Origin of the sequence: Flavobacterium algoritolerans, assembly GCF_030010385.1 — a bacterium.
In the GTDB taxonomy this organism is placed as follows: domain Bacteria; phylum Bacteroidota; class Bacteroidia; order Flavobacteriales; family Flavobacteriaceae; genus Flavobacterium; species Flavobacterium algoritolerans.
Map to the genome: position 1 here is coordinate 230,686 of NZ_JASCRZ010000004.1, position 95,841 is coordinate 326,526.

81 protein-coding genes and 3 tRNA genes (1 of these 84 only partly in view) are annotated in these 95,841 nt (G+C 34.9%); 36 read left to right on the plus strand and 48 right to left on the minus strand.

Annotation, left to right across the window (positions count from 1 at the left end; genetic code table 11):
* From QLS65_RS10760 to ruvC, 3 genes are all read right to left on the minus strand, one after another.
* On the minus strand, positions 1–222 hold the 5' portion of the coding sequence (locus tag QLS65_RS10760) for a GxxExxY protein (protein WP_099713708.1). It extends 156 nt beyond the left edge of the window; the window shows 222 of its 378 coding nt (coding positions 1–222); the start codon lies at positions 220–222; its stop codon lies beyond the left edge, outside the window.
* 56 nt (positions 223–278) lie between these two features.
* Positions 279–1,412, minus strand: a complete 1,134-nt coding sequence (gene hemW, locus QLS65_RS10765; RefSeq protein WP_282717571.1) for a radical SAM family heme chaperone HemW — start codon at positions 1,410–1,412, stop codon at positions 279–281.
* 64 nt (positions 1,413–1,476) lie between these two features.
* The gene (ruvC, locus tag QLS65_RS10770) at positions 1,477–2,031 is read right to left on the minus strand and encodes a crossover junction endodeoxyribonuclease RuvC (protein WP_091172893.1); all 555 of its coding nucleotides are present in this window, start codon (positions 2,029–2,031) and stop codon (positions 1,477–1,479) included.
* A 23-nt stretch (positions 2,032–2,054) separates the two neighbouring features.
* Here ruvC and QLS65_RS10775 point away from each other — a divergent pair, with 23 nt between their 5' ends.
* Together QLS65_RS10775 and QLS65_RS10780 are read left to right on the plus strand one after the other, a co-directional pair.
* The gene (locus QLS65_RS10775; protein ID WP_282717575.1) at positions 2,055–2,999 is read left to right on the plus strand and encodes a hypothetical protein; all 945 of its coding nucleotides are present in this window, start codon (positions 2,055–2,057) and stop codon (positions 2,997–2,999) included.
* Positions 2,996–4,093 carry a glycosyltransferase family 2 protein gene (locus tag QLS65_RS10780; protein WP_282717577.1) on the plus strand — a complete coding sequence of 366 codons (1,098 nt, stop codon included), beginning with the start codon at positions 2,996–2,998 and terminating at the stop codon, positions 4,091–4,093. Before QLS65_RS10775 ends, QLS65_RS10780 begins: the two co-directional genes overlap by 4 nt.
* 101 nt (positions 4,094–4,194) lie before the next feature.
* Here the strand turns inward: QLS65_RS10780 and QLS65_RS10785 are convergent, their stop codons facing one another.
* Both QLS65_RS10785 and QLS65_RS10790 read right to left on the minus strand, forming a co-directional pair.
* Positions 4,195–4,671: a hypothetical protein gene (locus QLS65_RS10785; protein WP_099716206.1), complete on the minus strand. Its 477-nt coding sequence runs from the start codon at positions 4,669–4,671 to the stop codon at positions 4,195–4,197.
* A gap of 42 nt (positions 4,672–4,713) precedes the next feature.
* Positions 4,714–5,103, minus strand: a complete 390-nt coding sequence (locus QLS65_RS10790; RefSeq protein WP_282717579.1) for a hypothetical protein — start codon at positions 5,101–5,103, stop codon at positions 4,714–4,716.
* Positions 5,104–5,154: 51 nt separating this feature from the next.
* On the opposite strand from QLS65_RS10790, the gene QLS65_RS10795 reads away from it, so the two are divergent.
* Positions 5,155–5,655 (plus strand): DUF456 domain-containing protein, encoded by a 501-nt coding sequence (locus QLS65_RS10795; RefSeq protein ID WP_282717581.1) that lies wholly within the window; start codon positions 5,155–5,157, stop codon positions 5,653–5,655.
* Positions 5,656–5,793: 138 nt separating this feature from the next.
* Here QLS65_RS10795 and QLS65_RS10800 read toward each other — a convergent pair whose 3' ends face one another.
* The 8 genes from QLS65_RS10800 to dnaE form a co-directional block, all read right to left on the minus strand.
* A complete protein-coding gene (locus QLS65_RS10800) occupies positions 5,794–6,042 on the minus strand; it encodes a GIY-YIG nuclease family protein (RefSeq protein ID WP_282713550.1) in 249 nt (82 codons plus the stop codon).
* Positions 6,043–6,178: 136 nt separating this feature from the next.
* Positions 6,179–6,427 carry a GIY-YIG nuclease family protein gene (locus QLS65_RS10805; RefSeq protein WP_121340787.1) on the minus strand — a complete coding sequence of 83 codons (249 nt, stop codon included), beginning with the start codon at positions 6,425–6,427 and terminating at the stop codon, positions 6,179–6,181.
* A gap of 136 nt (positions 6,428–6,563) precedes the next feature.
* Positions 6,564–6,812: a GIY-YIG nuclease family protein gene (locus QLS65_RS10810; RefSeq protein WP_282713550.1), complete on the minus strand. Its 249-nt coding sequence runs from the start codon at positions 6,810–6,812 to the stop codon at positions 6,564–6,566.
* A 67-nt stretch (positions 6,813–6,879) separates the two neighbouring features.
* A tRNA-Asp gene (locus QLS65_RS10815) sits at positions 6,880–6,956 on the minus strand.
* A 731-nt stretch (positions 6,957–7,687) separates the two neighbouring features.
* Positions 7,688–7,761, minus strand: a tRNA-Asp gene (locus QLS65_RS10820).
* Between the two features lie 86 nt (positions 7,762–7,847).
* A complete protein-coding gene (locus QLS65_RS10825) occupies positions 7,848–8,774 on the minus strand; it encodes a DUF58 domain-containing protein (RefSeq protein WP_099713716.1) in 927 nt (308 codons plus the stop codon).
* A 224-nt stretch (positions 8,775–8,998) separates the two neighbouring features.
* Positions 8,999–9,316 (minus strand): thioredoxin, encoded by a 318-nt coding sequence (gene trxA / locus QLS65_RS10830; RefSeq protein ID WP_026708908.1) that lies wholly within the window; start codon positions 9,314–9,316, stop codon positions 8,999–9,001.
* Between the two features lie 256 nt (positions 9,317–9,572).
* Positions 9,573–14,117: a DNA polymerase III subunit alpha gene (gene dnaE / locus QLS65_RS10835; RefSeq protein ID WP_282717585.1), complete on the minus strand. Its 4,545-nt coding sequence runs from the start codon at positions 14,115–14,117 to the stop codon at positions 9,573–9,575.
* A gap of 633 nt (positions 14,118–14,750) precedes the next feature.
* On the opposite strand from dnaE, the gene leuC reads away from it, so the two are divergent.
* The 4 genes from leuC (at position 14,751) to leuB (ending at position 19,700) form a co-directional block, all read left to right on the plus strand.
* A complete protein-coding gene (gene leuC / locus QLS65_RS10840) occupies positions 14,751–16,145 on the plus strand; it encodes a 3-isopropylmalate dehydratase large subunit (protein WP_282717587.1) in 1,395 nt (464 codons plus the stop codon).
* 197 nt (positions 16,146–16,342) lie between these two features.
* A complete protein-coding gene (gene leuD, locus QLS65_RS10845; RefSeq protein ID WP_282717590.1) occupies positions 16,343–16,939 on the plus strand; it encodes a 3-isopropylmalate dehydratase small subunit in 597 nt (198 codons plus the stop codon).
* Positions 16,940–17,078: 139 nt separating this feature from the next.
* Complete coding sequence (locus QLS65_RS10850) at positions 17,079–18,605, plus strand: alpha-isopropylmalate synthase regulatory domain-containing protein (protein WP_282713555.1); 1,527 nt, start codon at positions 17,079–17,081, stop codon at positions 18,603–18,605.
* A 33-nt stretch (positions 18,606–18,638) separates the two neighbouring features.
* Positions 18,639–19,700 (plus strand): 3-isopropylmalate dehydrogenase, encoded by a 1,062-nt coding sequence (gene leuB / locus QLS65_RS10855; protein ID WP_282713556.1) that lies wholly within the window; start codon positions 18,639–18,641, stop codon positions 19,698–19,700.
* Between the two features lie 157 nt (positions 19,701–19,857).
* Here the strand turns inward: leuB and QLS65_RS10860 are convergent, their stop codons facing one another.
* Positions 19,858–20,220: an RNA-binding regulator gene (locus QLS65_RS10860; protein WP_099713722.1), complete on the minus strand. Its 363-nt coding sequence runs from the start codon at positions 20,218–20,220 to the stop codon at positions 19,858–19,860.
* Positions 20,221–20,377: 157 nt separating this feature from the next.
* Positions 20,378–20,863 (minus strand): DUF6252 domain-containing protein, encoded by a 486-nt coding sequence (locus tag QLS65_RS10865; RefSeq protein ID WP_282713557.1) that lies wholly within the window; start codon positions 20,861–20,863, stop codon positions 20,378–20,380.
* Positions 20,864–21,064: 201 nt separating this feature from the next.
* Here QLS65_RS10865 and QLS65_RS10870 point away from each other — a divergent pair, with 201 nt between their 5' ends.
* The 3 genes from QLS65_RS10870 to QLS65_RS10880 all read left to right on the plus strand — a co-directional run bounded on the left by QLS65_RS10870 (position 21,065) and on the right by QLS65_RS10880 (position 23,023).
* Positions 21,065–21,625, plus strand: coding sequence for a 30S ribosomal protein S16 (locus tag QLS65_RS10870; protein ID WP_282713558.1), 561 nt, complete (start codon positions 21,065–21,067; stop codon positions 21,623–21,625).
* 15 nt (positions 21,626–21,640) lie between these two features.
* Positions 21,641–22,165 (plus strand): ribosome maturation factor RimM, encoded by a 525-nt coding sequence (rimM, locus tag QLS65_RS10875; RefSeq protein WP_282713559.1) that lies wholly within the window; start codon positions 21,641–21,643, stop codon positions 22,163–22,165.
* A 144-nt stretch (positions 22,166–22,309) separates the two neighbouring features.
* A complete protein-coding gene (locus tag QLS65_RS10880; protein ID WP_282717597.1) occupies positions 22,310–23,023 on the plus strand; it encodes a tRNA1(Val) (adenine(37)-N6)-methyltransferase in 714 nt (237 codons plus the stop codon).
* A gap of 56 nt (positions 23,024–23,079) precedes the next feature.
* On the opposite strand, the gene QLS65_RS10885 is transcribed toward QLS65_RS10880, so the two are convergent.
* On the minus strand, positions 23,080–24,378 hold the full coding sequence (locus QLS65_RS10885; protein ID WP_282713561.1) for a TlpA family protein disulfide reductase: 1,299 nt from the start codon (positions 24,376–24,378) through the stop codon (positions 23,080–23,082).
* A gap of 320 nt (positions 24,379–24,698) precedes the next feature.
* On the opposite strand from QLS65_RS10885, the gene QLS65_RS10890 reads away from it, so the two are divergent.
* From QLS65_RS10890 to QLS65_RS10900, 3 genes are all read left to right on the plus strand, one after another.
* Entirely contained in the window at positions 24,699–25,877 is a 1,179-nt protein-coding gene (locus QLS65_RS10890; RefSeq protein ID WP_282717602.1) for an acyl-CoA dehydrogenase family protein, read from the plus strand.
* Positions 25,878–25,968: 91 nt separating this feature from the next.
* Positions 25,969–26,751, plus strand: a complete 783-nt coding sequence (locus QLS65_RS10895) for a DUF3050 domain-containing protein (protein WP_099713729.1) — start codon at positions 25,969–25,971, stop codon at positions 26,749–26,751.
* 63 nt (positions 26,752–26,814) lie between these two features.
* On the plus strand, positions 26,815–27,552 hold the full coding sequence (locus tag QLS65_RS10900) for an SGNH/GDSL hydrolase family protein (RefSeq protein WP_282713564.1): 738 nt from the start codon (positions 26,815–26,817) through the stop codon (positions 27,550–27,552).
* 36 nt (positions 27,553–27,588) lie between these two features.
* Here the strand turns inward: QLS65_RS10900 and QLS65_RS10905 are convergent, their stop codons facing one another.
* From QLS65_RS10905 to trmB, 6 genes are all read right to left on the minus strand, one after another.
* A complete protein-coding gene (locus QLS65_RS10905) occupies positions 27,589–27,906 on the minus strand; it encodes a 2Fe-2S iron-sulfur cluster-binding family protein (protein ID WP_073205174.1) in 318 nt (105 codons plus the stop codon).
* Positions 27,907–28,088: 182 nt separating this feature from the next.
* Positions 28,089–28,328 (minus strand): NifU family protein, encoded by a 240-nt coding sequence (locus QLS65_RS10910; RefSeq protein WP_091172742.1) that lies wholly within the window; start codon positions 28,326–28,328, stop codon positions 28,089–28,091.
* Positions 28,329–28,396: 68 nt separating this feature from the next.
* Entirely contained in the window at positions 28,397–29,524 is a 1,128-nt protein-coding gene (locus tag QLS65_RS10915) for an Mrp/NBP35 family ATP-binding protein (protein WP_282717610.1), read from the minus strand.
* Between the two features lie 201 nt (positions 29,525–29,725).
* Entirely contained in the window at positions 29,726–30,055 is a 330-nt protein-coding gene (locus QLS65_RS10920; RefSeq protein ID WP_199074752.1) for an MGMT family protein, read from the minus strand.
* 43 nt (positions 30,056–30,098) lie between these two features.
* Positions 30,099–30,734, minus strand: coding sequence for a LysE family transporter (locus QLS65_RS10925; RefSeq protein WP_099713732.1), 636 nt, complete (start codon positions 30,732–30,734; stop codon positions 30,099–30,101).
* Between the two features lie 30 nt (positions 30,735–30,764).
* A complete protein-coding gene (gene trmB, locus QLS65_RS10930; protein WP_099716209.1) occupies positions 30,765–31,442 on the minus strand; it encodes a tRNA (guanosine(46)-N7)-methyltransferase TrmB in 678 nt (225 codons plus the stop codon).
* A gap of 306 nt (positions 31,443–31,748) precedes the next feature.
* On the opposite strand from trmB, the gene QLS65_RS10935 reads away from it, so the two are divergent.
* Entirely contained in the window at positions 31,749–33,353 is a 1,605-nt protein-coding gene (locus QLS65_RS10935; RefSeq protein WP_282717614.1) for a L,D-transpeptidase family protein, read from the plus strand.
* A 261-nt stretch (positions 33,354–33,614) separates the two neighbouring features.
* Entirely contained in the window at positions 33,615–35,660 is a 2,046-nt protein-coding gene (locus QLS65_RS10940; protein WP_282717616.1) for a M13 family metallopeptidase, read from the plus strand.
* Positions 35,661–35,752: 92 nt separating this feature from the next.
* Here the strand turns inward: QLS65_RS10940 and QLS65_RS10945 are convergent, their stop codons facing one another.
* A complete protein-coding gene (locus QLS65_RS10945) occupies positions 35,753–36,265 on the minus strand; it encodes a nuclear transport factor 2 family protein (RefSeq protein ID WP_282717618.1) in 513 nt (170 codons plus the stop codon).
* Between the two features lie 241 nt (positions 36,266–36,506).
* Between QLS65_RS10945 and QLS65_RS10950 the strand changes: the two genes are divergently transcribed.
* Complete coding sequence (locus tag QLS65_RS10950; RefSeq protein ID WP_282717620.1) at positions 36,507–38,087, plus strand: L,D-transpeptidase family protein; 1,581 nt, start codon at positions 36,507–36,509, stop codon at positions 38,085–38,087.
* A 99-nt stretch (positions 38,088–38,186) separates the two neighbouring features.
* On the opposite strand, the gene QLS65_RS10955 is transcribed toward QLS65_RS10950, so the two are convergent.
* Positions 38,187–38,501 carry an HPF/RaiA family ribosome-associated protein gene (locus QLS65_RS10955; protein WP_099713737.1) on the minus strand — a complete coding sequence of 105 codons (315 nt, stop codon included), beginning with the start codon at positions 38,499–38,501 and terminating at the stop codon, positions 38,187–38,189.
* 120 nt (positions 38,502–38,621) lie between these two features.
* Positions 38,622–38,891, minus strand: a complete 270-nt coding sequence (locus tag QLS65_RS10960) for a hypothetical protein (RefSeq protein ID WP_282717625.1) — start codon at positions 38,889–38,891, stop codon at positions 38,622–38,624.
* 103 nt (positions 38,892–38,994) lie between these two features.
* Between QLS65_RS10960 and QLS65_RS10965 the strand changes: the two genes are divergently transcribed.
* From QLS65_RS10965 to QLS65_RS10975, 3 genes are all read left to right on the plus strand, one after another.
* Entirely contained in the window at positions 38,995–39,201 is a 207-nt protein-coding gene (locus QLS65_RS10965) for a helix-turn-helix domain-containing protein (RefSeq protein WP_282717628.1), read from the plus strand.
* Positions 39,202–39,264: 63 nt separating this feature from the next.
* Positions 39,265–40,653 (plus strand): McrB family protein, encoded by a 1,389-nt coding sequence (locus tag QLS65_RS10970; protein WP_282717634.1) that lies wholly within the window; start codon positions 39,265–39,267, stop codon positions 40,651–40,653.
* Complete coding sequence (locus QLS65_RS10975; RefSeq protein ID WP_282717636.1) at positions 40,650–42,032, plus strand: McrC family protein; 1,383 nt, start codon at positions 40,650–40,652, stop codon at positions 42,030–42,032. The genes QLS65_RS10970 and QLS65_RS10975 overlap by 4 nt, the downstream gene beginning before the upstream one ends.
* A gap of 7 nt (positions 42,033–42,039) precedes the next feature.
* On the opposite strand, the gene QLS65_RS10980 is transcribed toward QLS65_RS10975, so the two are convergent.
* The 7 genes from QLS65_RS10980 to QLS65_RS11010 form a co-directional block, all read right to left on the minus strand.
* Complete coding sequence (locus tag QLS65_RS10980) at positions 42,040–42,276, minus strand: hypothetical protein (protein WP_282717638.1); 237 nt, start codon at positions 42,274–42,276, stop codon at positions 42,040–42,042.
* Positions 42,277–42,693: 417 nt separating this feature from the next.
* Positions 42,694–44,787 carry a prolyl oligopeptidase family serine peptidase gene (locus QLS65_RS10985; RefSeq protein WP_282717701.1) on the minus strand — a complete coding sequence of 698 codons (2,094 nt, stop codon included), beginning with the start codon at positions 44,785–44,787 and terminating at the stop codon, positions 42,694–42,696.
* Positions 44,788–45,030: 243 nt separating this feature from the next.
* Complete coding sequence (locus tag QLS65_RS10990; RefSeq protein ID WP_282717640.1) at positions 45,031–47,238, minus strand: TonB-dependent receptor; 2,208 nt, start codon at positions 47,236–47,238, stop codon at positions 45,031–45,033.
* A gap of 125 nt (positions 47,239–47,363) precedes the next feature.
* Positions 47,364–47,717, minus strand: a complete 354-nt coding sequence (locus QLS65_RS10995; RefSeq protein WP_099713745.1) for a hypothetical protein — start codon at positions 47,715–47,717, stop codon at positions 47,364–47,366.
* A 99-nt stretch (positions 47,718–47,816) separates the two neighbouring features.
* Positions 47,817–48,806 carry an aspartate-semialdehyde dehydrogenase gene (locus QLS65_RS11000; protein WP_282713520.1) on the minus strand — a complete coding sequence of 330 codons (990 nt, stop codon included), beginning with the start codon at positions 48,804–48,806 and terminating at the stop codon, positions 47,817–47,819.
* A gap of 383 nt (positions 48,807–49,189) precedes the next feature.
* Positions 49,190–49,606 carry a large conductance mechanosensitive channel protein MscL gene (mscL, locus tag QLS65_RS11005; RefSeq protein ID WP_099713747.1) on the minus strand — a complete coding sequence of 139 codons (417 nt, stop codon included), beginning with the start codon at positions 49,604–49,606 and terminating at the stop codon, positions 49,190–49,192.
* 90 nt (positions 49,607–49,696) lie between these two features.
* Positions 49,697–52,144, minus strand: coding sequence for a bifunctional UDP-N-acetylmuramoyl-tripeptide:D-alanyl-D-alanine ligase/alanine racemase (locus QLS65_RS11010; RefSeq protein WP_282717644.1), 2,448 nt, complete (start codon positions 52,142–52,144; stop codon positions 49,697–49,699).
* A 379-nt stretch (positions 52,145–52,523) separates the two neighbouring features.
* On the opposite strand from QLS65_RS11010, the gene QLS65_RS11015 reads away from it, so the two are divergent.
* Positions 52,524–53,129, plus strand: a complete 606-nt coding sequence (locus QLS65_RS11015; protein ID WP_282717648.1) for a hypothetical protein — start codon at positions 52,524–52,526, stop codon at positions 53,127–53,129.
* Here the strand turns inward: QLS65_RS11015 and QLS65_RS11020 are convergent.
* Entirely contained in the window at positions 53,124–53,825 is a 702-nt protein-coding gene (locus QLS65_RS11020) for a porin family protein (protein WP_282717651.1), read from the minus strand. The genes QLS65_RS11015 and QLS65_RS11020 overlap by 6 nt on opposite strands.
* Before the next feature lie 297 nt (positions 53,826–54,122).
* On the opposite strand from QLS65_RS11020, the gene gnd reads away from it, so the two are divergent.
* From gnd to QLS65_RS11035, 3 genes are all read left to right on the plus strand, one after another.
* Positions 54,123–55,022, plus strand: a complete 900-nt coding sequence (gene gnd / locus QLS65_RS11025) for a phosphogluconate dehydrogenase (NAD(+)-dependent, decarboxylating) (protein ID WP_282717653.1) — start codon at positions 54,123–54,125, stop codon at positions 55,020–55,022.
* An 87-nt stretch (positions 55,023–55,109) separates the two neighbouring features.
* Positions 55,110–56,429, plus strand: coding sequence for a gluconate:H+ symporter (locus QLS65_RS11030; RefSeq protein ID WP_282717658.1), 1,320 nt, complete (start codon positions 55,110–55,112; stop codon positions 56,427–56,429).
* Between the two features lie 20 nt (positions 56,430–56,449).
* A complete protein-coding gene (locus tag QLS65_RS11035; RefSeq protein ID WP_282717660.1) occupies positions 56,450–57,868 on the plus strand; it encodes a gluconokinase in 1,419 nt (472 codons plus the stop codon).
* A gap of 248 nt (positions 57,869–58,116) precedes the next feature.
* Here the strand turns inward: QLS65_RS11035 and QLS65_RS11040 are convergent.
* The 4 genes from QLS65_RS11040 to QLS65_RS11055 form a co-directional block, all read right to left on the minus strand.
* A tRNA-Ser gene (locus tag QLS65_RS11040) sits at positions 58,117–58,203 on the minus strand.
* Positions 58,204–58,264: 61 nt separating this feature from the next.
* Entirely contained in the window at positions 58,265–59,293 is a 1,029-nt protein-coding gene (locus tag QLS65_RS11045) for an asparaginase (protein ID WP_282717662.1), read from the minus strand.
* Positions 59,283–60,419 carry a 1-acyl-sn-glycerol-3-phosphate acyltransferase gene (locus QLS65_RS11050; protein WP_121340762.1) on the minus strand — a complete coding sequence of 379 codons (1,137 nt, stop codon included), beginning with the start codon at positions 60,417–60,419 and terminating at the stop codon, positions 59,283–59,285. Before QLS65_RS11050 ends, QLS65_RS11045 begins: the two co-directional genes overlap by 11 nt.
* A gap of 65 nt (positions 60,420–60,484) precedes the next feature.
* Positions 60,485–61,252, minus strand: coding sequence for a TatD family hydrolase (locus tag QLS65_RS11055; RefSeq protein WP_282717703.1), 768 nt, complete (start codon positions 61,250–61,252; stop codon positions 60,485–60,487).
* A gap of 600 nt (positions 61,253–61,852) precedes the next feature.
* Here QLS65_RS11055 and QLS65_RS11060 point away from each other — a divergent pair.
* The 6 genes from QLS65_RS11060 (at position 61,853) to QLS65_RS11085 (ending at position 69,937) form a co-directional block, all read left to right on the plus strand.
* Positions 61,853–62,548 carry a LytR/AlgR family response regulator transcription factor gene (locus tag QLS65_RS11060; RefSeq protein ID WP_282717665.1) on the plus strand — a complete coding sequence of 232 codons (696 nt, stop codon included), beginning with the start codon at positions 61,853–61,855 and terminating at the stop codon, positions 62,546–62,548.
* A gap of 3 nt (positions 62,549–62,551) precedes the next feature.
* On the plus strand, positions 62,552–65,392 hold the full coding sequence (locus QLS65_RS11065) for a sensor histidine kinase (protein ID WP_282717667.1): 2,841 nt from the start codon (positions 62,552–62,554) through the stop codon (positions 65,390–65,392).
* A gap of 107 nt (positions 65,393–65,499) precedes the next feature.
* Complete coding sequence (locus QLS65_RS11070; protein ID WP_282717668.1) at positions 65,500–66,363, plus strand: hypothetical protein; 864 nt, start codon at positions 65,500–65,502, stop codon at positions 66,361–66,363.
* A gap of 250 nt (positions 66,364–66,613) precedes the next feature.
* On the plus strand, positions 66,614–68,098 hold the full coding sequence (locus QLS65_RS11075; protein ID WP_282717670.1) for a hypothetical protein: 1,485 nt from the start codon (positions 66,614–66,616) through the stop codon (positions 68,096–68,098).
* A 67-nt stretch (positions 68,099–68,165) separates the two neighbouring features.
* Positions 68,166–69,212, plus strand: a complete 1,047-nt coding sequence (locus QLS65_RS11080) for a WD40 repeat domain-containing protein (protein ID WP_282717672.1) — start codon at positions 68,166–68,168, stop codon at positions 69,210–69,212.
* 284 nt (positions 69,213–69,496) lie between these two features.
* On the plus strand, positions 69,497–69,937 hold the full coding sequence (locus QLS65_RS11085) for a retropepsin-like aspartic protease (protein WP_282717674.1): 441 nt from the start codon (positions 69,497–69,499) through the stop codon (positions 69,935–69,937).
* Between the two features lie 59 nt (positions 69,938–69,996).
* On the opposite strand, the gene QLS65_RS11090 is transcribed toward QLS65_RS11085, so the two are convergent.
* The 4 genes from QLS65_RS11090 to QLS65_RS11105 form a co-directional block, all read right to left on the minus strand.
* Positions 69,997–72,885, minus strand: a complete 2,889-nt coding sequence (locus tag QLS65_RS11090; protein ID WP_282717680.1) for a T9SS type A sorting domain-containing protein — start codon at positions 72,883–72,885, stop codon at positions 69,997–69,999.
* A gap of 405 nt (positions 72,886–73,290) precedes the next feature.
* On the minus strand, positions 73,291–74,514 hold the full coding sequence (gene odhB / locus QLS65_RS11095) for a 2-oxoglutarate dehydrogenase complex dihydrolipoyllysine-residue succinyltransferase (protein WP_282717682.1): 1,224 nt from the start codon (positions 74,512–74,514) through the stop codon (positions 73,291–73,293).
* Between the two features lie 75 nt (positions 74,515–74,589).
* Entirely contained in the window at positions 74,590–75,183 is a 594-nt protein-coding gene (locus tag QLS65_RS11100) for a hypothetical protein (RefSeq protein WP_282717684.1), read from the minus strand.
* Positions 75,184–75,200: 17 nt separating this feature from the next.
* Positions 75,201–77,975 (minus strand): 2-oxoglutarate dehydrogenase E1 component, encoded by a 2,775-nt coding sequence (locus tag QLS65_RS11105; protein ID WP_282713531.1) that lies wholly within the window; start codon positions 77,973–77,975, stop codon positions 75,201–75,203.
* Positions 77,976–78,094: 119 nt separating this feature from the next.
* Here QLS65_RS11105 and QLS65_RS11110 point away from each other — a divergent pair, with 119 nt between their 5' ends.
* Positions 78,095–78,637: a hypothetical protein gene (locus tag QLS65_RS11110; RefSeq protein ID WP_282713532.1), complete on the plus strand. Its 543-nt coding sequence runs from the start codon at positions 78,095–78,097 to the stop codon at positions 78,635–78,637.
* Positions 78,638–78,671: 34 nt separating this feature from the next.
* On the opposite strand, the gene QLS65_RS11115 is transcribed toward QLS65_RS11110, so the two are convergent.
* Both QLS65_RS11115 and QLS65_RS11120 read right to left on the minus strand, forming a co-directional pair.
* Positions 78,672–79,022, minus strand: a complete 351-nt coding sequence (locus QLS65_RS11115; protein ID WP_282713533.1) for a hypothetical protein — start codon at positions 79,020–79,022, stop codon at positions 78,672–78,674.
* A gap of 157 nt (positions 79,023–79,179) precedes the next feature.
* A complete protein-coding gene (locus QLS65_RS11120) occupies positions 79,180–80,154 on the minus strand; it encodes a polyprenyl synthetase family protein (RefSeq protein ID WP_282713534.1) in 975 nt (324 codons plus the stop codon).
* 197 nt (positions 80,155–80,351) lie between these two features.
* Between QLS65_RS11120 and QLS65_RS11125 the strand changes: the two genes are divergently transcribed.
* The 5 genes from QLS65_RS11125 to QLS65_RS11145 all read left to right on the plus strand — a co-directional run bounded on the left by QLS65_RS11125 (position 80,352) and on the right by QLS65_RS11145 (position 87,260).
* Positions 80,352–80,873, plus strand: a complete 522-nt coding sequence (locus tag QLS65_RS11125) for a YceI family protein (protein ID WP_282713535.1) — start codon at positions 80,352–80,354, stop codon at positions 80,871–80,873.
* A 125-nt stretch (positions 80,874–80,998) separates the two neighbouring features.
* The gene (locus tag QLS65_RS11130; RefSeq protein WP_282713536.1) at positions 80,999–81,595 is read left to right on the plus strand and encodes a TetR/AcrR family transcriptional regulator; all 597 of its coding nucleotides are present in this window, start codon (positions 80,999–81,001) and stop codon (positions 81,593–81,595) included.
* 3 nt (positions 81,596–81,598) lie between these two features.
* Positions 81,599–82,939 carry a TolC family protein gene (locus QLS65_RS11135; protein WP_282717688.1) on the plus strand — a complete coding sequence of 447 codons (1,341 nt, stop codon included), beginning with the start codon at positions 81,599–81,601 and terminating at the stop codon, positions 82,937–82,939.
* Between the two features lie 5 nt (positions 82,940–82,944).
* Complete coding sequence (locus QLS65_RS11140; protein WP_099713765.1) at positions 82,945–84,006, plus strand: efflux RND transporter periplasmic adaptor subunit; 1,062 nt, start codon at positions 82,945–82,947, stop codon at positions 84,004–84,006.
* A 77-nt stretch (positions 84,007–84,083) separates the two neighbouring features.
* Positions 84,084–87,260, plus strand: a complete 3,177-nt coding sequence (locus QLS65_RS11145; RefSeq protein ID WP_282717691.1) for an efflux RND transporter permease subunit — start codon at positions 84,084–84,086, stop codon at positions 87,258–87,260.
* A gap of 97 nt (positions 87,261–87,357) precedes the next feature.
* Here the strand turns inward: QLS65_RS11145 and QLS65_RS11150 are convergent, their stop codons facing one another.
* Positions 87,358–87,798: a LexA family protein gene (locus QLS65_RS11150; RefSeq protein WP_099713767.1), complete on the minus strand. Its 441-nt coding sequence runs from the start codon at positions 87,796–87,798 to the stop codon at positions 87,358–87,360.
* Positions 87,789–89,063, minus strand: coding sequence for a Y-family DNA polymerase (locus QLS65_RS11155; protein WP_282713539.1), 1,275 nt, complete (start codon positions 89,061–89,063; stop codon positions 87,789–87,791). Before QLS65_RS11155 ends, QLS65_RS11150 begins: the two co-directional genes overlap by 10 nt.
* A 403-nt stretch (positions 89,064–89,466) precedes the next feature.
* Here QLS65_RS11155 and QLS65_RS11160 point away from each other — a divergent pair, with 403 nt between their 5' ends.
* Positions 89,467–90,135, plus strand: a complete 669-nt coding sequence (locus QLS65_RS11160) for a hypothetical protein (protein WP_282713540.1) — start codon at positions 89,467–89,469, stop codon at positions 90,133–90,135.
* A gap of 158 nt (positions 90,136–90,293) precedes the next feature.
* Here the strand turns inward: QLS65_RS11160 and QLS65_RS11165 are convergent, their stop codons facing one another.
* The 3 genes from QLS65_RS11165 to QLS65_RS11175 all read right to left on the minus strand — a co-directional run.
* Positions 90,294–92,237 (minus strand): OmpA family protein, encoded by a 1,944-nt coding sequence (locus tag QLS65_RS11165; protein WP_282717693.1) that lies wholly within the window; start codon positions 92,235–92,237, stop codon positions 90,294–90,296.
* A 15-nt stretch (positions 92,238–92,252) separates the two neighbouring features.
* Positions 92,253–93,179 carry a PorP/SprF family type IX secretion system membrane protein gene (locus tag QLS65_RS11170; RefSeq protein ID WP_282717695.1) on the minus strand — a complete coding sequence of 309 codons (927 nt, stop codon included), beginning with the start codon at positions 93,177–93,179 and terminating at the stop codon, positions 92,253–92,255.
* 36 nt (positions 93,180–93,215) lie between these two features.
* On the minus strand, positions 93,216–95,841 hold a 2,626-nt coding region (locus QLS65_RS11175), incomplete at its 5' end, for a T9SS type B sorting domain-containing protein (protein ID WP_282717696.1).

Here is a 95,841-nt window from a genome sequence, read left to right on the forward strand (position 1 = left end):
CAATTTATCCTCAACAATAATGTCAATTCGGTAACCAATCTCTAATTTTACTTCTTCATATACCAAAGGCAAGGATTTTTGTTTTACAACATTCAAACCCAATTTCTTTAGTTCATAATATAGACATTCTTCATAGGCGCTTTCTAATAATCCCGGTCCAAGTCCCTTATGGACTCTCAAAGCACAATCAAATACAATTCTTGATAATTCATTTTCAGTCATACTAATAAATCTTTGTGAACTTTGCGTAAACCTTTGCGAACCTTGCGGTTAAATAATTATTCCAAATTTAAGTAAAATAAATCTGATGCAATTCCATCTGTCAAAAACTTTCCTTTCGGTGTTGGTTTCAAGATATTGTTTTCGATAAAAACTAAATCATCATTAAGAAACTTCTGTACTTGTTTATTTAGATAGTCCAAATATTCATCCCCAAATTCCGTTTTTATTCTATCCAAAGAAACGCCCCAAATCGTTCGTAAACCGGTCATAACATATTCATTATAACGGTCAGCAATTGAAAGAATTTCAGTTTCGTTAGGCAGTTTATTTTCTTGAATGGCTTTTATATACAGCGCATTATTCGAAACATTCCAACTTCTCGAAACACCATCATAACTATGCGCCGAAGGACCAATTCCAATGTATTTTTTCCCCAACCAATAAGCCGAATTGTTCTTAGAAAAATAATTGGCCTTCCCAAAATTTGACAATTCATAATGGATAAATCCATTTGTTTCAAGCGTTTCTACCAAAATAGCAAAATGCTCTTGGGCAACTTCATCCTTAGGCGCGGCAATTTTTCCTGTTTGTATCAGTTTATTCAAAGCGGTTTTTGGTTCCACAGTTAACGCATAACTCGAAATATGCGGAATCCCAAAAGACAATGCTGTTTCAATATTTTGTTTCCATTTTTCGTTACTCATTCTCGGAATTCCATAAATCAAATCAAGGGAAATATTGTCAAAATATATGGTAGCTTCTTCCAAACATTTTTTGGCTTCCGCCGAATTATGAGCGCGGTTCATCAATTGTAAATCTTCTTCAAAGAAAGACTGAATCCCAATGCTTAATCGGTTAATTTTACTTTTAGACAATTCAATTATTCGTTCGCTTGACAAATCATCCGGATTGGCTTCCAGTGTGATTTCGGGATTTTCAATCACAGAATAATTGCTATAAACTGCAGCAATCAAAAAATTAATTTCTTCGGAAGTTAAAACACTTGGCGTTCCTCCACCAAAATAAATGGTTTCGACATCTTCATTCTCAAACTCACTTTTACGCATTTGAATTTCTTTGGCAATAGCCAAAACCATTTCTTCTTTCTTCTTCATCGAAGTCGAAAAATGGAAGTCGCAGTAATGACACGCCTGCTTGCAAAAAGGGATATGAATATAGATTCCTGACATAATTAGTGGTCAGTAATCAGTGATTAGCGGTCAGTTCTACAAACTGAATACTGATAACCGACTACTATTTTTTAACTCGTTCTTCGTTTTGTTTTACAAAAGCATCCCAACCGGTATAACTTTTGGCGCCAACCACTTTTCCGGAATTGAAAAAATGACAAACTGCAGCTGCCAATCCATCGGTACTGTCAAGATTTTTTGGTAATTCTTTCAGCCCCAATAATTGTTGAAGCATTTTGGCTACTTGTTCTTTACTGGCGTTTCCGTTGCCGGTAATCGCCATTTTTATTTTCTTAGGCTCATATTCAGTTATAGGAATATCTCTCGAAAGTCCCGCTGCCATTGCTACACCTTGCGCACGTCCCAACTTTAGCATCGACTGCACGTTTTTACCAAAGAAAGGCGCTTCGATTGCTATTTCATCTGGATTGTGCGTATCAATCAACTCAATCGTGCGTTCAAAAATGATTTTCAGCTTTTGATAATGATTATCGTATTTGGACAATTGCAATTCGTTCAATTGCAAAAACTCCATTTTTTTATTGACAATTTTTATCAATCCAAAACCCATAATCGTCGTTCCCGGGTCAATTCCTAATATGATGCGTTCGTTTGCCAATTTTAATTTGTTATTTTGCAGTAATGATTACAATTCCACACAAAACTAAGCAATTCCTCGTACTTCTAATCAAACTTTTGATTGTGGGTGGCGCGTTTTATTTTATTTACAATCAATTAGCCAATAACGACAAACTGGATTGGCAAAAATTCATTGTTTTATTCCAGAAAAACCAATCCATTGGCGGAATCGCGTTTATTTTGTTATTGAGTGTTTTGAATCGGTTTTTTGAAATCTTGAAATGGCAAAACTTAGTTGGATTTATCCATAAAATATCTTTGCGCGAAGCAACAAAACAAGTTCTTGGTGCATTAACCGCGGGACTTTTTACGCCAAACGGCGTGGGAGAATATGCCGGAAAAGCATTGTTTTTTGATAAATCAAACACTAAAAAAGTGATTTTCTTGAACCTGATTTGCAACGGAATCCAAATGATATTGACCGTTATTTTTGGAATTTTCGGGTTGTTGTATTTCAATGCACAATACAATGTGATTACTACAAAAACCGTTATGATTCTGTTTGGCATTTGTTTTTTGGCATTTGGAATCTTGTTTTCTTTGAAAAAAATAAACGTTAAAGGCTATTCTATCGAAAAACTGATTCATAAGATTAACGAAATCCCAAAAACCATTCATCAAAAAAATATCTTTTTAGGCATTTGTCGTTTCCTGGTTTTTTCGCACCAATATTACTTTTTGTTTCTGGCTTTTGATGTTGACTTACCATATTTAATAGCCATTGCCACGATTACAAGCGTTTATTTCCTAGCTTCCTCTTTGCCTACTTTTCAGTTTTTGGATTTTGCCGTAAAAGGAAGTGTAGCCGTTTATTTCTTCGGAATTCTGGGCGTAAACGAATGGATAGTAATTTTTATAACCACACTTATGTGGTTTCTGAATGTAGTTCTGCCGGTAATAATTGGCAGTTATTATGTTTTGAATTTTAAAACTAAAAATCCAATATGATTTTTGTTTTGTACTTCGTTATAATCCTCTATTGCGTTGCGATTGCCTTCTTGATTTATGGTTTCACCAAAGTAAATGCTATAGATTATATTGGCTTAACGCCAAAAACAAAATTTTCGATTATTGTTCCTTTCCGGAATGAAGCCGAAAATTTACCCATTCTATTGGAGAGTTTGTCGAAATTGAATTATCCTATGGAATTGTTCGAAGTGATTTTGGTCGATGATTTTTCTGAAGTAGCGTTTAAAATTCCAAGTTTGAAGTTTAAAGTTTCGGTTATAAATAAGGTCAGAGTTACGAATTCGCCCAAGAAAGATGCGATTGTAACCGCAATGCAAATTGTAACTACGGACTGGATTATCACCACCGATGCCGATTGTACAATAAATACAAACTGGCTATTGACCTTGGACAATTATATTCAGCTTCATGATGTTACTATGATTGCCGGGGCGGTTACGTATGATTGTGGCAATTCATTTTTGCATCATTTCCAGCAGTTGGATTTGTCGAGTTTACAAGGTGCAACAATTGGAAGTTTTGGAATCAACAAAGGGTTTATGTGTAATGGCGCCAACTTTGCGTATACCAAATCGTTTTTTAAAAAGCTGAACGGTTTTGAAGGAAACGATGGAATTGCCAGCGGTGATGATGTTTTCTTGTTGCAAAAAGCGACTGCCCAGTTTCCTAAAAAAGTTCATTATCTAAAATCTCAAAATACAATTATCACTACAAAACCATTAAACGATTGGAAATCGTTGTTTTATCAGCGCGTACGCTGGGCATCCAAAACAAGTTCGTATCAAAGTTCTTTCGGAAAAGGATTGGGGCTGTTAGTATTTGCGGGAAATCTGAGTTGGCTTTTCGTTCTTGGTTTTTGGGTCTTCGGTTTAACTGCTTTTCAGAATGTCTTTTTATTATTTACTTTGAAGTTTTCAGTTGATATCGTTTTGATTTACAAAGCCAATGAATTTTTAACCAAAACCAAAATACAGTATTTGATTTTGAGCAGTTTATTATATCCTTTTTTTTGTGTGAGCGTAGCTTTGTACTCTTTGTTTGGAAAATATGAATGGAAAGGCAGAAAATTTTAACTTACACTAATGCCCTAGCCCAGATGGAAACGGCATCCTTTTTCTTTTTTCCTTTAAAAAAGAAAAAGATACAGTGAACAGCTGGAAACAGCTCCAAAAAACTACTCTACTTTTAGAATAACCGGAAGTATAAATTGGGTCTTTACGGGAATTCCGCGTTTTATGGCGGGGTTAATTTTTGGGAAATCAACCAAACGTGCTTTAAGAATACTGTCAATTTTGATTTTGTCGTAGGCAACCGAATCTTTTGGAAATTGAGGCTCGAATTGGATGGTCGCATTTGGGAAAACAGTAACCTTTACTTCAATCGTATCCAGTTCAGGATAGAGAATCGAGAGGGTGTCAACGCTCAATTTCTCTTGAATCAGCAACGTTAAAACTTCGAAAAAACACTGTTGACGTTGTTTTTTATCTTCTATTTTTTCGCAATCCACTACCGATGGGTATTCATCGACTTCTTTCCAGTTGATTGATTTCAGTTCCTTTTGCAACAATTCCTTTTCCGATGGAATTTGCTTGTCAAAGTATTGACAGGAATTAAAAAATATAAATACTAAAAAGAGGTAATACTGCTTCAAGGTTTTGTTTTTGAATTGGACTAATATTCTATAAAAATACAATTATTTTTTTGGAGAGGCTTTCGAAAGCAAATAATCTTCATAGTTTTCAGCAAACCATTTCTTTTTGTTTTCGGCGGCGACTTCTTTTTGATCCGGATACAAAGCTGCCAATCTATCTGAAAAAATAGCAATCTGAATCGTATATTTATAGAATTCCTCTTTTGTCAATACTAAATTTGGATTTGATTTTTTATCGGAAAACTCAAAAAAAAGCCTGTCAAACTCTTTCATCGAAAAATTTAATACTTTTACTCTGTTCTCGTTGTAAATAGCCTCCTTTAAAATCATATCGTTGCTTTTTACAATTTTTTCCTGAGCATTTACGGCACATAAAGAAAAAGTAAAAAAGAAGATAATCGAAAATGAAACTATTAATTTAATATCTTTCATAAGCTGGTTAGGTGTTGCTTTTGTGTTTTCAAAATTACTAAAAATAAATTTATGGATGTACTGCTTTTGGTTCTTGGTTTCATGTGTGTTATTTTGGGCATTTTTGGTAGTTTTTTACCCGTTTTACCCGGACCCAGCATCAGTTGGGTTGGGTTGGCATTACTTTATTTTACGAATGCTGTTCCAGCAAATTATTGGATTTTAGGAATTGCATTGTTAGTCACTGTTATCATATCGGTTTTAGATTACGTGATTCCGGCTAAAGGAACCAAGAGATTTGGCGGAAGCTCGTATGGCATCTGGGGAACTAACCTCGGTCTGATTATTGGAATCCTTGCTCCTATCCCTTTTGGGTTCATTATCGGTCCTTTTGTTGGCGCGCTAATAGGAGAACTTATTTATGATTTTAAAGACCACAATCGGGCTTTGAAAGCAGCCGCAGGTTCCTTTATAGGTTTTCTGGCTTCCAGCTTTATGAAATTTGTGGTTTGCGTAATGTATTTGGGTTTGTTTGTATGGACTGTTTGGCACTATAAATCGGAATTGTTCTAATGTACCATTAGTTTTAAAAACTCTTTTTAAAAGAAAAAGCTTTTCAGTTATGAAAAGCTTTTTATTACTAGTCTCGTTTTTGGAACGAGAGGACTCGAACCCGTCTCGTCCCAAAAGACGAGATAACAGTTATGCGTTCTATTCAACTTGAAAACTAGTTAATAATCTTTCTATCGAAGCAACATTAAGCTTTTTCAATCGTAATTCTTCTTTTAATGCTTCTGTTTTTGTTTCAAATTCTTTGAAATAAACCAAAACCCACGGACTTTTTCCAGAAGTGTATCGGCTTAAATCATTATTGTGTTCAAAAATACGCTTACCAAGATCTTGTGTAAATCCTTTGTAAAATAATCCTTGATGATTTTTTATGATGTAAACAAAATACATATCGATTGCTATTTGAATTTTACAAAAACAAAAAAAGCTTTTCTATTACGAAAAGCTTCTTGTTACTAGTCTCGTTTTTGGAACGAGAGGACTCAAACCCGTCTCGTCCCAAAAGACGAGATGACAGGCATGTGCTCTATTCAACTTGAAAGCTCCTTATTAATCTTTCTATCGAAGCAACATTAAGCTTTTTCAATCGCAATTCTTCTTTTAATGCTTCTGTTTTTGTTTCAAATTCTTTGAAATACACCAAAACCCATGGACTTTTTCCAGAAGTGTATCGGCTTAAATCATTATTGTGTTCTAAAATACGCTTACCAAGATCTTGTGTAAATCCTTTGTAAAATAATCCTTGATGATTTTTTATGATGTAAACAAAATACATATCGATTGCTATTTGAATTTTACAAAAACAAAAAAAGCTTTTCTATTACGAAAAGCTTTTTGTTACTAGTCTCGTTTTTGAAACGAGAGGACTCGAACCCGTCTCGTCCCAAAAGACGAGATGACAGATATGCGTTCTATTCAACTTGAAAACTCGTTAATAATCTTTCTATCGAAGCAACATTAAGCTTTTTCAATCGCAATTCTTCTTTTAATGCTTCTGTTTTTGTTTCAAATTCTTTGAAATACACCAAAACCCATGGACTTTTTCCAGAAGTGTATCGGCTTAAATCATTATTGTGTTCAAAAATACGCTTACCAAGATCTTGTGTAAATCCTTTGTAAAATAATCCTTGATGATTTTTTATGATGTAAACAAAATACATATCGATTGCTATTTGAATTTTACAAAAACAAAAAAAGCTTTTCTATTACGAAAAGCTTTTTTATTACTGGCGGTCTGGACGGGACTCGAACCCGCGACCCCATGCGTGACAGGCATGTATTCTAACCAACTGAACTACCAAACCAGTACTTAATCTATAACATTCTAATTCTTAAACACAGTTCTTGAATCGAACCCGCCTCGTCATAAAGACGAGATGACAGGCATGTATTCTAACCAACTGAACTACCAAACCAGTATTTTAATCTATAACATTCTAATTCTTAAATTCAAGTCTTGAATCGAACCCGTCTCGTCCCAAAAGACGAGATGACAGGCATGTATTCTAACCAACTGAACTACCAAACCAGTATTTTAATCTATAACATTCTAATCCTTAAATCCAAGTCTTGAATCGAACCCGTCTCGTCCCAAAAGACGAGATGACAGGCATGTATTCTAACCAACTGAACTACCAAACCAGTATTTTAATCTATAACATTCTAATTCTTAAACACAGTTCTTGAATCGAACCCGTCTCGTCCCAAAAGACGAGATGACAGGCATCTATTCTAACCAACTGAACTACCAAACCAGTATTTTAATCATAACATTCTAACCTGTTAATCCAAGTCTTGAATCAAATCCGTCTCGTCCCAAAAGACGAGATGACAGGCATCTATTCTAACCAACTGAACTACCAAACCAGCTTCTTTTTAAATCAAAAAAGCTATCCACAAAAGTGGAAAGCTTTTCATTGGTCTAACTACTAAACCCGCTACGAGTTACAAATTCGTAGCAAACAACACAACTAACTTTAGATACTTTATAGGGGCAAAAAAGCCTTTCTGTTACGAAAGGCTTTCCCCAATATTGCGGTCTGGACGGGACTCGAACCCGCGACCCCATGCGTGACAGGCATGTATTCTAACCAACTGAACTACCAAACCTCTGCGTTATTGCGGTGGCAAAGATACAATAGATTTCCGTTTACACAAGCGTTTTTTGAAAAAATAATTGATAAATTTTAACCTTATTATCCAAAGTTTTGTTTTTCAACCAAGTATGTCATTAAAATTTTTTCAAAACTTTCTCCAACACTTACCGGAATGTACTTTATTCGGTTTTGTGAGCAGGTCAAAGCGAGTTTCTTAAAGTAACTTTCTGTCTGTTTTTCGTATTCTTCTTTGACATTATCCGCAAAAACTGCTACTTCTTCTCCTGTTTCTACATCAATAAACTTCCTTGGAGCGTTATCAAAGTCAAAATTTAACTCTGTTTTGTTATCGACAACGTGAAACAAGACCACTTTATGCTTGTTGTGTTTCAAATGTTGCAGCGCATTGAACAACGCTTCCTCATTACCAGACTGAAACATATCCGTAAATAAGACAATCATCGAACGGCGGTGAATCTTCTCCGCTATTTGATGCAAAAATGTAATTGTATCGGTACTTTTTTTAGTCGCAGGTTTCTCTAAAAGCCCTTCAAGTGTATTTAAGATCATTCTATGATGGCGATCACTGCCTTTTTCAGGAGCATAGTACTCATATGTATCCGAAAACACACTTAGTCCCACAGCATCGCGTTGCTTCTTTAAAAGATTCATTAAAACCGCTGAAGCTAAAACAGAAAAGCCAATCTTATTCTCAAAAAATTGCTGACCGCCTTTTAGTTTCGGATAATGCATTGAAGAGGAATTATCGATAATAAGATGACACCGCAAATTAGTTTCTTCCTCAAATCGTTTGGTGTACAAACGATCCGTTTTGGCAAACAATTTCCAATCAATGTGTTTGGTACTTTCGCCAACATTATAGACTTTATGCTCAGCAAATTCTGCCGAAAATCCATGAAACGGACTTTTATGCATTCCTGAAATAAAACCTTCCACAACCTGATTAGCCAGCAATTCAAGATGCTGAAAACTGGAAATTTTTTCTATTTGCGATTCGATTTTCATATTCCAAATATATTAAAAGATTGAACGATTTAAAAATTTAAAGATTGAAAAGAAAATAGAACCACCTTTGATTCTCTGATTTTAAAATCATTTTTAATCTGTTAATCTGCATTGTTTTTTATATGCCTGATTGAAACGCGGTAAATCCCACAAAAAAAGGCTTGACTTTCGCCAAACCTTTTTTTTGAATCTTTTCAGATTCTATATAAATCATAATCTACCGATTACAACAAAGCGTCTAAACTATCAGCGTAAGTTTGTTTAGGAGCAACTCCTACTTGTTTTCCTACTACTTCTCCGTTATGAAAAACCAATACTGTTGGAATATTTCTCACTCCGTATTTTGCAGCAAATTCTTGGTTTGCATCAACGTCTACTTTACCTACGACTACTTTACCATCGTATTCAGTACTTAATTCGTCAATGATTGGCCCTACCATTCTACAAGGTCCACACCATGCTGCCCAAAAATCCACCATTACCGGTTTGTCTGATTTCAAAACTACTTCTTCAAAAGTAGCATCTGTTATTGCTAATGCCATATTTATTTTTATTTAAGTTTATCGTTTGAATATTTAAAGTCTCAAACTCGGGTACAAATTTAGAAATTAAAAACTAATCAAACGCCATTCATAAATTAGTTTTGACTATTAATATATCGTCAATTCTTATCACTCCATTTCAACCCATTTAAGATTGCAATAATCAGGAGCTACTTCCCGCTGTACGCTGTATCTTTCCTTGTCTAAAGAAAACAAGGAAAGGATGCCGCTTCCATCGGGGCTAAGGCATTCTGCTCTAATTCAACTTAAAGTTAATCTGCATTTTTTCCAGTTCCACTAACAATTCATTCGAAATTTTGATTTTTAGTTTTCTGCTGGCCATTGTTAGTTTGGTCACCACTTTTATTTCTTCGACTTCTTCTACTTTTTCTTCAGTACTTGTTTCCGGAATTTCGAGAGTTTCCATTTCAGAATCTTCATTTTCATCGACAAAAGCTACTTCTTCATTTTCTATCTCAACAGGAGCAACAGCAACGAGTTTTTTCGTTTTCTCTAACTCCATGATTTCAAAAGTTACTGTATTATCTCCTTTATTATCCTGAAAAAGATGGCTCAATCTATGAATAAAATCAGCTTCCAAATCTGCAATATTCAAAAGCACAACTAATTTTCTAGCAAAGGTTTCTAACACATCCTGCAATTGTTTTACTTCTACAAATTGCAATCTTGGCTCCCCTTTTTTACCGGTATCACGGTCAGTCCAGCCTTCTTTTACCAACACTTTCATAAACGTAAAATTATTTTGAATAAAGAAATGACGAAACTTTAGATACTCCTCCCCAAAAATTCTAAACTCATAACTTTCGTCATAACCCTCCAAAGTAAACATACCCCAGCCTTTTCCATTTTTCGCTACACGGTGTTGCACATTATTGATAATTCCTCCAAATGCCAGGTTTTTACTGACATGCAATTCCATATTTTTAAGTGCTTCCAGCTTGGCATTACAAAAATATTTCATTTCAAATTTGTAATCATCCAGCGGATGTCCCGAGATGTAAATCCCAACAACCTCTTTTTCTTTTGCGAGTTTTTCCATAGTACTCCAATCCTCGCAAGGTGGTACAATAGGTTCCGCAATTTGCACTTCGCTAGTATCTCCAAACAAACTTACTTGAGAGGAATTTTCATTCTCCTGAAACTTCGACCCATACCGAATCGCTTTTTCATAAAAAGTAATTCCATCACCATCATCATGAAAATATTGCGCTCTCGTGGTTCCTAAAAACGAATCAAATCCTCCGGCCAAAGCCAGATTTTCCAATGCTTTTTTATTCGCCGCACGCAAATCAATACGTTTGGTCAAATCAAAAATCGATTTGTATTTTCCATCTTTTCTATTTTCAACAATTGTTGCCACAGCTCCGGAACCAACTCCTTTTATCGCTCCCATTCCAAAACGTACCGCATAATTATCATTTACGGTAAATTTATAAAACGACTCATTCACATCAGGTCCTAAAACCTGCAGTCCCATTCGCTTACATTCTTCCATAAAAAACGAAACCTGCTTGATATCATTCATGTTATTCGAAAGCACCGCAGCCATATATTCCGCAGGATAATTCGCTTTCAAATAGGCCGTTTGGTACGCAATCCAAGCATAACAAGTCGAGTGCGATTTATTAAATGCATATTCAGCAAAAGCTTTCCAGTCATTCCAAATCTTCTCTAACTTGTCTTTGGCATGTCCTTTTGCCATCGCTTGCGAAATGAATTTTGGCTCCATTTTAGCCAAAACATCAATCATTTTTTTTCCCATCGCTTTACGCAAAACATCGGCATCCCCTTTCGAGAAATCCGCAAGTTTCTGGGACAAAAGCATTACCTGCTCTTGGTAAACGGTAATTCCGTAGGTATCTTTCAGCAATTCTTCACAGTCATCCAAATCATATTCGATTGGCTCTTCCCCGTTTTTTCGTTTAATAAAACTCGGGATATAGGCAATTGGTCCCGGACGATACAAAGCATTCATAGCAATCAAATCGGGAAATACTGTCGGCTTCAATTCCTTCATGTATTTCTGCATTCCCGGACTCTCATATTGGAAAATCCCTACTGTTTCTCCTCGTTGAAAAAGCTCATACGTCTTCAAATCATCAATTGGAAATTCATCGGGATTCAGGTCAATTCCTGTTCTATATTTTACTAATTTAACAGTATCTTTTATCAGGGTTAGGGTTTTCAAACCCAAGAAGTCCATCTTCAACAAACCGGCACTTTCCACCACCGAGTTATCAAATTGGGTCACATACAAATCCGAATCTTTGGCAGTAGCCACAGGAACAAAATTGGTAATGTCGCTTGGCGTAATAATCACACCACAAGCGTGAATCCCTGTGTTTCTCAGATTTCCTTCTAAAACTTTGGCTTGCTGAATGGTTTCTCCACCCAAATCACCTTCATTCGCAAGACCTATTAATTCCTTTATTTTATCATATTCTTCGGGACGAACCGCCTTCTTAATCAGATTTTCATCTTCATTCAAAAAGCGCGCTAAATTCCACTTGGAAGGCATCATCCCTGGAATTAATTTGGCAATTTTATCGGCTTCAAATAACGGCAAATCAAGTACACGAGCGGTATCACGAATCGCTGATTTAGTTGCCATTTTACCATACGTGATAATTTGCGCCACTTGTTTCGAACCGTATTTCCTGATCACATAATCCATTACGCTGCTTCGACCTTCATCATCAAAATCGATATCAATATCGGGTAATGACACACGATCCGGATTCAGGAAACGCTCAAAAAGCAGGTTGTACATCAACGGGTCAATATTCGTAATTTTCAAACAATACGCCACCACCGATCCCGCAGCAGAACCCCTTCCCGGACCTACAGAAACGCCCATACTTCTCGCCTCAGCAATTAAATCCTGTACAATAAGGAAATATCCTGGATAACCAGAATTGGAAATCGTTAACAATTCAAAATCTAATCGTTCTTGAATTTCTTCGGTAATAACAGGATATCGTCTTCGGGCTCCTTCAAAAGTCAAATGCCTCAAATACGCGTTTTCTCCTCGTACCCCTCCATCAACTGCATCTTCGGGATTATTAAATTCAACCGGAATTTCAAATTTTGGAAGCAATACTTCGCGAGCCAAATCGAAAATTTCAATTTTATCCACAATCTCCGAAAGATTCGAAATCGCTTCCGGTAAATCCGCAAAAAGCTGCTTCATTTCGTCTCCCGACTTGAAATAATATTCCTGATTAGGCAATCCATAACGATAGCCGCGACCACGACCTATTGGTGTTGTCTGCTTTTCGCCATCACGCACACAAAGCAAAATATCATGTGCATTTGAATTCGCCTTGTCTATGTAAAAGGTATTGTTTGTCGCAATAATCTTGACATCATGTTTTCTGGCCAATGAAATCAAAGACGCATTTACCCGATTTTCATCTTCCTGATTGTGACGCATCACTTCAATGTAAAAATCTTCCTTGAACTCGTTTTTCCACCAAAGCAAGGCTTCTTCAGCTTGATTTTCACCAATATTTAAAATCTTATTTGGTATTTCGCCATAAAGATTTCCGGACAAAACAATAATATCTTCTTTGAATTCCTGAATGACTTTCCTGTCGATTCTTGGCACATAATAAAAACCTTCCGTATACGCGATGGAAGACATTTTAGCCAAATTATGATAGCCTTTTTTGGTCTTCGCCAAAAGTACTATTTGGTATCCATTGTCCTTAACCGACTTATTTTTATGGTCTTCACAAACAAAAAATTCGCAACCTACTATTGGTTTCATCGAAACTTCGGTAGGCTCTTCACCATTTTCGATTGCCGCTTTATTCTTGGCTTCAGCCGCCTTATTATGGTATAAAATATCACGTACAAAATGAAAAGCACCCATCAAATTCGCATGATCCGTCATGGCAACCGCAGGCATTTTTTGTTGTGCCGCCGCTTTTACCAATGCCGCAATACTAATTGTAGATTGCAACACCGAAAACTGCGTATGATTGTGCAAATGCACAAAAGGCGCATCAATAAGCACTTTTTTATTCTCAGAAAGTTCAGCTCTTGAAACGGCTGGCGCTTGTTTTTCTCCAAACTGCTGACGGATTTTATCCGAAGCTTCCTTGAGATTGATATGTTTTAAACCAATGAGCTTAATCTCGCTTGGATTCTTACTTTGAAAGTCTTGAAAATAACTTGCTGAAACATCCAGTTCCTCTTTTGTGAAAACATCACGACGAATTAATTCCAAGAAACAACGTGTAGTTGCCTCGACATCGGCAGTCGCGTTGTGCGCTTCACCGAAAGGTTTGTTAAAAAGATACGAGTGCAACTCCGTTAACGTAGGCAACTTGAATTTTCCTCCTCGACCACCCGGCAATTTCAATAAAGAAGCGGTTACTTCTGTACAGGTATCTAAAATAGGCATCGAACTCATTTGGCTTTCAACGCCCATTCTATAAAACTCACAACCCATAATATTGATGTCAAAACCTAAATTCTGACCTACAATAAATTTGGCTTTGCCTAAAGCAATATTGAATTTTTCTAAAACTTCTGCCAACGAAATACCATCAGCTTCCGCCAATTCAGTCGAAATACCGTGAATTCGTTCCGCGTCATACGGAATATTAAAACCTTCGGGTTTTACCAAATAATCTTGATGCTCGATGAGTTTTCCCATATCATCGTGCAACTGCCAAGCGATTTGTATACAACGCGGCCAGTTATCCGTATCTGAAATGGGAGCGCCCCAACGCTTTGGTAATCCTGTAGTTTCGGTATCGAATATTAAGTACATATCTGGAGTTGAAGTGTTTGTGATTGCAAAAAATGAATTTCAAATTTAGTTTTTTTTAGGGTAGAATAGAAGTAAGTTATCAACAAAAAACAAATTTATTTTCCAGTACTATTCTCCTATTAAAACCACAATCACTTTCAACAAATCAGCTTGATAGTATCTTGTTAAAAAGATAAAAAGAGTCCGTAATGATTTTTTGGATGTCGTAGTATTTCATCAAAAAAAAATACTGAAATACGTCGAAAAAATATGCCATTAACTAAGAAAATCACATCGAAAAACAGTTTCAATAAAAGTAAAATAGTGAATTTAAAATTAAAAAATAGTTGATTTTAATTTCGTTTAATTAGATATTCATAAATATAATAGATTTTTAAAAGCTTTTTTTATCGATTCTACAAATATCAAAAACAGCAAGAAATTGATTTTTTATCGTCTCTAAATAAAGAATCACACTTATAAAAAAGAAACCCAAAAGATAAAAATCAGCAAAGAAATTCACTAATACGATTTTGGGTATCGTATATAATGCAATATTAAAAAATAAAGACTTGATTCTTTTTTTAGTTTTGCTTTCATTGTTATCATCTTAGCCAACTTGGCTATAAAAAAATACATTAAAAACATATTAAAATGAGTACTACATTATTTGACAAAGTATGGGATTCGCACGTGGTGCGTAAAATTGAAGATGGACCAGACGTGTTTTTTATTGACCGTCATTTCATCCATGAAGTTACTAGTCCTGTAGCTTTTTTAGGTTTAAAAGAAAGAGGAATTTCAGTATTATATCCAGAGCGCACTTTTGCTACTGCGGATCACAACACCCCAACTATAAATCAACATTTACCGGTTCAAGATGCATTATCTGCCAATCAACTTAAGGCATTAGAAGACAACGCAGCTGAATATGGTATTTCTCACTGGGGATTAGGTCACCAAAAAAATGGAATTGTACACGTAGTAGGTCCTGAAAACGGAATTACTTTACCTGGTGCGACTATTGTTTGTGGAGATTCCCATACTTCTACACATGGTGCTTTTGGTGCAATTGCTTTTGGTATTGGAACTTCGGAGGTTGAAATGGTGATGGCTACACAATGCATCATGCAACCGAAACCAAAGAAAATGCGTATCAACGTCAATGGTGAGTTGAGTAAAGGTGTTGGTCCAAAAGACGTTGCACTTTATATTATTTCTCAATTAACTACTTCTGGAGGTACAGGATATTTTGCAGAATATGCTGGAGATGTTTTTGAAAACATGTCTATGGAAGGCCGTATGACTGTTTGCAACTTGAGTATCGAAATGGGTGCCCGTGGTGGTATGATTGCTCCGGACCAAAAAACATTTGATTTCTTAGAAGGAAGGTTATACGCTCCAAAAGGCGAAGCTTGGACAAAAGCCGTTGAATATTGGAAAACGTTGAAAACGGATGCCGATGCTATTTTTGATGCAGAATTAAACATCAATGCTGCGGATATTGAACCAATGATTACATATGGTACAAATCCTGGAATGGGAATTGGTATCTCAAAAAATATTCCAAGCGCTAACCAAGTAGAAGGTGGCGAAGAAACGTATAAAAAATCTTTAGCTTACATGGGCTTTGAAGAAAATGACGTAATGATTGGCAAACCAATTGATTTTGTTTTCTTAGGAAGTTGTACCAATGGTAGAATTGAAGATTTTAGAGCTTTTACAGAAATTGTAAAAGGGCGACAAAAAGCAGCTAATGTTACGGCTTGGTTAGTTCCGGGTTCTCACGTAGTAGAAGCTCAAATTAAAGAGGAAGGACTGTTGGACATTCTTACTGAAGCTGGTTTTGTATTGCGTCAACCAGGTTGCTCGGCTTGTTTAGCGATGAATGATGATAAAGTACCTGCAGGGAAATATGCAGTAAGCACTTCAAACAGAAACTTCGAAGGCCGTCAAGGTCCAGGTTCAAGAACATTATTGGCAAGTCCAATTATGGCCGCTGCAGCTGCAGTTACTGGAAAACTAACAGACCCTAGAGATTTGTTTTAAAAGATTTCAGATTGAAGAGTAACGATTTTTGACCCGAGCTTCAGCGAATTGGCGTAGCATTTCAGATTTCGTTAAAATCGACACAGCATTCAGTTTAAATTATAGAATATAAAATAATATTAGTTAGCGTTTACGATTCCATTTTCCTTAAGGTAAATCTAAAATCAGAAATCGTTAATCAAAAATCAAAAATCACAATGGCATACGATAAATTTAATATCCTTACGAGTAGTGCAGTACCACTACCAATAGAAAATGTGGACACCGATCAAATCATCCCAGCACGTTTCTTGAAAGCTACTAAACGTGAAGCTTTTGGAGACAACCTTTTCAGAGACTGGAGATACAACGGAGATGATACACCAAAAGCTGATTTCGTTTTGAATGACGCAACTTACAGTGGAAAAATATTAGTTGGCGGAAAAAACTTTGGTTCGGGTTCTTCAAGAGAGCACGCAGCTTGGGCAGTTTACGATTATGGATTTCGTGCAGTTGTTTCAAGTTTCTTTGCTGATATCTTCAAAGGAAACTGCTTAAATATTGGTGTTTTACCTGTACAAGTGAGTCCAGAATTTGCTGAAACTATTTTCAAGGCTATTGAAGCTGATCCAAAAACAGAATTAGAAATAAATCTTCCAGAACAAACCATTACGCTAAAAGCAACTGGTCAAAAAGAATCTTTTGATATCTCCGGATACAAAAAAGACAATATGGTTAACGGTTTTGATGATATTGATTATTTACAAAACATCAAAGAAGAGATAATTGGGTTTGCCAATGCACTTCCGTACTAGAAAAAAAAACAATAAACAGCAGTTATCTTAAGCTAAATGGTATTGTTAAGCCCGATAACTGCTTTTACCTTTTTTATAAAACACAATAGCAAGATTTCAAATTACCGAAGTCAAAACTACTTTTAGCATCAAATTTATAATGGAAAAAAGAAAAATTGAAATAATGGATACGACGCTCCGTGACGGGGAACAAACCTCGGGAGTATCCTTTTCTGCTGCAGAAAAACTAACCATTGCACAATTATTGTTGGAAGAATTAAATATTGATAGAATTGAAATTGCTTCGGCACGTGTTAGCGAAGGAGAGTTTCAAGGTGTAAAAGGGATTATGACTTGGGCTAACGAAAAAAATTACTCCAATAGAATCGAAGTTTTAACCTTTGTCGATGGCGGACTTTCCATAGATTGGATGAAAAAAACCGGAGCTAAAGTCCAGAATTTATTGACCAAAGGATCTCTTAACCATTTAACACATCAGTTAAAAAAAACACCAGAACAGCATTTTACAGAAATTGCTGAAACCATTGCTTTGGCTACAGAAAATAATATTGAGACCAATGTATATTTAGAAGACTGGAGTAACGGAATGCGCAATTCGCCTGAATATGTGTTTCAATATTTAGATTTTTTGACCAAACAACCCATCAAAAGAGTTTTATTACCAGACACTTTAGGCGTTTTAATTCCTTCTGAAACTTTTGAATTTATTTCGAAAATTATAGCAAGATACCCTGAAACTCATTTTGATTTTCATGCACACAACGACTACGATTTAAGCATCGCAAATGTAATGGAAGCTGTAAAAGCTGGTATTCAAGGACTCCACGTAACCGTAAATGGGATGGGAGAACGCGCTGGAAATGCACCGCTTGAAAGTACTGTTGCTGTAATCAATGACTTTTTTCCACAAATAGCAATTAGTGTAAAAGAATCATCATTATACTCAGTAAGTAAATTAGTAGAGACTTTTACCGGGTATAGAATTCCTGCCAACAAGCCTATCGTTGGCGACAATGTATTTACACAAACTGCTGGTATTCACGCCGATGGTGACAATAAAAACAACTTATATTTTAATGATTTACTTCCAGAACGCTTTGGAAGAAAACGAAAATACGCCTTAGGAAAAACATCCGGAAAAGCTAATATTGAAAAAAACCTTCAGGAATTAGGCCTACAATTAAACCCTGAGGATCTAAAGTTAGTTACCCAAAGGATTATCGAATTAGGCGACAAAAAAGAAACGGTTACCAAAGAAGATTTACCTTATATCATCTCTGATGTATTAGACAGTCAAACTTATCAAGAAAAAATTGTTGTTGAATCCTATATATTATCTCATGCAAAAGGCATGCGTCCATCGACCACTTTATCTTTAAAAATAGACGGAGAAATAATTGAAGAACACGCGCAAGGTGATGGACAATTTGATGCTTTCATGAATGCATTGGCAAAAATATATAAGAGCAAAAATTTAGAATTGCCCAAGTTGATTGATTATGCTGTACGAATTCCTCCAGGAAGTAGTTCTGACGCCTTATGCGAAACCATAATTACCTGGACAAATAATGAAAAAGAATTTAAAACAAGAGGTTTAGATTCAGACCAAACAGTTGCCGCAATTATAGCAACCCAGAAAATGTTGAATGTGGTTGCAGCCCAATAATAAATAGAAATACATTAATATAAAATAGACCTAATGAAATTTAACATAGCCCTTTTAGCCGGAGACGGAATTGGACCAGAAGTAATCAATGAAGCTGTAAAAGTTTCGGATGCTATTGCAAAAAAATTCAACCATGAAATTACTTGGACACCTGCACTTACAGGAGCTTGTGCCATTGACGCCGTTGGAGTTCCTTATCCGGACGAAACGCATGAAATTTGCATGGCTGCTGATGCTGTTTTATTCGGAGCCATTGGACATCCAAAATATGATAATGACCCAAGTGCGCCTGTGAGACCCGAACAAGGTTTATTATTGATGCGTAAAAAATTGGGTTTATTTGCCAATGTACGTCCAACCTTTACATTCCCATCTTTGATTGATAATTCTCCTTTGAAAAGAGAACGCATCGAAGGAACTGACTTAATTTTCTTAAGAGAACTTACCGGAGGAATTTATTTTGGAGAAAAAGGAAGAAAAGACGATGGAGAAACCGCTTTTGACACCTGCACTTACACCAGAGCAGAAGTACAGCGTTTGGCAAAAAAAGGTTTTGAACTTGCTATGACCCGAACTAAAAAACTATGTTGTGTGGACAAAGCTAATGTAATGGAAACTTCAAGATTGTGGAGAGAAACCGTACAAGCCATGGAAAAAGACTATCCTGAAGTAACTGTGAGCTATGAATTTGTTGATGCAGTTGCGATGCGTTTAGTACAATGGCCAAACTCTTATGATGTCTTAATTACTGAAAACTTATTTGGAGATATATTAACAGACGAAGCTTCTGTAATTTCTGGCTCTATGGGATTAATGCCATCAGCATCTGTAGGAGAGCATACCTCTTTGTATGAACCTATTCATGGTTCTTATCCTCAGGCTACAGGATTAAATATTGCTAATCCATTAGCGACAGTATTATCTGCAGCGATGATGTTTGAAGATGCTTTTGGATTAAAAGAAGAAGCAGAAGCTATTAGAACGGTAGTTAACAAATCATTAGAACAAGGAATCGTAACAGAGGATTTAGCTTCTAAAGACTCAAAAGCATACAAAACCAGTGAGGTTGGTGACTGGTTAGTTGCTAATCTATAAATTCTTAAAGTTTTTTGTTTAAAAATTGAGTAATAGCTAAGATTACAACCTAAAAAACAACACTCATTTTAGCTTTTACTCAGCTTTAAACAGAATAATAAATAACAAAAAAGGTGTCAATAAAATTGACACCTTTTTTTATAGCTAGAAAAAAATATTAATATCCTCCTCTGTTTCCACCACCACGGTTATCTCCACCACGGCTGTTTCCACCACCATAACCACCGCGTGAATCTCCACCACGACTGTTATTGTTAAAACTTCTTCTTTCACCTTCTGGTTTAGGCTCAGATTTGTTTACTACAATTGCACGTCCTTGAACAGTAGCACCATTCAATTCATCAATTGCTTTTTGAGCTTCGTCATCATTTGGCATCTCAACAAAACCAAATCCTTTACTTCTTCCAGTAAATTTATCAGTAATAATTTTAACTGAATCAACTGCTCCATAAGCCTCGAAAGACTCTCTTAAATCTGCTTCCTCAATACTGAATGGAAGACTTCCAACAAAAATATTCATATGTACTTATTTAAATAATAGAACAAATGTACTCTAATTTTTTTCTAATCTACTATATATTAGCTTATTTATGTTTTTATTTTAATTTCAAAAAAATTAAAACGAAAATTCTAAAGCAAATAATTAAAAGTGTTAGGAAAAACTAATCCCTCGTAGATTACTGACTCAGAGAACGAACTACAGGAACTTTATAAAAAACTCCGTGCTGAAAATTAACAAGTGGGCTGGCTAACGAGTTGCTATTTGCATTTTCGGCATTAAACTTAAAAGTACCAGTGATGGTATTATTAATAGCGTCATATTCGGTTATCACAATTTGCCCTTCTCCTATCCCAAAACCGGTAGAAAAAGTAACCAACCCATTGGTAGCATCAGTGAAAGTATAAATTGCCTTTTTAGACTCACTGGTTCCTAAAAAATAAGTTTGAGCAGTAGTAGAAGTAGTTTTTAAAGATAGTGTTTCATTTGCTGTAAAGGATTCTATAAGCAACGATCCATCAGTCGCTAGTGTTGCTCTAGATTGTACGCCTCGCCAAAACACATTATCCTTCATGCCTTGTAGTGAAGGATTATTAAAACTAATATCTTCTTCACAAGAGATTAAAGAAAAAAGTACAACAATAAATAAAAAATATTTTTTCATAAAATGCATCTTTTAGAACAACAAAAGTATGACATTAGACCTAAAAAAAAGTGAAATTGGACTAAAAATAAAAACAATAGCTACACCTAAAACATTACTATTCATTAAAATACCAATCGAATTAGTATTTATCGAGAAAAAATGTATCTTTGCACCCTTAATTAATCGAGGTCGAGTACCTCAAAATTTAATCACAAGATTATGTCAGTAAAAATTAGATTACAAAGACACGGTAAAAAACAAAAACCTTTTTACTGGGTTGTAGCAGCAGATGCTCGCTCAAAAAGAGATGGTAAATACTTAGAGAAAATCGGTACTTACAATCCAAACACTAACCCAGCAACTATCGAGTTAAACCTTGATAGCGCAGTAAAATGGTTGCACAATGGTGCTCAACCTACTGATACTGCTAAAGCAATTCTTTCTTACAAAGGTGCTTTATTGAAACACCACCTTGATGGAGGTATCCGTAAAGGAGCTTTAACTCAAGAACAAGCTGATGCAAAATTAGCTGCTTGGTTAGAAGCTAAAGCTGGAAAAGTTGATGCTAAAAAAGAAGGTTTGACTAAAGCTCAAGCTGCTGATAGAGCAAAAGCTTTCAAAGCAGAACAAGAAGTTAACGCAAAACGTTTAGCTGCCGCTGCACAAGCAGAAGCTGATGCTATTGCTGCTGCAACTCCTGCTGTTGAAGAAGAAGTTGCTGAAGTTGAAACTGAAGAAGCTCCAGCTGCAGAAGAAAATAACGAAACAACTGAAGCATAATTTTAGAAGGCGAAGATGCGTAAAGAAGATTGTTTCTACTTAGGTAAAATCGCTAAAAAATTTAGTTTCAAAGGGGAAGTTCTTGCCTATTTAGACACGGACGAACCTGAGTTATACGAAAACTTGGAATCAGTGTTTGTTGAATGCAACAAACACTTGGTTCCTTTTTTTATTGAAAGCAGTTCACTACACAAAAACGACTTCCTTAGAATTCGTTTTGAAGACATGAATACCGAAGAAGATGCCGATGCTGTCATAGGCAACGATTTATATCTTCCCTTAAATATGTTGCCAAAACTTACTGGCAATAAATTCTACTTCCATGAAGTAATTGGTTTTGAAGTTGAAGACAAGCGCCTTGGCGTTGTTGGAAAAATTGAATCCATAAATGACACTACTGCCCAACCCCTTTTTGAAGTTTTAAACGGCGATGTTGAAATCCTTATTCCAATGATTGACCATTTCCTTGTGAAAATTGACAGGGAAAACAAAAAGGTCATCATGGACTTGCCTGAAGGATTAATCGAAATGTATCTTTAGAAAAGTTTAATCGGTTATTTGTTTATTCGGTTAATCGAAAAAATCGTTACTCTAAATCAAAGTGTTCAGTTGCTAAAATCTGCAATGCTTCGCCAGTTCGCTATCGCTGGGTCAAAAATCGTTAATCATTAATCTGAAATCTCCATGTCCGAATTCCACTTTAAACAATTCTCAATCCAACAAGATCGTTGTGCCATGAAAATTGGAACCGACGGCGTTTTACTTGGCGCTTGGACACCTATTAAAAACAACCCATTTAGCATTTTAGATATTGGGGCCGGAACAGGTATAATCGCTTTAATGCTTGCACAAAGAAGCAACGCGGAACAAATTGATGCTTTAGAAATCGACGAAGAAGCCTACGAACAATCCGTAGATAATTTTGAAAATTCCCCTTGGAGTGATCGCCTATTTTGTTTTCATGCTGGTTTGGATGAATTTGTAGAAGAACCAGAAGACGAGTATGATTTAATTGTTTCCAATCCTCCATTCTACACCGACGATTATAAATCTGAAAACGAACAACGCGATTTAGCACGTTTTGCGGACGCAATGCCTTTTGAAGATTTAATCGAAGCGGCCGCTTTACTACTTTCTGAAAACGGTGTTTTCTCCGTCATAATTCCCTTTAAAGAAGAAGAAAACTTCTTGGCTTTAGCCGCAGCATACGAATTATATCCTTTGAAAATCACTCATGTAAAAGGAACTCCAACTACCGAAATCAAGCGCAGTTTATTGGCTTTTAGCCGAAAAGAAACTATTGATTTTACAGTTGACGAATTAATTATCGAAACTTCAAGACATATTTATACTCCAGAATATATTGGACTAACAAAGGCATTTTACCAAAAGATGTAATTATTATAAAAGTGAACAATTAAAGATTGTAAATATAACTAACACCAAAATGCAAACTACTTTTTAATTATTTTAGCAATCAATTCTAAGGAGCTCTTATCTCCAGCACCCACAAATTTAATTTCACCTCTTTTATCTAGCAATACGACTGTAGGATATGCTGTTATATTTAGTTGCTCTATAAAACTATTTCTACTATTTAATTTCATAAATGCTTGTTGCCATTTGACATTATTATTTTTTACATATTTTAAAACTTTTTCATTCGATGTATCCAAAGCGACACCAAGAATACTTAGTTTTTTTTCGTTTATATCATAAAACTCTTTGATTTGCGGATTAAATTTTAAGCAAGGTCCACACCAAGTGCCCCAAAATTCTAAAAGCAAAAAATCTTTATCTTTTAAAACATCTTTTAGAATAAAATTACTGTTGTCTAAATCTTTAAAGGAATGGTCTAGTGGTATTTTATTCTCAATTGTAAATCGTTTGATAGACCCTTTTTTGATTGGATTTAGATACAACGAATCCATTTGTAACTTTCTTTTAATGGTATAATTTGAATTATTAATTCTAATAGTATCATTGAATGAATATTTATACAGATCATTAAAAACAAAATCTTTTGAAAAATTAGTGTTTTTATCTTTAACATAGAATTGACTTCTACCATAAAAATCAGAAAAATAAAACTCATAACCATCTACTTCCCCTACCCATGCATCTACATATTTGACAAAAGATAAATAAGGAACATCCTCCTTACTTATCTTTTGAGATATTACGTTTCCTTTATCAGGTACTAAAACAAACTTTCTTTCAAAATTTTTAATTTGATTATTTTCAAAATACTCAAATTTATAAACTGAAGGTGAATAATTAATAACCAAAGTCTTGTCAGAATTTTGATTTACTTCATACTCATATTTGATATCATCACTAAAATCCTTATTTTTATTGGTATCTGCAATTAGGATTTGCTTATTTTTTCTAAAACCTATTAGCACAACTAATTCTTGATCAATTTTCTTTTGCGATAAGGTTAGCGTATCTATTTTTAATTTCGTGAGGTACGCAAGTGCTCTTTTCTTATCGATTTTGTTATCCTTGTAAGTATCGTAAACATATTGCGCATAATCAATTGCAATAAAATGAAATTTTAAAGAATCTAATTGCGGAATACCTCTAAAATTATCAGCATAAGATAAAGGTCTTAAATCCAATTCAAGATAGTTTAAATTAAAAGTGTTGGCATCCCTAGTTAAATTCAATTGGATTTTTTTCGTTTGAGCAATTGAGATTTGTGTTAAAATGCCGAATAAAAGTATTGTAATTAACTTTAAGGTAATATTCAAAATTTAGAGAGAATTTTTTAGCGAATGAAATAATTAGGTTTAATCCTATAAACATAAGCAAATTTAGAATAAACTATAGAATTTAACCTCAACAAATACCTATAATTTTACAATAATAATAGAATTGCTACCAAACAATAAGGACTTATTCATTGATTCAAGTCTTAAAATTTCATGCTTCCTGTTTAATCAAACATTTAATTGTACTTTAGACACTCATTTTCAGTACAAAATCTACAAGATTTAAAAAATTATAACAATTGTTAGTGCTTTTGTTATATTTCTTTATGTAAATTTGTAGCTATAAAAAGTACTAAACTATGAGACCAGACTTATTTCAATCACCAGATTATTATAACTTAGACGATTTACTTACCGAAGAACACAAATTAGTTCGTGACTCCGCACGTGCATGGGTAAAAAAAGAAGTATCTCCTATTATAGAAGAATATACTCAAAAAGCAGAATTTCCAAAACAAATCATTAAAGGTTTAGGTGAAATTGGTGGTTTTGGACCTTACATTCCAGAAGAATATGGTGGTGCAGGTTTAGACCAGATTTCATACGGTTTAATTATGCAGGAAATTGAACGCGGTGATTCTGGTGTTCGTTCCACTTCATCTGTACAATCTTCTTTAGTGATGTATCCAATTTGGAAATATGGGAATGAAGAACAACGCCAAAAATACTTGCCTAAGTTAGCTACAGGAGAATACATGGGATGTTTTGGACTAACGGAACCAAACTACGGTTCAGATCCAGGAAGCATGATAACCAACTTTAAAGATATGGGCGATCATTATCTATTAAATGGTGCCAAAATGTGGATTTCAAATGCACCATTTGCTGATATTGCAATTGTTTGGGCAAAAAATGAAGAAGGAAGAATTCACGGTTTAATAGTAGAGCGCGGAATGGAGGGTTTTTCTACTCCAGAAACACACAACAAATGGTCCCTTCGTGCTTCATCAACCGGAGAGTTAATTTTTGATAATGTCAAAGTACCAAAAGAAAATTTATTGCCAAATAAATCTGGATTAGGAGCGCCACTTGGCTGTCTTGATTCAGCGCGTTACGGAATTGCTTGGGGTGCTATTGGTGCTGCCATGGACTGTTATGATACGGCACTGCGCTACGCAAAAGAAAGAATCCAGTTTGACAAACCTATTGCAGGAACTCAATTACAACAAAAGAAATTAGCCGAAATGATTACTGAAATCACCAAAGCACAATTATTGACTTGGAGATTAGGTGTTTTGAGAAATGAAGGAAGAGCTACAACAGCTCAAATCTCAATGGCTAAAAGAAATAATGTGGATATGGCAATCCATATTGCTCGTGAAGCCAGACAAATGCTAGGCGGAATGGGAATTACAGGAGAGTATTCTATCATGCGACACATAATGAATCTTGAATCTGTGATTACTTATGAAGGAACCCATGACATTCATTTGTTAATTACCGGAATGGATATCACTGGAATTCCGGCTTTTAAATAGTAATAAACAACTATTAAAGTATTTATAAAATTGATAGAAAAAGCTTCTTGGAAACGAGAAGCTTTTTTATATTTACATAAAAATACCACTTATGAATATTGAAACAATCAACAATAGCATTCAGCCCCAAAAAGAACTATTGTTACAACATTCTTTATATAAAAAAGTAAAAACAATTGAGGACTTACAGTGTTTTCTAGAAAATCACGTGTATGCAGTTTGGGATTTCATGTCTTTATTAAAAGCATTACAATCTAAATTAACGTGTACAACAACTCCTTGGTTCGCCACTGAAAATCCTGAAACTAGGTATTTGATAAACGAAATAGTCCTTGCCGAAGAATCAGATTTGACAATTGACGGTCGTCGCCAAAGTCATTATGAAATGTATATTGAAGCGATGGAAGCCTGTGGAGCAAATACTTCTGGAATCGAACATTTTTTATCCGAAGTAAATTCGCTTAAAAACATATTTGTCGCCATCAAAAAAAGCAATTTACACCCTAATATTAAAGCCTTCTTAGACTTTACTTTCAGAGTTATTGACGAAGGAAAATCTCATGAAATAGCTGCTGCTTTTACCTTTGGAAGAGAAGATTTAATCCCAAGTATGTTTACCGCTATTTTGAAAAACTTTCAAGAAAATTTCCCGCAAACTGATTTGAGCAAACTCATTTATTATTTCGAAAGACATATCGAGTTAGATGCTGATGATCACGGTCCAATGGCAATGAAAATGATAACAGAACTTTGTGGAACGGATGCTCAAAAATGGTCTGATGTAGAAGAAATTTCCATTTTAGCCTTAGAGAAACGCATCGGACTTTGGGATGCTATCGAAGAAACAATTATGATGAATGTTGAATTGGCATAAAACCAATACTTTCAAATAAACGTAACTATTATTTAGAAATGAATTCTATCAAATTTCAAAATAATGAAAAAACAATTCCAAGTAATAGTTGCGTTCTTTTCACTGCTTTTTATTGCGAGTTGCAGCACTGAAAGTCCAATTCCCGAAACAACTCTTACACCAGTAATTACAGCTCCACAAACACAGGCCAAATCCTATAATTATTTAGCTATTGGAGACAGTTACACCATTGGACAGAGTGTTTGTGAAACGTGTAGATTCCCCGCACAATTATCAAAAAGCTTAGGCAATTTAAATTCGAACAATACCTATTCTTTAAAAATTATTGCACAAACCGGTTGGACTACCACCAACTTAATTTCGGCTATAAATACTCAGAATCCAACTTCTAATAATGATTTAGTCACACTGTTAATCGGTGTAAATAATCAATATCAAAATAAGCCTTTTTCGTTATATGAAAAAGAATTTCCTGAATTAGTAAACAAGGCTATTGCTCTTGCTAAAGGGGATAAAACGAATGTAATTGTGGTTTCTATTCCAGATTATGCTTATACTCCTTTTGGTCAAGCATCAGGAAACCAAGCAATAATTTCTACAGCAATAGATCAGTATAATACTTTTGCAAAAAAATACTGCGATGACAATACGATCTTATTTATAAATATAACTGACATCACTAGACAAGGTTTGATCAATAAAAACCTAGTAGCTCCAGACGGATTACATCCTTCGGAATTAGCGTATTCTTTATTTGTAGAACGAATTTTACCAAAAGCGACTACTATTTTGCAAAACTAAAAAATGCATCTTGTTTTAGAAACGAGATGCATTTTTTTAATTTTCCGGAGCCAGCTCCAGTTCTAATCCTTCGAGGCTTTCGGTGATTGGTATTTGACAGCCCAAACGACTGTTTGATTTTACGTAAAATGCTTCTGAAAGCATCGCTTCTTCATCATCACCCATTTCCGGTAAAGGCACATCATTAAGAACATAACATTGACAAGAAGCACACATGGCCATTCCGCCACAAGTTCCTTCTACAGGAAGCTCATAGGCTTTACATAATTCCATGATGTTCATGGCCATATCCGTAGGAGCCTGTAATTCATGCACTACTCCTTCTCTATCTTTAATTTTTATTAATACATCCATTTTTTTAAATTTGGAATTGGTTTGTTAATCAATTGTATACTTTTGGAATGGGAATTGTTTGTGCGTGAGGGATAATAGCCAGCTACCGAAGTAGCGCGGATAGCCCGACGCTTTTAAGAAAAAAGGCAACTACCCATTATATCGAGTAGCCTTTTTTCTTAAAAGGGTCACGCCCAAAAATATTATAGAATATTTACAACAGTTTCTATTTGTGGTGCAAATTTTTTGATGGTGGTTTCCACGCCGGCTCTCAATGTCATTTGGTTTACACTGCAACTGGTACATGCTCCTTCGAGACGTACTTTTACATGTTTGTCGTCTTCGATAGAAATCAGTGTGATATCACCGCCGTCAGAATTCAAAAAAGGTCTGATTTCTTCGAGTGCTTTTTGAACTTCTACTAATAATTCTTCTGTTGTCATTTTCTTTATTTAAAGATTGAAAGATTAGAAAATTGAAAGATTAAAAATCATTTCAACCATACTAACTTCTATTTTTTTACTGCGGAACAACCGGCCATAGTTGTAATTTTAACAGCCTCAGTCGCAGGTAAATTTTCGTTTCTACTTACTACTTCCTGTACTACGTTTCTAGTGATTTCTTCGAAAACAGTTTCGATTACTGAACCTGTTTGCATCGCAGCCGGACGACCGTAATCTCCTGCTTCACGAATAGATTGCACAATTGGCACTTCGCCAAGGAATGGTACGCCTAAGTCTTCTGAAAGATTTCTGGCACCTTCTTTTCCAAAGATATAGTATTTATTTTCAGGTAATTCTTCCGGTGTGAAGTACGCCATGTTTTCAATAATTCCTAAAACAGGAACATTTATTGCTTCAGACATGAACATCGAAACTCCTTTTTTAGCATCGGCCAAAGCTACTGCTTGTGGAGTACTTACTATTACAACACCCGTAATTGGCAATGATTGCACGATTGAAAGGTGAATATCTCCTGTTCCCGGTGGCAAATCGACTAACATGAAATCCAATTCTCCCCAGTCTGCATCAAATATCATTTGGTTCAACGCTTTAGAAGCCATTGGTCCTCTCCAAATTACCGCTTGACTTGGTGCTGTGAAAAATCCAATTGAAAGAATTTTTACTTCATAACTTTCAACCGGTTTCATTTTTGATTTCCCATCAACTGTTACAGAGATTGGTTTTTCATTTTCTACGTCAAACATGATTGGCATGGATGGTCCGTAAATATCGGCATCCAGAATTCCTACCGAAAAACCCATTTTTGCTAATGATACCGCTAGATTTGCAGTAACTGTAGATTTTCCTACTCCACCTTTACCAGAAGCAACTCCGATAATATTTTTTATTCCTGGAATTGATTTTCCTTTGATTTCTGGTTTGTCCGGAACCTCAACTTTACTATTGATTTTGATTTTTGCATCCGGAGATACTAATTCAAGAATTGTTTTTTTTATATCGTCTTCTGCACGTTTTTTAATGTGCATCGCCGGTGTGTGCAATACTAAATCCACTACAACCTCATCACCAAAAGTAATCACATTTGCTATTGCACCACTTTCAACCATATTTTTCCCTTCTCCAGCTATAGTAATCGTTTCTAAAGCTTTAAGAATGTCTTTTCTATCTAATTTCATTTTTAGTTTACTGTTTTCTATTGGCATTTTAGCGCCAGAACATTATCTTTATTTAAACTGATTTCAGATTACAAAGATACTATGAAAAGTTCTTATTATAAAGAATTTGTATTGCATTTATTGATGAAGAAATTGAGGGCGATTATTCGAGAAAATATCGCTTTTGGACCACAACAAACCTGATGTATTCACTCTTACCGATTACTCAATCCTGACTTCAGGTTGCCAGAAATGTTTTTCAAAATCCACAATTTGGTTGTCAACAACTTCTATACCTTCGTTTTCCAATAATTGCTGCATCAAATTGGTTCCGTCAAAATGAAGTTTACCCGTGAGCAATCCTTTTCGATTGACCACGCGATGCGCTGGAACATCTTCAAGATTATGCGAAGCATTCATTGCCCAGCCCACCATTCGAGCAGAACGAGCAGTTCCTAAAGCCTTTGCAATAGCACCATAAGAAGTGACTTTTCCGTAAGGAATTTGTCTGGCGATGGCGTACACACGTTCAAAAAAGTTGTCGTTTGACATATTTATAAAATCAGATAAAACGGTATTTTTATGCTGTTTAAAACTACCTCAAATAATATCGAATAATATTAATCAAGGTAATTAAAGCTATCAATCCTGTTATACTTCCTATGATGGTATTCATGTTTTTCATCATATAATTCGTTTTATCTTCTATTTTCTGGAAGAAAGTGATATATAAATAAAAAACTAGAAAAGAACCCAATACCACACCCGTTACAAAAATAAAAACATGTGAAATATCAAACACAAACAAATTATAAGAAGCTAAAGTGATACTTACAAAAACATAATATGGAATGGGGAAAAAATTAAGTGCAGAGAGCAGCATTCCAAGAAAAAAACGAGTAGAGGTGCTCTTCTTTTTGATTTTCCCTTTCTTCGCTTTTGGCTTTTTGGCAATCAGCAAGAAATAAATGGTTAATACTGAAAAGATAACAAATCCTACTTCTCGCAGTAAAACAATCACATCCGGTCTGCCTTCAATGTACCTGGCAAATAATATGGCCAGTGTCGCTTGGAAAAAAATTACAATTACCGCTCCTAAAACAAACCAATACGCGCTTATCTTTCCTTCTCTCAGATTCACTTTGGCGGCTGTCATATTGATTAATCCAGGAGGTGTAATCCCTACAAAAGCAGTAACAAAACCCAAAAACAAGGAAGTAATTAAATTCATAGGCAAGATACGAGGATCAAAAAAGCAAAATTATTCTTTAATTTTAAATCGAATATACGTAATTGCTTTGTTAATTTCCAAATATTGTTTTTCATAAAAAGTTTGAAATGCAGTCACTTCTTCCGGACTTCCCTCATTTACATACACATTATGATTGGCATATAAAACTTCATGTCCTTCACCGTGCAATAACCCAAGAGTGTATCCGTGCATGAACTCGCTGTCGGTTTTTAAGTTTACGACACCTTCTTTTTTAAGGATTTTTTTATACAATTGCAAAAACTCCGAATTGGTCATTCTGTGTTTTGTGCGTTTGTATTTGATTTGTGGATCCGGAAAAGTAATCCAGATTTCGTCCACTTCATTTTCGGCAAAAATGTGGTTGATTAATTCAATTTGAGTTCTGATGAAAGCCACATTATGCAATCCGGTTTCAACAGCAGTTTTGGCACCACGCCAGAAACGTGCTCCTTTGATATCGATTCCCACGAAATTTTTATTTGGATATCTTTCGGCAAGACCTACTGAATATTCTCCTTTTCCACAGCCTAATTCCAGCACTAATGGATTATCATTTTTGAAGAATTCCGAATTCCATTTGCCTTTAAGCGGAAACAAATCTCCTACTACCTCTTCTCTCGTTGGCTGAAAAACGTTATTGAATGTTTCGTTTTCCTTGAACCTTTTTAATTTATTTTTGCTTCCCACTTTTTCAGAATATTTCGGCAAAATTAAGGAAATATATAAGACCGAATGGTTTGCCAGAGAAAAAATAAAGAAAATCATTCCGAAAATCTTCGCAATTATAAAATTATTTTTTCGGTTGCATCGTATTTATAAGAAAGTCTTCCATAAATACAATTGTTTTTTCATCATTTTATCAATTTTCCTGAAACAAATAAAATCAGAAAATTAATATAATACGCTAAAAATAAGCGATTTGAAAGCAAACACATTGTTAATTCACTTTACACCAAGAATATATTTCTTTACCTTTATATAAATAATTATGCCATGAGAAAATATGTTTTATCCATAGCAGTTATATTATTTGGCTTTTCGCTTGTCACTGTTTACCACAACAGAAATGAAAATCTGACGGCTAAGATGATTGCTTTTGCCCTGTATGTCTTTCAGGAATCTACTGATGACAAATCCATTGACAGCACTGCTGTTGTCCGTTTTTTCAAAAAATATCCCAATTTAAAAAAACACCAGTCAGACGTTAATGCTTTGTACAAAAAACGAAATTACACTTCTATTTGGTTTGATAAAAAAGGACTCATTGAGTTTGCCAATTTGTTATACTCCAAAGTAAATCAACTAGAGGAAGAAGGTTTAAAATCCCAAATTGCATACAAAGAAAAAATTGATGCTGTTTTTAATGATACTAATTCAGATGATTTACCCCAAATGGAAACAGAACTCATGCTGTCTTCCATGTATGTTTTTTATGCTAAAAAAGTATATAAAGGAATTGATATTGAAAAAACAGATGAAATGGGATGGTTTTTACCCAGAAAGAATCTGTCCTATGAAAATCTTTTAGACTCTTTATTAGTTGATCCCAAATTATTAAGCAAGAATGAACAACAACTGTTTGGACAATATTACAAACTGCGAGAAGTATTAAAAAGATACCGCCAAATAGAAAAAAATGGCGAATGGAATCCCATAGCAATAGATTCATTGGAAAGAGTATTCAAACCAAAAGACAGCTCAAAAACCATTGGACAAATAAGACAGCGACTTGCCATTATGGGTGATTTAAAACTGGACTCTAAAAGCAATGTGTACGACGCCGAATTAATGGCGGGTATCTTGAATTATAAAAAGCGAAATGGCTACAAAACAGATTATCTCATTGCATCAAAGCACATTCAACGCATGAATATTCCCATCGAGAAATACATTAAAACCATTATAGCCAATATGGAACGCTGCCGATGGATTGACCCAAAGCTCACAATAGCAGACGAACACATCATTATAAACATTCCATCCTATAAACTCTTTTACAAAAAAGATGGCGTAAATATATTAGAATCAAAAATACTTGTAGGGAAAAACATGACCGAAACAGTTGTTCTCAGCAGCAACATAACCAAAATAGTATTTAGCCCTTATTGGAACATTCCCAAAAGCATCGTCGAAAATGAATTAAAGGACTTAATGACTTTGAACGAAGACTATATGACTATCCATAATATCGAATGGAACAATGGGAATCCCAGACAAAAACCCGGCCCTAGAAACTCTTTGGGACTCGTTAAGTTTGTCTTTCCAAACTCAGATGATATTTATTTACACGATACACCGTCTAAAGATTTATTTCAATACGAATACCGAGCCTACAGTCACGGCTGCATTAACATTGAAAAAGCCAAAGAACTAACGCTGTTGATTTTAAAAGACGATCCGGATTGGCCAATCGAACGCATCAATGAAGCCATGAAAGGCGAAAAAGAAACGCCTTACATCCTGAAAAAGAAAATTCCAATTCACATTGGCTATTTCACCGCTTGGGTAAACGATTCGGGAGAAATTAATTTTTATAACGACATTTATATAAGAGACGAACGTCTAGCAGAACTCCTTTTCTCCGATGATTCTAAATAAATGTATTGTTTGGACTGCCTCGTTTTATCATCCTATTTTACTTCCAATGAAATAGACATCACAATTCACTTTTACTTCTATATAGTGCCAATGTAGTAGCGCTTTAACATTTATCTATTTCATCTAAAAAACGATACAAATCAGTAAAACCAATGGTTAAAGTCTCTTGATTAAAAATAATTTAGTTTTAAGTATTTAATAATCAATTTATTATAAAAACGTTTCTTTTTTTAATTACATTTATATTCTAAAATCCAACTTATGAAACTAAAACCATACCCAATTAAAACACAACTCGTGTTGGTATCTTCCATTTTGTTGCTAGGTGCTTTTAACACTTCTGAAAAATCAGATCTGCTACTTTCCGGGATTAACAAGGAAAACATGGACACATCTACTAAACCAGGTGATAATTTTGATGCCTATGTCAACGGAACCTGGAAAAAAAACACTAAAATACCAGATGACAAAGCCTCTTATGGTGCTGGCTATATGGTTTATGAAAAATCACAAGAAGACGTAAAAGCCATTATTGAAGCTTCTTCCAAAGGTGATTTTGCAGCCGGTTCCGATGAACAAAAAATTGGGGACTTTTATGAAGCCTTCATGGATACTAAAACGAGGGATCAAAAAGGAATTACACCCTTACTTCCGGAATACAAAAAAATTGATGCAATAAACAACTATACTGAACTAGCTGCTTATTTTGGATATGCCAATAAATCCGGAAGCAACATTCCTTTTTCCGTTTCGGTAATGGAAGATTTAAAAGATCCAACCAAGTACATGCTTATTTCTTGGCAAGGTGGTTTAGGATTGCCCGATAGAGAATATTACTCCCTCGAAGATGCCAAATCTAAAGAAATTCAAAAAAAATATGTAACCCATATCGAGAAGATGTTACAACTTGGTGGAATAGCCAATGCACCTGATTTATCTAAAAAAATCATGGCATTAGAAACTGTTTTGGCTGCCCAACACATGAAAAAAGAACAAACCCGTGACATTGTAAAACTGTACAACAAATATGCTATTAAAGATTTGAACCAACTTATGCCTGATTTTAATTGGGCAAGCATGTTACAGAACGCCGGAATCCTGAACCAACAAAATATCGTCGTTGCACAAGTTGATTACATCAAATCACTCAACACAATCATAAAAACAACACCTTTAACCACTTGGAAAGCCTACCTGAAATGGAATACCATTCATGGATCGGCAACATCGTTGAACACCGCTTTAGACAATGAAAATTTTGATTTCTATGGCAAAACCCTTAACGGAATACAAGTAAAACAACCGTTATGGAGAAGAGGTGTTGACAGAGTAAACAATAGCCTTGGTGAAATTGTTGGAAAGGTTTATGTAAAAAAACACTTCTCTCCTGAAGCCAAAGAACAAGTAACACTTTTGGTTAAAAATCTGCTTAAAGCTTACGGGGAAAGCATAAAAAATCTGGATTGGATGAGTCCTGAAACTAAAAAACAAGCCTTAGACAAACTCTCTAAATTCACTCCAAAAATTGGTTATCCTGACAAATGGAGAGATTATTCTACCTTGAAAGTCGTAAAAGGCGACTTGTACGGCAACCAACAAAAAGCCACTGCTTTTGAATACAACAGGCAAATTAATAAATTAGGAAAACCTGTAGACAGAACCGAATGGGGAATGACTCCACAAACCGTAAACGCTTACTACAATCCTCCACTTAATGAAATCGTATTTCCTGCAGCCATATTACAGCCACCTTTCTTTGATGTAAAAGTGGAAGGTGCTGCAAACTATGGCGGAATTGGCGCGGTAATAGGGCATGAAATTGGTCATGGTTTTGATGATCAAGGAAGCACCTTTGACGGTGACGGAGTGTTGCGCAATTGGTGGACGCCTGAAGATTTAACGGCTTTCAAACAAAAAACAGGCGCATTAGTTGCGCAGTACAATGCTTTTAAAGTATTTCCTGACCTTAATGTGAATGGTGAATTTACCCAAGGGGAAAACATAGGCGATTTAGGCGGATTATCCATCGCTATAAAAGCCTACAAAATGAGTCTGGAAGGAAAAGAATCGCCCGTTTTAGAAGGTTTCACTGGTGAACAACGCGTGTTATTAAGCTGGGGACAATGTTGGCTAGATAATACTCGTGACGAAGCTTTGCGAAATCAAATCGCTACTGATCCACATTCGCCGGCAAAATTCAGAGTTAATGGTGTATTGCGTAATATTCCTGAGTTTTATACCGCTTTCAACATACAACCTACCGATTCCCTGTATCTGGCTCCAGAGAAAAGAGTCAAAATCTGGTAATCATACAATGTATTCATAATAAAAAACCTCTGCTAAAAAGCAGAGGTTTTTTTATGCAAAAAAAGCAATACTACCAAAAATCCTAAACGGATTTATTGTTTCGATTTCAATGTTTTTATCATCGCATCTTCGATAGAAGCCTTAACTTTTATGACTTCACTCGAGTTGTCATTTGGAATCGTCATGGACAAAACGTAGTGTTTTATTTTCCACTCCTTGCCTATTTTTACCAAAACACCCGAGCCACGGCAAATCTTCATTTGGGTATTCAACAATTCATCAAACCAAGCAGTTTTACCCGTTTTATCAAAATAAATGTGGCGTTCCAAAGCAGTAAAACTCCACGCTTTCCCTTTATCAAAATGTGGTTTTGCATACGCCTGAAAATCCTTTTTATTCCAGTTTTCGGTCGCATCGGTACCAATGAAAATAGCATCCTCTGTCATCAAACTAAAATAAGCATTATAATTAGCTTCTGCCGCAGCTTTATGCCACGCATCAAGTGTGGAATTGATGTTTGTTTTTTCTTTAGTATTGTCTTGATCTGCAGAAATAAAGGAGGAAAACAGCAAAATACTTAAAGAGAACAACATTATTTTTTTCATAATTTTTGGATTTTCAGAAATTTATTGGATAAAAAAATTTGGTTTAAAAATAAAATAAAAAAATTAAACAGCTAATTTACAGCTATTTAAATCCCGTAAAAGATTGAATTTTACTCTAAAAGTAAAGATACTGTTTTAACCTTAAAAAACACAGCCCGTTCAGCACTGGTAGTACGATACGGGATTTGACGTATTTTTGTAATGCCTTAAAAGAATTCTTTTACCCGTTAAAATTCAACCTATGAGAAAGTTATGTTCCCCAATACTGATTATTGCTTTTACAATACTGTTGACTATTGTTTCCTGTAAAAAGAAAAATAATCCCGATTCCTCTAAGAATCAAACCAGTTTAAATACCGTTGAAATTGCTTTTGACAGCACACAGCTTACTACTTTTTTTGAAAAATATCCAAAACTGAAAAATTACCAAGCTGATGTAGAAAAATTATACCGCAAACATCAATTTCATTACATCTGGTTTGACAAAGACGGACTCAATGAATTTGCAGGTTTGCTATACAACAAAGTCAATAATTTGAGTCAGGAAGGAATTGAAACTGAGATTCCGTACAAGGAAAAGCTAGATGACATTTATGATAATCCGGAGGACAATCAAAAAGCAAGTATTGATACCGAGTTATTGAGCTCCGCACTGTACTTTTTCTACACGAAAAAAGTATACGATGGAATCAGCACTCAAAAATCAAAGGATTTAGGATGGTTTTTGCCTCGAAAAAGACAATCGTATGTCAATTATTTAGATTCGTTGTTAATCAATCCTTCGTTAATCAACAAAGAAGAAAAAGGTGTATTGAAGCAATATTACCTGCTGAAAGATGTCTTGCAGGAATACCGCAAAATAGAAAAAAAGGGTGGATGGAAAGCCATCGCTATTGACACAACGGTCAAATCCTATAAACCCGGAGACAGTGCCGCAGCCATTGCACAAATCAGAACGCGCCTGTTTATCACGGATGATCTTTCCCGAGATTCAAAAAGTGCCGTGTATGATGCTGAACTAGCCAAAGGAATTTTGAAATTCAAAAAGAGAAGTGGCAATCTCCTCAACAAAACGATTCTGCCGGAACATATCAAATATATGAATGTGTCTGTTGCAGAACGCATCAAAACCATCATGGTCAATATGGAACGTTGCCGATGGATTTCGAATGACATCACCAAATCCAAAGAATTGATTGTAGTCAATATTCCAGCCTATGAATTAACCTTTTTCAGAGATGGAAAACCCGAATTACGCTCCAAAGTTGTGGTGGGAAAAGCCATGCATAAAACCGTGATTTTTAGTGCGCCAATGAAATATATCGTGTTCAGACCGTATTGGAATGTGCCGACCAGTATTTTAAAGAAAGAAATTCTTCCTGCCATTGAGAAAAATCCTAATTACCTCGCCGAACACAACATGGAATGGAAAGACAGCAATGTAAGACAAAGACCCGGCCCTGAAAATTCATTGGGATTAGTGAAGTTTTTATTCCCCAATTCGAATGCGATTTATCTGCACGATACGCCATCCAAAAGTTTATTTGGGAAAGAAGACCGCGCTTTTAGCCACGGATGCATTCGCGTAGCCAAGCCAAAAGAACTTGCCGCTATGATTATGAAAAATGACAAAAAATGGAATCCTGAAAAGATAGAAACCGCCATGAACAGCGGAGAGGAATATTGGTACACGCTTAAAAACAAAATCCCGGTCTATATAGGTTATTTCACCGCTTGGGTAGATGCGGATGGCGTAATTCATTTCTACGAAGATGTATATAAAAGGGATGAAACATTGGCAACCTTACTGTTTGATAAATAAAAGACAACCTCTTTCTCCAGAGAATAACTAACAAAAAAATGACACTATCTTATTTAGACAGTGTCATTTTTTTATTGGTATTTCCCAAAAAGCAACTATTTAATACGCCTTCTGTTTTTCGAAAGCAGTGTCCAACACTTTTTTAATTTTGTCCAAGGCACCATGAAAGGCTTTTTCGGTAGTATCGGCATGATTCGTAACCGCTACAGGCTGCATATTTACTGGACGGGCTTCGATAAGGCATCGTTTGTCGTTGATTCCGAATTTATCACTGTTTTCGTCTGCAAGATGCACTTCTAAACGGGTTACTTTATCTTCAAAACGAGCCAAAGCTGTTCCTAATTCCTCTGCAATATACGCTTTCAAACGTGCGTGTCCTTCTACATTGTTGTCTGTGTTGATCTGTACTGTCATGTTTTTATATATTTAATGTTCTCTTTCAAATTTACCGATTGCAGTATGAAAAACCGAGCCAATTAATAAAACATTGTGAAAATAAAAGAGCTAAAAAGTGAATTTAAGGAAGGGATTGGATTATCCATTTTCTAAATAATCATAAATGAAGTCATTCTCGGTTTCAAATCCAGAATCAAATTTCATTACAAACCGAGAAGTTAGTTTTTCTACCCAATTTTCAATTTCTTGTTTTGAATTTAGATTATCCAAAAAAAGCAACTGTGAATTTTCTTCAGAAAAATTATCATCAAAGAACATAGTAATATCAGCTTTGAAAGTGTCAGCATAATTCTCTTCTGTTTGATTGAGAAGTTGCTCTAAGTATTCGATTTTTTCAAGTAGTGTCATTGTTTAAAAAGAATTGGATTTTTAAAGACAATTATTTCAAAGGTAGAAAAAACCGGACTATACTCCGTTGCAATATAGACCACATTTTGTAATATTTGTTAACATGAATATTAAGCAAAAACTCGGTTTAAAAATAAAAGAGCTAAGAAAAGCAAAAGGTCTTTCACAAGAAAAGCTTGCAAATCTTGCTGAAATTGATAGAACCTATTTACCAACTATTGAAAAAGGAGAAAGAAACGTTTCCATTGAAGTCGTTGAAAAATTAGCAAAAGCTCTTGATGTAAAAATTAAAGACTTGTTTGATGAATAGAGCTTACTATTTAAAATCGACTATTAGTCTGGTTTGCAATAATACAATACTTAAAATAGAAAAATGATTATAGATAACATCAGACAGTTTATAAAGGACAAAGCAGAACAATTTGGCGCCAAAGCAGATAATGAATTCAACAAACCATACATAGAGCGCAATAATACTAAACAAGAAGCATTAAAAGATAATGGTGCATATTTTGGCTTTATCCATCCTGACGAAGATACTTCTGGTCCGTTTCACGATTTTTCATTGACTATTTTTCCAAACGAACAGAATAAACCATGGTTAGTTTGCTTAGGTATTGGTTCGAGTGGATTTAAAAATGATTATGAATTAGCAACTTATCCTGGACTTAGAAGATTATTCTCAAATCTAATTAACGAAAGAGGTTTTTATAAATCTGATTTTTCAGATATTGAAACCAGTTTACCGAAAACAATTACTGGAAGCAACGATTTACAACATATAAAAAATACTATAAAAACTTATAGCAAAGTATTGCCCGTTTGCCAAATAGTAGATAATCCCGAAAGTAAAGAAGGTAAAGAAATAATTGCTGCTTTTGTAGCTGGTTATGCAAAGTTAAGAGAATGGCCTTCGAACAAAGAGCACAGAAAAGCAATTACAGAAGCTCTTGAACCGTTTTTGGAAACAGAGGAAATCGATGAAGCTGAAGAAATCGAAAGTTTATTAAAAGAAAGAAAATTTATTGTTTTGCAAGGCCCACCTGGTACAGGAAAGACAAGAACAGCAAAATTGGTGTCCGCAAAAATAAAAGCTAAAACATTTTTTACACAATTTCATGCTGAGACAAGTTTTTCTGATTTTATCTATGGAATTAGACCTGATGTAAAAAGCAAAGAACTCAATTACATTGAAAGTCTAGGAAGTTTTACAGAAGCTTTAAAATATGCCATCGAGAATGAAAAAGAAAAAACCATCTTAATAATTGATGAAATAAACAGAGCGAATTTATCAAATGTTTTGGGTCCAATATTTTATCTATTTGAACACAAAATGGAATCTTCTGATGTTGAAATTGAAATTCACCCAAGTTTTAAGATTACTCAACTTCCTGCAAATTTTAATGTAATAGCAACAATGAATACAGCCGATAGAAGTTTAGCGGTTGTAGACTTTGCATTAAGAAGAAGATTTGCATGGTATACTTTAAAGCCTAAAACAATTAATTCCAAACAATTTTACAAAGAAGATTTTAGCAGAATACAAGAAATATTTGATTGGTATGCAACTAGTAATGAACTTGCACTACAACCTGGACAAGGATATTTCATAGCTTCATCTGACGAGGAAATGAAGAACAGAATCAAGTATGAAATATTTCCATTAATTAAGGAATACTTACAAGAAGGGCTCGTTAGAAATGCTAAAGAAGAGTTCAATACTTATTTCTTAAATAGAATCGATCAATCTCTTTTTGAATGAATAAGCCGTTAGATGTTTTTTTTGAAATACCTTGCTTGACAGAGAAATCAACTCTGTTAAATGGTCTTGTTTTACAAAAAAAGTGGTTTAAATCAGCGGATAAAAGGATAATCGGGCAATATTTACAAAAGTTTATAAATTATAATTCAGATAATTTTAGCTTTTTAGGTGTTCAGCCATTCATAATTGGGACTGACCAAAATACTTCTTTGGGTTTTAGAACCTCAGAATTTATTGGAACGATTCCTTTAAGAGCATCCGATACAGGTAAGCAGATTGGCGATTTTGTTGTAATGCCCCGATTTACTGGACGCGATAGATTTGAAGATTACATAGAAATTCTTAATCTTTTAGGGACCGAAATTAGTCCTCAAGTAATCGACAGTTTACCATTAGCTTCCGGAAAAAATTTCCGTCCTCCATTATACTTGGAAGCTGTGAAATTCATTGATTCTCTTGAAGTTTTAATTAAAACACCTTGGAGAAAATTTGATAATATTGAAAAGATAACTTCTCAACCAACAGGCCAAGTAAATTGGAGTAAATATATAAATGAGGAATATAAAGTCGAAAATCGGTTGAAATTCCCAACACGAAAAAATATTCTAAGTGAATTTCATAAAGAATATTCTGAAATTCGCTATGTCTTTGATTTGTGTAAATTGGAACTTTTATCTTCAAATACACCACAAAGAATAAAAAGCTCGATTAGAAACAGACTAACCTTTATTGACGAAAAGCTTTATTTGCACAAACCTATTTCGACTAATAACATTGTTATAAAATCAGCTGATAATCTTAAAATTAAAAACTGTAAAAATCAAGCAAATAGAATATTAAATTTTAATTTCATAGACAGCACGGCTTGGCGAGTTAATTTCTCTGATGTTTTCGAAAAGTTTGTTCAATATATATTTAAAGAAATTTCAAAAGAAACCGGAGGTCATTTATTTTCAAATTATAAATTTCATTCCAAAACCTCTAATCGATATTCTTGGGAATTGAAACATATTGAGCCAGATGCAATCTACCACAAAGAAAATCTTATTGTATTTATTGATGCTAAATACAAATCAAATCTTTACAACAAATTTGACAAAAGTGAGAATTTAAAAGATATTCATAGACATGATTTACATCAGATTATGGCTTATTCATCATTTAGCAAAACAGATAATAAATATGGGTTTTTATGTTATCCTTCTGATAAAGTTGAAATAAAAAAAATCAGCTACAAGAATAATATAAATCAATCAACAAACAATATTTTTATATGCGGTATCCCATTGAAGAAAGAGTTTGTTCTGGAAGTAAAAAAAACATTAATGGCAGAACTAAATAAAGTGGAAATGCATAATCTACCAAACATCAACTATTAATTTCTTATTAAGATATTTCACAATCAATTTCAAAATATAAATTCTGAAATTCTATTTCAAGCTCTTCTAAAGAGTATTTATGGTTTTCATCAAAAATGATTTTTTCATTAACATCAAAGTAGTAATAATACTTTTCTTTTTTATAAAGTAACCAAGTACTAGTTAATACCCCTCTTCTTTTAGTGATTTCAAATCCACTTATTGTCTTTTTACCTAGTTGCAGAGCAATTTCTTTTATAGTCATAATTTTAAATTTCAGATTAAACAAATCTATTTACATTTTGATTTTCACGCAACGGCTTATAAGTCACATATAGTAAATATCCGACAACCCAAATTATAATTAATTAAACAATTGACCTACTTACAATCGTCTCATCATTAATTAGTTTTCAACTTATTTTTAAAATTCAAGAATTATTAGAAAAAAAAAAACGCTACTCTTTCGAATAGCGTTTTTTGAACTTCTTATCAATTTGTGATGTGATTGCCACGTTCCTCGCAATGACAGTCGTCTGAGGAATCGAATGCCCTAGCCCTGATAGCAGTGAAAATCCTTTATTTCCGCCTTTTCGGCGGATATAAAGATTGTAACGGATAGCAGGAAATAGCTCCTGAAATATCCCGAAGCGTCGGGACAGAATGAATCCTGTTAGTCCAACTATGGCAATAACACGACTCCCATGTTAAATAAGGTAAAGGCCTGAATATCGACATTTTCCTGAATGGTTGCCGCCACGGATTTTCCGGCACCGTGTCCTGCATTGATGTCAATACGGATTAGGGTTGGGTTTGTTCCAGTTTGTTTTTCCTGTAATTCGGCAGCAAACTTGAAGCTGTGCGCCGGCACTACTCTATCATCGTGATCGCCCGTAGTGACCATGGTTGCCGGATATTGAATCCCTTTTTTTATGTTGTGTACGGGAGAATACCCTTTGATGTAGTTGAACATTTCCTTGCTGTCCTGCGCGGTTCCGTAATCATACGCCCAACCTGCTCCCGCGGTAAAGGTATGGTAGCGCAACATGTCCATCACGCCCACCGCCGGCAAAGCGACTTTCATCAACTCCGGACGTTGCGTCATGGTAGCGCCTACTAGCAATCCTCCGTTTGACCCACCACGAATGGCCAGGTATTGTGAAGACGTATATTTTTGAGCAATCAGATATTCTGCCGCTGCGATGAAATCATCAAATACATTTTGTTTTTGCATTTTGGTTCCCGCATCGTGCCATTTCTTTCCGTATTCGCCACCACCACGTAAATTTGGCACGGCATAAACGCCTCCGTTTTCCATCCAAACGGCATTGGCGATACTGAAACTTGGTGTCAAACTCACATTGAATCCTCCGTAACCATACAGCATGGTTGGATTTGTCCCATCAAGTTTCAATCCTTTTTTGTGGGTAATAATCATTGGGATTTTGGTTCCGTCTTTAGAAGTATAAAACACTTGTTTGGACTCGTATTGCTCGCTGTCGAAATCTACTTTTGGTTTTTGATACACCGCCGAAGTTCCAGTTTGTGGCTCAAATGAAAACGTAGAACCCGGAGTGATGTAATTTGTAAACGAATAATACAATGTTTTCTCTTTTTTCTTTCCGCTAAAACCACCGGCAGTTCCTACGCCCGGCAATTTAATTTCACGCACCAATTTCCCAGAATAATCGTATTGTTTCACTACTGAAACGGCATCTTTCATATAATTAGCAAAGAAATACCCGCCACCTGTTGATGGAGACAACACATTTTCCGTCTCTGGAATGAAATCTTTCCAGTTTTCCGGTTTTGGGTTGTTGACATCCACAGTCACGATGCGTTTGTTGGGCGCATTTAAGTCGGTTTCTATGAATAATTTCCCGCCTTCGTTTTCGATGATATTGTTGTCACTTTTGAAATTATCCACAATCGTCACAATAGGACTGTTGGGTTTTGTCAAATCTTTGATATACAACTCGTTTCCGTACGTAGAATTAGACGCTGTGATCACCAAATAACGGTCGTCTTCGGTCACGCCACCGCCTACATAACGGCGTTTTTGGTCGGCACCAAAAATTACTTTATCGTCTTTTTGTGCGGTTCCTAATTTGTGGAAATACAATTTATGTTGGTCAGTTTTTGCAGATAATTCGCTTCCTTTTGGTTTGTCATAACTGGAATAGTAGAAACCTTCGTTTGCTTTCCAAGAAACTCCGCTGAATTTCACATCGACAATCGTGTCTTCAATTATTTTTTGGGTAATGGCGTCCATGATGATGACTTTTCTCCAGTCGCTTCCGCCTTCTGAAATGGCATAGGCTACTTTAGAACCGTCTTTAGAAAAATCCAATCCGCCAAGCGAAGTGGTTCCGTCTTTAGAAAACGTATTTGGATCCAAAAACACGGTTTCGGTTCCTTTGGCGTCTTTTCTATACAACACCGATTGGTTTTGTAAACCGTTATTTTTATAGTAATAAGTAAAATTTCCTTCTTTGAAAGGCGCGCCTATTTTCTCATAATTCCATAGTTTTTCCATTCTTGCTTTTAACGCATCACGAAACGGAATTTGAGCCAAATAACCATAAGTTACTTCGTTTTGGGCTTTTACCCAAGCACCCGTTTCCACAGATTTGTCGTCTTCGAGCCAACGGTACGGATCCGGAAGTTTAGTATCAAAATACACATCAACAGTTTCCCCTTTACTTGTAGTGGGATAGGTTACGGATTTTGGTTTTTGGTTTTGGCCAAAAGTCGCCATTGCAGAAGATACAGCCATTATTAAAAAAGTTTTTTTCATATGTTGGTATTTATTGTTTTTCATCGGTCCTATGTAATTCGCATATCATCATTGGTGTTTGCTACCCAATTACCGTCATGCTCATTTCATTAGATTCTGTTTTAGGTTGTTACAAAAATAGGGAAATAGTTAGTGTTGTGAATATGGAAAAGTCTTAAATAAAACAAAAAAAACGCTACTCTTTCGAATAGCGTTTTTTAGTTTTTTGCTCATGCAAATGAATTACAAATTAAAATTCACACCCAAAACGATGTTTCTTCCAATGTTTGGAATACCATCCGTTTTTAGACGGGAAAGATGCGCAATGTATCTTTTATCAAATAAATTATTCCCATTGATGTTAACATCAAAAGCGGTTTTACCCAGTTTTACTGTTCCGCCAAAACCTAAATTCACTAAGTTATACCCATTCGATTCTGTTTCAAATCCGCTTACATTTTTTTGATTGAACGTACTGGAAACATTCAAAGTTGCAAAACCATCTTCCAACCAGTTTTTGATTTTGAATTCGGTTCTAATGGTGTTATTCCAATTGTTAGCCGGGATTAACGGCAAGTAGTCTCCGTTTTGTTTCTCGCCGGTCACGGTTTCAAAACTGGTTTCAAAATGCAACCAATCCAATGGATGCGGATGAAAATGCAATCCAACTTCACCTCCGTATAATTTGGCGTTATTCTGAATATAATCAAAAACAGCATTTTCGTCAATCACTGCTCCTGTTGGCGAAGTGTAGATATAATTATTGATGTGATTGTAGAATCCGTTCACAAAAAACTCAAAATGATCCGTTTTGTATTCTAAATTTAAATCCGTTTGCACGTTTTGCTCGGTTTCTAAATCGCTGTTTCCTACTTCATAGCGATTCGTTCCTTCATGCACTCCATTTGAAGTTAATTCGGCAAGGTTTGGCGCTCTAAATCCAGAAGCAACATTCAAACGCAAGGTCAAATCATCAGTCAGATTGGTTTTATAACCCAACGACGCATTAAAACTGTCGTATGATTTATCAATGGCTTCAAAAGAACCTTCTTCGCCTGCAATTCCTTGCGCATCCGTAGTAATATTTCTATTATCGAAACGCAATCCGGCTTGCAACACATTGGAATTCCACTCATAATTAGCCGTTCCAAAAACACCAAAATCATACGTAACCGCATCCGGAATTAAATATTCTTCGCCTGAATTTGTGTTGGTTTGGTGCATTCCCTGAACTCCAACAATTGTTTCTATTTTTCCCATTTTTGGTAAATGGTATTTTGCATTGTAATTGAAAGTCTTCAGTTTCATGTGTAAAACGGCCACATTGCTGTCTTCAAACTCACTTCGATCATTGGCAACATAACCTAAATCAACATCCAATTTTGATTTTTCGAAAAAGAAAACAGAATTCAAACTCAACAAATGATTAAAAACGCCTTGTTTTGGAAATCCGGTTTTCTTGCTCGTCGATTGGTCTGCAATTCCATCTTCCGGAATTCCTAAATCCAATTCATTGTAATTGTAACGCAATACACTTGAGAACTTGGCATTACTGTAACCAATTCCTGTTTTGAAATCAGTTTCATTGTAACGAGTATTTGTCACTCGGTCACCATCCGCAATTTTATAATCAGAATGCGTGTTGTAACTTCCACGAGCCATGAATTTCCAGTTGTCTGTAGATGTTTTCAAACCTAAAGAAGAACTGCTTCCGGCGGTATTCGAGAAATATTTTTGACTGAAGTTCGCTTTAAATGTATTCGCATCAGCAAATTTTTCGGGGTTAAAATACAAAACACCTCCCAAAGCATCCGAGCCGTACAACAACGAAGCAGGTCCTTTAATTACCTCAACGCTTTCTATTCCTGAGTCGTTCAATCCCAAACCGTGTTCGTCACCAAACTGTTGATTTTCTATTCGAACACCTTGAGAATACACCAAAACACGATTGCCGCTCAACCCACGAATCACCGGTTTCCCGATAGATGTTCCGGTAGAAACCTGAGAAACTCCGGGAATAGTCGCCAATCCTTCAATCAAAGTGGCGGTTCCTTTTCGTTGCAAATTTTTGATGCTTTCATGCTCCACTTTCATCACGTTCTGTGATTGTATTTTATTGAAAGCGGTAGAAACGATTACTTCATCCATTTCAAAAATTGCCTCTTCAAGAATAACATCAAGTGTGTTTTCTTTTTGAAGACTGTTTATGGTTTTATTTTGGGTTGCAAATCCTACGAACGTAAAGCTGATTTTTAAGTTTCTATTTGGAAGATTGGAAAGTGTGTATTTTCCGTTTTCATCTGTAGTGGTTCCTTTATGCAATTCTGATGCATAGACTGAAACGCCTTTTAGGGGTTGGTTTTTTAAATCCGTTACGGTTCCCGAAAGGGTATTTTGCGCTTGAAGCATCGCCGAAAACCCCAAGAATAGGGCTATGATAAATTTTTTCATTGAAAATGATTGTAGTATTCCTGCTGTCAGCTTTCTCCAAAGGAGAGGGAACCGAGACTGGAATTATTTAGTAAATAAAACGTGTGAAACGTGCCGAAATAAATTCAACAGAAGCTGAAATAAATTCAGCTTAAACTATTTACAGGTGGTCCGCGATGGGAATACAAACTACCGGAAAACGAAATAATGGTTTCCGTTGCAGTAAAAAAATAAGGAATTTCTTCAATACTGGAATACAATTGATAGGAGAAATCTTTCGGAGTTATGTAACTGCCTAAAGCAAATTCACAAACAAAACAGTGCTCTAATTTGTGGTGTTGGTGCGTTATCTCCGTACCGGTAACATTGTATTTATGGTGGCATTGCTTTTGGGAAAGCTGTTTTGCCAAATGCTCATACGTATGCAATGACTGGAACAGCATTGAAAACAATACTGTAATAACCAGAGAAAGACTTAGTATGAGTTTATTCTTTTTCATTCGAGCCAAAGGTAACAAAAACAGGAAAAAAGAAAACCATTTGTCTCACAAAATATATTTTTGCAAAACAAATGGTTTCATTTTAAAATAAAATTTGATTTATACCAATTTGGCTGCAATCAAATATTCTGCTATTTGTATTGTATTTGTCGCTGCTCCTTTTCTCAAGTTGTCTGCAACAATCCACATATTCAATGTGTTTTCCTGGCTTTCGTCACGACGAATTCTACCTACAAAAACCTCATCTTTTCCTTGCGCATACATTGGCATTGGATACGTATAAGTATCATTATTATCCTGAACCACCACGCCATCAGTATGGTGCAAAATGTTTCTCACTTCATTTACATCAAAATCATTCGAGAATTCTACGTTTACCGCTTCACTGTGTCCGCCTACAATTGGCACACGAACTGCAGTTGCTGTAACGGCAATCGTGTTGTCACTTAAGATTTTTTTAGTTTCACGAACCAGTTTCATCTCTTCTTTAGTGTATCCATTCTCTTCGAAAGAATCACATTGTGGAATCGCATTTCTGTGAATTGGGTATTTGTACGCCATTTCACCTTGAAGACCTGCGTATTCATTTTCCAATTGTTGTACTGCTTTTACACCTGTTCCAGTGATGGATTGGTAAGTAGAAACAATCACACGTTTGATGTTGTATTTTTTGTGCAAAGGAGCCAAAACCAACACCATTTGTATCGTAGAACAGTTAGGATTTGCAATGATTTTATCTGCTGCAGTCAATTCAGTTGCATTAATTTCCGGAACGATTAATTTTTTGGTTGGATCCATTCTCCAAGCCGATGAATTATCGATAACAGTTGTTCCTGCTGCCGCAAATTTTGGAGCCCACTCCAATGATGTATCGCCACCTGCAGAGAACAAAGCAATATCTGCTTTCATATCTACTGCCGTTTGCATGCCAACTACTTTATATTTTTTACCCTTGTATTCAATTTCTTTACCCACTGATCGCTCAGAAGCAACCGGAATTAATTCTGTTACAGGGAAATTTCTTTCTGCCAAAACTTTCAACATTACCTCGCCAACCATTCCGGTAGCGCCTACAACTGCTATTCTCATCTTATATTTATATTATTGAATATTAAATTTGAAGTACAAAAGTAAGTAATATTGAAATCAAAACAAGGGTGTTAACAAAAAATAACAAAATGTTATATTTATAACATTTGATTAAAAAACATGAAAAAGAAAGTAAAATTGTTTCGAGTACTAATTTTTTTTTTGAATGGTAAAGCTTGTGAAATAACGTTCTATACAATTTTTGACTATTAAGAAATTAAGAAGATTAAGTTTTAAAGTGCTTCTCAATGTATCTTAATTTCTTAATGGTAAAAAAGCCGCTACTGTTTAGACAAAATTTTAAAGAAAAACCGCCTCAATTACGAAGCGGTTTAGTCCTGAAATTAATTCAGGATAAATTAGAATATATAATGTAGCGGAAATTATTTTTTCAATAAATCTCTAATCTGAGTCAATAATTCTTCTTGAGTTGGACCGGCTGGAGCAGCAGGAGCAACTTCTTCTTTCTTTTTTGCTTTTTCAGCAGCTCTTAAAACAACGAAAATAAAGAAAGCAATAATGATGAAATTAATAATTGCCTGTACCAAGTTTCCGTATGTAATTACAGCGGCACCGGCAGTTTTAGCAGCAGCTAAATCTGCATAACTGTTTCCGTCCAGGGTTACGAATTTCTGGGTAAAATCAATTCCACCAGTTAATAAACCTACAATTGGCATAATAACATCATCAACGGCAGACCCAACAATTTTACCAAATGCGCCACCAATAACAACAGCTGTTGCTAAACTTAGAACGTCTCCTTTCATTAAAGAAGCTTTAAAATCACTGAAAAATCCCATAATTTATTTTTTTTAGGTTAAAATTTATCTTTTCAAAACGAATTTAATAAAAATTTTAACACAATTAACAGTCTTTTACCCAATATTTAATTACTCCCTATAAAATACCCGTTTCACTCGCTGGGAAATACTGGTCAGAATTTCATAAGGAATTGTGTTGAGTTTTTGTGCCATATAATTAACCGTTGGGCTTTCGCCAAAAATGATTACCTGATCTCCTTCCGCACATTCTATGTCAGTAACATCAACCATCAGCATGTCCATACAGATACTGCCAACAATGGATGCTTTTGATTTTTTAATCGTCACAAAACCTAAACCATTTCCCCAAGCTCTAGAAATACCATCGGCGTATCCAATAGGAATTGTGGCAATTTTTGTGGGTTTTTCCGCAATGAATCGTCTGCCATAACCTACACTTTCACCGGCGGCAATGCTTCTGATTTGTGAAATCACGGATTTTAGCGTACCCACATTTTCAAGCTGTTTTTGTTCTTCGGCATCATTCGAAACTCCATAAAGACCAATTCCCAAACGCGCCATATCGTACTGTGAATCCGGATAATTACTGATTCCTGAAGTATTCAAAATATGTCGTAGTGGTTTTATTTGTAATTCTGACATCAATTTAGACGATAACTTTTCGAATAAATCTATTTGTGAAAGTGCAAAATCCTTGAATTCCAAGTCATCACTTGTGGCCATGTGTGACAAAATACTTTTTACTTTAACGGTTTGATTTCCTTTTAAAGTTGCTATCAAATCATCAATAGTATTGTTCTCAAAACCCAAACGATGCATTCCCGTGTCGAGCTTAATGTGTATCGGAAAATGGTTTAAATTCTTTTGTTCGGCAATTTTAAGGAACGCATGAAGTCCTTTTAAACTATAAATTTCAGGTTCCAATTGGTGTTGAATAATCGCAGAAAAACTGGTCGTTTCAGGATTTAATACCATAATTGGCAAATGAATTCCTGCGCTTTTAAGCGAAATTCCCTCATCGGCGAAAGCCACACCCAGATAATCCACTTTGTGATGTTCCAGTAATTTAGCAATTTCAAAACCGCCATTTCCATATCCGAAAGCCTTCACCATCACCATAATCTTGACATTTGGCTTCAATTTTGATTTAAAGAAATTCAGGTTATGACTAATCGCATTTAGATTGATTTCCAGAACAGTTTCATGAGTTTTTTCTTCTAACAAAGAGACAATTTCCTCAAATTGAAACGTTCTCGCTCCTTTGATTAGAATAGTTTCATTGGCAAAATTCAAATCATCAAATTTTGAAATAAACTCGGCTGTATTTTTATACGTTATGCAATTGGCAAACTTTTTTTCGAATGCCGAAATGGTTTCTCCAATCCCGATAACGCGGTCAATTTTATTAGAAATAATCAACTGGGAAACTTTAGCATACAATTCGTCATTAGACAAACCGCTTTGAAAAATATCCGAAAGAATAACCGTTTTCTTCTTGTATTGCTTTTGACTTTCGAGAAAATCCAACGCTATTTTCAACGACTGAAAATCGGAACTGTAACTGTCATCGATAATACTGCAGTTGTTGATTCCGTTCTTGACTTTCAAACGCATTTCTACCGGGTACAACAATTCCATTCTATTTTGAATGGTTTTTTCATCGTATTTAAAATACAATAAAACCATCAAACAGGAAATCGCATTTTCAACAGATGCTTTATCCTGAAAGGGAATTATCAATTCGAATGAATCTCCTTTATATCGGTATTGAATGGTGCTGCTGTCGTTTTTTATCGCTGCATTATAGACAAAAACATCCGCTTCTTGTGAGTCAAAACTCCAGGTAAACACATTTGTTTTTGGAAAAATAATGGCATCAACCATTTCGTTTTTTTGGTAAATAACCACTTCTGAATCATCAAAAAGGGTAATTTTCTCTCTTATTTTATTCTCTAAACTTATAAAACCTTCATCATGTGCAGAACCAATATTGGTAAGAATCCCAATCGTAGGCTTGATTATTTTTTGCAGTTTTTCCATTTCAGAATGGGTAGAAATTCCGGCTTCAAAAATCCCAAGATTGTGTTGCTCATTGATTGCAATTATTGACAACGGAACACCAATTTGTGAGTTGTAACTCTTTGGACTTCGAATAATGTTATAATCAGGACTCAATAAAAAATTAAGCCATTCCTTAACTATCGTTTTGCCGTTACTTCCGGTCAATCCAATAATAGGAAAATCGAAAAGACTGCGATAGTTTGCCGCAAATTGCTGCAAAGCGGTTAGTGTATTTTCGACAACAAAGAAATTAGCTTTGCCTTCACATTCTTCAGGAATATGGGTAACCACAAAATTCTGAACGCCAGTTGCAATTAAATCCTTGATGTACTGATGGGCGTCATTATTGGCTCCGACCAATGCAAAAAACAAAGTCTGCGGTCCGTTTTGCAAAGAACGGCTGTCTATAGCAATAGCATCTATGGCTAAATTAGCGTTGTTACCAATGAATGTAGCAGGAATATTTTGAATACTTTTTAGGATTTTCTGGCTCATGGAATTAGAAAGAGATTGGAGTAGATTTCTGATATAGAAATTATTCTTTTAATAGTTCGCTATTATAAAACTTCCTCAAAAATAACACTTCTTTTCAAAACGATGACTTAGACACACTATAATTATACCCAATTCCGTTTATTTAAGAAAAATGGCTTATTGGCTTTTTTGTGGAAAATTTAAAAATTTTTTTCAAACCATTAAGAAATTAAGTTTCATTAAGAGGCAGCGCTTAATGAAACTTAATTTCTTAATGGTTTAACTGTAAAATAGAATATGTTTCACAAAACATCCGGTAGAACAAAAAAGAAACAATAGCATTAGCTTTACTAATTTTGACAGATTACTTATATTTGTTTTTAGATAAAAATCAAACGTTTTGAAAAAAATCCTACCATTGTTTTCCTATGTTTTCCATCCGATATTCATACCGGCAATGGCCACGATGTTTTACCTTTCCTTTAACGACGCTGAGTTTGTAAATCAAGAACAACTATTTGTTTTTTTTCAGGTTCTGGTAGTTACGGTAATTTTGCCTTCTTTGGTTTTTTTATTATTACGCACCGCAGGAAACATAGATTCCATAATGCTTGCCGAAGTATCCCAACGCAAAATTCCATTAATACTTCATTGCTTTTTGCTTATTTTATTGGTAAAAAAAAGCATAACAATAGACCGATATCCTGAGTTACATTTTTTTCTTTTGGGCGCACTTTTGAGCACTATATTGGCACTTATTCTTTTGTTTGCCAATATAAAAGCGAGCCTTCACATGATAGCAATCAGTTCCTTGACGGTTTTTATAATTGGATTGAGTTTACACCTTCAAATTCAAAACACATTTACAATTGCTGTTCTGATTCTCCTTAATGGCTTTGTGGCTTCCTCCCGATTAGAAATGAAAGCACACACCAATAAAGAATTGATTATAGGTTTTATGTTCGGAGCAGTTCCTCAGTTGCTTTTGTTAGTGCTGTGGTTATAAAATGTAGAATATAATTCCAATATTCAGTGATTTCATATCAACCGATTCGTCATTGACTTTAGCAGATTTAAATAGTGAATTCAAACCGTAATAGGCGTATAAATTAATTGTATTGTAACCCGATGAAATATAAGCGCCATACTGAAATTTATTGAAATCTTGATTTCCCGTCACTACCACTTTCCCATCAGCACTATTGAAAATAGATCTGTCATAAAGCAAATAACTCAGCTTAAATCCTCCGTAAATCCTCCAAAATTTATGACTTTCATAAGTAGAAGTCCTCCATCTGAACTCCAGAGGAACATCAAAAGAAAGTAGAGAAAATTTGTTTTTATCGTAAGCAATATCCGAATCGATAATAGTATATACCGGCGTTCCTGCAGGTGAAGAAATGGCTAGATTCTGATTGTAATTATTATATGAAAAACCAATACCGGAAGCTATAGCAACCGTTCGTTTTTTATTAATGGGCATATCTCTCAAAAAACCTGCCGACAGCCCCGAAGAAAACTTACTTTGTGTCACCCCGGACGGCTTATTCATCAAGGTATTATACGTTATTGCAAAATAAAACTGATCCTCTCTATACAAGGAATCAACCTTTATTTCCGGAGCATTTTCAGTTGTTGCATTTTCTTGTGAAAAAACATTCAAAACCGATAAAAGAAGAAAACAACTAAGAAAAATTCGCATATTGTTTTGGATTTAAATTGCTCAATGGCTGTTTAAAACACCTTACAGGTTTTAATTCTCATTATAACGTTACAAATATACCATTTTGATAGTTTTCTTATAGATTATGACAACAAATAAACTTTCATAAAAATGAACCGATACAAAACCTCAAAAAAATAATTAACATATTGAATCCAACAAGTTTAATATTTTTCGAATAAATTGCTTGTTAAAAAATTAAAACCAATATTTTTACTTTAAAAATTTTAACGATTACTCAAAAACGTCTTCAAATCAGACTTAAACAATACAACCATGCAAATTGGAATTATAGGATTAGGGAAAATGGGCTTCAATCTTGCTCTTAACTTACAGCGAAATGGTTACGACGTAGTAGCCCAAGATGTCAATACTGACTTTGTTACAAAAATTGGTCAGGAAGGAATTACAACGGCACATTCTGTTAAAGAGTTATGTCAAAAATTAAACAATCGAAAAGTGATTTGGTTAATGGTTCCTGCAGGAGAAATTGTAGATGGAGTAATCACTTCGTTGCTTCCTTTTTTAGAAAAAAACGATATTATCATTGACGGAGGAAACTCTAACTATAAAGATTCCAAACGCCGTTATTCACAACTCAAGGAATTGGGTATTGACTTTTTAGACTGTGGAACTTCAGGCGGAACTTCGGGAGCATTGAATGGTGCTTGTACAATGATAGGCGGAGAACCAGCCGTATTTGAATATGTAGCACACGTTTTCAAGGATATTTCTGTCGAAAACGGACATCTTTATACTGGTGCAGCAGGAAGCGGACATTTCACGAAAATGGTTCATAACGGAATCGAATACGGAATGATGCAATCTATTGCCGAAGGTTTCGAAGTTTTTGAGCATTCTGAATTTGACATAGATTTTGAAAAAACAGCCAAACTGTTCAATCACGGGTCCGTTGTGCGCAGTTGGCTAATGGAACTCACCGAAAATGCTTTTTCGAAAGACCCTAAATTAGACAGTATCAAAGGAATCATGCATTCTTCCGGCGAAGGAAAATGGACACTGGAAACCGCTTTAGATTTAGGAGTTCCTACTCCGGTTATTGCTTTATCGATAATGATGCGCTACCGTTCCCAGATGCAAGATACGTTCTCCGGAAAAGTGGTAGCGGCACTTCGCAATGAATTTGGCGGCCATGCAGTCGAAAAAAATGAGTAATAGATTTTTTTATTCCATTTAAAAATAATCTCGACTGCGCTCGATTTGACACCCATTACCTGATTTCTAATTTATCAAATTCCGTCTATGTCCATATTAATCCTAATTGCAAGTATCCTTTTATTACTTGTCTTGATTTCCGCAGTAAAACTCAATGCGTTCATCTCCTTAATTATCGCTTCTTTCTTTGTGGGAATTGCCAAAGGCATGCTATTTCCTGACATCCTAAATTCCCTCCAACAGGGAATTGGCAGCACACTAGGTTCTTTAATTTTGATTATTGCTCTTGGAGTTATATTGGGAAATATCCTTTCAGACAGTGGCGCAGCACAACGAATAAGCTCGGTGATGATTCGGTCTGTTGGAGTGAAACACATCAAATGGGCAATGTTAGTTACGGGTTTTGCCGTAGGAATTTCGATGTTTTACAATGCCGGTTTTGTGATTTTGATTCCAATGGTTTTCGCTGTCGCAAAAAGTACGAAGCAGCCTATAATCTATCTTGGAATTGCCATGGCATCTGCACTTTCAGTGACACATGGTTTTTTGCCACCTCATCCGGGACCTACAGCCATTGCAGTAATTTTCAAGGCTGACATTGGCAAAACGCTGTTATTCGGATTGATAATTGCTATTCCTACTTTATTGATTGCGGGAATTGTGTTCCCAGAGTTTATTAAGAAGATTGTCGCTAATCCACCCAAAGGATTATTCGAAAGTAAAACATTCGCTGAAAACGAAATGCCTTCTTTCATGATCAGTTTTATAACGGCTCTGATTCCTGTTATCCTAATGGCTATGGCAACAATAAGCGAGTTGACCTTGCCTGAAACATCTTCTATACGTCAGATTCTTGGATTTATTGGAAGTCCAACCACTTCCATACTTCTCGCTGTATTATTTGCCATTGTTTTTTTAGGGATTAATCGCGGTCGAAAGATGCAGGACATTATGGACAAATCCAGTTCGGCACTTAGTTCCGCCACGATGATTATTATGATTATTGCGGCTGGTGGAGCTTTCAAACAAGTACTGATTGACAGTGGTATTGGTACTGATTTAGCTGTTTTTTTCGAAACTTCTACTCTTTCTCCGTTAGTTTTAGGCTGGCTTGTGGCTACGATTATCAGGATAGCTTTGGGTTCAGCAACTGTTGCGGGATTAACTGCGGCAGGGATTGTGCAACCTTTAGTGGTAAGCTCAGGAATAAGTCCAGAATTGATGGTTTTATCAATTGGAGCCGGAAGCTTAATGTGCTCTCACGTAAATGATACGGGATTTTGGATGTTTAAAGAGTATTTCGGAATAAGTATTTCGGATACCTTTAAAACATGGACCGTTATGGAAACCATCATTGGAGTGATGGGATTGATTGGCGTACTATTGCTTAATTTACTAGTCGCATAATCCAAATTAAACTAAAGAAAATGGAGCAATTTTACATCGGAATAGACATTGGCACCACAGCAACAAAAGCCGTGTGTTTTGACAGAATCGGTAAAGTGATTCGGGAATGTAGTCAATCCTATTCTATGTACCATCCGAAAGCCGATTGGAGCATTCAAAAACCCGATGAAATTCTAGTGGCTGTTTTAGGATGCATCCAAGAAATAACAAAAGGGATTCAGCCTCAGTTCATCAGTTTTAGTTCGGCTATGCAAAGTATAATAGCAATAGACAGTAATGGAAAACCGCTAACCGATGCCATTATTTGGGCCGACAATAGAGCGCATGCATTAGCCGAAGCATTAAAAAAATCTGACCAAGGAAAAAATTTCTATCAAAAAACAGGAATTCCCATTCATACCTTTTCACCCATGACCAAAATTGCTTGGTTAAAGGAGCAAGATGCGCCCAATTTTTCTAAAACGTATAAATTCATTAGTATCAAAGAATACATTTGGCATCATCTTACCGGCGAATATGTAATTGATTCCTCGATGGCATCAGGTACAGGTTTAATGAATATTCATACGCTACAATGGGAATCGGATATTTTAGATTATTTAAAAATAGCAGCATCCCAGCTTTCCACCATTGTTAGTCCAACCCACAAAGCCAAAGGACTATCCGATGGTTTTCAGTATATTTTGGGTGGCGGTGACGGCGTATTGGCAAATTTAGGAACCGGAGCTATGGAAACAGGCCGAATGGCGTTATCCATTGGGACCAGCGGCGCAGTTCGTTTACCTGCTGACAAACCTTTTATTGACCCGGAAATGCGAACACAATGTTATCATTTGATGGACAATCACTATTTAAAACTGGGAGCGGTTAATAATGGCGCAATTGTTTTGCAATGGTTGAAAGAATCTATCTTAAAAACAGATGAATCTTTCGAAGAATTGTTCAAACAAGCTGAAACCATTCCTGCTAGATCCGAAGGTTTACTTTTTGTTCCTTATTTATTAGGTGAAAGAGCTCCTATTTGGGATGCATCTGCTCAAGGAACACTTTTAGGAATCCGAATTATCCACACCAAAGCGCATTTGATTAGAGCAACACTGGAAGGCATCTTATTTGGACTATTGAGCATTACCGAAATCTTACTTCCAAATCCCGAAGAAAGACACAAAATCACAATAATGGCGAGTGGCGGTTTTGGAAAAAGTGAACTTTGGTTGCAAATGGTCGCTGATATTTTTCAAATGAAAGTAATCGTAGCCGAAACAATCGAAGCTTCTGCTTGGGGAGCCGTTTTGATTGGATTTAAATCCACTGCTATTGAAATTCCAACTGAAAATAAAGTTGGAAAAACTTTTTTACCAAATAGAAATTATAAGGAAATCTACGAACAAAGTTTTGAGAAATTCAAAAAGGTGTATTCCTTGTTGAAAGATATTTAAAAAGAAGAAATTAATGCTCGGCGCTTCGTGCCGGATCCTTTTTTGTTTTATAGCTTAAACAAAAAAATTTGCCACACTATAACTAGAGATTAACTTCGTTGATTCCAAGAAGGGCATCTCACAAAAAAATTAATGCTCGGCACTTCGTGCTAATCCTTTTTTGTTTTATACGCTAAGACAAACTAAAAAGTTTGCCACGCTATAAAACAAAAAATGCTCCCCTTTCAGGAAGCATTAGTTTTTTTTTGCAGAGAGGATGGGATTCGAACCCACGATGCAGTTACCCACATACTAGCTTTCCAGGCTAGCTCCTTCAACCACTCGGACACCTCTCTATTTTATTTGAGGTTGCAAATAACCATAAAAAAAATGAGTTAGAAAAGTAAAATCTAACTATTATGCTATTTCTCCTCGCAAAGTAGTTTCAAAAATACTTTTGAAGTCTTTTTGAGCTATTTTTTGACCTAACAAATACATTAATTTGGTTATAGCAGCTTCGGTTGTGATGTCTTTTCCTGAAATCACACCTATTTCTTTCATCCCTGTACTGGTTTCATATTGCCCCATACTCACGCTTCCGCCGGAACATTGTGTAACATTGATGATGTGCAAACCCCTACCAATTGCTTTTTTTAATAAGTTCAAAAACCAATCTTCAGTAGGTGCATTTCCTGCTCCATAGGTTTCTAAAACAATCCCTTTAAGATCTGGAATATCTAAAATTGCTGCCAAAACTGCTTCGCTGATACCCGGAAACATTTTTATAATTGCTACGTTATTGTCTAAGTTTTTATGAACCTTGAATTCTTTATTTTGGCTGTTAGCCAAAAATAATTCCGGGTTTAATTTTAAATGCACACCCGATTCAACCAATTCAGGATAATTTGGAGAGGTAAAAGCTTTGAAATGTTCCGCATTAATCTTTGTGGTTCTATTACCTCGGTATAACTTGTATTCAAAATAAAGACACACTTCACTGATAACAGGTTCGTCATTGTTTCGCAAAGATGCAATTTGAATGGCGGTAATCAGATTTTCTTTTGCATCGGTACGTAAATCTCCAATAGGCAATTGAGAACCCGTAAAAATAACTGGTTTTGATAAATTTTCGAGCATAAAACTCAATGCTGATGCTGAATAAGACATCGTATCTGATCCATGAAGCACCACAAATCCATCAAATGAAACGTAGTTCTCTTCGATAATCGTCGCGATTTTAGCCCATTTTTCTGGATTCATATTGGACGAATCAATTGGGTTTTCGAAAGAAATAGTTTCTATCTCACAATCCAATTGTTTCAACTCTGGAATCCTATGCAATAATTTACTGAAATTGAATGCTTTGAGCGCTCCAGTTTCAAAATCTTTTCTCATACCAATGGTTCCACCGGTATAAATTAAAAGTATTTTAGCTTTAGATAACATCGTGATATTTTGATTTATTCATAACCGGATTTGCATACATTGCCAAAAATCCTTGTAATGCAATTGGATTTTCCTCATCGATACGCATTTCTAATCTGCGTTCGAAAAGTGATTTTTCATTTTCTGTATAAAGATGCGAATGGGTATCAATCTTGTTTACAATATCGTACGCAATAAAATTCGTTGGCCATAACTTATAATTACTCAATATTGCATCATCAATTACTTGTGCCAAGGCTACTATTTGCTTGTTGGAATTATCGTTTTCAGCTTGGATGGCATCTATTTCAGTGTCCAAAACTTTACCTATATGAATGTGAATTCTTTTTTTCTGACCCAAAGCTCCACTAAGAATGGTCATAAAATCTTCGTTTTTTTCTTTAACATAGATTTCATTATTGGCTTCAGCCATCAATTGAGGCATTTTCAAAGCATCCGTTGGATCGTATTCATACGAAATAGAAACCGGTACGATTTTGATTTTCTTGAAATAATCCATCAAATTCTTTTCATCAGAAGCCATTCCCAGCATTTTCAAAACACCTGGATTTGTGGCATCATTACCGTCTTTCGTTCTTCCTTCGCGTTGTGCTATCCAAACAGAACGGTTTTCATGCTGCAATAAATTTCCAATATATTCAGACAACAGCTTTGAACTTTGCAGCATTTCTCTTGGCGTCAAGCCACGTTGTACCAGAAAATTACGATTCAGTTTTGCTAATGTCTTTAAAAAAGATTTTTTTACTAAATTGTCTCCAATAGCTGATGCAGTCATCACTAAACCATGTTCAAACAAGGCCGAATTTAATAAAGTGGTATCTAAAAGTATATCTCGATGGTTCGAAATAAATAAATACGAGGTATTAGGTTCTAAATTTTCAAAACCAGAAGTAGTCAAGCCTTCCGAGCTTTTTTCTAGTATTTTTTGAACCGATTGATAAATAAAATTACATTGAAAGTCGCGAATGGAATGCGTTTTTTTGAGTTGTTCTTTCCAAACTTCGTCTGCAACATCCGGAAAAGTAAAATTCATTAATGCCTTCATCATTGGATGATGGATGACATCTTGAAGTGCCTCGTTTATTTCGGAATCATAAAAAGGCCGAATAGCGTCAAATTTCTGCATTTTGGTTCTCAATTTTTGTGTGGACAAATGAACAAAAAAAATATCAAAATAAGGTGAATTCTACTTTAAATCCCAAAAATAGCTTTAGAATTTTCCGTTGTTATTGCCGCAATATCATTTGCCGAAAGGCTATAAATTTGCGCTAACTTATCTACAACATTAACAATGTAACTACTTTCGTTTCTTTTTCCTCTATAAGGAATCGGTGCTAAATAAGGAGAATCCGTTTCTAAAACAATGTGTTTCAAATCTATCTGATTCAAAAACTGGTCGATTTTTCCGTTTTTGAAAGTTACAACTCCGCCTATTCCTAACTTCATATTATACGAAATCACCTGTAATGCCTGCTCATAAGTCCCTGAAAAACAATGGAAAATCCCGAATAAATCATCTGATTTTTCTGCTTCCAGAATTTCAAAAATTTCATCAAAAGCTTCACGACAATGAATCACAATAGGTAATTTATATTGTTTTGCCAATTGGATTTGCCTTTTGAAAGCGATTTGTTGCTGAGGCAAATGGGTTTTATCCCAATACAAATCAATCCCAATTTCGCCCACTGCATAGAATTTTCTTTTCGCCAATTCGTTTTCCACATGTTGCAATTCTTCCAGATAATTGTCTTTTACATACGTTGGGTGTAACCCCATCATTAAGAAAAAAGTATTGGGATGATTTTTCTCCAATTCATACATCGATTCGGTACAGGAAGAATCGATTGCAGGTATAAAAAAACGGGAAACGCCGGCATCAATAGCTCGTTGAATCATTTCGTTTCGGTCTTGATCAAATTCCTCTGAATATAAATGTGTATGCGTATCGGTGATTGTTATAGCTGCTTCCAAGTGTAAAGTTTAAGGGTACAAAATTACAAGAATAAAGCTAGTTTAAAAAAATACTAAAGCGATAAACTTCTTTATGATCCTCAAATTACTATATGATTTAACTATCCTCTAAGTAACTGTGTTGCTATTGCCAGAGATTAAAAAGATTTTACAAGATTATTTTTCTCCCAATTAATTTGTGGAAATCATATAATCTAAAGCTGAAAACAATCATTTTTTTAGTAAAAGACACAAAGATACCCTTACTATAGATTAAACTTGACACTAATCTTCTCCAGTTATAAATTATTTTTATTTATAACAGGAAGAACTCTATTTGTTTTGTTTCTACATTTAGAAGTCCCTGAATTCAATTACTTGAAAAAGAACTTCTGTAAGTTATTTTTTAAGCAATTACACTACTGTTTTAAATTAAACCACAATATCAGATCGTTATTTTAATTAAAACTACTAAAACGGCCTTAACCAAAACATTTTGAGAACACAAAATTAGATAGTAGCCCTAATCAATTCTGTTGAGTAAATCCTAAAAAGAAATAAGCTAAAGTGATGATTTGCTCATCACTTTTTTTTATATTTAGAAAATATATGACACGAATAAAAACTATACTTGTTGATGATGAAATCCTAAATCTCAAAAATTTAGAAATTATCTTGATTGAAAATTTCCCAGAAATCCAAATTCTAGGATTATTTCAAACTACTGAGGATGCAAAGTTATTTATAGAGAACAATCCTATTCAATTACTATTTCTAGATATATCGATGCCGATAGAGAATGGATTCGATTTATTAGCTCATTTTCCGGTGAGAAACTTTCAGGTAATATTTGTCACCGCTCACGAAGATTTTGCAATAAATGCCATTCGTGTTGGAGCCATAGATTATATTTTGAAACCCATACTCATTTCGGAATTAAGGATCGCTATTACCAAAGTATCTGAAATATGCAAACCTGACATTGTAAATAAACTAACACTAACTTACGAAGGCGGGAAATCAATTTTAGATTTTGATGAAATTTTATATCTAAAGGGTTTTGATAATATAACAACTATCTATCTAACAAAAAAAAGAAAACTAACAGTTGCTAAAACCTTAAAGCATTTTGAAAGCATTTTAAAAAATGACTTTTTTAGAATTCACAAATCATTTATTGTGAATCTGAATTTTGTATCTAAAACATTATCCAAAGAAGCCTATTTCCTTGAATTAAATGAAGGAACACAATTACCTGTTTCGAGAAGAAATTACAAATCATTGAATACTTTTTTAAAAAAATAATTAATGAAAAGTATATTTTTAATATTATTTACAACGGTTTTTTCATCATTTTCCAATGCTCAAATTCAATATAAATTCAACCATTTTACTACTGATGACGGCTTGCCAACCAATTCGATTTATTGTATTACAGAAAACAATAATGGAGAAATTATTTTAGGAACAGACAATGGTTTGACTTTCTTTAACGGAAATAATTTCAAAACCTTAAATGTAAAAGACGGATTAATAAATCCTTACATTGTTTGGGTTTCGGTAGACGAAAAAGGAGTGATTTGGTTTATTAATTATGGAGAAAAACTTCAAAAGTACGAGAATAATAAGATTCAAAACACTACAATATTTTCAGAGTACTACACCCAAATTATAGAGACCAAGGATAAGTTTTTTCTTTACACTTTGCAAAATAGATATGCCAATAAATGTTACACATACAACGAGGTAAGCAAAAGTGACTGGAAGGTTACAAAGTCCAAAAATTTTAAAATTCCAAAAAAAATAGCGCCACCCATATTAGTTCAAAACAAGAAAGAAATTCAAGTTTTAAACAATCATTTAATTTATAATAAATATAAAGTTCCGATACCTAATGAAGTTAAATTTGTACATAAAGTGGTTTTTACAAAAAATGACGTTTGGGTTCTTGAGGAAAATTTTCTTTTTTCGATAGATTTTAATGGGGTCATTTTAAAAAAAATAAAACTACCCCAATCCCTATCAGTGAATCCAATTTACAAAAATGACTTTATTGTAGATCCTCAAAACAATTGCTGGTTAAGCATTCAGAGCAAGGGACTTTTTATTTTAAAAAACAACAACTGGGATTCCATTAGCGAGAATTTAGGACTGAACACAACTGAAAATATTAATTTTTTGTATTGCGACAGAAAAGGAAAAATATGGATTGCTACCAATGAAAATGGGCTTTTTTGCATTCCAAATACTTTAATAATGGCTTTTCGATTTAAAAATAAAGAAAACTATTTCAACGGATTCGCCCATTCAAAAGATAAAAAATCATTGTTTGTTTCTTCAAAATTTAGATTGTACTCCTATAAAAACGACACCTTAAATCTGTTACAGAACTCATCCTTAGAAATTAAAATTGGCAACTATAATAAAGTCCCCATTTTATACCTACCCATAAATGAGCCCATACACTGGGACACAAAATTACAGTTGTTAAAAGTTACTGGTAAAATACTTTTAAAAAATGAAAAAGATAAACATTATGTTTTTACAGGAAATTCATCTATAAACATTTCAATAAAAGGGAAATATGATTGCAAATCAATTAATTCAAAAATTGAAAAAAAAGAGAAAATAAAACAAATTATTTTGCACCAAAATGAATACTATTTTAACAATTCCGAAAAAATAAATATTAGAACTTTTGATGACCATTTTATTTATAAAAAACGAGATTTAAAATTTAAAATTAAAGGATACATCGAAGATTTTATTTTTATAAAAGACACCATGTGGATTGCTGCAAACAATAGTGTTTATAGGGTTTATAAAGAAAAAATTATTGATAGAATTACCCAGATTAACAATGTGAATATCGATGTTATTCATAAAATAAAACCTATTGGCGAGGCTGTTTATCTATGCGCTAATAATGGTTTATTTAAAATAAGTTCAAATGGGAATCTAGTTTTGAATAAATACAATTTTTTGCCCAACAACGATGTATACAATGTAGCCCTTTTTAATAATGAGTTATTAGTTGCCACTAAAGATGGCTTAGGAAAAATAAACAACTTATTACTTCAAAAAAAATCAGACAAACCAATATTTGATGTATTTTATTATGACTCAAAAATTAAGAAATTAGAAATACCCTCGTATCAAAATTTAGTCAAGATAAAACTGGCAATTCAAAATTATAATTCCCCTAAAAATCAAATCATTCAATATAAAATCAACACTACTGAATGGACAAATTCACAAAGCACTACTGTTGATTTCCAATCACTTTCTTATGGAAAAAATACACTAATTTTTCGTGTAAAAGACGTCAATTCAGATTGGGCAACCAATAAAATCCGGATCAATAGAGCTTTTCCTTTCTATCTGAAATGGTGGTTTATTCTAGTAGTAAATATACTAGTTGTGGGGTTAATTTATTTCATTTATCGCCATCAAATTGCAAAGATAAAGCGCAATAAACAGCAGGAAATTATTACTAATAACAAAGTTGCCGAATTGCGTCAAAGTGCACTTTCGGCAATGATGAATCCACATTTTGTATTTAACTCCCTTAATGCAATCCAGTATTTTGTAAACAGCAATCAAAAAGAAAAAAGCAGTGAGCATTTAGGAAAACTAGCGCGACTGGTTCGACTGTTTTTGTCACACGCATCAGAACCTTTTATTAGTTTAGAGGATGAAATCAAACGATTAAAAATCTATTTAGAACTAGAAAAAGTACGATTTAATAATTTTGATTTTAATTTCAATATTCATGATAAAATTGACATCAATCAAATTAAAATACCCAATATGATTGTGCAACCTTTTATAGAAAATGCCATTCTGCACGGTGTTTCACATTTAAAGGAAAATGACGGAAAGATTGATTTGAATTTTCGCTTAAAAAAAGAGGTGTTAACCATCGAAATTATTGATAACGGTTATGGGATTACCCACACTAATCCTAAAATGAGTACTCCAAATAATGCAAGCCACATTTCAAAAGGAATTGTAATTATTAATGAAAGAATGGAGATTTTACAACAATCTTATCCTGAAAAAGTGTTTATTATAAAACAACAAGATGCATTTCCTGATGCCATTCGTAAAGGGCATAAAGTGATAATTGTGGTAACAATTCTTCAATAGAAGTACTTTTTTTTACCGTTGCCTAAATGAAACCTACCGTATTCTAAAAGGTTTAGGTTTGTTTATCCTGTTTCCCATAGTTTTATAAGATATTTAATCTTAAAACTATGAGAAAAATCTTCAAAATGCTTTTTGCAATAACAGTACTCACACAAATCTCACAAGCACAAGAAACCGCTAAAGGGATTAAGGATCAAGGGGTAAAATCACACACACATCAACGTGGCTGTTGCTATTACAAAGTAATTTATCTTGGTGGAGGTTTTAATAATCCTAATGTAAACAGCAACCAAAAGTCATCTGGAAATTATTCTGGAAAAACATCAGGCTTAACGTTAGATTATTCACAAACTATACTTCGCAAGCCAGGATTTTCGATTGGGTTTAATATCGGAGGTCAATATTTCACTGGAAATAGCGATCCGTTTAAAAGTTATTTGCCAGAACTTTATTTAATTACCAATCAAATTTCGAGTGTAGTCACATCGTCTGGAGACAGCAAAAATTCAAATTATTTTGTTGGTGCTGGCCCGCAATTTAATATTCATTTTGCCAATCATTTTGTATTAAGTCCTATTTTTCAACTAGGGTATTTTGGTTCAAAACAAAACGAATCTAAAGCGACACAAACCACCCTGATTAGTGGAGGTGCAATGGCTGACTATACCAAGACTTATGTTTTAGTTTCGCAAAACGAAACTAAAATTTCTGGAGTTGGTTTTATACCAAAAGCTAGGGTAACTTATATGATTAATAGCACCATCGGTGTTTGGACCGAAGTAAATTATTTAATTGGACAGACTGCCAAAAACAACACTAGTACTTTTGAGCCTAAAAGGGATTCCGATACTCAAACCGTTTACAGCGTTGCACAAATGGATGCAGGGACATACACTACCGCTTCAAGTGATTCAAAATATAGTGCTTTAGGACTAAATTTTGGAGTAGTGTGGGGTTTTGGAGGTAGATAATAAAGAGGCATAAGTTCAAGCATAAAATTAAACAACTCCACCTATCAAAATAGAAATTATAAAAAAAACATAGACTCTATTTTTATTGTTCTACATCCGTTGTTTCCCAAAATATAAAATATTAGTTACGAACAGCAGATAAAACGTGTGCTGTAACGCTAAAATATGTATTTCACAACTAATTTATAATTCACACCAGATTCAACATCAAAAATTATTTTAGTATCAACTTAACAACATTTAAATCATTATGAGAAACATTACAGAAAAATTAAAAATAATTATAATTACTTTGTTTTTAGGACAAAGTTTACAAGCGCAAACATGTATTGACCATGAAGGAAATTACAATTTTAACAATTGGAAACCATTTAATGCGACAGTTGCAAAAGCTACAGATGTTCTCCATAAAAACTATTTACAACTTACAGATGATCAACACGGTTCGTTTGCCATAAATTATATTGATTTTTCAGGAAACTGGATAACAAAAGGTTTTGGGCAATGCTTAAGTTTTGACTATATGGCAACATATAATGTATCATCAGGTATGCCTATCGCAAAATCGCCACTTGTTTGGCTTTATCAAGGAAACTCTATAACTCTTTCAGGTAATCAAGCCAATTTTGGACAACATTATTTAAGAGCATGGCTTATTCCAAACCCGTCGTTTCCTATTATCGCAAATGGTGTTTGGAAAACATGGTCGTTACCCGTTGGACTTTCTTCAGGAGGTCAGTTACCATCTAACTCTTTTGGGCAATGGGAAATTGTTAATGAAAACGGGAAACTCACAGGTGCTGCTGCTTGTACAGCTTGGGATAATCTTATTCAAAATGTAACAGGTTTTGCTTTGGCAACAGATTATAATGGGGATCCATCTGAAACAATAAATTTTGATAATTTTTGTTGGCAATGCAAAACTGCTGATGGTGATCTAGTAGATATTGGGAATCCAAAAGACTCAGAAGGAACATGGGACTCTAACTCCCCAAAAGACTGTTTTTGTTGTGACAAGGCCTATAACTTGCCTACAAAACCTCAAATAGCAGGTTTAGAAAAAGTAGAATGTGGAGCATCGGCACAATACACTACTTCAAATTGTCCTGGAGCCACCACAACATGGGCCGTTTCTCCTTCAATCCCATTTACTGGTCAAGGTACAAATAGTATTTCTTTTAATTCAATCCCTGCGGGAACATATACATTAAGTCTTACAATTAGTTGTGGAAAAAAACGATACATAAGTACAAAAACAATAACGGCACTTGCTCCATTGAATTCTTCTCCTGCATTTTTAATATCGGTAGTTCAAATGCCAAACGGATTGCTAAATATCAATGCAGTGCCTACTACTACTTCAGGAGTTGAGCATTATTGGGGAATTTCATATAACGGCACTTATCCAAATTGTACTATACCAGGATCTCCTATTTTATTAAATGAAATTACGGGCGGTACAACTGCTGCGGGCGCTCATGTTACTGCTACAGGTGTTTTTGCAAATATAGGAACGGGAACTGGAGTTACAGCAGGTACAGCAGCGCCTTATGGGTTTTATTACGGTGGATTACCAAACAATAGTTGTTTTAAAATCACTCATTATGTAAAATGTTGTGGCGTATGGTCAAGACAAACTCAATATGGATCAATGGGTACAAGTAATGCTCGAATGGTAAATGGTGTAACACCAAAACCAGATATAACTATCGGAGCTATTGAGATTCTAAAATAGTAGCAAATAATTCATTATTCTAAAACGGCTTCATTTAACGAATCCGTTTTATTAATTTATAAGAAATATGAAAAAAATATTCATCCTTATCCTATTAGTTTTTGGAGTAACCCAAATTCAGGCACAGAAAAAAAAGACTAAAACAGTCAAAAAAGCAATAATTTCAAAAGTAATAACAGCACCCCAAATAAGTCCTTTTGCAATGCTTTCTGCCAATAACACTTTCCCAATTAATACCGTTTGTGTGAGCCCAGATGGAAAACAAATACTTTCGTCAGGCGATGATGGAACCATTCGCTTTTGGGATATTGCAACCAGGAAAGAAATTAATAATTTTCCTGCAGAAAAAGTAAGTTCAGGTGTGGTTTACCCAGTAACAGAAGTTGCTTACAGTCCTGACGGAAATACTTTTATCTCTGGTCAAAAAAGTTCATTACCAAAACTTTGGGATATTGCTCTAGGAAAAGTAATGAAAAGAGTAAGTCAAAAAACTGCCGGTGTTTATTCTCTCGCATTTAGCCCCAATGGAAATTTAATAGCATTGGGTACTTATGGATCAATATCAATATGTGATACAAATTCAAGTAAAGAAATTTTAATACCAATATCAAGAACAAGCCCTATAATTTCTATCGAATTTAGTCCTGATAACCAATCCCTTATTGCGGTTGCTGATAATCAAGAAATTTCACTTTGGGATATTAGTAGCGGAACTAAAATACGCAATTTTGACATTCATAATTATCAAAAAGACCTAGAATATGCTACTGATGCTTCATTCACCCCTGATGGCAAGACAATAATTACAAGTGGATTTAACAAAGATCCCTATCAAGGAATTATTAAAATGTGGAATGCAAACAATGGCACACTTATTAATACTATTATAGATGGTCAAAGTGTAGATTGTTTAGCCATAAGCCACGACGGGCTAAAATTAGTCACAGGAAATTTTGATCATTCAGTAAAACTATGGGAAATCGCTACAGGTAAACTTTTAAAAGTACTCATTGGTCATAAAAACTATATCAAATCAGTATGTTTTAGTCCTGATGACCAAACCGTTGTTGCAAGTAGCACACATGGCGCTATAAATCTGTGGAGAACGAACTAAAGAAACAAGACTACCATTCAATTTTAATTTAAAAGTGATAATTTATTTGTCACTTTTTTTGTTTCTAAAATTTTCAATACCCATAAAAGCAGTATCAAATCAAAGACTTCTTCCAACTTTTTGACACCAATTTCCAAAAACTAAATTGGTAAAAAATTGGTATCAGACCTTTAAGAAAATTTATTCATAAATCTGCCCTTAAGATAAAAGATCCTTACAATTCCTTCACTAACTCCATGTATCTTTGTAAAACAGAAATAAATCACTGAAATAAATTCAGCATAATGAAGAACCTACACGATATTCTTAAAAAAGAAAACTATAGAAAAGTAAAATTTAAGATTACCAAAACACAGCATCTTTTGATAAAAGCAAAAATCAATGGTGTAACAGGCAACTTCATTCTAGACACAGGAGCTTCAAACAGCTGTGTAGGATTTGAGAGTGTCGATTTGTTTTTATTGGAAGCCAAAAAATCAAAGACAAAAGCCGCTGGTGCAGGAGCCACAGGAATGTTTACGCAACTGGCTTTAAAAAATCAATTGCAACTTGGTACTTGGAAAGATTTTGATTTTGAACTCGTTATTTTTGATTTATCTCATGTAAATGAAGCGCTAACACAACACAAGGCCAAACCGGTTCATGGCATTATAGGGGCTGATATTTTAATGAAAGGGAAAGCGATTGTGGATTATTACAACCATTATTTGTATTTGTTGAAATAAAAGAAAAGAGCGTATCGAAAATCAATACGCTCTATTTCCTACTACAAACCTCAACAAATTTATTCTTTAACCATTTTAGTGGTGGTTATTTTTCCATCTACAGCTGTTTTTATAATATAAACTCCTTTTGAAAGTTGACTTGTTTGAATAGTTGTGGAATTACTTTTTGGGCTTTTTACTAAAACCTCCTGACCTAAAACAGTATAAACACTTACTTTTTCGATAGTACTATAAGCTTCAATTGTCAAATAATTAGTAACCGGGTTTGGATACATTATCACTTTTGAAATTTCAAAATTAGCAACACCTAAGTTAGAAACAGTTTTACTGAAATAAACGTTATCAATATAAACTGTCCCCGCTGGTGCTCCAGATAAGACTAATTGAGCAATATGTCCTTTGGTGGTTAACCCCGTAAACTCTGTCAAAGGAATGTCGTAACTATTCCATCCTGACAATGTTGGCGTGCGAGTAACTTCAAACTCTACATCATCGCCTCCTTGATACACTCCGTTTGCACCAAAATCAACTAATTTAACTCGGAATGCTGTTAAATCTGGTGTCCACACATCGATATGAAAATATAACATTTGAGTCGCGTCTATTGTTCCAGTAACATCTACACCAAAATAATTCAAATTTGTATATTTTTTAGTGTCGTTTCCCGCAATTTGCAAATCAGTCAAACTACTTCCTACTGACCAATCCGTTCTCCAAGTAGTAATAGGCACATTCGTATAAGCATTACTGAACATAGAAATAACATCTGCTAAAGCTGTTGTTGGCGTAGGCGCAGCAACAGTTGGTTCCGTTGGTGCTACTACTACGGTTGATTTATAAAAATAAAAATTGTCCAAATAAACCGTTGTTCCAGTAGGGACAGATGACAAACTCATTTGAAATACAGTACTAAAGTTTATCCCGGGGAAATTAGCAGCATTTAAAACCATATCAAAACTATTCCATCCTGCTGAGATTGTCAATGTTACACCTGCTTCTACAGGACCAGGATTTATTAAATTGATCTTAACAGAAGTTGCACTTGAAGACCATAAATCTACGTGCATCATTGTCATATCAGAAAGATCAAAAACTTCCGTACCAGGTAATGTAATCCCTTGATAGTTAAAATTACTTAATTTCCTTGTGTTATTGCCTACAATAAGTTCATCGGTTACATCCGTAGACTGACCCCAACATTTGCACCAGTCACCTGCTTTGTATACGGCATAAGCATCGCTAAAAATAGATTTCACATCCGTAGCAACTCGTGTCGGAGGAGTAGGTGCGGCTACTGTTGGCGAAGTTGCGGCAACTGGAGCAGCTATTTTTGCAGAAAACGTAATATTATCAACGTAACATACATGATCAGCCGTTCTTGTGGTACCTTCTGGAATAAAATCAGGAAAAACAATAATTTGATCAATTCCGGTGGAAACTCCTTCTCCTATTTTTCCTGCAAAATTAAATGTCAATTCTTCCCATTCATTAATTTTAGTATTGGTAACTGTTATTTCTCCGGTAGAACCGCCATCAGGGCGTGCCAACTTAATACCTACTTTGCTGATTACATCTTTATACACCATCATTTTAATCGTACTATTGGTTTCATTCAACGTAAACGTTCCAATACCATTTGTACCAGAAGCATGAGCCGTTTCAAAACCAGTATACCAAGCACCGGCAACCAAAGCAGTAAATTTAGCTGCTGTGTTTGAAGTGTTAATTCCTGTTTTATTAGGATTTGCTGCTAACAAAGAAGCTGTTGAGCCTCCCGATGGATTATCAAAAGAAGTCAAGACCCAAGTAGACCCATATTCACCAGTTTCAAAGGTAACCGGTGCATAAGGCGCTGCAGCGGGTGGAGCTACTATTGCGACCTTATTAAAATATACATTATCTATAAAAATTGTTCCTGCTGAACCTGAGAAAACGAACTGTGCAATATGTGCTTTTGTCGTCAAACCAGTAAATTGAGAAAGCGGAATCTCTAAGCTATTCCATCCGCTTAAAGTTAAGGTGCGGGTGATTTCAAACTCCTTATCGTCACCGCCTTGGTATGCACCATCAGCTCCAAAATCGACTATTTTAATTTTAAAAGTTGTCACATCAGGAGTCCAAACATCAATATGAAAATTAAGCATAGCTGAAGCATCAATTTTATTGGCTTCAGTAATTACTCCAAAATAACTTAAATCCGTATATTTTTTAGTGTCATTTCCAGCGATTTGAATATCAGACAAAACATTCCCAGATTGTCCCCAATCTGCTCTCCAATTATCAACAATAACATTTGTATAAGCATTGCTGAATAACGAAATAACATCTGTGGATGCTACAGTCGGTGTTGGCGCAGCAACAGTTGGCACAGTTGCAGCAGGTTTTGCTGAAAAAGTTACATTATCAAAATAATTAGTCGTTTCCGCAGTTCTAGCATTGAAATCTAAAAAGAATATGATTTGATCTATATTGATGGTTTCAAACAATCCTATTTTTCCTGAAAAATCAAAAGTTAGTTCTTCCCATTCATTGATTTTAGTGTTCGCCACTTTAATTTCTTGCTGTGCGCCACCATTACCTATTGCAAATTTGATACCTACATCACTAATAACTGATTTGTAAACCATTATTTTGACAATGCTGTTGGATGCACTCAAGGTAAAAGTTCCAATACCATTGACTCCCGAAGCATGGGCCGTCTCAAATCCGGCATAAGGAGCAGCTCCAGAAGCACTACTGCCAGCTATAAATTTCCCAACCGTTGCTGAGCTATTTATTCCTCCAGGGAATGGATTGGAAACTTTAGAATAACCAGCTCCAGTTCCATTTTCAAAAGTAGTAAACGACCATGTAGAACCGAATTCTCCGTTCTCAAAGGTGACTGGTGCATTTTGTGAGAATCCTGTTAAAAAAAACAACAGGAAAATAAATAAAGTAAAGTTCTTCATAATTTTGAGGTTTAGTTATTCTCAAATTTATGAATGTATTGTGTTGTGATTTAAAATGAGACCTATCTAAAAACTATACAGCACAACAAAGAAATTTTACAGACACAAACAGCCAAAAATCCTACTATAACTGAGACTTAACTTTATTTTATGAGGCATAAAAAAGAAGCACAACAGCATCTAAACACGAAATGTTGTGGTAATGTTATGGTTAATCCTTAAAATAATATACCTTTTTTTAAATAAAATAAAATTAATTATGCAATTAAAAATCATAATCGCAATAAAAACCAAAAAATAATCACATATTTATAGTTCAATAATAAACCCGCAAAAAAAAATCCCGCCCTGTTACAAAACAAGGCGGGATTAAAATATATTTTTATAAAATTGATAAAACCAATTTTACAACTCTAACGCTTTTTTAGGATTATTATCCATCAATAATTCCATTGGATTTTCTAACGCTTCTTTAACTGCTACTAAGAACCCAACAGACTCACGCCCATCAATAATTCTATGGTCATAAGACAACGCTACGTACATCATTGGGTGAATTTCCACTTTTCCGTTTACAGCAATTGGACGCTCGATAATGTTGTGCATTCCTAGTATTCCAGATTGTGGAGGATTGATTATTGGTGTACTCAACATACTTCCAAAAACACCCCCATTAGTAATTGTGAACGTTCCGCCAGTCATATCATCAACTGTGATTTGCCCGTCACGTGCTTTTAATGCCAATCTTTTAATATCTGCTTCAACTCCACGGAAAGTCAAGTTCTCCGCATTACGAACTACAGGAACCATTAATCCTTTTGGTCCTGAAACCGCAATTGAAATATCGCAAAAATCGAAAGCAATCTTATGATCACCATCCATCATTGAGTTTACATCCGGGAATAATTTTAATGCTCTGGTTACTGCTTTAGTAAAGAAAGACATATATCCTAAACCAATTCCACCATGTTTTGCTTTGAACGCATCTTTGTATTCATTACGAATCAAGTTGATAGGCGTCATGTTTACTTCGTTGAAAGTAGTCAACATTGCTGTCTCATTTTTAGCGGCAACTAATCTTTCTGCCACTTTACGACGCAACATTGATAATTTAGTACGCTCTGTTCCACGAGAACCACCTGTAGGAGTTCCCATTGAAGGCACAGCATTTACTGCATCATCTTTAGTGATTCTTCCGTCTTTTCCAGTTCCTGTTATGGAAGCTGGCGCTATATTTTTTTCGTCTAATATTTTTCTTGCTGCTGGAGATGGAGTTCCTGAAGCGTAAGTTGCTGCTGGAGCTGCTGCTACCGGAGCCGCTTTCGGTTCTTCTGCTTTAACTTCAGCTTTTGGAGCTTCAACTGCTGCTGGTGCATCACCTGCTGGTTTTGCTGCACTAGTATCGATTAAACAAACTACCGCTCCTACTGCTACTGCATCGCCTTCTTCTGCTTTTAAAGTAATGATTCCGCTGGCTTCTGCTGGCAATTCTAATGTTGCTTTATCAGAATCAACCTCAGCAATAGCTTGGTCTTTCTCTACATAATCTCCGTCTTTTACCAACCAAGTTGCAATTTCAACTTCTTTTATAGATTCCCCTGGTGATGGGACTTTCATTTCTAAAATCATGTTCTATTATTTTAAATTATGAATTTTAATTCTTATTACAATTACTTAAGTTTTTTTCATTTACCAGCAATTGAATCATTTTACTGTTTCTACATTCGAAACATAATTACTATTTACTGTCATCGTAGGATACACTTCTCCTTCTGCTTTTCGTTTAGCATATTTCTCCATCGAACGCTTCACTAAATCTTCTTGATCTTTTTTGGCTTCTGCCAAATCTTCATCACTTATTGTATATTCTTTAGCTCCTGAAATAGCGTTTAATATACCTTCTTTTTTTCTTTCATACTTTTTGATATTCTTATAATTATTAGAATCATTATCAAAAGGCATTAATTTTACAGCTGCTTTAAAAGCTCCCAGTTGAGGTTCCGAATCAATTATATAAACTTTACCCGCCTCTAATTCTGCTTCCAAAAAATCTGTGTTTTCAGATTTAGACCAAAATAAATGCTTTCCAGGTTCACATTCATAAACCATGTATTTTCCATGATTAAATTTACCTAAATATTTTTCCCCATCAAAATATTTAAAATTGATTAAAAAACCTGTTGCTGAAGCTCTTGTAAAATAAACTAGTGACTTTCCTTCACTAGGCTTTTTTAATTCTTGAGAATAAGTAAAACTAAAAATTAAACTAAAAAACAGTAAGGCGAAAAATTTCTTCATAATTGCAAAATTTGAGTTTATCTAAATAAATCTTTATCAAAAACCATTTTTATGGCGTCAGCTTGACGGCGTTTTGCTCTAGTGTAGCTTCCAGCTGCCGGAGCTGCATACGCTTTTAGCGAAGCCAATCTCCATTTTACTAAATTAAAATTCATCAACATATAACTATAAGCTCCCATGTTTTTCGGCTCTTCTTGTGCCCAAACATAATCATCAGCGTTTGGATATTTAGCAATAATAGCTTTTAATTGCTCTACCGGTAATGGGAATAATTGTTCGATTCTAACTACTGCAACATCGTTACGACCATTGTTTTCTCTTTCGGCAGTGATGTCATAGTAGAATTTACCTGTACAGAAAACTAATGTTTTCACATCCGCTTTATTTACTGTTACATCATCAAATGTTTCTTGAAAACTACCTGTTGCAAATTCTTCTACAGAAGAAACTACTCTTGGATCACGCAACAAACTCTTTGGTGTAAACACAATAAGCGGTTTACGGAAAGTTGTTTTCATTTGTCTTCTCAACAAGTGAAAGAAGTTAGCTGGAGTTGTACAATCGGCAACATACATATTATGTCTGGCGCAAAGTTGTAAATAACGCTCCATTCTTGCAGAGGAATGCTCTGCTCCTTGTCCTTCATATCCATGAGGCAATAATAAAACAATTCCGTTTTGGTTGTTCCATTTATCTTCTCCACAAGAGATGTATTGGTCAATCATAATTTGGGCTCCATTACTGAAATCTCCAAACTGTGCTTCCCAAATGGTTAATGTATTTGGGTTTGCCAAAGCATATCCATAATCAAATCCTAAAACACCGTATTCAGATAAAAGAGAATTGAAAATATTGAATTTTCCGGTTGCTCCTTCTAAATTACTCAACAAGGTTACCTCTTCTTCTGAATCTTCTACTTTTACAACAGCATGACGGTGAGAGAATGTCCCACGTTCCACATCTTGACCGGAAATACGAACGTCGTATCCTTCTTTCAGAAGCGAACCATAAGCTAAATGTTCGGCCATAGCCCAATCCAGCTTATTCGTTTCGAAAAACATTGTTTTTCTGTCGTTGATCAGTTTTTGTATTTTGCTGATAAATTTTTTATCTGTCGGTAAGTTACAAATCACGTTTGCAACCTCAGTAAGTCCTTCTTTTGGGAAAGTAGTATCTACTTTTTTAAGCATTTCAACATCTGAAACTTGCTCAAAACCTTTCCATTCATTTTTCATGAACGGAGTGATAATAGTCAAATCTTTTTTACGCGATTCTTCTAAATTCACTTCCAAGTTTGACTTGTATTCTTGCTCTAATCCTTTTACAAAAGTACTGTCTATCAATCCTTCTGCAAGCAGTTTATCCATGTAGATATCTCTTGGATTTTTGTGCTTTGCAATGATTTTGTATAATACCGGTTGGGTAAAACGAGGCTCATCACCTTCGTTATGTCCATATTTTCTGTATCCTAATAAATCGATAAATACATCGCGACCAAATTGCATTCTGAAATCCAACGCAAATGACATCGCATGAACTACCGCTTCAGCATCATCTGCATTTACGTGTAATACTGGCGAAAGTGTTACTTTGGCAACATCCGTACAATACGTAGAAGAACGTGCATCAAGGTAATTAGTCGTAAAACCTACTTGATTATTGATTACAATATGGATTGTTCCTCCGGTTTTATAACCGTCAAGTTGTGCCATTTGTACAATTTCATACAAAATTCCCTGACCTGCAATTGCAGCATCACCGTGAACAGCGATTGGCAATACTTTAGAGAAATCGTTAGGGAAATATTTGTCTTGCTTTGCTCTTGTAATTCCTTCGATAACTGCACCAACAGTTTCAAGATGCGAAGGATTTGGAGCCAAATTGATATTGATTTTTTTTCCGGTGCTTGTAACTTTGTCAGCAGTAAGTCCTAAATGATACTTTACATCTCCATCAAAATATTCCTGATCGTAATCTTTACCGTCAAATTCACCAAAAATGTCTTGGGTTGATTTGCCAAAAATATTTGCCAAAACATTCAAACGACCACGGTGTGCCATTCCCATTACAAACTGCTCTACTCCTTTTTCGGCTGCTTTTTCAATTAAAGCATCCAAAGCCGGAATGATTGATTCCCCGCCTTCAAGAGAAAAACGTTTTTGACCTACATATTTAGTATGCAAAAAGTTCTCAAAAGAAACGGCTTGGTTTAATTTATTCAGAATTGATTTCTTTTCGTCCAAAGAAAACTTAGGTTGATTGTCATTAACCCCCAATTTTTTCTGAATCCATTCCACCACTTCAGGATTACGGATGTACATGTACTCCACCCCAATATGCTGACAATATATAGTGTCAAGGTGAGTTATAATTTCTTGAAGCGTACACGGTTGTATATTGATAACCTTTGCTGCGTCAAAAACAGTATTTAAATCTGCTGCTGAAAGTCCGAAATTCGAAATTTCAAGTGTAGGCGACGAAGTCCTTCTTTCACGAACCGGATTTGTTTTGGTAAACAAATGACCTCGAGAACGGTATCCATCTATTAATTTCAATACATTAAATTCCTTTTGAAGCTTATCTGATACTAAATTAATATCTGAATTATTAGCTGCAAAATTAGCGATTTGTTCAACCTTGTTCTCCTCGTTGTAAGTAGTCATCCCAAAATCGAAACCTTGAAAAAAACCTCTCCAACTTGGCTCAACGCTATCTGGATTTTCTAAATATTGATCGTATAATTGTGCGAAAAATTCGGTGTGTGCTGCGTTTAAAAATGAAAACCTATCCATAATATTTAGTGAATATACTTTTTTGTTAAAATAGTTTGGCAAAAGTACAATAATAGAATAAATTTATAATTTATTTTAAGATACTTTTACATTGAAAAATGTTAAAAAACTGAAAACTTATGACAAAGAATAGCTTTTTAGACGATTCCAAATCATTAATGGTGATTATTATCCTATTTTTTTCAAGTTGCCTGTTTGCACAACAAAACACATCCTCTACTAAAACCCAAAATGAGTTTTGGAGGAACGTACAATTTGGGGGCGGAATAGGTTTAGGCTTTGGTTCTGGCTATACGGACATTTCATTGGCACCAAGTGCCATTTACAATTTCAATGACTATGTGGCTTTGGGTGTTGGCCTACAATATAAATATTTAAAACAAAGAGATTATTACGCTTCCCATTTGTATGGCGGCAGTGTTATAGGTCTTTTTAATCCAATACAAGAAATCCAACTTTCGGCTGAACTGGAACAATTAAGAGTTAATGTAAATCTAGAGGGATCCAATAGCAATTCACAAGACTACTGGAATACGGGATTGTTTATTGGTGCAGGTTACCGATCCGGAAACGCAACAATTGGTGCCCGTTACAATGTTTTGACCGATAAGAATAATATTTACGGCAGTGCCTTTATGCCATTTATCAGAGTTTATTTTTAAGATAAACGTACTGTGACCTGGATACGAATAATAACTAATACTTATTCCTGAACCAGACTTTTTGCCATTCTCTTTTTAGAATCAAAAAAGAGACCTGCTCGGCAAGAACTACTAAATCAGAACCGTCTAGTTTTTTTATTTCTTCCTCAGAAACATCAATTATGTAAAGTAAATTGAGGTATTCGGCAAACTTGTATTGAATAAGTCGATAGATTTTATCATGCAATTGCAACTTCAATTCATTCGGAGAAATACTCAAAGGAAAATCAATTGCTTCATTAGCCAAATTAAAATCCTTATTCATTTGTTCGATTAATTTCAAATATAAGTTTTCGCCTTCTGCTTCAGTAAGTAGTAAATCGGTATTTTTTGGCACTATAAACATTTGATTTCAGGTTGTTGATTAACGAATTTAGATTTTTGATTTTAAGAAACTGCTCTAAATGTTTGATTTTTTGAATTATACTGATTTTTGAAATAAACCATCATTTATCCGAAGTAAAACTTCTGCAATCAAAAATCGTTAATCCGCAATCAAAAATCTAAACTTTTCTTCCCATTAAGTTTTCACCAAAAGCCTTCAACATTTCTTTTTTATCTACGCTGATATTCATTTTATCCAACGTTTGAAAAGCCTTAAACGTAAAATCCTGAATCGCATCTTGAGTTGCTTTTGAAGCACCTGAGCTGTTAAAAAGTTCTTTTACCTTTTTGATTTTCTCCGTATTGTCTTCTGGCTGAATGGAGAACAATCGCCTTAATTCTTCTGCTTCTGCTTCATTTGAAAAAGCAACCGCTTTAAGATACAAATACGTTTTTTTATTTTCTATAATGTCTCCACCTACTTGTTTTCCAAAGGTTTCAGGATCACCAAAAGCATCTAGAAAATCATCTTGTAATTGAAAAGCCAAACCTAAATTCAGTCCAAAATCATAAATCAAATTTGCGTTTTCTTCTGAAGTTTCTGCAATAATCGCTCCCATTTTCATGGCGGCAGCAACCAAAACAGCCGTTTTATATTGAATCATTTTCAGGTATTCAGGAATGGTAACGTCGTTTCTTTCTTCAAAATCAACGTCCCACTGTTGCCCTTCACAAACTTCAAGAGCGGTTTTGCTAAATAACTTCGCTAAATCTCGAAAAATAATAGGTTCATATTGTTCGAAATATTGGTACGCTAAAATCAGCATGGCGTCACCAGATAAGATTCCGGTGTTTAAATTCCATTTCTCGTGCACCGTTTCCTGTCCTCTTCGCAATGGCGCATCATCCATAATATCATCATGAACCAATGAGAAATTATGAAAAACTTCAACAGCCAAAGCTGCTGGCAACGCTTTTTTATAATCTGCATCAAAAACCTCTGCACTCATTAATGTAAGCACCGGACGCATTCTTTTCCCTCCAAGATCTAATATATAATGTATGGGTTCGTATAGATTTCTCGGTTCTTTGGTTTCATATTGTGATTTCAAATAATCCGAAAGAAACTCTTGATACTGGTAAATAGAATGCATAAAATAATTTTTCGGCTAATTTACAGTATTCAATTTGCATTACAAACTCCCTTTTGTCATCAAATGTTAAATAAATCAAAATACATTGGAAACTGTTTTAGTATTCAAAGTTTCCTGCTTACATTTGCCAACGAAAATTTAACGTTTTGAAATCTTTAGCGATTTTAAAATAAATTCCAAATACAACGCAACGAATTATGAAAACAAAATGGACAGTTGACTCGAATCATTCAGATGTTCTGATAAAAATGAGGCACTCAATAATTGCTTATCTGGCAGGTTCCATAAATAAATTCAATGGACATATTGATATTGAGGATAATCAAATAGAAGATGCCTCGATTGAATTCTCTTTGGATGTAAATAATAAAGATGCAAAACTAGAACAAATAGATACTCATCTGGGGCTGAATGACTTATTTGACATTAAGGAGTTTCCAATTATTAGTTTCAAGTCGACCTCATTCGAAAAAGTCAATAAAAACATCAATTTTTTGAAAGGAAATCTTACTATAAAAAACATCACAAAAGTAGTGGAGCTTGATGCTGAATTCATTGGATTCAATACGTATGATGGCGATCAAAAAGCTGCTTTTGAAATAACTGGTCATATTAATCGCAAAGACTTTGGTTTGAACTTTACTTCATTTAATCAAACTGGCGGTTTAGCTTTAGGACAAGACATTAAGTTCATGGCAAACTTAGAATTAACCGCTTAATAAGAAAGCAAATGTTAAATAAACATGAAATTTAAGGAAACTATTTTGGTTTTCAAAGTTTCCAAATTACATTTGCACAAAATTTAACAGTTCAAATAAATCACAACTGATTAAGAATAAAGAAAATGAAAGAGAAAATTATATCCAAAGCAAAAGAGATGTTTTTGAAACTTGGTTTCAAAAGTATTACTATGGATGATATTGCCGGTGAAATGTGCATTTCAAAGAAAACGATTTATAAATATTTTGCCAATAAAGAATTATTGATAGAGGAAAGTGTTCAAGTTATTCATACAGAAGTTAATGGAATAATTGCCGAAATTACTTCTAAAGACTTTAATGCAATCGAAGAAAACTTTGAAATAAGACGCATGTTTGCAGAGATGTTTAAAGCCACTGACACTTCCCCTCTTTATCAATTAAAAAAGCATTATCCTGAAATCCATGAAAAAGTGTTAACCTACCAAGTGGAAATGTGCCAAACTTGTTTTCGAGAAAATATTGAAAAAGGAATTGCACAAGGTTTATATCGAAATGACATAAATATCGAAGTTTATGTTAATTTTTATTACTCATTAATTTTTACCATTAATGAAAACATAAGATCTGAAAGAGAAGTGTTCTCATTAGAAATGGAAGCTTTACAATACCACACCAGAGCAATGGCTACAGAAAAAGGAATTGCCGAATTAGAAAAAAACTTACTTAATCCAATTACATAAACAATGAAAAAAATAATCATACTATTAACCCTAACATTTGCACTTGGTGCCAATGCACAAGAAGTCAAATCACTTACGCTAAAAGAAGCGATTAACTACGCTTTAGAAAATAAAGCGGAAGCCAAAAAAGCAAAACTACAAGTAGAAAATAGTGAGTACCAAATTCAGGAAGTGCGTTCACAAGCGTTACCACAAATTTCTGCTAACGGTAATTTGACTTACAATCCTATAATACAAACAACCGTTATTGATGGTGCAGGATTTGGCGCACCGGGAACAACCATTCAGGCTGCTTTTGGTCAAAAATGGGTTTCAACGGCCGGTGTTTCTTTGACACAAGCTATATTCGACCAAACGGTTTTTACAGGTTTGAAAGCGGCAAAATCCACTAGAGAGTTTTACCAAATCAACGAACAATTAACTGAAGAGCTAGTAATTGAACGCGTGGCCAATAATTATTATCAGGTTTATGTTCAAAGACAAAAACTGACTGTTATTGACAGTATGTATAAAAATACCACTAAAGTAAAAGACATCATTAAAGGTCAGTATGATAATGGTCTAGCCAAAAAAATTGATTTGGATCGAACTTTAGTAAGGATTTCAAACATCAATACGCAACGCCAACAAGTTTTGAATGCAGTTCAAATTCAAGAAAATGCATTGAAATTTTACATGGGAATGCCAATAGAAACTCAAATCGAAATTCCACAAACGGCATTTGAAGTGAGCCCACAATCATTATCAGAAATTCCAAATACGGCAAACAGAACAGAATATTTGCTTTTGAAAAAACAAGAACAACTTTTATTTTATCAAAAAAAGGCTGTTGAAGCAGGATATTACCCAACATTATCATTGAACGCAGGTTACAATTATATTGGTCAGGGTCCAAAAATGCCTATTGGAGGAAAACCATCTGACGGCGTATATTGGTCTGATTTCTCTTCAATTGGATTGAATTTAAAAGTGCCTATTTTTACTGGATTTAGTACTCGTTCCAAAGTAAGACAAGCCGATATTGATTTGAGAACCATAAAAGAAGACATCAACGATACAAAATTATCTCTTGATTTGGCTTTTGCCAATGCCAAAACGCAAATTGACAATAGCTTAACCACTATAAACAATCAAAGAGAAAATGCGCAATTAGCTAAAGAAGTTTTAAACAATACCAGAAATAATTATGTACAAGGGCTAGCCTCTTTAACTGATTTACTGGATGCTGAAAACTCATTGACTGAAGCGCAAAACAACTATACATCTGCAATATTAGACTACAAACTGGCAGAAATACAATTAATCAAATCAAAAGGCGAATTAAAAACACTTATAAATAACTAACAAAAATGAAAAAAAATATAATAATCATAGTAGCAATTTTAGCAGCTTTAGGCGTTATCGCATATACTTTAACGAAAAACAAAGAAGAAAATGAAGCAAAAACTGCTATTGTAGCAGAGAAAAATGCCAGTGTTTCTGTAAAAGTTGCAACCGTAAAAATCGAAGAAGTTTCTCTTGACTTTTCTGCCAATGGAAATTTTGCACCACTACAAGAATTGAGTTTTTCTGCTGAGAAACCAGGAAGAGTAGTTCGTGTTTTAGTTGAAGAAGGAGACAGAGTAAGAATAGGTCAAACTTTAGCAGTTGTAAGAAGCGAACAAATTTCGGCTGACTTACAAACTGCAGAAGCTTCTTATCAAAATGCATTGACGGATTACAGCCGTTTTGAAAATGCTTTTAAAACTGGTGGTGTGACGAAACAACAATTGGATCAGGCCAAATTGAATTTAGTAACTTCAAAATCAAGATTACAACAAGCAAAAGTTAATATTGGCGATACCAATATCAAAGCGACAATTAACGGAATCGTAAACAAAAAATACATTGAACCAGGATCTGTTCTTGGCGCTGCTACGCAAATGTTTGACATTGTAAATGTTTCAAAATTGAAATTGAAAGTAAATGTTAATGAAAATCAAGTTGCAGGTTTAAAAGTAGGCAATACAATTACCGTAAAAGCAAGTGTGTATCCTGACGCTACATTCTCTGGAAAAATCACCTTCATCGCGCCAAAAGCAGATGCAAGTTTGAACTTTCCAGTAGAAATAGAAATTGCTAATAACGCTTCAAATGACTTGAAAGCCGGAATGTACGGAACTGCTGAATTTGCTTCAAACCAACAAAAACAATCGTTGATGATTGTTCCTAGAAATGCTTTTGTAGGAAGTGTGAGCAGCAACGAAATATTTGTAATTGAAAATGGAACTGCTAAACTGAAAACGGTTACTGCAGGAAGAATCCTTGGTGATAAAGTAGAAATTTTAAACGGACTTTCTGATGGTGAAACTGTAATCGTTACAGGTCAAATCAATCTTCAAGACGGATCTAAAGTGGATGTTATAAAATAAGTCTTAAAGTCGATAGTCTTAAAGTCATAAAGAAACCGCTTAAAGCCTAAAGCTTAAAGCCTAAAGCAAAGAAAAAAATGAAATTAGCAGAAATATCCATAAAACGTCCCTCATTAGTTATCGTATTATTTACGATTCTAACATTAGGAGGACTGTTCAGTTACAGCCAATTGGGCTACGAATTGATTCCAAAATTCGAAACCAATGTAATTACTGTTGCTACTATTTATCCTGGAGCGTCTCCAAGTGAGGTAGAAAATACGGTAACTAAAAAAATTGAAGATGCGATTGCATCCTTAGAAAATATTAAAAAAATAGACTCGAAGTCCTACGAAAGTTTGTCTACCGTTTCTATTACATTGACCTCTTCGGCTGATGTTAATATTTCTATGAACGATGCGCAACGTAAAATAAATGCTATTCTTAGTGATTTACCGGATGATGTTGAAACGCCTTCGTTGAGTAAATTTTCCTTAAGCGATTTACCAATTATGACTATTGGTGCCAACGGAAAAATGGATGAAGTTGCTTTTTACGACTTAATTGATAAAAAATTAGCACCCGTTATTTCTCGAGTAGAAGGTGTGGCACAAGTAAATATTATTGGTGGTCAAGAAAGAGAAATTCAAGTCAATCTTGATGCAGTAAAAATGCAAGGCTACGGACTTTCTGTTCCGCAAGTGCAACAAAATATTTTATCTTCTAATTTGGATTTCCCAACAGGAAACATTCAAACTCGTGAGCAGAAAATATTAATTCGTTTGGCCGGGAAATATAAAAATGTTGACGAATTAAGAAACTTGGTTGTATCCTCTAAAAACGGAATTCAAGTACGCTTAAGTGATATTGCTGATGTTCAGGATACTCAAAAAATCACTGAAAAAGTAGCGCGTGTCAATCAAAAAAGTGCTATTATTTTACAAATTATTAAACAATCGGATGCTAATGCGGTTGCGGTAAGTGAAGAATTAGTTAAAACAATTGCTAAACTGGAAACCGATTATAAAGCGAATGGTTTAAAATTAGAAATTGCAAAAGACAGTACTATTTTTACGCTTGAAGCTGCTGATGCTGTTGTACACGATTTACTTATTGCAGTACTTTTAGTTGCACTTGTAATGTTGTTTTTCTTGCACAGTATTAGAAACTCGTTGATTGTAATGGTTTCTATTCCTGCTTCATTAATTGCTACTTTCATCGGAATTTATTTGATGGGTTATACCTTAAACTTAATGAGTTTATTAGGTCTTTCTCTTGTTGTAGGTATTCTTGTGGATGACGCCATTGTGGTTCTGGAGAATATTTATAGGCACATGGAAATGGGTAAAAACAAGGTACGTGCAGCCTATGATGGAACTGCGGAAATTGGTGGAACCGTTGTGTCGATTACTTTAGTAATTGTGGTAGTATTTTTACCAATTGCAATGAGTACCGGATTGGTTTCTAATATTATTACACAATTCTGTGTAACGGTAATTATTTCAACATTGTTGTCTTTAGTAGCTTCATTTACAATCATTCCGTGGTTGTCTTCACGATATGGAAAATTAGAACACATTGAAGGTAAAAACCTTTTTGGAAAAATTATCCTTGGATTTGAAAGCTATTTAACACGTTTTACAAATTGGGTTTCAGGATTATTAGAATGGTGTTTGGATCATTATTTTAAAACACTGGCTATCGTTTTAGTAATCTTTTTTGGTTCTATGATTAGTTTATTTGGTGGTGGATTTATTGGTGGAGAATTCTTTGCAGCGTCTGATAGTGGTGAGTTTTTAGTTCAAATAGAAATGCCAAAAGATGCTTCACTAGAGCAAACCAATTTCATGACGCAAAAAGCAGAAGCATTTTTGAAGAACGAAGCGTATGTTTTTAGCCAAATTACAACGATTGGGCAAACCAGTGAAGGTCTTGGTGCTTCGCAAGCAACTGCTTACAAGTCTGAGATAAACGTTAAAATGGTTGGATTAGACAAACGTGATGAACCTGCAAATGTATATGCTGCAAAAACAAAACGTAAATTAGAAAAAATATTAGTTGGAGCAAAAGTTAAAACGGTTCCAGTTGGTATTTTAGGAACTGCAGAAGATGCCACTTTAGGATTAATTGTAACTGGTCCAAATGTAGAAAGCGCCATGCAATTTGCAAAAGCAGCCGAAAAAGAATTACGTACCATTCCAGGAGCAACAGAAATCGAATTATCAGTAGAAGATGGAAATCCGGAAGTGAACGTAAAAGTGGATCGAGATAAAATGGCAGCTCTGGGATTGAGTTTGCAAACAGTAGGTATTACCATGCAAACTGCTTTTAGTGGAAACACTGATGGTAGATTTAGAGCTGGTGAATACGAATACGACATCAATATTAAATACAATGCATTCGACAGAAAAAGTATTGCCGATGTAAGTAATTTAATTTTCATAAACGATAGTGGTCAACAAATAAAACTGAATCAATTTGCAACCGTAACCGAAGGTTCTGGACCAAGTGAATTAGAACGAAGAGACAAATCGGCATCGGTAACTGTAAAAGGTCAGAATGTGGGTGTAGCTTCAGGAACAATTGTAACAAAATGGCAAGAAAAAATTGAAAAATTGAAAAAACCAACAGGTGTAAATTACATTTGGGGTGGTGATCAGGAAAACCAAAGTGAAGGTTTTGGTACATTAGGAATTGCATTATTAGCTGCGATTATCTTGGTTTACCTAGTAATGGTTTCGTTATACGATAGTTTTGTACATCCATTTGTGGTACTGTTTGCGATTCCGCTTTCATTTATTGGAGCAATGTTGGCTTTGGCTTTAACCAATAATACACTGAATATCTTTACTATTTTAGGTATCATCATGCTTATTGGTCTAGTTTGTAAAAATGCGATTATGCTTGTAGATTACACCAACCAAAGGCGTAAAGCTGGCGAAACTGTTAGAACAGCATTAATCCAAGCGAATCATGCGCGTCTTCGTCCAATTTTGATGACAACTATCGCGATGGTATTTGGTATGTTCCCAATTGCATTAGCCTCTGGAGCTGGAGCTGAATGGAAAAACGGTTTGGCTTGGGTAATTATTGGGGGATTAATTTCCTCATTATTCCTAACTTTGGTGGTAGTTCCGGTAATTTACCAAATTATGGAAAAAGCCATCAATAGACTTTCTAAAGGAGAAAAAGTTGATTATGAAGCTGAAATGGTTGCTGATTATGTGCACACTGAATTAAGCGAAGACGGATTTAATCCGAAACATACAGTATAAAACTTAATAGTTTTTAAAACAGAAAACCTGTTCATTTATTTGGACAGGTTTTTTTATGGCTAAGAATTCTATTTTAATAATGGTAACAACTGGCTTTTTATACCTTTTTAATCACATAGGTCACAATTCCCCAAATGATTAATTGGTTTTCTTCGGTGACTTTTATCGGAGAATAACTTGGATTTTCTGGCATCAGATACAAACAGTCTTTCTCGAGTTGCATGCGTTTTACAGTAAACTCTCCATCGATAAAACAAATCGCAATTTTATTGTTCTGCGGCTCTAAACTTCTATCCACAACAAGAACATCCTTATCATTGATTCCGGCATCAATCATGGAATTCCCTTTGACTTTGATGTAAAAAGTCGCCAACGGATTTTCACTCAATTCCTTGTTCAAATCAATATTCGTTTCCATAAAATCAGCCGCCGGCGATGGAAATCCAGCCGAAACACCTTCGTTTATGAAAGGAATTCGCAATTCACTTTCGAAATCAGGTAGAAAAAAATTCAATTTTTGCTCTTTGTTTATTGACATTTTATTTCGAGAATATGTTTAAAATTAGTGGTATATCTGGGCGACAAATGATTCTGATTCATGTTCCAGGTCAAACTTAAATTTTGCGTAGCCAGCTTTACTTTTTTATCTCCAATCTTGTTATTGAGGCCGTCCATCACTTTCATCAATACCAAATGTTTTGGATTTTCCTCGTCAAACAACTGCAACTGTTTCTTGTCTTGATCAATCAATTCGGTAACGATAACGCCCGCTTTCTTAAATTTTATAGCTTCATTTCCTTTGTGTAGTTTTTTCAACATATCGATGGCTGCATTCGAAATCGTTAACGTAGAATTTGACGCATAAGGCAATGTAATCGCCATGTTAAAATAATATTTCGAGGTTTCCACCGTATGTTTATCAACTACTAACATTACGATAATAGTATGACAGCAGGAGTTTTGCTTCCGCAATTTCTCTGCACAAACCGCAGCAAAAGTAGCAACACGTTCGCGCAGCAAATCAAAATCAGCAATCTGTTTTGGAAAACTTCGGGTAGTTGCAATACTTTTCTTTTGGTCAACAATGGGTTCTAAATCCAAAACGGATTTACCCTCGAGTTCGTATTTTAAACGCAAACCCGTCACACCCATTTCTTTTCTGATCCAAGCTTCATGTTGTGGTGCAATAAAATCTAAAGCAGTTACAATATTTTTGGCTTTCATCTTTTTATTCATCCGATAGCCAATGCCCCAAACATCTTCAATCTTTGTCCATTTCAAGGCTTTAATACGCTTTTCTTCGGTGTCAATAACATAAACACCTTGCGTTCTGCCTTGGAATTTCTTGGCAATTTTATTGGCTACTTTTGACAATGCTTTTGTTGGTGCAAAACCAATGCAAACGGGAATTCCCACCCATTTTTGCACGCGGGTTTTCATTTGGATTCCATAATCCTGATAATCGGAAACAGTCAAACCATCAAAATTCAGGAAGGCTTCATCGATGCTGTAAATTTCTAAATTAGGTGTGAATTGACTTAAAATTGCCATCACCCGATTGCTCAAATCTCCATACAGCGGATAATTCGAAGAAAACACTTTTACATTTTTCTCTTTCACCAATTCCCTAATCTTGAATATTGGCGCACCCATAGGAACTCCAACATCCTTTGCTTCATTGCTTCTGGAAATCACACAGCCGTCATTATTTGACAATATTGCAACGGGTTTCCCAACGAATTCCGGTTGAAAAACACGTTCGCAGGAAGCATAAAAATTGTTACAATCGACTAAAGCATACATGTTACAAAATTACTCAATATCCATTGATGCGAGTTCGTAACAAAAGTTAATTTTAAGTAATGTTGATAAGTAGTTTTATATAAAAATATTTTTAAAAATGAGGTGATTTCTCTTTTCTTAGGATTATTTCTTCGTCAAAAGCACAAGAAAACGTATCGGGTCCAACAAGAATTGTATTAAAAAAATCTTAATATTCGCTTCTAAATAAAATTATTTTATTTTTTTTACAAACAACAATGTTTTGATTTTAAGTGTTTTAAAAACAAAAAATCAATTCTTAATCTAAAAAAACAAAACCACGATTTAAATCTTTGGCACGCTACTTGGATACACTTAATCAAATAAGTAAAAAAAGCGAAAGCCGAAAAGCTCAAGAGTAGGCAAAATTCAAAATATAATTATCATGAAAAAAATTACCCTTTTAGTAGCTAGTATCTTCGTATTTGGAGGTAGTGTAGCAAACGCAACAGAGAAAATCGATTTCTCTGTAGAAAGAAGATCTCCTGTAGATTTTAGAGACGCCGACCCAATTGTGTTCACAGAAAGAGGAATTGAATTCTTCATATTCGCTGACGGACAATTTGATTTTAATACACGCCCTTCAACCGGTTCAACTGGCGGAATGTATTATAAAGCAAGCAAAAAAGGTGGCATGAATAAAACGTATGGTGCACCAGCAAATGTTCGCAACGGAAATTATGGTGTAAAAGTAGAACACGACAACATGGGCAGAGTAAGACGTATTGGAAACGTGATGATCAACTATGACTCAAATGATAGAGTTAAACGAGTGGGTTCTGTTTACATGACATACAACCGTTATGCTTTGGAACGAGTGGGTGGTTTAGAAATTATCTACAACCGTCGTGGTCAAATTGTTGATATTGTTGGAGCCGTAAAAGGTGGTAGAGGTTATGAATACAGCCAAAACAACAACGGAAGCAACGATTATGGCAACAGCCAAAACTCGAATGATGATGACTACTACTATTACAGAACAAATGGTACAAAAGCCAAAATCGAGGATACTAGAGTATCTGGAAGTGTAGCCATCAGAATAGACAGAAGATAGTTAGTTAGTTATATAAATGGTTTGTTTGAAATTCCTGCTGGTAGTTGTATCAGCGGGAATTTTTTTTTAATGCGTAATGTTACTTGATTTTATTAAATAAAAATGCCCACAAAAAGAGATCCTTTTTGTGGGCATTTTTATTATTTGACTGAAATGTATTAGATAGATGTAATAATGAATTCACTACGTCTATTTGCTTGATGTTCTTCCTCAGTACATGGCACATTATTACTACATTTATTTATTAAGCGAGTTTCTCCATAACCCTTACTGGTCAATCGATCTGTAGTAATTCCATTGGCAATTAACCAGGCTCTTGTAGCTTGTGCTCGCCTATCAGATAAAGATTCATTGTATTTATTAGTTTGTCTGCTGTCAGTATGTGAACGGATATCAATTTTCATAGTTGGATATTCTTTCAATACTACTAAAATCTTTTCTAATTCAAATGCAGCATCCTTGCGAATAAAAGACTTATTTAGATCAAAATAGAGCATTGGTATGCTGAGCGTTTTTGCTAAATCTGTACCAACCAAAATTATTTTTTTAATCTTCTGTAAAGTCACTGGACGTATTGTTTCTCCTGAAGTTTGAGCTACAGTAACTTGTACCTCTTCTGTTTCATAATCCTGATTTTGAGCTCTCAAATAATATATTCTTTCACATACTACATCAAAAGTATACAAGCCATCCGCAGTTGTAGTCATCTCTTTGATCAAATTAAATTTTTCATCAAATAAGCTAACTTTTGAATTTGAAAGTATTGCTCCAGAATCCTGATCAGTAATTTTACCCTTCAATATTTGTGTACAAATAGGTTTTGGCAACTCTGTAAATTTATATATGTCATCAGACCCATTACCTCCATCTCTATTAGAAGTAAAAAAACCTTTGTGATTTTTACTATCAATTAAAAATGCAAAATCATCTTTAGCGCTATTGATTGGAGCTCCGATATTTTTAATAGTTTTCTTTTCACTGTTAACCGTTAGATTTACAACAAAAATATCTAAACCGCCTAAACCTGGATGACCATCACTAGCAAAATATAATTTGTTCTCCTGAGAAATAAAAGGAAATGTTTCTCTCGCTTCAGTATTTATTGGAAAACCTAAATTTTGTGGTTTACCAAAGGTTCCATCTGCGTTAATAGTGACAGTAAACAGATCCGACAATCCATTTGTTCCAGGCATATCGGAAGCAAAGTATAAGTTTTTCTCATCAAGGCTCAAAGTTGGGTGAGCTACACTATACTCATTACTATTAAAGGGAAGTTCTTGCACGTTTACCCATTTTTCGTCTACTTTAGTTGCTTTATAAAGTTTTAGTAACGTAACTTTTCTGGCATTTTTTTGTTTTTTGCCATCTAAATAATTATTTCTGGTAAAATACATTGTGTTGCCATCATTTGTAAAAACAGGAGTAGATTCATGAAATTTAGTATTAATACTGCTACTAAACAACTTTGGTTTACCCATATCAGCATCTGATTTTATTTCAGATAAATATAAATTGGTAAAGGATTCATTATTCCATTTGAAAACTTTTTTGGAGACACCTCCAATATCCCGGGCAGAAGCAAAAAGAAGATTTTTATTGTAAAACGAACTCCCGTAATCTGAATATTCCGAATTTACACCTGCATCTGCAATTTCGTATCGTCCAGAATTTGTTTTAATATCTTCTAAATAATTCCTTTGATTCGCAAAAAGTTTTCCTCTTTGATCATTGTAAGATTTAGTAATGAATTTTTCAAGCATTTTATCTGCTTTGGCATAATTCCCTATTGCTTTTAATGATTGTGAATATCTGTAATAATATTCTGTTTCTTGCACTTCATTCAAATCAAAAAGTTCCGTGTACCATTTTTGTGCTTTAACTAAATCAGCAATAAAATAATAGGAGTCGCCTAATTTTTGAAACATTTTTTCGTCTTTATAACCCTTATCCGCTACTTTCTCATAAGTAGCGATAGCATCTACAAAAGAGTAATCATCAAATTTTTTATCGGCATTTACGACACTTTTATTCTGGCTAAATCCATATAAGGTAAATAACAAAAGGATTGCACAATAACTAAAATATTTAGAGCTTAGTTTCATATCGATATCTTGAATTTAGAAGAATCTTGGAGATGTAATTCTACTGTATGTTTTAAATAATTCAAATCGCAAAAAAATCTCATGTGATCCTGAATTATAATTTGCTAATCGTGTAGTTTCTAAATCATATCCATAACCTATAAACCATGAATCAGTTGCTTGAAACCCTACTAATGCACTTACAGCAGCACTCCATCTATAGGCAGCACCAAGGGTAAATTTCTCATTAAATAAGAAATTTGCCGATATATCAACTTGTAATGGAGCACCTTGAACTAATTTAGTTATAAGGGCAGGTTTAAACTTTAAATTATAATTCAAATCAAATACATGCCCCGCAGTTAAGTAATAATTAATTCTTTCCTTAGCAATATATGAATTTGCACCTATTCCTGCATACTTATCAAAGTGCTTGGTTTCTAATAAATTAGGAGCAGACAAACCAATGTATGTTTTTTCTGAATACCAATAAAGACCAGCGCCTATGTTTGGTGAAAATTTATCATCTACATTATTTTCAAAGCTATAATCATTTGCATCATACTGATTTAATTTATCAAAATTTATATTTAATAAATTAGCTGATGCTTTAATCCCAAAAGACAACTTAAACTCCTCAGATGTATTAATACTATACGAGAAATCAACAGCTAAATTGCTCTCGTCAGATGGTCCTATCTTATCATTAATAATAGAAACTCCAATACCCATGTTAGTGTTTGTCAAAGGAGTATTTATTGATGCTGTATTAGTTACTGGTGCACCATCTAAACCAACCCATTGTGTACGGTGTAAAGCAAAAACACTCATCGACTGCCGTGATCCTGCATAAGCAGGATTCACGTTAATCGTATTATACATATACTGTGTAAACTGGGCGTCTTGCTGTGCTCTAACAATCCCAGACAGCAACAGTAGGATTAATATTAATTTTGTTTTCATATTCTTCTATTTAAAACTAAAGAGATTTTAGGTTGACTATCTGTTAATATATAAATAACCCGCTTTTTCATGAGAGGTAGCAGCACTATCTTTATATTTCAAAATATAATAATAGGTTCCTTCAGGTAACTCATCAGATTGTTTAACTGTTACTCTACCTTCTGAAATTCCTCTAAAAGCTCTGTCATCATTATTGTATCCACTTCTCTCAAATACTAATACTCCCCAACGGTTATATATTTCGACTGTATTATCAGTATAACATTCTAATCCTCTAATTCGGAAAATTTTATTATCACCACTGCCATTTGGGGCAACTGCATTAAAAATCTCTATTAGACAACCCTCTACAGCTAAAACTGTTGGCTTATCCTCCGCCATACTCACATCATCCGATAAATCTCTAACGATAGTGCCGTTAGGACTTACACCCGTTACCTCTGCTTGATTTGACACAGAGCCCAAATTGATATCATTTTGCGTTAGCTTATATACAGCTTGATAAGCAGTATTATTTGTCTCATCAATTTCTAACAACAGTATAGCATTACCAGATAAAATTAATCCAGGTAAATTATCCTTAACTATTACATTTGAAAGAGGAGTATTACCCATATTTGTAATTGAAAAACTATACGATATCGTTTCTCCAGCTTGTGCAAATCCATCTCCATTTTCATCATTAAAGACTGCTGTTTTAACAATTGATATTTTTGGAGATTCTGCTACAATAACTGTTAAAAAGGCTCTGGCACAATTTGAAGGTTTTGCTTTCTCACAAATACTGTATTCTATTACATACGTACCTGCTTCAGTATTAGGTAATAAAGTTACTGTTCCATCACCATTGATTGTTATAGGACCACCTGTCATCTGTGTAACAAACACATCAGCAGGATTGATTAACAACCCGTTTAAAGTATCGTTATCCAAAACATTCATTCCTAAATCTCCTCCTTTTACTCCTTCAATGGGACCTACACTATTATTAGTGGCTATAATTGTCACTCCACTAGTTACCACTATAATACTTGAAACAGTACTACAATTAGAATTGTTACCTACCTCACAAATCGTATAAGTGATCGTATAATTACCTGATGGGGTATTTGGAGGAACAGTTACTGTACCATTTCCATTTAATACAAGCCCTGTAGGAATAGCAACTACTGACAATGTGACTTGCCCAGGTTGTGTACCTATTACCACGAAACTTCCATTTAAAGTATCATTCCCTGTCAATGGAGGAGTAATTCCTCCAACAGTACCATCTACAGGCGCTGTTATATCATTAGCTGCAACTATGGCATTGGCAACGACAACCGTTACGCTGGCTTGATCACAATTGCCAGGGCTTGCGCCTACTTCGCAGATTTCATACACTACCGTGTACGTACCACTTGGGGTGTTCGCGTTTACTGTTATTGTTCCGTCTGCATTCAATGTCAAGCCTGCTGGAACCGTTACTCCTGCTAAGGTTACTTCGCCTGCATTGGTGCCGATTACAACTGGGTTTGCATCTAAACTATCATTGACCAAAACACTTGGCGTGCTGTCTCCTGTGGTTACTGCTGCTGGTGTGTCGTTAGCTGCAACTATGGCATTGGCAACGACAACCGTTACGCTGGCTTGATCACAATTGCCAGGGCTTGCGCCTACTTCACAGATTTCATACACTACCGTGTACGTACCACTTGGGGTGTTCGCGTTTACTGTTATTGTTCCGTCTGCATTCAATGTCAAGCCTGCTGGAACCGTTACTCCTGCTAAGGTTACTTCACCTGTATTGGTGCCGATTACCACTGGGTTTGCATCTAAACTATCATTACCCACAACACTTGGCGTGCTGTCTCCTGTGGTTACTGCTGCTGGTGTGTCGTTAGCTGCAACTATGGCATTGGCAACGACTACCGTTACGCTGGCTTGATCACAATTGGCAGGGCTTGCGCCTACTTCGCAGATTTCATACACTACCGTGTACGTACCACTTGGGGTGTTCGCGTTTACTGTTATTGTTCCGTCTGCATTCAATGTCAAGCCTGCTGGAACCGTTACTCCTGCTAAGGTTACTTCACCTGTATTGGTGCCGATTACCACTGGGTTTGCATCTAAACTATCATTGACCAAAACACTTGGCGTGCTGTCTCCTGTGGTTACTGCTGCTGGTGTGTCGTTAGCTGCAACTATGGCATTGGCAACGACTACCGTTACGCTGGCTTGATCACAATTGCCAGGGCTTGCGCCTACTTCGCAGATTTCATACACTACCGTGTATGTACCACTTGGGGTGTTCGCGTTTACTGTTATTGTTCCGTCTGCATTCAATGTCAAGCCTGCTGGAACCGTTACTCCTGCTAAGGTTACTTCACCTGCATTGGTGCCGATTACCACTGGGTTTGCATCTAAACTATCATTACCCACAACACTTGGCGTGCTGTCTCCTGTGGTTACTGCTGCTGGTGTGTCGTTAGCTGCAACTATGGCATTGGCAACGACAACCGTTACGCTGGCTTGATCACAATTGGCAGGGCTTGCGCCCACTTCGCAGATTTCATACACTACCGTGTACGTACCACTTGGGGTGTTCGCGTTTACTGTTATTGTTCCGTCTGCATTCAATGTCAAGCCTGCTGGAACCGTTACTCCTGCTAAGGTTACTTCG

Excerpts from the sequence above, each read along its gene's own strand:
- QLS65_RS11150 (WP_099713767.1), bottom strand. The coding sequence starts at position 87,798 with ATGTCAATAAACAAAGAGCAAAAATTGAATTTTTTTCTACCTGATTTC.
- QLS65_RS10945 (WP_282717618.1), bottom strand. The coding sequence starts at position 36,265 with ATGAAAAAAATAATGTTGTTCTCTTTAAGTATTTTGCTGTTTTCCTCC.
- QLS65_RS10920 (WP_199074752.1), bottom strand. The coding sequence starts at position 30,055 with ATGTCAAACGACAACTTTTTTGAACGTGTGTACGCCATCGCCAGACAA.
- QLS65_RS11170 (WP_282717695.1), bottom strand. The coding sequence starts at position 93,179 with ATGAAAACAAAATTAATATTAATCCTACTGTTGCTGTCTGGGATTGTT.
- QLS65_RS11125 (WP_282713535.1), top strand. The coding sequence starts at position 80,352 with ATGAAAACAAAATGGACAGTTGACTCGAATCATTCAGATGTTCTGATA.
- QLS65_RS11020 (WP_282717651.1), bottom strand. The coding sequence starts at position 53,825 with ATGCGAATTTTTCTTAGTTGTTTTCTTCTTTTATCGGTTTTGAATGTT.
- QLS65_RS11045 (WP_282717662.1), bottom strand. The coding sequence starts at position 59,293 with ATGTTATCTAAAGCTAAAATACTTTTAATTTATACCGGTGGAACCATT.
- rimM (WP_282713559.1), top strand. The coding sequence starts at position 21,641 with ATGCGTAAAGAAGATTGTTTCTACTTAGGTAAAATCGCTAAAAAATTT.
- QLS65_RS11060 (WP_282717665.1), top strand. The coding sequence starts at position 61,853 with ATGACACGAATAAAAACTATACTTGTTGATGATGAAATCCTAAATCTC.
- QLS65_RS10850 (WP_282713555.1), top strand. The coding sequence starts at position 17,079 with ATGGAAAAAAGAAAAATTGAAATAATGGATACGACGCTCCGTGACGGG.
- QLS65_RS11135 (WP_282717688.1), top strand. The coding sequence starts at position 81,599 with ATGAAAAAAATAATCATACTATTAACCCTAACATTTGCACTTGGTGCC.
- QLS65_RS11065 (WP_282717667.1), top strand. The coding sequence starts at position 62,552 with ATGAAAAGTATATTTTTAATATTATTTACAACGGTTTTTTCATCATTT.
- QLS65_RS11160 (WP_282713540.1), top strand. The coding sequence starts at position 89,467 with ATGAAAAAAATTACCCTTTTAGTAGCTAGTATCTTCGTATTTGGAGGT.
- QLS65_RS10910 (WP_091172742.1), bottom strand. The coding sequence starts at position 28,328 with ATGACAACAGAAGAATTATTAGTAGAAGTTCAAAAAGCACTCGAAGAA.
- hemW (WP_282717571.1), bottom strand. The coding sequence starts at position 1,412 with ATGTCAGGAATCTATATTCATATCCCTTTTTGCAAGCAGGCGTGTCAT.
- QLS65_RS10790 (WP_282717579.1), bottom strand. The coding sequence starts at position 5,103 with ATGAAAGATATTAAATTAATAGTTTCATTTTCGATTATCTTCTTTTTT.
- QLS65_RS10935 (WP_282717614.1), top strand. The coding sequence starts at position 31,749 with ATGAGAAAATATGTTTTATCCATAGCAGTTATATTATTTGGCTTTTCG.
- QLS65_RS11140 (WP_099713765.1), top strand. The coding sequence starts at position 82,945 with ATGAAAAAAAATATAATAATCATAGTAGCAATTTTAGCAGCTTTAGGC.
- QLS65_RS11075 (WP_282717670.1), top strand. The coding sequence starts at position 66,614 with ATGAGAAACATTACAGAAAAATTAAAAATAATTATAATTACTTTGTTT.
- QLS65_RS11130 (WP_282713536.1), top strand. The coding sequence starts at position 80,999 with ATGAAAGAGAAAATTATATCCAAAGCAAAAGAGATGTTTTTGAAACTT.
- QLS65_RS11120 (WP_282713534.1), bottom strand. The coding sequence starts at position 80,154 with ATGCATTCTATTTACCAGTATCAAGAGTTTCTTTCGGATTATTTGAAA.
- QLS65_RS10965 (WP_282717628.1), top strand. The coding sequence starts at position 38,995 with ATGAATATTAAGCAAAAACTCGGTTTAAAAATAAAAGAGCTAAGAAAA.
- QLS65_RS10890 (WP_282717602.1), top strand. The coding sequence starts at position 24,699 with ATGAGACCAGACTTATTTCAATCACCAGATTATTATAACTTAGACGAT.
- QLS65_RS10775 (WP_282717575.1), top strand. The coding sequence starts at position 2,055 with ATGATTACAATTCCACACAAAACTAAGCAATTCCTCGTACTTCTAATC.
- QLS65_RS11070 (WP_282717668.1), top strand. The coding sequence starts at position 65,500 with ATGAGAAAAATCTTCAAAATGCTTTTTGCAATAACAGTACTCACACAA.
- trxA (WP_026708908.1), bottom strand. The coding sequence starts at position 9,316 with ATGGCATTAGCAATAACAGATGCTACTTTTGAAGAAGTAGTTTTGAAA.
- QLS65_RS10870 (WP_282713558.1), top strand. The coding sequence starts at position 21,065 with ATGTCAGTAAAAATTAGATTACAAAGACACGGTAAAAAACAAAAACCT.
- QLS65_RS11110 (WP_282713532.1), top strand. The coding sequence starts at position 78,095 with ATGACAAAGAATAGCTTTTTAGACGATTCCAAATCATTAATGGTGATT.
- QLS65_RS10960 (WP_282717625.1), bottom strand. The coding sequence starts at position 38,891 with ATGACACTACTTGAAAAAATCGAATACTTAGAGCAACTTCTCAATCAA.
- QLS65_RS11090 (WP_282717680.1), bottom strand. The coding sequence starts at position 72,885 with ATGAAGAACTTTACTTTATTTATTTTCCTGTTGTTTTTTTTAACAGGA.
- QLS65_RS10950 (WP_282717620.1), top strand. The coding sequence starts at position 36,507 with ATGAGAAAGTTATGTTCCCCAATACTGATTATTGCTTTTACAATACTG.
- QLS65_RS10915 (WP_282717610.1), bottom strand. The coding sequence starts at position 29,524 with ATGAAATTAGATAGAAAAGACATTCTTAAAGCTTTAGAAACGATTACT.
- QLS65_RS10800 (WP_282713550.1), bottom strand. The coding sequence starts at position 6,042 with ATGTATTTTGTTTACATCATAAAAAATCATCAAGGATTATTTTACAAA.
- QLS65_RS11080 (WP_282717672.1), top strand. The coding sequence starts at position 68,166 with ATGAAAAAAATATTCATCCTTATCCTATTAGTTTTTGGAGTAACCCAA.
- QLS65_RS10795 (WP_282717581.1), top strand. The coding sequence starts at position 5,155 with ATGGATGTACTGCTTTTGGTTCTTGGTTTCATGTGTGTTATTTTGGGC.
- QLS65_RS10900 (WP_282713564.1), top strand. The coding sequence starts at position 26,815 with ATGAAAAAACAATTCCAAGTAATAGTTGCGTTCTTTTCACTGCTTTTT.
- QLS65_RS10860 (WP_099713722.1), bottom strand. The coding sequence starts at position 20,220 with ATGAATATTTTTGTTGGAAGTCTTCCATTCAGTATTGAGGAAGCAGAT.
- QLS65_RS11145 (WP_282717691.1), top strand. The coding sequence starts at position 84,084 with ATGAAATTAGCAGAAATATCCATAAAACGTCCCTCATTAGTTATCGTA.
- QLS65_RS11165 (WP_282717693.1), bottom strand. The coding sequence starts at position 92,237 with ATGAAACTAAGCTCTAAATATTTTAGTTATTGTGCAATCCTTTTGTTA.
- leuD (WP_282717590.1), top strand. The coding sequence starts at position 16,343 with ATGGCATACGATAAATTTAATATCCTTACGAGTAGTGCAGTACCACTA.
- QLS65_RS10810 (WP_282713550.1), bottom strand. The coding sequence starts at position 6,812 with ATGTATTTTGTTTACATCATAAAAAATCATCAAGGATTATTTTACAAA.
- leuC (WP_282717587.1), top strand. The coding sequence starts at position 14,751 with ATGAGTACTACATTATTTGACAAAGTATGGGATTCGCACGTGGTGCGT.
- QLS65_RS10985 (WP_282717701.1), bottom strand. The coding sequence starts at position 44,787 with ATGGCTGTATCTTCTGCAATGGCGACTTTTGGCCAAAACCAAAAACCA.
- QLS65_RS11050 (WP_121340762.1), bottom strand. The coding sequence starts at position 60,419 with ATGCAGAAATTTGACGCTATTCGGCCTTTTTATGATTCCGAAATAAAC.
- QLS65_RS11030 (WP_282717658.1), top strand. The coding sequence starts at position 55,110 with ATGTCCATATTAATCCTAATTGCAAGTATCCTTTTATTACTTGTCTTG.
- QLS65_RS11010 (WP_282717644.1), bottom strand. The coding sequence starts at position 52,144 with ATGAGCCAGAAAATCCTAAAAAGTATTCAAAATATTCCTGCTACATTC.
- QLS65_RS10805 (WP_121340787.1), bottom strand. The coding sequence starts at position 6,427 with ATGTATTTTGTTTACATCATAAAAAATCATCAAGGATTATTTTACAAA.
- QLS65_RS10995 (WP_099713745.1), bottom strand. The coding sequence starts at position 47,717 with ATGAAAAAGAATAAACTCATACTAAGTCTTTCTCTGGTTATTACAGTA.
- QLS65_RS10905 (WP_073205174.1), bottom strand. The coding sequence starts at position 27,906 with ATGGATGTATTAATAAAAATTAAAGATAGAGAAGGAGTAGTGCATGAA.
- leuB (WP_282713556.1), top strand. The coding sequence starts at position 18,639 with ATGAAATTTAACATAGCCCTTTTAGCCGGAGACGGAATTGGACCAGAA.
- QLS65_RS10895 (WP_099713729.1), top strand. The coding sequence starts at position 25,969 with ATGAATATTGAAACAATCAACAATAGCATTCAGCCCCAAAAAGAACTA.
- QLS65_RS10975 (WP_282717636.1), top strand. The coding sequence starts at position 40,650 with ATGAATAAGCCGTTAGATGTTTTTTTTGAAATACCTTGCTTGACAGAG.
- QLS65_RS10925 (WP_099713732.1), bottom strand. The coding sequence starts at position 30,734 with ATGAATTTAATTACTTCCTTGTTTTTGGGTTTTGTTACTGCTTTTGTA.
- QLS65_RS10990 (WP_282717640.1), bottom strand. The coding sequence starts at position 47,238 with ATGAAAAAATTTATCATAGCCCTATTCTTGGGGTTTTCGGCGATGCTT.
- gnd (WP_282717653.1), top strand. The coding sequence starts at position 54,123 with ATGCAAATTGGAATTATAGGATTAGGGAAAATGGGCTTCAATCTTGCT.
- odhB (WP_282717682.1), bottom strand. The coding sequence starts at position 74,514 with ATGATTTTAGAAATGAAAGTCCCATCACCAGGGGAATCTATAAAAGAA.
- QLS65_RS10955 (WP_099713737.1), bottom strand. The coding sequence starts at position 38,501 with ATGACAGTACAGATCAACACAGACAACAATGTAGAAGGACACGCACGT.
- QLS65_RS10940 (WP_282717616.1), top strand. The coding sequence starts at position 33,615 with ATGAAACTAAAACCATACCCAATTAAAACACAACTCGTGTTGGTATCT.
- QLS65_RS11000 (WP_282713520.1), bottom strand. The coding sequence starts at position 48,806 with ATGAGAATAGCAGTTGTAGGCGCTACCGGAATGGTTGGCGAGGTAATG.
- QLS65_RS11115 (WP_282713533.1), bottom strand. The coding sequence starts at position 79,022 with ATGTTTATAGTGCCAAAAAATACCGATTTACTACTTACTGAAGCAGAA.
- QLS65_RS10970 (WP_282717634.1), top strand. The coding sequence starts at position 39,265 with ATGATTATAGATAACATCAGACAGTTTATAAAGGACAAAGCAGAACAA.
- mscL (WP_099713747.1), bottom strand. The coding sequence starts at position 49,606 with ATGGGATTTTTCAGTGATTTTAAAGCTTCTTTAATGAAAGGAGACGTT.
- QLS65_RS11035 (WP_282717660.1), top strand. The coding sequence starts at position 56,450 with ATGGAGCAATTTTACATCGGAATAGACATTGGCACCACAGCAACAAAA.
- QLS65_RS10865 (WP_282713557.1), bottom strand. The coding sequence starts at position 20,863 with ATGAAAAAATATTTTTTATTTATTGTTGTACTTTTTTCTTTAATCTCT.
- QLS65_RS10825 (WP_099713716.1), bottom strand. The coding sequence starts at position 8,774 with ATGAAAATCGAATCGCAAATAGAAAAAATTTCCAGTTTTCAGCATCTT.
- QLS65_RS10780 (WP_282717577.1), top strand. The coding sequence starts at position 2,996 with ATGATTTTTGTTTTGTACTTCGTTATAATCCTCTATTGCGTTGCGATT.
- QLS65_RS11105 (WP_282713531.1), bottom strand. The coding sequence starts at position 77,975 with ATGGATAGGTTTTCATTTTTAAACGCAGCACACACCGAATTTTTCGCA.
- QLS65_RS11085 (WP_282717674.1), top strand. The coding sequence starts at position 69,497 with ATGAAGAACCTACACGATATTCTTAAAAAAGAAAACTATAGAAAAGTA.
- dnaE (WP_282717585.1), bottom strand. The coding sequence starts at position 14,117 with ATGTACTTAATATTCGATACCGAAACTACAGGATTACCAAAGCGTTGG.
- QLS65_RS10980 (WP_282717638.1), bottom strand. The coding sequence starts at position 42,276 with ATGACTATAAAAGAAATTGCTCTGCAACTAGGTAAAAAGACAATAAGT.
- QLS65_RS10880 (WP_282717597.1), top strand. The coding sequence starts at position 22,310 with ATGTCCGAATTCCACTTTAAACAATTCTCAATCCAACAAGATCGTTGT.
- QLS65_RS11155 (WP_282713539.1), bottom strand. The coding sequence starts at position 89,063 with ATGTATGCTTTAGTCGATTGTAACAATTTTTATGCTTCCTGCGAACGT.
- QLS65_RS11100 (WP_282717684.1), bottom strand. The coding sequence starts at position 75,183 with ATGAAGAAATTTTTCGCCTTACTGTTTTTTAGTTTAATTTTTAGTTTT.